The organism is Salipiger mangrovisoli, assembly GCF_015223355.1.
GTDB lineage: Bacteria > Pseudomonadota > Alphaproteobacteria > Rhodobacterales > Rhodobacteraceae > Salipiger > Salipiger mangrovisoli.
Window position 1 is genome coordinate 1 of sequence record NZ_JADFFK010000001.1, and the last position, 112,489, is coordinate 112,489.

Sequence of the window (112,489 nt, forward strand, 5' to 3'; positions counted from 1 at the left end):
ATCTTCGTCGGCCGCGCCATCCAGTCGAGCCGCTGCGCCTGCTCGCCCCAGAAGCCGTCGGGATCGGCGATCGAGCGCGCATACATCTCGTCGTAGCGCGCCGCATCAACATGGGCAGTAGCGGTGAAATCCGCGCTCGGGGCGTGAAGGACGGGTTGCGTCATGATGTCTCCTCCTGTGTTGGCGTGCAGGATGCGTCCACACGCGGCGAATGCAAGAGCACATCGCCGGAAAACCGGTCACGGACGCGCGCGGGGGCGGGAGGAGAGCGCAATGCGCGGAACCGGGGGCGGGTGCCTAGTGGCGCGCGGACCGCTCCCCAATGCGGCCCGCGCGCGTCCCGGCGGGGGTCCCCGACCCACCGGGAGTTCTAAGGGGGAATTCGAAAGCGTGTCAGATCGCGAGATATTCCGCGCGCAGCTCCTCGTTCCCCAGCACCTCGGCGGCGGTGCCGTCGAAGACGATCGAGCCGGTGTCGAGGATGATCGCCCGATCCGCCAGCTGCAGCGCGCGCACGGCGTTCTGCTCGACGAGGATGGTGGTCATCCCCTGTTCCTTGATGTGGCGCAGGGTCTTCTCGATCTCGTCGACGATCACCGGTGCGAGCCCCTCGTAGGGTTCGTCGAGCAGCAGCACCTTGATGTCGCGCGCCAGCGCGCGGGCGATGGCCAGCATCTGCTGCTCGCCGCCCGAGAGCGTCACCCCCTCCTGCCTGCGCCGCTCGCCGAGGCGCGGGAAGAGGTCGTAGAGCCGTTCGATCGACCAGCCGATGGGCGGGGCGATCTGCGCCAGTTGCAGGTTTTCTTCCACCGTGAGGCCGGGGATGATCCGCCGGTCCTCGGGCACGAGCCCAAGCCCCGCCATCGCCGCCTGGTGCGAGCTCATGCTGTGCAGCGGCTTGTGGTCGAGCCAGATCTCGCCGCGCTGCACCTGCGGCGCGGTCAGCCGGGCGATGGAGCGCAGCGTCGTCGTCTTGCCCGCTCCGTTGCGGCCAAGCAGGGCAACGATCTCGCCCTCGTGCACGTTGAAGTTGATGCCCTGCACGATGTAACTCTCGCCGTAGTAGGCGTGCATGTCCCACACCGACAGGAACGCCGGGGCGGTCTCGGCCATGTTGGCGTTCTTGGAAAAATCCGGTCTGACGTTCATCTGGTTCTCTCCTTACGCCGCTTCGCCGAGATAGGCTTCGCGCACCTTCGGGTGGCCCTTGATGTTCTCGGGGCTGTCCTCGACCAGCGGCGTGCCCTGGGCGAGCACGGTGATCCGGTCGGCGAGGCTGAAGACCACGTGCATGTCGTGCTCGATGATCGCCATGGTGATGTCGCGCTTCTCCTTGATCTCCTTGAGCAGGTCGATGGTGTTGTTGGTGTCGGCGCGGGCCATGCCGGCGGTGGGCTCGTCGAGCAGCAGCAGCCGTGGCTCCTGCACCAGGCACATGGCCATCTCGAGCCGCCGCTTGTCTCCGCGCGACATCGAGGCCGAGTGCATGTTGCGCTTGTCGAGCATCTTCACGTCCTCGAGCATGGCCTCGGCGCGGCTGCGCAACTCGGCCTCGCTGTCGACCGAGCGGAAGGCGCGCAGCCGATAGGCCCCGTCGCGCCGGGCGAAGAGCGGGATCATCATGTTCTCCATCACCGTCAGGTCGCCGAAGATCTCGGGGGTCTGGAATACCCGGCTGATGCCCATCTGGGTGATCTCGTAGGGCTTGCGGCCGAGCACCGACTGGCCGTCGAACATCACCGACCCGGTGTCGGGGATCAGCTTGCCGACGAGGCAGTTGAGCAGGGTCGACTTGCCCGCGCCATTGGGGCCGATGATCGCGTGCACGGTGTTCTCCGCAACGCTGAGGTTCACATCCGACAGCGCCTTGAGTCCGCCGAAGCGCTTGTTGACGTCTTTCACTTCAAGAATGCCCATCTGCGCCTCCTTATTCTGCGGGTTCATGGCTGGCCTTGCGGGCCGCGCCGTTGTCTTCGGTCCTGCCGCGCCTCAGGGCCTTGGCGATGCGCTGGCCGCCTTCCACCAGCCCGCCGGGCAGGAAGATCACCACCAGCATGAACATCAGGCCGAGCGTCAGGTGCCAGCCCTTGCCGACGAACGGGTGCAGGAGCGTGATGACGACATTTTCCAGCCCGTCGGGCAGGAAGGAGAACCATCCGTGCAGCACGCCATCGTTGATCTTCGAGAAGATGTTCTCGAAGTACTTGATGAAGCCCGCGCCCAGCACCGGACCGATCAGCGTGCCGGCGCCGCCGAGGATGGTCATCAGCACCACCTCGCCGCTTGCGGTCCATTGCATCCGCTCGGGACCTGCGAGCGGATCCATCGACGCGAGCAGCCCGCCGGCGAGCCCGGCGTACATGCCCGAGATCACGAAGACGGCGAGCGTGTAGGGGCGGGCGTTGAGGCCGGTGTAATAGAGCCGCTGCTGGTTCGACTTGATCGCCCGGAGCATCATGCCGAAGGGCGAGCGGAAGATGCGGACGGCCACGTAGAAGGCGAGGATCATGATCACCGCGCAGAGGTAGTAGCCAACCGAGAAGTTGAAGCTCCAGCCGGCGATGTCGACGGTGGTGAAATGGCGCATCTCCAGTCCGAAGAGATTGGTCACCGGGATGCCGCCGTCGGCGGTGGCCGAGGCGCCGAGGATGCGCGGATCGTCGAGGGTGATCTGCAGCCCGGTCTCGCCATTGGTGATCGGGGTGAGCACCGAATAGGCGAGGTTGTAGCTCATCTGCGCGAAGGCCAGCGTCAGGATCGAGAAGTAGATGCCCGAGCGGCGCAGGCTGACGTAGCCGATCACCACGGCAAAGAGCCCGGCCACGATCATCGACAGCAGGATCGCCGGGATGACGTTCATGCTCAGCAGCTTGAACATCCACACCGCGGCGTAGCTGCCGGCCCCGAGAAAGGCCGCGTGGCCGAAGCTCAGGTAGCCGGTCAGGCCGAACAGCAGGTTGAAGCCGATGGCGAAGATGCCGAAGATCACGAAGCGCTGCATCAGGTCGGGATAGCCCGCGTTGAACTGCGCCAGCGAGCTGTTGCCGGGGAAGGGGTTGAGGATGAACGGCGCGCAGAGCGCCAAGATGATCACGACCACGAAGACGGTGGTATCTTTCTTGCCAAGTCCGAACATGGTCTTAGTCCTCCATCACGCCCTTGCGGCCCATGAGGCCCCTCGGACGGGTCAGCAGAATGATGATGGCGACGAGGTAGATGATGATCTGGTCGATGCCGGGAAGGATCGACTTGATCTCGTTCATCGACGCGAAGCTCTCGAGCACGCCCAGAACGAAGCCCGCCAGAACCGCGCCGGGCAGCGAGCCCATGCCGCCGACGACCACCACCACGAAGCTCAGCACGAGGAAGTCCATTCCCATGTGGTAGTTCGGCGAGTTGATCGGTGCGTACATCACGCCCGCCAAACCTGCCACGGCGGCGGCGAGGCCGAACATGATGGTGAAGCGGCGGTCGATATTGATGCCCAGAAGGCCCACGGTCTCGCGGTCGGCCATGCCGGCGCGCACCACCATGCCGAAGGTGGTGAACTGCAGGAAGGCGAAGACGGCACCGACGATCAGTGCGGCGAAGGCGAAGTAGACGAGGCGCCAGTAGGGGTAGATGATCACGTTGGGATCGAAGCCGAGCAGCACGCCGAAATCGAACGACCCGCGGAACACGTCGGGCGCGGGCGTCGGGATCGGGTTGGCGCCGTAGAAATACTTGATGATCTCCTGCAGCACGATGGCGAGGCCGAAGGTCACGAGGATCTGGTCGGCGTGCGGGCGGCGGTAGAAATGCTTGATCAGCCCGCGCTCCATGATCACGCCGATGGCGATCATCACCGGGATCGAGAAGAGGATCGCCAGAGGCACCGACCAGTCGATGATCGTGGCGCCCGCGGCCTCTCCGAACCAGTCGTTCACGTAGGGCACGTCGACCTTCAGCGGGTTGCCGAGGAAGTCCTTGCGGCTCTCGTCGACCACCTGGTGCGACAGGGTCAGGATGCGGTTGAGCGTGACGGCGCAGAAGGCGCCGATCATGAACAGCGCGCCATGGGCGAAGTTGACCACCCCGAGCGTGCCGAAGATGAGGGTGAGCCCCAGCGCGATCAGCGCATAGGCCGAGCCCTTGTCGAGCCCGTTCAGGATTTGAAGAATGATTGCGTCCATGTCCCGGCCTTCAGGTCAAAGGAAGTGCGGACGTTCCCGGCACAGGGCCGGGAACGCGGGGATGCGGCCAGGCAAACGCGACCTGGCCGGCTCCGGTGAAGGGCTCAGGCGCCCGGGTTGCAGGACCCGAGGTTGCCGCCCGAGAACATCGGGTGATCCGGGGCATATTCCACCTGCGCACGCGGGGTGACCTCGACCACTTCCAGCAGGTCGAACTCGGATTCCGGGTTCTCCTTGCCGCGCACCACCAACACGTCCTTGAAGCACTGGTGATCGTCGGCGCGGTAGAGTGTCGGGCCGTTGCCCAGCCCGTCGAACTCGAAGCCCTCGAGCGCGGCGCCCACCTCGCAGGGGTTGAACGAACCCGCACGCTGCACGGCGTCTGCATAGAGCAGGGTCTGCACGTAGCAGGTGTGCGCGGCCTGGCTCGGCGGGAAGCCGTACTTGGTGCCGAAGCTCTGCACGAAGGCCTTGGAGCCCTCGTCCTGCAGCGACCAGTGCCAGTTGGTCGAGCCGAAGATGCCCTTGACGTTCTCGCCGGCACCGCGCGCCATCAGGCGCGAGTAGAGCGGCACGACGATCTCGAAGTTCTTGCCGTTCACCTGCTTGTCGCGCAGGCCGAACTGCACGGCGTTGGTCAGCGAGTTCACCATGTTCCCGCCGTAGTGGTTGAGCACCAGAACGTCGGCGCCGGAGTTCAGCACCGGCGCGATGTAGGACGAGAAATCGGTCTGGGCGAGCGGCGTCAGCACGTTGTTGACGGTTTCCCAGCCCATTGCCTCGGTGGCGGCCTGGATCGACTCCTGCTGGGTCCAGCCCCAGGTGTAATCGGCGGTCAGGTGATAGGCCTTGCGGTCCTTGCCGTACATCTTCTCGAGCACCGGCGCGAGCGCCGCCGCGGACATGTAGGCGTTGAAGAAGTGACGGAAACCGTTGGCCTTCTTGTCCTTGCCGGTGGTGTCGTTGGAGTGGGTGAGCCCGGCCATGAAGATCACGCCCGCCTCCTGGCAGAGCCCCTGCACGGCCACGGCCACGCCCGAGGACGAGCCGCCGGAGATCATCACCGCGCCGTCCTTCTCGATCATCGACTTGGCGCTGGCGCGGGCGGCATCGGACTTGGTCTGGGTGTCGCCGGTTACATACTCGACCTTCTTGCCGAGGATGCCGGTGCCATCCAGCGTTTTCGAGCTGAAGGTGTTCATCATGCCACCGTCGCCGCCACCGTTCAGGTGCTCGACCGCCAGCTCGAAGGCGCGCAGCTCGTCGGCGCCCTCGTCGGCATAGGGGCCGGTCTGCGGCACGTTGAAGCCGAGGGTCACGCTGCCGCCGGTGGGCTCGTTGGTGAAGGCGGACGCCGCCGAACTGGTGAAGATCGTCGGCAGGGCGACCCCGGCTCCCGCGACCGCACCCGTTCTCAGCACGCCGCGGCGTGTCAGAGTCGATTTGGACATTGATTTCCTCCCGTTTCGAAATCTGCGCCGCCAGGCTCCTCTTCCCGAGGGCGCAAAACACGTTTCCGTGCAAAATGAGTATCGGACCACGAAAGAAAATCACGCAACAACTGCTTTTAGGTTAACAATTTTTTTGTCAACAAATGCACAAAGTATTAGGCTAAGGTGTAAATTAATTTATCTCGCGCCGCAGAAAGGCCTTGAAAGGGTTTGAAAACCAGATGCCCCGCGACACGCTCACCGGAAGCCGAATACGCGAAAGACGGACGATACTTGGCCTCAAGCAAGCCGACCTTGCACGGGAGGCGGGAATATCCGCGTCTTATCTCAACCTGATCGAGCATAATCGGCGCAGAATCGGTGGCAAATTGCTGCTCGATCTGGCGGAAATTCTCAAGGTCGAACCGTCCATGCTTACCGAGGGCGCCGAGGCGGCGCTGATTGCCTCTCTGCGCGAGGCGGCGAGCACAACGCGGGGCAGCACGGCGGAATTGGACCGGGTTGACGAATTCGCAGGACGATTTCCCGGTTGGGCCAGGCTATTGGCCGAGGCGCGGGGGCGGATCGAAACCCTCGAGCGCAGCGTCGAGACCCTGAGTGACCGCCTTGCGCATGACCCGCAACTTGCCGAGGCGCTGCACGAGATGCTCTCGACCGTCACCGCGATCCGCTCGGCGGCCTCGATCCTCAACGAACCCGAGGAGATCGACCCGGACTGGCAGCGCCGGTTCCACCGCAACATCCACGAAGACAGCGCCCGGCTCGCCGAGAGCAGCCGCAGCCTCGTCAGCTATCTTGAAGCTGAGGGCAAGGCGGCGAGCGAAAGCGGCACCCCGCAGGAGGAGGTGACCGCGATCTTCGAGGGCGAGGGGTACCATTTCCCCGCGCTGGAGGCGGGGCAGGCCCCCGAGGCGCTGGCGGCGGAGCTCGAAGCGGACCTTTCGGACAATGCCCGCGCGCTGCTGCTCCGCGCGCTGCGCACCTATGCCGAGGACGCCGCGGCGCTGCCGCTCGCCGCGGTGCTCGAGGCCGTTGCGGCCGAGGGCGCGGACCCGCTGGCACTGGTGCGCCGGCTCGGCTGCGATCCGGCCCGCGCCATGCGCCGCCTCGCCGCGCTGCCGGCGGGCGCGCCCTGCGGCCCGGTGGGGCTGGCGGTCTGCGACGCCTCTGGGGCTCTGACCTTTCGCAAGCCGCTGCCCGAGTTCCCGGTCCCGCGCTTCGGTGCCGACTGCCCGCTCTGGCCGCTGTTCCCGGCGCTCAGCCGTCCGATGACCGTGCTCTCGCGCCGGGTGCAATTCGCCGGGCGCCAGGGCGGCGCGGTGCGCGCCTTCGCGGTGGCGCAGCCCGCCAGCCTGCCGCAGGCGAACCGCGACCCGATCTTCGAGGCCCATATGATGTTCACCCCCGAGGGGTCGGCGCGCGGCGGCGAGGAAACCGAGCAGGTCGGTGTCACCTGTCGCATCTGCGCCCGATCCGGATGCCCGGCGCGGCGCGAGCCGTCGCTCCTGGGTGACGTCGCGGAGCGCGGCCCCTGAACAAGGTCTTATTTTGACAGGGCGAGAAACATTGGCGATAACGGGAAATCACGGGGAGTTAGCCTCGGCACCGGACAGGGGAGAGGTCCGGGCCTTGGGGAGAGGGGTGCATGTCCAAACACGTGCTGCTGATCGAGGATGAGCCGAATATCATCGAGGCGATCAGCTTCATCTTGTCGCGCGAAGGGCTGGCCGTGGAGACCCACTCCGACGGCACCACGGCCAACGAGAAGCTGCGCGGCGCCCATCCCGACCTTCTGATCCTGGACGTCATGCTGCCTGGCAAGAGCGGCTATGACATCCTGCGCGAGCTGCGCGCCGATCCGGCCACGGCCGCGCTGCCGGTGCTGATGCTGACCGCCCGCGGCCAGAGCCGCGACCGCGAGATGGCCGAACGCGAGGGGGTCAGCGCCTTCATGTCGAAACCCTTCGCGAACAGCGAGATGCTGGATACGGTGCGGAGCCTGCTGAACGGCCCCCCCGGGAACGCATGAGCGAGGGCTCGCCCCGCCGCGGCACGCCGCCGGTCTTTCTTGAACGCCAGTCCTACCGGCGACGCCGGGTGATGGACGGGGCGCGGGTGCTGCCTTTCCTCGGCGCGCTGCTCTGGCTGGTTCCGCTGCTCTGGCAGGAGGACCCGGCGACCGGCGTGCGCAGCTCGGCGGTGATCGTCTACCTGTTCGGGGTGTGGCTGCTGCTGGTGCTGCTGGCCGGGCTCATTGCCTGGGCGCTCGGGCGCCCGGTGCCCGGCGAGCGACCGGATGACGGGGGCACGTGAGATGCTCAACACGCTGGTCGCCGTCTGCATCGCCTATGCGCTCTTCCTCTTCGCCATCGCCTTTGCCGCCGAGCGCATCGCCGCCCATGGCCAGGCGCGCTGGCTGCGCTCGCCGGCGGTCTACACGTTGTCGCTGTCGATCTACTGCACCGCCTGGACCTTCTACGGCGCGGTCGGCTCGGCGGTGCGCTCGGGCTTCGAGTACATGGCGATCTACCTCGGCCCCTCGCTGGTGCTGATCGGCTGGTGGTGGATCCTGCGCAAACTGGTGCGCATCGGCCGCTCGCAGCGCATCACCTCGGTCGCCGACCTCGTCTCGTCGCGCTACGGCAAATCCAACTTGCTTGCGGTGGGGGTGACCATCCTCGCGGTGATCGGCACCACCCCCTACATCGCGCTGCAACTGCAGTCGGTGACGCTGAGCTTCGAGGCCTTCTCGGCCGGGGAAATCCTGCCCGCCGCGGAAAAGGGGCACACCGCGCTCTGGGTCGCGGCGGGGCTGGCGCTTTTCACGGTGATCTTCGGCACCCGTAACCTTGATGCCAACGAACGCCACAACGGCGTGGTCATGGCGATCGCGGTCGAGGCGGTGGTGAAGCTCTTCGCGCTGCTGGCGGTGGGGGTCTTCGTGGTCTGGGGGCTGGGCGGAGGGCTGACCGAGACGCTGGCACGGATCGACGCCTCGGAACTCGGGCACTGGCGCATCGACGGCGGCCGCTGGGCCGGGGTGGTGCTGCTCTCGGCCGCCGCCTTTCTCTGCCTGCCGCGCATCTTCCAGGTGCTGGTGGTCGAGAACGACAACGAGACCCACCTGCGCACCGCCAGCTGGGCCTTCCCGCTCTATCTCGGGCTGATGAGCCTTTTCGTGGTGCCCATCGCGGTCATCGGCCTCGACCTGCTGCCCGAGGGGTCGAACCCCGATCTTTTCGTGCTCACGCTGCCGCTTTCGCAGGGGCAGGGCGGGCTGGCGGTGCTGTCCTTCCTCGGCGGCTTCAGCTCGGCGACCTCCATGGTCATCGTTGCCGCCATCGCGCTCTCGACCATGGTGTCGAACCACGTCGTCATGCCGCTCTGGCTCCGCTTCGCCGAGCCCGGCGCGACCGTTTCGGGCGATGTGCGCGGCGTGGTGCTGCTGGCCCGCCGCCTGTCGATCATCGGCGTGGTGATGCTGGGCTATCTCTACTACCGCCTGTCGGGCGGCGGCGAGGCGCTGGCGACCATCGGTTTCGTGTCCTTCGCCGGCGTGGCACAGGTGCTGCCCGCGATGCTCGGCGGTATCTTCTGGCGCGGCGCATCCAAGGCGGGGGCGGTCTCGGGGCTGATCCTCGGCTTTCTCGCCTGGAATTACACGCTGTTCCTGCCGTCCTTCGGCGCGGGCGTGCTGATGCCCGAGGCGTGGTTCTCGTCAGGCCCGTTCGGGCTTGAGTTCCTGCGCCCGCAGGCGATGTTCGGCCTTGTCGACATGGATCCGCTGCTGCATGCCTTCTTCTGGTCGATGAGCCTCAACACCGGGGCCTTCATCTTCGTGTCCCTGTTCAGCTTTCCGCAGCCGCTCGAGCGCTTGCAGGGCGCGCAATTCGTCAATGTCTTCGAGCATTCCACCGGCCCGCGCAGCTGGACCGGCAACGTTGCGCAAAGCGAGGACCTGATGATCATGGCGCAGCGCATTCTGGGCGCGCGCGATGCGCAGGATCTGTTCGAGCGCGAGGCCGAGCGGCAGGGCGGGCGTGGACCGCTGCCCGATGTGACGCCGCATTTCCTCGAGACGCTGGAGCGGGAGCTCGCGGGCTCGGTCGGTGCCGCCACCGCCCATGCGATGGTCGGGCAGATCGTCGGCGGCATGTCGGTCTCGGTCGAGGACCTGATGGCGGTGGCCGACGAGACCGCGCAGATGATGGAATATTCCGCCCGGCTGGAAACACAGTCGCAGGAGCTGGCGCGCACCGCCGCGCAGCTGCGCGAGGCCAATGCCAAGCTGACACGCCTCTCGGTGCAGAAGGACGCCTTCCTCAGCCAGATCAGCCATGAGCTGCGCACGCCGATGACCTCGATCCGTGCGTTTTCCGAGATCCTGCGCGACACGACCGGCCTGCGCGCCGCCGAGAAGACCAAATACGCCTCGATCATCCACGACGAGGCGATCCGCCTGACCCGGCTGCTCGACGATCTGCTGGACCTGTCGGTGCTGGAAAACGGGCAGGTCAACCTCAACCTGCGGCGGGGGGTATTGTCGGACGTGCTCGACCGCGCCGTCGCGGCAGCTGCGGCAGACGAGGCCGGGCGGCGGTTGGAGATCCGCCGCGACCGGGATGCCGAGCAGATCGTGCTGCACACCGATCTTGACCGCCTCAGCCAGGTGTTCATCAACCTGATCGCCAACGCCCGCAAGTATTGCGACGCGCCGCAGCCGCGGCTCGAGATCCGCGTACGCGCCGGAGCCCGGCTGGCCATCGATTTCACAGACAACGGCACGGGGGTCGCGTCCGAGGCCCAGGACGTGATCTTCGAGAAGTTCAGCCGTGTCAGCGACCAGAAGGCCGGAGGCGCCGGGCTTGGGCTGGCGATCTGCCGGCAGATCGTGACCCGGCTCGGCGGCGACATCACCTATGTGCCGGGGCGCGGGGGGGCCTCTTTCCGGGTGAGCCTGCCCGCCGATCTGGCGATCGCGGCGCAGTGACGACCTTGCCCGGCGCGGCGCGGCGCATGCCGCGGTAAAGCCGATGGTAACACTATCCGGTCATAGATCGGGGCAGGGATTCCGCGACAGATGGGGCCGACAGGGACGATGCCAGACGCCGCCGGACAGGCTTCAACAGACGGCAATGACAGCCGGGCCAGCAGCCACGACGTGTTGAGCCGCAAGGCCGAGGCCGCGCGCCGCGCGTTCGAGGCCCGCGCCATGTCCCCGGCCAAGGCGTTGCGCCGCGCGCTGTCGCGCAGCGCCGACGTGCTGTGGGATCTGGCACTGGTCGCCCACGCGGTCGAACAGGATCATCTCGATCAGGATGGCGTCGTCGCGCAGCTGCCATCCGAGGCGCTGCTGCTGTTGCTCGACGGGCCGGACGGGGTGGTGGGCTTTGTCACGCTCGATCGCGATCTGGTCACCGGGTTAACCGAGGTGCAGACCATGCTCCAGGTCACCCAGATGCCCGCCGAACCACGCCCCTTCACCGCCACCGACGCGGCGATGACCGCGCCCTTGCTCGATGCCATGCTCGAACGCTTCGCCCGCTTCCTCGAGGATCATCCGCTGCGCGCGCAGGTCGAGGGGTTTCGCTTCGGCGCCATGCTCGAGGACGCGCGCGCCGCGGGGCTGCTGCTCGATGCGCCGGGCTACATGATGTTCCGCGCCATGCTTGATCTGGCGCTCGGGCGGCGGCGCGGCGAGCTGCGGCTGTTCCTCCCCGAGCGCCCCGGCGCCCGGCGCAGCACCCCTGCCGGGCAGCCCGGCACGCATGAGCGCAAGATGGTCCTGCTGCCAGCGCAGATGCGCGCCGATCTGGGCTCGCTGCGCATGCCGCTGAAACGTGCGCAGGCGCTGCGGCCGGGGGATCTTCTGCCGCTGCCACCCGAGGTGCTGGACGGGGTCACGCTGCACGCCGGGCCGGGCGCGCCGGTGGCGGGCGGTCGGCTGGGGCAGGTCAATGGGATGCGCGCGGTGCGCCTGTCGTGGCCGCATGTCCCCGCGCAGGGGGATGTTGGCACCGAGCCGTCGCGCGGGCCGGCGGTCGGGGCATTCGGTGCGCCGCAGGCGCCGGCAGGGCCGGCCGCGACCGAGGAATTCGGCCTGGCCGAGATGGCCTCTGACCTGCCCGACTTGCCGGACCTGCCCGGTTCCGACGCGGGGGATGTCGATTTCGCAGCCAGTTTCGGCGCAGAGGCGCAGGACGAGGATCCCGTCGCCATGGACTTCGATTTCGACTTTTCCGCCGCTCCGATCGACGACGAGGAGTAAGCCGACGCACCATCGGGCTTGCGTCGCGCTCTCTTGCCATTTCCCGCGCGATGCCGTGATACAGTGGCCAAAAGACACGCTGTCCGATCAGCTGCCGGAGCCTCCCCCATGTCCACCAGCCCCATGTCCACCAGCCCCACGCCCGCAAACCCCACGCCCGCAAGCCCCGACCGCAAAACCCGCGTCACCACCAGCCATTGGGGCGCTTTCGAGGTGACCACCGAAGGCGGGCGCATCATCAGCACGGCGCCTTTCGCCGACGATCCCGACCCCTCGGCGATCCCGGATATTCTGCCTCAGGCGGTGCACCACCGCAGCCGTGTCGCGCGCCCCTCGATCCGCCGCGGCTGGCTCGAAAGCCGCGACCGCAGCGGAAGGGGAAGCGATGATTTCGTCGAACTGCCCTGGGACGAGGCGCTGGACATCGCCGCGCAGGAGATCGACCGCATCCGCAAGGAACACGGCAACCACGCGATCTTTGGCGGCTCTTACGGATGGTCTTCGGCCGGGCGCTTCCACCACGCGCAGAGCCAGGTGCACCGGTTCCTGAACAGCATCGGCGGCTATGTCGCCTCCTTCGGCAGCTATTCCACCGGCTGCGCGCAGGCGATCATGCCGCATGTCTTCGGCGTGACCTTCCTGCGCTATCTCTACAACGAGCAGGACAGCTGGCAGACCATCGCCGAGAACACCGAGACGCTGGTGATGTTCGGGGGCATCAACAAGAAGAACGCGCAGGTCAGCATGGGCGGCATCACCCGCCACGACACGGGCACCTGGTTCGACCGTTTCCATGCCAAGGGCATGCGCTGCGTCAACATCGGCCCGCAGCGCCGCGATGCGCCCGAGGGCTGCGAGTGGTTGCCGGTTCGCCCGGGGTCCGACACGGCGCTGATGCTGGCGCTCGCCTTCGTGCTCGAGCAGGAGGGGCTCACCGACCACGCCTTCCTCGACCGTTACACCGTCGGCTTCGAGCGGTTCCGCCCCTACCTCATGGGGGAGGCCGACGGGATGCCCAAGACCCCGGAATGGGCCAGCCCGATCTGCGGCGTCGATCCCGACACGATCCGCGCGCTGGCGCGGCGCATGGCCAGCACCCGCACGCTGATCACCGTCGCCTGGTCGCTGCAACGCGCCGAGCATGGCGAGCAGCCCTATTGGATGTCGGCGGTGCTGGCGGCGATGCTGGGACAGATCGGCCTGCCGGGCGGCGGCGTCGGCTACGGCTACGGCGCCATCGGCGGCATCGGCAAGTCGATGAAATCGCTGCGCGGCATGACCCTCGACCAGTTGCAGAACCCGGTCGGCACCTTCATTCCCGTGGCGCGCATCGCCGACATGCTGGCCAATCCCGGCGTGCCCTACGACTTCAACGGGCGGCGCGAGCCTTACCCGGACATCCGCCTTGTCTACTGGGCCGGCGGCAATCCGTTCCACCACCACCAGGATCTCAACCGGCTCTCCGAGGCGTGGAAATGCCCCGAGACGGTGATCGTCAACGAGCCGTGGTGGACGGCCACCGCCAAGCGTGCCGACATCGTCTTCCCGGCCACCACCAGCTTTGAGCGCGAGGACATCGGCCGCACCGACCTCGACGAGTATCTGTTCAACATGCCGGCGATGATCGACCCGGTGGGCGAGGCGCGCGACGACTACGACATCTTTGCCGGGCTCGCCGAGCGCATGGGAGACGGGGCACGCTTCACCGAGGGGCGGAGCAGCGGCGCGTGGCTGCGGCATCTCTACGACGGCTACCGTGCGAGCGGCGCGGCGGCGGGCATCGAGGTGCCCTCCTTCGACGAGCTGCGCGCGCAGAACTGGGTCAAGCTGCCGATCGTGCAGGAGCCGCCGCTGCCCTCCTTCCTCGCCCGCTTCCGCGCCGATCCCGAAGGCAAGGCGCTGAACACGCCGTCGGGGCGGATCGAGATCTTTTCCGAGACGGTCGACAGCTTCGGCTATGCCGACTGCCCGGGCCATCCGGCCTGGCTGGAGCCGAGCGAATGGCTCGGCAAGGCCACGCCGCAGACGCCGTTGCACCTCGTTTCGCCTCAGCCCGGCGACAAGCTGCACAGCCAGCTCGAGAGCGCGCTGGCCGACCAGCCCGACGCCCGGCCCGAGCGGCTGCTGATCCACCCCGAAGACGCCCGCCCGCGCGGCATCGCCTCGGGCGACTTGGTGCTGGTACGCAACGCCCGCGGCGCGGCGCGGGCGCGGGCGGTGGTGACCGAGGATATTCGCATCGGCGTCGTCGCCCTGCCCACCGGCGCCTGGTATGGCGATGCCGCAGAGAACATCGACCCGCATGGCAACCCCAACGTGCTGACCCGCGACAGGGGCACCTCGTCGCTGGGGCAGGGGTCGTCGGCACATACCACGCTGGTCGAGGTCGGCCCGCTGGCCTGACCGGTGCCAGCATCGCCGATTTGAGAAAACCGCGCTTCGGGTTACCCTTACGTCCACCGCCCTGCATGACGTAGCGGCAAACAAGGAGGACCCGATGCGCGCCATTTTCCTGACCAACCTCTTCGCCGCGGTGCTTGCCGCGCCGCTCATGGCGCAGCAGGCCGCCGACGCGGTGGCCCCGGAGGCCGCAACCGGACCCTCTGCCTTTGACAGCCTCTCCCAGGTGGCGCAGGCCGCGCTGGACGCCAAGGCGCAGGGAAGGCCGACCGAGGCGCAGGACTGGATGGTCGCGGCCGCCAATCCGCTTGCGGTCGAGGCGGGGGCGCGGGTGCTGCGCGAGGGCGGCAGCGCCGCCGACGCGATGGTCGCGGTGCAGGCGGTGCTGGGGCTGGTCGAGCCGCAGAGCTCTGGCCTTGGCGGCGGCGCCTTCCTTGTCTGGTATGATGCGAAGACGCAGGCGCTGACCACGCTTGACGGACGCGAGACCGCGCCATTGGCGGCGAAACCCACCCACTTCCTCGACGCGGACGGCGAGCCCCTCGGCTTCTTCGACGCGGTCGTCGGCGGGCTGTCGGTCGGCACGCCCGGCACGCCGCGCCTCTTGGAAGAGGCGCACCGGCGTTGGGGCACGGCCAACTGGGCGGGGCTCTTCGACGAGGCCATCACCCTCGCGGAAGAAGGGTTCACCGTCTCGCCGCGCCTCGCGGAGCTGATTGCAGCGGAGGGGGATGATCTTCGCCGTTTCCCCGAGACCGAGGCCTATTTCTATCCCGGCGGCACTGCCATGCAGGCGGGCGACGTGGTGCGGAACCAGCCCTATGCCGACACACTGAAGGCCATCGCAAGGGAGGGCAGCGCCGCCTTCTATGGCGGCGAGATCGCTGCCGACATCGTGCGAGCCGTGCACGGGGCCGAGGGCAATCCGGGGCAGCTCGGTACGGCCGACCTGGCGCTCTACGATGTGATCGAGCGCGCGCCGGTCTGCGTGGAGTACCGGACGTATGACGTTTGCGGCATGGGGCCGCCGTCGTCCGGGGCGCTGACCGTGGGGCAGATCCTCGGAACGCTCGGGGCCTATGATCTTGCCGCGCTCGGCCCGGACAGCGCCGAGGCCTGGCGTCTGATCGGCGACGCATCGCGCCTCGCTTTCGCGGACCGCGGCCGCTACATGGCGGACAGCGATTTTGTCCCCATGCCGACCGAGGGGCTGGTCGATCCGGAATACCTGAAGGGCCGCGCCGAACTGCTCGGCGGCGACACGGCGCTGACCGAGGTGGCTCCCGGTGCGCCCGAATGGGACCATGCGCAGCTCTGGGCGGATGATCGGTCCATCGAGTTCCCCTCGACCTCACATATTTCCATCGTCGATGCCGCAGGCAACGCGCTGTCGATGACCACCACCATCGAGAACGGCTTTGGCTCCCGGCTCTTCGTGCGGGGCTTCCTGCTCAACAATGAGCTGACCGACTTCAGCTTCGAAACCCACGAGAACGGTGTGCCTATCGCCAACCGGCTTGAACCCGGAAAGCGGCCGCGCTCGTCGATGGCGCCGACCATTGTGCTGAAGGACGGAGCGCCGGTCATGGTTGTCGGCTCTCCGGGGGGCAGCCGGATCATCGGCTACGTGGCACAGGCGGTGATTGCGCATCTCGACTGGGGCATGGACGTGCAGCAGGCGGTGGCTCTGCCGCATCTCCTCAACCGCTTCGGGACCATGGATATCGAGGCGGGCACCGAGGCCGAGGCGCTCGCCGGGCCGCTTGGCGAGATGGGCTTCGAGACCAGCATCCGCGACCTGAACTCCGGCCTGCATGCCATCGGCATCGGGGCAGAGCTGGCCGGCGGCGCCGATCCGCGGCGCGAGGGGATCGCGCTTGGCGAGTAGCGGCGGTTGATCCTGCGCAAGGACAACCGCGCCGCCGCCGGGTAATGAAACTTGCGTGAACGCGGGAACTTCGCGCAGAGTTCCCGTGTTGATCGCGAAAGGCACACGCAGACGGAGGACGTCATCATGGCCCAGACTGCAACAAAGACGAATGGCACCACGAAGGTCGCCGACACGCTCCCGAGCGACGGCGATGCGCTGAGCGATCAGATCAAGACCCTGCGCGCCGATGTGGCATCGCTGGCCGAGCTGGTCGGCGAGATCGGCAAGCGTCGCGGCGCTGAATACAAGGCGGCGGGTGAGGCCAAGGCGCAGGAAGTGCGTGACCGCGGCGAAGAGGCGCTGCGCGAAGCAGGCAAGCGCGTCGCCGAGTTGGAGGACAACGCGCGCGGCCAAATCCAGGCCAACCCCTTCCAGGCAATCGGCCTCGCGGCGGCGGTCGGCTTTCTCATCGGGTATGTCGGCAGCCGGAGGTAAGTACGCTTGTTCGCCCTGTTCGAGGCAAGACTGAGAGCCGGCCTGACGCGTGTCGGCCGCACCATCGCCGGGGCGATCTGCATGGTCGTCGCGGCGATTTTCTTCACGATTGCCGGCTGGACGGCGCTGGTCGAGGCACAGGGTGCGGTCATCGCCGCACTGATTGTCGGGGGCATCTACCTGGTGCTTGCCCTGCTGCTCATCTACCTGCCTGTCCGCCCGCGCGTTCGCGCCGCGCCGCTCATGGGGGCGGCCCCGGCAACCTCGCTCGTCGAGGCGTTCCTGGCGGGCCGCGCCGCAGGGCAGGCGATGCGCAAGGACTGACCCCGAAGGCCGCCGATCACATCTTCGAGGGGCGGAAAAACCCCGGAAACAGTTAAATTTATATTGATTTCGCAGCGCCCGCGCCACAGTCTGGAGCGGGTCTTTTCTTTTGTAGACAGCCGGACATTGCCCCGGAACGTCAAGTGTGTCAGAAGATTTTGTAAGTATATCTGAACGGAAGAGTTTAGCGGATGACCAATTTCGTCACCCTCCGCCGTATGATGGTTGATACGCAGGTGCGTCCTTCGGACGTGACCAAGTTCCCGATCATCGATGCCATGCTGCGTGTCCCCCGCGAGGCCTTCGTGCCGGACGAGGCCGTCGACGCCGCCTATGCAGGGCGCAATATCGACCTCGGAGACGGGCGCGTCGTGCTCGACCCGCGGACCTTTTCCAAGATGCTGGACGCGCTGAACGTCGATGGCGATGACCTCGTGCTCGATATCGGTTCCGGGCTTGGCTACAGCGCGGCGGTGATCGCGCGCATCGCCGAGGCCGTGGTTGCCGTCGAGGACGACGCGGACCGCGCCGACGAGGCACAGCCGCTGCTGATGGAACATGCGGACAATGTGATCCAGCATACCGGCCCGCTCGCGGAAGGCGCGCCCCAGCACGGACCCTACGATGCGATCTTCATCGAAGGGGGAATCGAAGTGCTGCCCGAAACCATTGCCGGGCAGCTGAAGGATGGTGGGCGGATCGCCTGCATTTTCATGGACGGAGCGCTGGGAACGGTGAAGGTCGGCTGGAAGATCGACGGCACCATCACCTGGCGGTTCTCTTTCAACGCCACCGCACCGGTGCTCGCCGGGTTCCACAAAGAGGTGGCTTTCGCGCTCTGACCCAGAACGGGCAAGCGTGCAGACAACGGGATCGAGAGGGCAGGACAATGGCGCGTAAAACGCTGACAAATTGGATGACGGGCGTCTGTCTCGCCGCCGGGCTCGCGATGCCCGCGGCGGCGGAGACGCTGGCGGATGCACTGGCCGGGGCCTACAACACCAGCGGTCTGCTCGAGCAGAACCGCGCGGTGCTGCGTGCCGCGGACGAAGAGGTGGCGCAGGCCGTTGCGGCGCTGCGCCCCGTGGTCGCCTGGACCGGGGACATTTCACGCAGCTACGGCACCACCCGCAGCCTGGCGACCGGCTTCGAATGGACCGGATCCGCGACGGACACCGCCTCGATCGGTCTTTCGGCCACGCTGACGCTCTTCGATGGCGGCGCGAACCGGCTGTCGGTGGACGCGGCGAAGGAAACCGTCTTGGCAACCCGCTCCGGCCTGGTCTCGGTCGAGCAGGACGTGCTGCTGCGCGGTGTTTCGGCGTTCATGGAAGTCCGGCGCGCGATCGAGACGCTGACCCTGCGCCAGAACAACGTCCGCGTGATCGGCGAGGAACTTCGCGCTGCCGAGGACCGCTTCGAGGTGGGGGAAGTCACCCGCACCGACGTCGCCTCCGCCGAGGCCCGGTCTGCGGCGGCCCGCTCGCTGCTTGCGGCGGCCGAGGGCGCCCTGGCCCAGGCACGCGAGGAATATCTTGCCTCCGTCGGCCACCTGCCGGGCAACCTGGTTTCGCCGAGCAGCCTGCCGCGCATCCCGGCCACCGCCGATCAGGCCAAGGCCATCGCGCTGCGCGACCACCCCGACATCATCCAGGTGCAGCACCAGGTCGCGGCTTCCGAGATTGCCATCGCGGTGACGCAGGCCTCGATGAGCCCGACGGTGTCGCTTCAGGGCACCTACGGCTATGACGAAAGCTTCGACAGCGAAGCCGGCACCCGCGGCGGCACCATCGGGCTGAACTTCGGCGGCCCGATCTACCAGGGCGGCAACCTCAGCTCGCTCAAGCGCCAGTCGATCGCCACCCGCGACCAGAACCGGGCCGCGCTGCTTCAGCTGACCAAGTCGATCCCGCAGTCCGTGGCCAACGCCTATGCCAACCTGCGCGTTGCGCAGGCGGCCCGCGCGGCTTCGGATGAGCAGGTCCGCGCAGCGACCGTGGCCTTCCGCGGCACCCGCGAGGAAGCGACCCTTGGGGCCCGCACCACGCTCGACGTGCTCGACGCCGAACAGGAACTGCTCGACGCCCGCAACACCCAGATCTCTGCGGTGGTGGACGAGACGATCGCGGCCTATTCGGTGCTCTACACCATGGGTCAGCTGACCACCGAGGATCTTGCACTCAACGTGCCGCGTTATGACCCGGCGGAGTACTACAACCTGGTCAAATCCGCTCCGGTCCAGTCCCGTCAGGGCGAGGATCTGAACCGCATCCTCAAGGCGATGGGCAAGAAGTAAGCTTGTCCTCGTCCATGTTGTCTGGCGGCCCCCGAGCGGTTACACTCGGGGGACAGGCAAGAGTGGTACATAAATGTCCGATCCCGTGACCAATGTGGAAATCGAGGACGTTCTCTCCTCTATCCGGAGGTTGGTTTCCGAAGATTCCCATCTCGATTCAGCATCGGAGCCGTTGCGCTCGGCGCGTCCGGCCCCGGCCGGGCGGCTGGTTCTGACCCCGGCCCTGCGCGTGCAGGAGCCCGACGCCGAAATCCGCGACATCTCCGCTCCCGAGGCGCAGGACCGTCATGCGGCGCCCCTGGCGGCACGTTTGGTCCCCTCCGAGGAGGAGATCGCCGAAGTCGCACGCAACACACCCAAATCCGGCGACAGATTCGGCCTCGCCGATGTCGATGACGTCGAAGAGGCGCCCTTCATCGAGGTCGATGACAGCACGGTCGAGCGGCTCGCAGAGGCTTCGATCGCCGATTTCTTCTCGCTCAAGCTGCGCGACACCGCGCCTGCGCCCACTGCGCCAGCGGTCGCTGATGCGGCGGAGCCGAAGGAAGGCAGCCTCGCGCAGAAGATCGCCGAGCTCGAGGAAATGATCGCGCGCAGCACGCATGAGTTCGAGCCCGAGCGGGGCGAGGAAGCCCCCGCCGCGATCTTCCGCCATCAGCCGGTGCCGGAAGAGCAGGGCGCGGCCCCGGCTCCCGTCCCTGAAGAAGAGGACGAGGATTCGGAACTGGCGAGCCGTCCGATGCCCGAACCCGAGCTTGTCGATGAGCCCTACGCGCTCGAGGCTTTCGCCGAAGATCTCGCCAGCGATGTCGCCGAAGAAGGGGACTCGCAGCTGGATGACGGTGCCGAAGATGCGGTGGACGAAGACCCCGGCTTGATCTTCCGCTCCGCCGAACCCGCGGCCTCGGCTGCCCAGGAAAGCGACGCCGAGCCCGAGCCCGTGGCGGCCCCGGTGCGGCGTCCGGTAAAAATCCTGCGCAATCCGGTCTGGCAGCGCAGCCAGAGCAACTTGCGCACCGAGGAGCCCGTACAGGAGCCCGTAGAGCCGGCGCAGGAGCCTGCCGCCGCGGCGGAGGTGCCGGCTGTCGCGGAAGCTCTGCCGGCCGGTTTCGACGAGGACCGCCTGCGCGCCTTGATCGCCGAGGTCGTGCGCGAGGAGCTGCAAGGAGCGCTCGGCGAGCGCGTCACCCGCAACGTCCGCAAGATGGTGCGCCGCGAATTGCACCGATTGCTGTCGAGCGAAGATCTCGACTGACCAAGATTTCTTCTGGTTCTGAACCCGAGCCCCGGATGCCCCTGGCATTCGGGGCTTGGCGCATCATGGCCGATCGCGCGGCGGATTGGCGGAAAGTGGCCTGTTGCCCTGCCGGAAACGCCGAAGGCACGCCCTTGACGGGGCGCGCCTTCGACTGACCGGGGAAGATCCCCAATACCGGGATCAAGCGGCTTCGGCTTGTTCCGCGGCTGCAGCTGCGTGACGACGTTCGCTCTCTTCGCGCGACAGCGCGACCGAGGTGCGAACACCTTTCGATACGAATTCCATCAGGCCGGAGACAACCCGCTCGTTCGGGTCGATGCCGGCACAGCTCAGCACTTCACGGCCGTCGCGCGAGCGTGCCCAGCGGGCAATCTGCTCCGGACCATTGCCGTATTTCTTGTCATCGGCGATCGCATCGTCGAGCGCAGCCAGAACCACAGCGGCGAAAAGTTTCCGCGCGCGGTTGCCTTGTTCGGCATGGTAGGCTGTGCTGTCCACGAAATCCTTCATCTTTCGACCTTTTTGATTATTGCTCTTGTGTTTTCTGGCGTGTGCGGCGTTATGGACCATTCCGTTCGATTCGGATACGGCACAAACGCATAGCGTCGTTGCATCTGGTGCATATCTCGGCTTGTGCGGAACGCGAGATATCGTTGTCTTGCACGGGGCGAACCGGCCATATATAGGAGGCCGGAAAACCCCTTCAACCTTACTGCGAAGTTTTGTGACCATGCCTAAGATCAACGGTAACGAGATCCGCCCCGGCAACGTTCTGGAGCATGACGGCGGCCTCTGGGCTGCGGTGAAGGTCGACCACGTGAAACCCGGCAAGGGCGGCGCCTTTGCTCAGGTCGAGATGAAGAACCTGCGCAACGGCTCCAAGCTCAACGAGCGTTTCCGTTCGGCGGACAAGGTCGAGCGCGTGCGCCTCGAGCAGAAGGACATGCAGTTCCTCTACGAGGACTCGGGCCAGCTGATCTTCATGGACACCGAAACCTACGAGCAGGTGCAGCTTCCCGCCGACATCCTCGGCGAGCGTCGCCCGTTCCTCCAGGATGGCATGACCATCGTCGTGGAATTCCACGAAGAAGAGGCGCTGAACGCGACGCTGCCGCAGAAAGTCACCTGCAAGATCGTCGAGACCGAGCCGGTGGTCAAAGGTCAGACCGCGGCCAACAGCTTCAAGCCCGCCGTGCTCGACAACGGCGTGCGCGTCCTCGTGCCGCCCTTCGTCGGCCAGGATGAAGACATTATCGTGAACACCGAAACCATGGAGTATTCGGAACGCGCATAACCCGCGCGCCGACGACTTCTGTCCCCGTGCGAACCGGGGGCGCAGAGTAACGGAACCGATAGGGCCTCCGGCGCAAAGCCTAGGAGGCCCTTTCCATGTTTACCCCTTGCGATACCACCGACACTCCCGCACTCGCCGTTCTGCTGCGCGGCCTTCACGCGCATCACGTGGCGCAGGTGCCGCATCGCTTCCATGACCAAGCGACCCAGGAGGAGCTTCAGGCGGTGCTCGACGACGCCATGGCCGAGGGCGCGCAGCTGCGGGCCTACCGTGTCGAAGGCGTTCCGCGCGGCTACCTGATGTGGCGCTGGCGGCTCCGCGCGGGTTCGGCGCTGGAACATCCGCAGCGTGTTGCGTTGCTCGAACATATCTGGGTCGATCCCTCGTGGCGGCGGCGTGGGGTGGCAAGGCGGCTGATCGCGGGTTTCGAGGCCGAAATTTCCGGGCAGGGGGCCGAGGGCTGGATCACCAAGGTCCACGCCTTCAATGCGCCCTCGCGGGCGCTGATGCTTGGCGCGGGGGCAATGGGGGCGGTCGAGGTGTTGGAAAAGCGCCTCTAGTTATCCGCTGTGCCTAGCACCTGATCGAGCAGCCTGCGCACCAGGCCCGCGTAGCCGCTGCCGAAGAGCCGCAGATGCACCAGCGCCGGGAAAAGCTGGTAGACCGGGCGGCGGGCCGCGCGCTCCGGCTCCTCGGGGCCATAGCCCTGCCAGAAGGCCGCCGGAGGCGACCCGAAGAGGTCCAGCATGGCCAGGTCCACCTCGGTATGGCCGTGGTAGCAGGCCGGGTCGATGAGAGCCGCCGCACCCGCCATGAAGAGCACGTTGCCGGTCCAGAGGTCGCCATGCAGCAGCGCGGCTGGCGGTGCCTTGGGGACCAGCTCGGGCAGGCGCTCTGCGACTGCTTCGACGCGCCGCGCGAGCGGGGCGGGCAGATGCGGCAGAAACGGCAGGAGGCGCGCCTCGGCCCAGAAGCTCGGCCAATCGGCGCGCGGCGCGTTGTCGATCGGCAGGGGGCCGAAGCCGTAATCCTCGGTCCAGCCGTAGGCCGGGCCGGTACAGGCGTGCAATCTGCGCAAGTCTCGCCCCAGCGCCGACCACCCCTCGTGGCTCGGCGCGGTTTCGGGCAGCGCCTCGAGCGCGAGCAGGTCGCCGACTTGGGCCAGCACCTCGGGCGTGCGGGCGCCTGCGGCGCGCATGGCGCCCAGCATGCGCGCCTCGGAGGCGACGCGGCCACCGCGCTTGACCACCAGCGTGCGGCCGTCGCTGAGCGCGGCGCGCACCACCTGGGACAGATCGCCTCCCTGCAGCGGCCGGCTGGAGACGAGCCGCGCGCCGAGCGCCGTTTCCAGCGCCTCCCGGTCCCGGTTCAAGGCACCCGGCGCAGGGTCGCCCCGTCGGCGGTCATTTCGCCTTCGGCGCGGTCGAAGCGCAGGTAGGCGATGCCGCGCCCGCCCGACTGGGTGAAGAGCGTGCCTGCCGGTTTGCCGGCGGTCTCGACCTCGGAGCCGACCGGCGCCGCGCCGGTGACCGCGACGGTCACGAGCCCTTTGCGCAGCTCGGTCTTGTGCTTCATCCGCGCGGTGACCTCCTGACCGACGTAGCAGCCCTTCTTGAAGTCCACGCCGTTCAGCCGCTCGAAGCCGGCCTCGAGGATGAAGGTATCGGGGGTCAATTCGATGCCGCTCTCGGGCACGCAGGCCGCGACCCGCAGCGCGTCCCAATCGGCATCGTCACCGGGTTGGCCGTCATAGCCGCGCCAGCCCAGCGAGGCATCGCGCGGATCGGCATAGGCCCCGTCCGGGAGCGGGCCGGTGCCGCGGGTGACGGTGATGTCGGTCGGCTCGACCGCAACCTTGGCGCGCAGCTTGTAGAGCGTCAGCGCGCGGCCGAGATCTGCCGCCAGCGTGTCCGCCACATCGATCAGGATCGATCCATCTGCCCGCGGAACAAGGAAAAAATCCGCCCTGTACTTGCCCTGCGGCGTGAGCAGCGCGGCATAGACCAGCCCGTCCTTCAGCTTGCCCAGGTCGTTGGTGACGAGGTTTTGCAGGAAGTCGCTGGCCTCGGGGCCGCTGACGCGCAGCACGCTGCGCGGGGTGGCATTGGTGGCGGTCATGGTTGCTCCGTCCGTTGTCGTTTGCCCCGACTATAGGTCCGCGCCGGGGCAGGCGACAGGGGGCGCGGCTCAGACGGTCTGTTCATCCTCGAACTGCATGGCGTGCAGCCGTGCATAGGCCCCCTGGAGCGCAAGCAGCTCGTCATGGGTGCCTTCCTCGACCACATGGCCCGCGTCCATCACCACGATCTTGTCGGCGTTGCGGATGGTCGAGAGCCGGTGCGCGATGACCAGCGTGGTGCGCCCCGCGGAGAGCTTGTCGAGCGCCGCCTGAACCACCTGTTCCGAGGCAGCGTCGAGCGCCGAGGTGGCCTCGTCGAGCAGCAGGATCGGCGTGTCGCGCAGCAACGCACGGGCAATGGCGACGCGCTGCCGCTGGCCACCCGAGAGATTGCTGCCCCGCGTGCCGGCGAGGCTGTCGAGCCCGTTCGGCAGCCGCGGCACGAAGTCCGAGACATGCGCCGCGTCGAGCACCTCTTCGAGCCGCGCGTCGCTGATGTCCGTGCGTCCGAGCAGGATATTCTCGCGCAGGCTGTCCTCGAAGAGCAGTGCGTCCTGGCTGACCACCGAGAACATCCCGCGCAGGTCGGCAAGGCGCATCGCGTCGGTGCGCACGCCGCCGACGGTGACCTCGCCCTTGTCGGGATCGACCAGCCGGGTCAGCACGTTGAAGACGGTGGACTTGCCCGCGCCCGAGGCGCCGACCAGCGCGGTGGTCTTGCCCGCCTCGGCGGTGAAGGTGGTGCCGCGCAGCACGGCGGTCTCCGAATAATTCAGCTCGACAGCGCTCAGGACGATCTCGGGCACGCCCTGCGGTGCCGGGACCGGGTGGGGCGGATCGCGCAGTTCCGGTTCGAGTTCCAGCAGTTCCTTGATCCGCTCGATCGAGGCCGCGGCAATCTGCCAGGTGCCGCTGACTGCGCCGAGCCGGCGCAGCGGCTCGAAGGCGAGACCGATGGCGGTGAAGAAGGCCATGAAGTCGCCGACGCTCTTTTCACCAGAGATGATCTGTCCGCCGCCAAGCAGCAGCACGGCAAGAATGCCGATGCCGGACATCACGTCGATCAGGCCGGGAATGGCGGATTGGCCGAGGCTCGAGGCGACCGAGGTGCGGATCCGCTCCTTGGTGAGGTCCTTGTAGCGTTTGGCCTCGTATCTTTCGAGCCGGTTGAGCTTGATCGGTACGATGCCGTGGAAGACCTCGTTGAGGCGTGTCGACAGCCCGGCCGAGATGTCGCGGGCGCGGCGGGCATATTTCCGTACGTAGCGCTGCAACAGCATGGTCGGGGCGACCATCAGCGGCACGCCGATCAGCGCGAGCAGGGTCCAGCGCCAATCCATGCCGATGGCAACGCCGAAGAGCGAGAACAGCGCGATCACGTCGCGCCCGGTGCCGGTGATCAGGATGCTCCAGACCTTGCTGACGGCGCCGACGTCCCCCTCGATGCGCTGCATCAGGTAGCCGGGGCCGTGCTTCTGGTGGAAGCTGCCATCCAGCCGCATCAGGTGGGCGAGCAGGTCGTTGCGGATGTCGGCCACGGTCTTCTGCGACACCCGTGTCAGCACCACCTTCTGGATGATGCTGGACACGGCGCGGACCATGAAGATCGTGAAGATCGCGATGCCGACCCAGGTCAGCGCGGTGCGGCTGCCACCGACGAGCACATCGTCGAACATCGGCTTCATCATGTAGCTCAGGAAGCCGAACATCGAGCCTTCGAGCATCATGAAGATGAAGGCGATCACGATCTGCCAGCGATAGCGCCAGAGATACCGGCGCCCGAGCCAGTAGAGCAGGTTGCCCTGCGTCTTGTCCTTCACGCTCATGCCAGGTCTTCCGGCGGACGCTTGGCGTCGAATCCGGCCTGCACCGTCTTGGAGCTATACTCGGTGCGCACCCAGTCCTCGAAGCTGATCGGCGCGCGGCGGTTGCGCGCGGCATAGGTGTCGAGAATATAGCCTTGGATGCCGGTCTTGGTGAACTCGAGATGCGCGTATTTCAGGCCCATCTGCTTGCGCGCCTGTTCGACCGGCACGCCCTCGAACACCATCAGGTAGACGGCCGAGGCGAAGCCGGCCCGGTCGGCCCCCGACTTGCAGTGGAACATCATCGGCTTCTCGGCTGACCGCATCGTGTCGATGAGATGCAGGATGCGCTCTGCGCTGGGGGCCATGCGCGCCCAGAGCTTGGCATGCAGCAGCGTCAGGCCGAGCGCCTCGCAGCTTTCCTTCTCGAAGAGGTAGTGCGAGTATTTCTCTTCGCCGCGCAGGGTGATCACGGTCTTGATGCCCATCTTCGCGTATTTCTCGAAGCGCGCGTGAGTCGGCTGGTTGGAGCGCCAGACGCCCGGAGCGATCTGCCAGAAATTGTGCCAGAAGAGCCGCAGGAAGGCGTGGTCGAAGACGTTGTAGTGTAGCTTCGAGAGCATGCGGGCGCGGGGCGTCGAGATGTCCTTGCCGAAAGACCGGCGAAAGCGCCGCTCCGCCGTCTCGATCTTGTCCCAGAACTTCGTCAGCATGTGTCACTTCCTGTGCCTGTCGCGCGGCGGTTTACGGGCTGTGGCCCGCGCTGGCAAGCGCCGTGCCCCGCACGCGTCAAAGACCGGCCCTGCGCCGGGGGCATGGCGGCCGGTTGCGCCGAGGGCAATTGACCTCGGCGCAACCGCGGTTAGGTTGGCCCTCGCCCCGCGATTTCAAGGGGTGCTTTCGGAGTTTTCGCATGTCCCTTGCCCACGGCCGCCCCTATCTGGCCATTCCCGGTCCTTCCGTCATGCCCGACGCGGTGCTGCGCGCGATGCACCGTGCCTCGCCCAATATCTACGAAGGGGCGATCGTCGAGATGGTGGCCGGGCTGATCCCCGACCTGCGCTACGTGGCACAGACCGCGGCGGCCAAGGTGGCGATCTACATCGCCAACGGGCACGGCGCGTGGGAGGCGGCGCTCTGCAACGTGGTGGGCGAGGGCGACAAGGTTCTGGTCCCGGCGACCGGGCGCTTCGCGCATGGCTGGGCGGACATGGCGCGCGGCCTCGGGGTCGAGGTCGAGCTGATCGAGTTCGGGACCAAGTCCACCTACGACCCGGAGCGGGTCGCCGAGGCGCTGCGCGCCGACCCCGAGCGCAAGATCAAGGCGGTGCTGGCCAGCCACGTGGACACCGCAAGCTCGGTCCGCAACGATCTGGCAAGCCTGCGCGCCGCGATCGACAGCACCGGCCATCCCGCGCTGCTGATGGCCGATTGCGTCGCCTCGCTTGGCGTCGAGGAATTCCGCATGGATGACTGGGGCGTCGACATCATGGTCACCGGCTCGCAGAAGGGGCTGATGGTGCCGCCGGGTCTGGGCTTCGTCTTCTTCAACGAGAAGGCCGAGGCGCGCAGGGCAGAGATGCCCCGCGTGTCGCGCTACTGGGACTGGGTCCCGCGCGGCAAGCCGGGCTTCTTCTACGAGTATTTCGGCGGCACCGCCCCGACGCACCATCTCTACGGCCTGCGCGCGGCGCTCGACATGATCCGCGAGGAAGGCATCGAGCAGGTCTGGCATCGCCACGCGGTGCTCGCCCGCGCCATCTGGGCCGCCGCCGAGACCTGGGGGCAGGGCGGTCCACTGACGCTCAACGTCGCGGACAAGGGCCTGCGCAGCCACGCGGTGACCGCGCTGCGTCTCGGCAAACCCTATGGCGCGCAGCTGCGCAAGTGGTGCGAGACCGAGGCAGGCGTGACCCTGGGGATCGGGCTTGGCATGGCCGAGCCGGACGATCCCGCCGGCACCGGCTTCTTCCGCCTCGGCCACATGGGCCATGTCAACACCCATATGATCCTCGGCTTGTTGAGCGTGATCGAGGCCGGCTTCCTGTCGCTGGACATTCCGCATGGCCAGGGGGCCCTGACCGCGGCGGCGGCGGAGATCGCGAAGGGCTGAGGTCTCTGCCCGGCGGCAGGGCCAATGGGCCACACGGCTGACCGGCGATGCCGCCGCCCGTAAGGGCGGCGCGTCTCTGGCAGCCGGACGTGGGCCGCCAGCGAAAGTGCCGGTGCATCCTTGTCTGCGCTGTGTCAGCCCCGCGGAGGGCCTTCGCGCGCGCCATTCCGGCGGTGTTCGATCACCGAGATGGCGTGGTTGATCGCCACTCCGGCGATCACGACCGGGGCGAGCCCGTAGCTGATCCACAGGATCAGAAAGACGAGAAACATCACCACGAAAAGCAGCACGAGGTTGGCGCTGAAGAAATCCGGCCGCGGCGGTTCTGAAGGGTATGCCATGATGCGATCCTCAGGCGGACAGTAAAATACGACGGACTGAGAGGTGTTGGCGGGTCGTCGGGCGACGCCGCGAAGATTTGGGCCTTGCAATGCGACAAGGGTAGCGCATCCGCGGCCCGCGTCACGTCCGAGGCTGATCAAAACTGCTTTAGAAAACCTTTCCCGCGGGCCGGCTGTTGCGAGCCTGCGGAAAATTTATGCATTCGGCGAAGGGCTGTGCTCAGGCGACGGCGGCGCGGGCCTCTGCCAGCGCGGCGGGCAGCGCCTCTGCCAGTGCATCGAGGTCGGACTCCGTGCCTGCGCCGATGCGGATGCAGCGATTCTGCGGCGCGACGAAAGGCATGCGGACGAAGACCCCGCGGGCGCCCAGCCCGGCCAGCACCGCCTTGGCCAGCGTGCCATCCCCGCCGCAGTCCACCGCGACAAAATTGGTCGCCGAGGGCAGGGCAGAGAGCCCGTTGGCCTGCGCGATGGCGGCGATGCGGTTGCGGGCCGCGGCGACCTTCTCGACGGTGAGCGCCAGCCACTCCCGGTCGTGCAGCCCGGCCAGCGCCCCGGCCTGCGCCGTGCGGTTCATGCCGAAATGGTTGCGGATCTTGTCGAAGGCGCGAATGAGCGGGGCTGCCGCCAGCGCGTAGCCGACGCGGGCACCCGCCATGCCGTAGGCCTTCGAGAAGGTTCGGAACCGGATCACCCGCGGGTCCTCGATGTCGATCTCGCGACCGATTTCCGGTGCGGTGCCCTCGGGGGCAAATTCCACATAAGCCTCATCCAGCACCAGCACGGTGCCCTCGGGGACATTGTCGAGCTGCCCCGCGATCTCGGCCCCCGGCTTCCACGAACCCATCGGGTTGTCCGGGTTGGCGAAGTAGACCAGCTTGGCATCAACGTCGGCCGCCTTGGCCAGCAGCGCCGGCAGATCCTCGGCATCGTCGCGGTAGGGTACCTTGTGCAGCACACCGCCGAAGCCCGCCACGTGGTAGTTGAACGTGGGATAGGCCCCGTCCGAGGTCACCACAGCGTCGCCCTCGCCAACCACCAGCCGCACGAGATATCCCAAGAGCCCGTCGATGCCTTCGCCGACCATCACGTTCTCGGGCGAGATGCCGTGATGGGCGGCAATGGCGTTGCGCAGATCAAAACTGGTCGAGTCGCCGTATTTCCAGATCTCGGCAGCCTCGCGCTGCATCGCCTCGATCGCGCGGGGCGAGGGGCCGAAGACGTTCTCGTTGGCGCCGATGCGGGCGCGGAAGGGGGCGCCGCGCTCGCGCTCCTGCGTTTCCGGCCCGACGAAGGGCACGGTTTCGGGAAGCGAAGCGACAAGCGGGGTGTAGCGAGGTCCAGTCATGGCGGAGATATGCCGCAGCGCAAATGCTCTGGCAATAGGGCGATGGCCGCGGTCGGGGGCGCGCGCCCCCAGACCGGTGATCCACCGTTTCGCGTCACGTTAACGCTGCGGCAACACCTCGATCACGCGGCTCTGTCAGAAGGGGCACCACGCGGCCCGGCCGCGCGACCATCAGACCCTGGAGGATATCATGCCCCGCACGATTACCGCCCGCAGCCCGCTGTCCCTGCGCCCGCCACGCCTGCCGTTCTGGCGCTGGCTCAAGGACTTCCTGATCCGCGAGGACCGCCAGTACCGCGAGGCACATCGCTACGATGCGCTCGACGCCGCTGCGCGCCGCGACATGGGGTTGCCGCCCCGGAGCGAGCCGCCGCGCCTGCCGGGAGCACAGTGGTGAGCCTTGGTCATGCCTGGGTGATTGCATGGCGCGCCGGCAAGTTCGGCTACCATGACTGCCCGCGGCGGCGGAGCGGGCCGCCCCCCGCCAAAAGCCGCCGCAGTCACAGCTCCGAAGGGCAGGGCGGCGAGGGATTGACCCCGCCGGGGCTTGCGGTCAGGTTCGCGCCCGACAAGCTGACCCTGAAAGAGTGCCCATGGCCCGTACCCCGCCACCCTTTGCCCCCTTCGAATGGATGATCGCCTGGCGCTATCTGCGCGCCCGGCGCGCCGAGGGTGGCGTCAGCGTCATGACCTGGATCAGCCTCATCGGCATCACCCTCGCGGTCTTCGCGCTGATCGCCACGCTCTCCGTCCGCTCGGGCTTCCGGGCCGAGTTCGTCGACACCATCCTCGGTTCGAACGCCCATGTGACCGTCTATTCCTCGGCCCGTGTCGATGAGCAGGGGCGTACCCAGCGCAGCTTCGAGGATTACACCGAACGGGCCAAGGCCGTGGCCGAGCTGCCGGGCGTCGAGCGCGCCGCGCCGCTGGTCAAGGGCCAGGTCATGGCCAACGCCAACGGCCGCAACGCCGGGGTCGAGGTCTTCGGCATCTCGTCCGATGACCTGCAGGGCATCCGCCGCGTCGTCGATCCCGAAACCGGCTACGGCGATCTGGCGCGCTTCGGCGAGGGCATCGCGCTCGGCTCGGGCGTGGCGCGCGAGCTGGGCGTCGACGTCGGCGACCAGGTCAAGCTGATCTCGCCCGACGGGGTGAAGACCGCCTTCGGCGTCTCGCCGCGGGTCAAGGCCTATGAGGTGGTCTGGGTGTTCACCGCCGGGCGATACGACATCGACCGCACCCGCGCCTACATGCCCTTCGACGAAGCGCAGCTCTACTTCAACCGCGAGGGCGCGGCGGACGAGCTGGAGGTGATGGTGGACGACCCCGAGCAGGTCGACGCCATGGCCCCCGCCATCCAGCAGGCCGCCGGGCAGGGCGCGCTGGTCTGGACCTGGCAGGATGCGTCGGGCGGCTTCCTGCGCGCGCTCGAGGTCGAGGACAACGTGATGTTCGTGATCCTGTCGGTGCTGGTGCTCATCGCCACGATGAACATCGTCTCGGGGCTCATCATGCTGGTGAAGAACAAGGGCCGCGACATCGGCATCCTGCGCACCATGGGGCTCACCGAGGGCTCGGTGCTGCGTGTCTTCTTCATCTGCGGCGCTTTCACCGGCGTCATCGGCACCATCCTCGGGGTGATCCTCGGCTGCCTCTTCGCCATCTACATCGACCCGATCTTCTCCTTCGTGAACTATGTCGCGGGCGGCGGGGTCTGGGACCCGGCGGTGCGCGGCATCTACTCGCTGCCCGCCAAGCTGCAGCTCGGCGACGTGATCTCGGCCATGGCGCTGTCGCTCGGCCTCAGCTTCATCGTGACCATCTTCCCCGCGCGCCGTGCGGCGCGCATGAACCCCGTGGAGGCGCTGCGCTATGAGTGATCCCGTCCTGCGCCTGTCGGGCATCGAGAAGTTCTACAACCGCGGCAAGCCGAACGAGGTTCAGGTGCTGCGCGGCGCCGAACTCGAGGTCGCGCGCGGCGAGGTGGTGGCGCTGGTCGCCCCCTCGGGCGCCGGCAAGTCCACGCTGCTGCACATCGCCGGGCTGCTCGACACCGCAGACGCGGGCGAGGTGGCGATCGCGGGCGAGGTGCTCGGCGGCGCCTCGGACCGGCGCCGCACCATCGTGCGCCGGCAGGAAGTGGGCTTCGTCTACCAGTTCCACCACCTGCTGCCCGAGTTCACCGCGCTCGAGAACATCACCCTGCCGCAGCTAGCCAATGGCACCGCTGCCAAGGAGGCCGCGGGCCGGGCGCGCGGGCTGCTGGCCACGGTCGGGCTCGAGGAGCGCGCGGCGCATCGGCCGGCGGCCATGTCCGGCGGCGAGCAGCAGCGCGTGGCCTTCTGCCGCGCCATGGCCAACGCGCCGAAGTTGCTGCTGGCGGACGAGCCCACCGGCAACCTCGATCCGGCGACCTCGGACCGGGTTTTCGGTGCGCTCATGGCGCTGGTGCGCGAAACCGGGCTCTCGGCGCTGATCGCCACGCACAACCTCGAGCTGGCGGGTCGTATGGACCGGCAGGTCGAGCTGCGCGAGGGCGCGTTGGTGGCGCTCTGACCCCTGGCGGGGTCGCGCCACGGGCGGCCCCGTGAACACCGCGCCGCCGCCGCGGGTGCGCCTGATTTTCGACAAACTCCGTGGGCAGGGTCCCGACAACACGCACTGACCCTCCCTCCCGGAGCCTTCCATGCCTATCGAATTCCTCGTCGCTCTCGCGGCGCTCCTGCCCTTTGCGGTGGCCGCCTTCCCCTTCGACAAGGGGGACGACGGGTCCGACGACGAAGCGGACGCCGACGAGGTTGATCTCGGCGAGGAGATCATCCTGCCGATCGAGGAGGGCACCGGGGGCGGGACCGAAGTCGATGTCGTGCCGGGTGACGACACGCTGGGGTCGGGCGAGGACACGGTCGGCTCTGGTGAGGACACGCTGGGCGCTGGTGAGGACACGGCCGGCTCGGGCGACGACACGCTGGGGACGGGCGATGAGTCTCTCGGCAGCGCGGACACCGATGGCGACGACACCGTCCTCGGCAGCGAAATCGGCGACACGCTCGTCGGTGGTGCGGGCGAAGACGTGATCTCGGGCGCAGGCGGCTCCGATTACATTTCGGCAGGCACCGGCGCGGACTACGCCGAAGGTGGCAGTGGCGGCGACACGATCACCGGTGGCGCTGGCGCGGACACGCTGCTCGGCGGCTCGGGGAACGATCTGCTCTGGGGATCGGACGACGAGGGCGACGACGACGAGACCGACCTGCTGATTGGCGGCACCGGGGATGACACGCTGATGCTCGGGCGCGGCGATCTCGGGCTCGGCGGCGCGGGGGCGGACCGCTTCGTGCTTGCCGATGGCGCGGTGATCGAGGATTTCGACGAGGCCGAGGATATGGTGGTGTTCACCTACGAGGGGGATCTCGTGCCCGAGATCGTCTCGCAGGTGGCCGGTGCCTCGGGCCTGGTGGTGACGCTCGACAGCGGCGCCTCGGTGACGCTGGTCGGCCGCGGCGCGCCGATCACCTCGGCAAATCTGGCCTTCGTGCGCGAGGTCGCCTGACCGCCTGAACGTCAGCGCTGCGCCAGGAATACGCCCGCCGCCATCATCGCGAGCCCCATGCCGCGGTGCAGGCTGATGGGCGCGGCGCGCACGCCGAAGAGCCCGAAATGGTCGATCGCCGCGGCGCTGATCAGCTGCCCCAGCAGAACGAAGAACACCGCCCGCCCGACGCCGAAAGTCGGTGCGACATAGGTGATGCTCAGCACGTAGAAGGCGACGAAGAGCCCCGCGAGGAAGAGATGCTTCGGCGCATCCACCGCGCGCGCGATTGGGCGGGCATCGATCGACAAGAGCACGACCAGGCTGGCACTGAGCGCGACGCAGAAAAGGATCACCGCCGCCGCCGCGGGCGACCCCAGCCAGCCGCCGAGCCGCGAATTGAGCGCCGCGAGCACGGGGATGCCGATTCCGGCGGCGAGCATGACGAGGGCTTGGCTGGGCATCTGGGGACTCCGTGATCACTTTGGTCGCGACACTGGCGCGGTGCGGCGGGAATGTCATCATTGCAATGCGATGCTGCGGGCTTGATCCGCGCGGCACGGCGGGCGACACAGAGGGACACCGGCCGGGCGATCCGGCCAGGACGCAAAAGACCTGACGAGGGAGCAGACAGGATGAACAGCGCGATGAGGGGGGGAATCTGGGCGGTCTCGGCGGCGGGGCTGCTGGCCCTTGGGGCCTGCATGCAGGCATCGATGCCCGAGCCGGCGGATGGCAGGGCGCTGTTCATGGACTATTGCGCGGCCTGCCACGGCAGCACGGCGGTCGGCAATGGGCCGATGGCGGCAGACCTCGGGGTGACCCCTGCCGATCTCACCCATATCGCGGCACGCCGCGGCGGGGACTTCCCGCGCGCCGAGGTGCTCTCGATGATCGACGGTTACGCGCGCTCGAGCATGGACGGGCCGGGCATGCCGGAGTTCGGCGAGCTGCTGAAGGGCGATGAGGTGCCGCTCGACACCGGCGACGGCATCCTGACCCCGACGCCGCGCAAGATGGTGGCATTGCTGGAATACCTCGAATCGATCCAGCGTACCGACTGAGGCAACGTCCTTCGAAGGACGTTGCAAAAGCCTTCGAAGGCTTTTGGCCCTCTGCGGATCCCCGGCGCCTAGCCCGCGCCCACCGCCTTGCGCGCCATGTCCCAGTAGAGCGCGGCGACCTCGTCCTCCGAGAGCCGCCCGCCCTCGCGGTACCAGGTGTTCACCCCGGTCAGCATGCCGATCAGGGCAAAGGCGGCGATCCGCGTGTCCGGCACCGACAGGTTCCCGGCGGCCTGGCCGTCACGCAGGATCTGCTCGAGCACGGCCTCGTAGCGGCCGCGCAGCGCCTCGATCTGGATGAAGTTCTCGGGCTCGAGGTTGCGCAGCTCCATGTAGGAGATGAAGATCGATTCCGGCCGGCGCAGGGTGAAGCGGATGTGAAAGCGCACGAAGGCCTCGAGCCGCGCCAGCGGGTCTCCGCCGGGTGCCGTCTCGTCCCAGGCCTCGAGCAGCTCGTCCATGTGCCCCTTGAGCAGCGAGAAAAGCAGCGCCTGCTTGTCGGGGATGTAGTTGTAGAGCGCCCCTGCCTGCACGCCGACCTCCGAGGCGATGCGGCGCATCGAGACGGCCGCATAGCCATGCTTGGCAAACAGCCGCAGCGCCGCCTCGCGGATCCGCGGGCCGGTGATGTCGGAGTGGGATCCAGCGGTACGGGCCATCCCGCCTGTTTATCTGAACGTGCGTTCAGATCAAGCGCCGCGCGCGCCGCCCTTGCCCTGCGGCGAGGCTTGCGGCAAGACGGGCACAGTCTGCCGCGAAAGCGGCGCGGAACAGCGACCCGAAAGTCCACATGCGCCTCTTGCTCCTGACAGCCCTTGCCCTGACCGGCGCCTGCACCGACTTCCCCGAGTTCGACGGCTCGCAAGCTCCGGGCGTGGCCACCGCGCCCTGGCCGAAACTGCTGCCCCTGGACGGGGTTCTCCGAGCCGAGGCGCCGCCGCGCACGCAGCCCGAGATGGCCGGGGAACTCGACGCCCGCGCCGAGGCGCTGCGCCGTCGCGCCGCCGCGCTGCAGGGCGACGTGGTCGAGGGTACGGCGCGGGCGCGCATGGATGGCGGCGTCCGCTTCCCGGAAGTTCCGGACGCATAACGCGGGGCTGCCACAGGCCCGGCGAAAGCCGCCCGCGGGCCGCTTCCGCGACGTTGCACCCGCCTTGGGATACGGCTAAGGCAACGCCAACCAATTCACATGACGACACCCAAGAAGAAGGAACCCGCATATGTCTGAACCTCTGCGCCTGGGGATTGCGGGTCTCGGCACCGTCGGGGCTGGCGTCGTCAAGATCGTTCAGCAGAAGGCGGAGCTGCTTGAGGCCCGCTCGGGCCGCAAGGTGGTGATCTCGGCGGTCTCGGCGCGCAACCGCGACAAGGACCGCGGTGTCTCGCTGGCCGACTACGCCTGGGAGGATGATCCCGTCGCCCTGGCGAAACGCGACGATATCGATGTGCTGGTCGAGTTGATGGGCGGCTCGGATGGCCCGGCGAAAGCCGCCACCGAAGCGGCGCTGAAGGCCGGCAAGGATGTGGTCACCGCCAACAAGGCGCTGCTCGCCCACCACGGGCAGGCGCTGGCCGAGCTGGCCGAAAGCACCGGCGCGGTGCTGCGCTTCGAGGCCGCCGTCGCGGGTGGCATCCCGGTGATCAAGGCGCTGACCGAAGGGCTTTCCGCCAATCGCATCACCCGCGTCATGGGCGTGATGAACGGCACCTGCAACTACATCCTCACCCGCATGGAGACCGCGGGCCTGTCCTACCAGGAGGCCTTTGCCGAGGCCGATGGGCTGGGCTATCTCGAGGCCGATCCCGAGCTTGACGTCGGCGGCATCGACGCCGGGCACAAGCTCTCGCTGCTCTCCGCCATCGCCTACGGCACCCAGGTCGCCTTCGGCGGCGTCGAACTGGAGGGCATCGGCCGGGTCTCGATCGAGGACATCCGCCAGGCCGCCGACATGGGCTACCGCATCAAGCTGCTCGGTGTGTGCCGGATGACCGAGCTCGGGCTCGAGCAATCCATGGCGCCGAGCCTCGTGCCCGCCTCCTCGCCGCTGGGTCAGCTCGAGGGCGGCACCAACATGGTGGTGATCGAGGGCGACGAGGTCGGCCAGATCGTGCTGCGCGGCGCCGGCGCGGGCGAGGGGCCGACGGCTTCGGCGGTGATGGGCGACGTCATGGATGTGGCGCGCGGCACCCGGCTGTCGACCTTCGGCGCCCCGGCGTCGAGCCTGATCAAGCCGGTGGCGACCAAGGCCACGACCCCGGCCCCCTACTATCTGCGCATGGCGCTGGCCGACCGGCCGGGCGCCCTGGCCAAGGTGGCTGCCGCGCTCGGCGAGGCGGGGGTCTCGATCAACCGCCTGCGGCAATACGGTCAGAGCCCGACGGCCGACACCGCCCCGGTGCTGATCGTCACCCACAAGACCACCCGCGACGCGCTCGATTCGGCGCTGGCGGCCATGGCGGACACCGGCGTGGTGCATGGCACCCCCGTCGCGCTGCGGATCGAGGCGGTTTGAGCCTGCTTTGACACCCGGCTGACATCTGACCGTCTCCGCGCTGTCATGCGCGGGGCGGTTAGCGCGAGCGGCCTTGCCCTTCTCTGACCGGGCGCGGTACACCCTTCCTAAGCGTAAATTTTGCAAGGAAGACCTCATGTCTGCTCCCGTCGATTTCAATGACCGCATGCTTTCCCTCGGCCTCGCTCGGGTGGCCGAACAGGCCGCCATCGCCTCTGCCAGCCTGATCGGCCGCGGCGACGAGAAGGCGGCGGATCAGGCCGCGGTCAACGCCATGCGCGAGCAGCTGAACCTGCTCGACATCGCCGGCGTGGTGGTGATCGGCGAAGGCGAGCGCGACGAGGCGCCGATGCTCTACATCGGCGAAGAGGTCGGCACCGGCAACGGTCCGGGTGTGGACATCGCGCTCGACCCGCTCGAGGGCACCACGCTGACCGCCAAGGACATGCCGAACGCGCTGACCGTCATCGCCATGGGCCCGCGCGGTTCGATGCTGCACGCGCCCGACGTCTATATGGACAAGCTGGCGATCGGTCCGGGCTTCGCCGAGGGCGTGGTGACGCTCGACATGAGCCCCTCCGAGCGCGTCGCCGCGCTGGCCGCGGCCAAGGGCTGCGCGATGACCGACATCACCGTCTGCATCCTCGAGCGTCCGCGCCACGAGGACCTGATCGCCGAGGTCCGCGCCACCGGCGCCGGCATCCGTCTGATCACCGACGGCGACGTTGCGGGCGTCATGCACTGCGCCGAACCCGAGATCACCGGCATCGACATGTACATGGGCTCGGGCGGCGCGCCCGAGGGTGTGCTCGCGGCGGCCGCGCTGAAATGCATGGGCGGCCAGATGTACGGCCGGCTGCTGTTCCGCAACGACGACGAGCGCGGTCGGGCCGCGAAGGCCGGGATCACCGACCTCGACAAGATCTACAAGCGCGACGAGCTGGTCACCGCCGACGTGATCTTCGCCGCCACCGGCGTGACCAACGGCTCGATCCTGTCGGGCATCAAGCGCACGCCGGGCTGGATCGAAACCGAGACCATCCTGATGCGCTCGAAGACCGGCTCGGTGCGCCGCGTGCAGTACCGCAACCCGTTCCACGGCTGAGCGCGGGCCGGCAGGCGCCGGATCTGCGTATTTGAAAAGAGAAGAAGGGGGCTCGCGGCGCGGGCCCCTTTTGCTTTGGCGCTCCCCCGCGTCTTCTTCTCTTTCAAAAATACGCAAGGTCCGCATTTCCCAAGGGGCGCGCCACAGGGCAGGGGCGCGGCGCTTCGGCCCGTTCCGTTTCCCGCCGTTTCGCGCTAGGGAGGGGCCAATCGGGGCAGAGAAGAAACGCGAGGGGCGCATGAGCTATCTGGGTGTGGAGCAGTCGCTGAGCGGGCGGCGCTGGGTCGGCCCGGCGGTGGAGGTCGAACGGCAGGCCGAGGCGCTGGCGCAGGCCACCCACCTGCCGCGCCCGCTCTGCGCGGTGCTGGCGCGGCTCGGCGTGCTGGGCGAGGAGGTGCCGGGCTTCCTCGATCCCAAGCTGCGCGACCTGATGCCCGACCCGCGGAGCATGCGCGACATGGAGAAGGCCTCGGGCCGCATCCTGCAGGCGGTGCGGGGCCGCGAGCGCATCGCGATCTTTGCCGATTACGACGTCGACGGCGGCAGCTCGGCGGCGCTGCTGATCGACTGGCTGCGCCAGCTCGGGCTCGAGGCCACGCTCTACGTGCCCGACCGCATCGACGAGGGCTACGGGCCGAACGTGCCCGCCATGCAGCAGCTCGCCTCGGCCCACGACCTGATCATCTGCGTCGACTGCGGCACGCTCTCGCATGAGCCCATCGCCGCGGCCAGGGGTGCGGACGTGGTGGTGCTCGACCACCACCTCGGCGGCGAGACGCTGCCGGGTTGCGTGGCCGTGGTGAATCCCAACCGGCAGGACGAGGATGGCGCGCTGGCGCATCTCTGCGCTGCCGCGGTGGTCTTCATGGTGCTGGTCGATTGCGGCCGGCAGATCCGCGAGGCCGGGGCCAAGGGGCCGGACCTCATGTCGCTGCTCGATCTGGTGGCGCTGGCCACCGTCGCCGACGTGGCGCCGCTCCGCGGGGTCAACCGGGCCTTCGTCCGCTCGGGCCTGCAGGTCATGGCGCGGCGCGCGCGACCGGGCCTCGTGGCGCTTTCGGACGTGGCGCGGCTCGACACGGCGCCTTCGGCCTATCACCTCGGCTACGTGCTGGGGCCCCGGATCAACGCCGGCGGGCGGATCGGCCAGGCGGACCTCGGTGCGCGGCTGCTCGCCACCCGCGACCGGCACGAGGCCGAGGCGCTGGCCGAGCGGCTCGACAAGCTCAACTCCGAGCGGCGCGAGGTCGAGGAGGCGGTGCGGGCCTCGGCGATCGCCCAGGCCGAGGCACGCGGGCTCGACGCGCCGCTGGTCTGGGCCGCGGGCGAGGGCTGGCATCCGGGCGTCGTCGGCATCGTCGCCTCGCGGCTCAAGGAGATGACCAACCGGCCGTCCGTCGTCATCGGCTTTGACCAGGGCGAAGGCAAGGGCTCGGGGCGCTCGGTCTCGGGGATCGACCTTGGCGCGAGCATCCAGAAGCTTGCTGCCGAGGGGCTGCTGGTCAAGGGCGGCGGGCACAAGATGGCGGCGGGGCTCACCGTGGCCGAGGACAAGCTCGAGCCTGCCATGGCCCGGCTGGCGGAGATGCTCGCCAAGCAGGGCGCGGGGCAGGGCGGGGCGGCGGACCTGCGGCTCGACGGGTTGATGATGCCGGGCGTGGCGAACACAGAGCTCTGCGACCGGCTCGAGCAGGCCGGCCCCTTCGGTGCGGGCGCGCCGGGACCGCGCTTTGCCATGCCGGACGCGCAGATCCTCTTTGCCAAGGAAGTGGGCACCGGGCACCTGAAGATCACCGCCGGCGACGGGCTGGGCGCGAAGATCGACGCCATCTGCTTCGGCGCCTTCGACACGCCGATGGGCCAGGCGCTGAGCCAGCACAAGGGCGGACGATTCCACCTCGCGGGGCGTTTCGAGATCAACGAGTGGAATGGGCGGCGCTCGGTGCAGATGCGTCTGGAGGATGCCGCGCCTGCCGCTGGGTAAGCAATTCTCCGCGGGAATTATCCATCGTTATCAGTGATTTGAGAAAAAGTCACGGATGGGTGAAAAAACCGCAAAATTCCGCTTGCAAGGGGTCGGAGCTTTGACTAGAACGCCCCTCACCAGCCGGCACGGCCCGTTCGTCTATCGGTTAGGACGCCAGGTTTTCAACCTGGAAAGAGGGGTTCGATTCCCCTACGGGCTGCCACTGGTTTTGTTATCGCCCCTGCGGGGGCGGGCAAAACCGGGGGTCAGAGACCGGGTCAGCTGGGGTTCATGAGGTTCGCAACAGCCTCTCCATCGGGTCGAAAGTTTCGGTGGTCGCGTTGCAATGGCCCGTTCGTCTATCGGTTAGGACGCCAGGTTTTCAACCTGGAAAGAGGGGTTCGATTCCCCTACGGGCTGCCATTTCTCCCATCACAGCATGAACCAGATCGCCAGGGGCGCGCGACTTTCGCGGGCCTTTTTCGCGTTTCCGGCGCAGCCTTTTCGAGCACGAAAGCCGCCGTCCCCGCAGGGACAACGGGTCGGGTCTCTTGTGTGCTCAGGATGGCACCTTGTGCCGCCGCCGCACGCTTTCGGGGCGGCCGGGCAGGGCGAGCCTCGCGTCGTTGCGCGCCTGCCTTGAGACCACCTTGCCCTTGGAGATCACGCAGAGCCGGTCGGGCCGCAACCGCAGCGCCTCGATCGGGTCGCCCGCGTCGAGCACCACCAGCGAGGCCATGTTGCCGACCGCCAGCCCGTAATCCTGAAGGTGGAGGATCTTCGCGTTCTCCTCGGTCACCATGGTGAAGCAGCGCGCCATCTCCTGCGGCGAGGTCATCTGCGCCACGTGCAGCCCCATGAAGGCCACGTCGAGCATGTCTCCGGTGCCCAGCGAATACCACGGGTCGCGCACGCAGTCCTGCCCCCAGCCGACGCGGATGCCCATGGCCTGCATCTCCTTCACGCGGGTGAGGCCCCGGCGCTTGGGGTAGCTGTCGTGCCGTCCCTGCAGGGTGATGTTGATCAGCGGGTTGGGGATGGCTGAGATTTCGGCCTCCGCGATCAGGGGCAGAAGCTTGGACACGTAATAGTTGTCCATGGAATGCATGGAGGTCAGGTGGCTGCCCGCGACGCGGCCCTGCAAGCCGAGCCGCTGGGTCTCGAAGGCGAGGGCCTCAATGTGGCGCGACAGCGGGTCATCCGTCTCGTCGCAATGGATGTCGACCAGCAGGCCGCGCTCGGCGGCGATCTCGCAGAGCTCCTTCAGCGCGGTCGCGCCATCCGCCATGGTGCGCTCGAAATGCGGAATGCCGCCGACCACGCCGACGCCCATGTCGAGCGCGCGGATCAGGTTCTCGCGCCCCGTGGGCGTGCGCAGGAAGCCGTCCTGCGGGAAGGCGACGAGCTGCAGGTCGAGGTAGGGCTTCACCCGCTCCTGCACTTCCAGCATGGCGGTGACGGTGTTGAGGTGGTCGGGCGTGGTGTCGACATGGCTGCGGATCGCCAGAAGGCCCAGCGAGACCGCCCAGTCGCAATACTCCAGCGCCCGTGCGACCATCTCGTCGACCGTCGCCTCTTCACGCAGCTCGCCCCAGAGGTCGATGCCCTCGAGCAGCGTGCCGCTCGCGTTGATCCGCGGCGTGCCGTAGCTGAGCGTCGCGTCCATGTGGAAATGCGGATCGACGAAGGGCGGGGCGACGAGGTCGCCCGCGGCGTCGATGGTCTCGCCCGCCTCGGAGCCCGTCAGGTTGCCGATGGCGGTGATGCGCTCGCCGGTGATGCCGATGTCGGTGATGGTCCCGTCCGGCAGGGTGCCGCCGGTGACGAGGATGTCGAAAGTGGCCATTCAGCGCTCTCCGCGGTTGAAGGGGGTCATCAGCGCCGCGGGCACCTCGGCCCGGCGCGACATGAGGATAAGGGCGAGGATCGACAACACGCAGGGGATCATCAGGAAGACCTGATACGGCACGAGCTGACCCATGGGCGTCTGCTGCAGGCGGATCTGCAGCGCGTCGAAGCCCGCGAACAGAAGCGCACCGAGCAGCGCCTTGCCGGGCCTCCACGCGCCGAAGACCACCAGCGCGATACAGATCCAGCCGCGGCCGTTGACCATCTCGAAGAAGAAGGACGAGAAGGCCGACATGGTGAGGAACGCGCCGCCCACGGCCATCAGCCCCGAGCCGACGATGACGGCCCCCATGCGGATCGCGGCGACCGAGAGCCCCTGCGCCTCGACCGCCTGCGGGTTCTCCCCGGCGGCGCGCACTGCCAGCCCCAGCGGCGTGCGGTAGAGCACCAACGCCACCAGCGCGGCGCAGGCGAAGGCAGCCCATGTCAGCGCGGTCTGCGAGAAGAGCGCCTGCCCAAGCCAGGGGAGGTCCGAGAGCACCGGGATGTGCAGCGGCTGGAAAGGGTCGATGCGCGGCGGGCTGGTGACCTCGGGCAGGGCGAGGCGGTAGGCGTAATAGGCCGACGATGTGGCCAGCATGGTGATACCGAGGCCGACCACATGCTGCGACAGGCCGAAGGGCACGGTGAGCAGCGCGTGCAGCGCGCCAAAGGCCATGCCCGCCAGCAGCGCGACCAGCACGCCGGGCCAGAGCCCCAGCCCCGCGTAGACCGCCATCCAGCCGGCGAAGGCGCCGAAGACCATGATCCCCTCGATGCCGAGATTGAGCACGCCCGCGCGCTCGCAGATCAGCTCTCCGAGGGTGGCGAAGATCAATGGCGAGGCGATGCGCAGCACCGCGGCCCAGAAGCTGGCGGAGATGAGAATGTCGACGATCTCGGTCATCCGCGCACCACCCGGACTTTCGTGAGCAGGATCGCCAGCACCATGAACAGGAGCGCCGTGGCGAGCAGGATGTCAGCGATATAGGTCGGCACCCCCGCGGCGCGCGACATGCTGTCGGCACCGACGAAGATGCCTGCCACGAAGAGCGCCGAGACGACGACCCCCAGCGGATGCAAGAGGGCCAGCATGGCGACGACGATGCCGGTGTAGCCGAAGCCCGGAGAGAGATCGGCGGTGAGGTTGCCCTTCAGCCCCGCGACCTCGGAGAAGCCCGCCAGCGCCGCGAGCCCGCCGGAGATGAGCGCGGTCTTGATTAGCACCCGGCCCACCGGGATGCCCGCGAAGCGCGCGGCCTCGGCGTTGAGGCCAGTGGCGCGGATCTCGTAGCCGAGCGTTGTGCGGGTCTGCAGGACCCAGACGCCTAGCGCCGAGAGCAGCGCCAGCGCGAAGCCCCAGTGCAGCCGCAGCCCCTCGATGATCCGCGGCAGGCGCGCATCCTTGGGCAGGGCGGGCGACTTGGGCCAGCCCATGCCCATCGGGTCCTTCAGCGGCCCCTCGAGCAGGTAGGAGATGAACAGCGCCATGATGAAGTTGAGGAGCAGCGTCGTGACGACCTCGTCGACGCCGAGGCGGGTCTTCAGCAGCACCGGCCCGAGCAGCACCAGCGCGCCCGCAAGCACCGCACCGAGCGCCATCAGCGGCAGCGCTAGGGGCCCCGGCAGGCCGAGCTGCGTGCCGATCACCACGGTGACCAGCGCCCCCGCGTAGAGCTGCGCCTCGGCGCCGATGTTCCAGAGCCGGGCGCGAAAGGCCACCGAGACGGCGAGCCCGGTGAAAATCAGCGGCGTGGCGCGGTTGAGGGTTTCCAGCAGCGCGAATTTCGTGCCCGCGGCGCCTTTCACGATGAGGCCCAGCGTGGCGAGCGGCTCGGCCCCGGCGACGAGCGCGAGGCCCATGGCGACGAGCACCGTGGCGCCGAGCGCCAGTGCCGGCAGGCCCAATCTGCGGGCGGGCGAGGGGGAGGTGATGGGATCAAGGCGCATGGGGTGCTCTGGCGGGCCGTGCCCTTGCCCCGGCGGCGGTGCGGGCGGAGGGCGCGGGATATGCGTATTTGGAAAGAGAAGAGGGGCGGCGGGTCTTGTCAGGCGGCATCAGGCACCCCCTGGCCGGCCATCCACTGGCCCAGCTCGGCGGGGGTCTTGCTGCCGCGCGGGAATTCCGGCGAGAGCCGGCCCTCGCAGATCACCCGCACCACGTCCGAGAGCGTCAGCACCTCGTCGAGATCCTCGGAGATCAGCAGCACCGCGGCACCGGCGTCGCGGGCGGCGATGAGGCGCTCCTGCACATAGGTGACCGCGCCGATGTCGAGGCCGCGGACCGGCTGGTTGGCGAGGATGATCATCGGTTGCGCCTCGAGCACCCGGCCGAGGATCAGCTTTTGCATGTTGCCGCCCGAGAGCAGGCGGATGCGGGTCTCGGGGCCGGGGCAGCGGACGTCGTAGGCCTTTATGACCTGCTCGGCGGCGCGGCGGGCGGCGGACCAGTCGATCCAGCCCCGGCGCGCAACGGGCGGCTCGGCGTAGCGCTCGAGCACGGCGTTCTCGGTCAGGGTGAAATCGGCGATGGTGCCGGTCCTGTGGCGGTCCTCGGGGATGCGCCCGATGCGGGCGGCCAGCGCCGCGCGCGGGGACCAATGGCTGATCTCGGTCCCGGCCAGTTCCATGCTGCCCGCGCTGGGCGTCTCGAGGCCCGAGATGAGGTCGGCGAGCGCGCCCTGACCGTTGCCGGAGACCCCGGCGAGGCCCAGAATCTGCCCGGCCCTCAGTTCAAGGTCGACGCCGCGCAGCCCGGTGCGGTTGCCGCGGGCCGGGGTGGAGACGGTCTTCAGCTTCAGCAAAGTGGCGCCGGGGCGGGCCTCGGTGGGGGCGGGGGGCGTGATCTCGGTGCCGACCATCAGCTCGGCGAGTTGGGGGCGGTCGGTTTCGGCGGTGGCCACCTCGCCGACCAGCCTGCCATGACGCAGCACCAGAACGCGGGAGGAGACCGCCATGACCTCGTGCAGCTTGTGGCTGATGAAGATCACCGACAGCCCCTGCGCCACCGCGCGGCGCAGCGTGTCGAAGAGCGCGGCGCTTTCCTGTGGGGTGAGTACGGCGGTGGGCTCGTCGAGGATCAGGATGCGGGCCTCGCGGTAGAGCGCTTTCAGGATCTCGACCCGCTGCCGCTCGCCCACCGAGAGCGTCGCGACACGGGCGTCCGGGTGCACCGCGAGGCCGAAATCGCGCGAGAGCGCCAGCACCCGCCGTCGCGCCGCCGCGCGGCCGCGGCCGACACCCCAGAGCGGCTCGGTGCCGAGCAGGATATTCTCGAGCACGGTCATGTTGCCTGCCAGCGTGAAATGCTGGTGCACCATGCCGACGCCCGCCGCCAGCGCCGCGCCGGGAAGACCGGCGGGCAAGGGCTGGCCGAAGACCTCGACCGTGCCTTCGTCGGCGGTGTAATGGCCGAAGAGGATGTTCATCAGCGTGGTCTTGCCGGCGCCGTTCTCGCCCAAGAGCGCCACGACCTCGCCGCGCGCCAGCGAGAAGCTGATGGCGTCATTCGCCACGAGCACGCCGAAGCGCTTGGTGATGCCGGAAAGGCGCAGGACCACGTCCTGCGCCTCCTTGGTCTCGGTCATTGCCGGTTCCTCACCCGAGTCCTCACGAGGACTTGGGCTCTTCGTCGTTGATCTCGACGGTGAAGGAGCCGTCCTTGATCGCCGCTTCCTTCGCTGCCACCAGCTCGAGTGCCTCTTGCGGGACCTTGCCCTCGAAGGTGCCGAGCGGGGCGAGCGCGCAGCCGCCTTCCTTCATGAAGCTGTAGGTGCCGTAGTTCTCGGCCGAGAAGCTGCCGTCGCCGACCTTTTCCAGCGCTGCCGCGAGCGTCGGGCCGAAGTCCCAGAGCGCCGAGGCGACCACGGTCTCGGGGTAGTCGGCCTGCGTGTCGATGACGTTGCCGATCGCCAGCACGCCCTTTTCCTGCGCCGCGTCCGAGACGCCGAAGCGCTCGGCGTAAAGCAGGTCGGCGCCGTTCTCGATCATCGCGAAGGCGGTTTCCTTGGCCTTGGGCGGGTCGAACCAGGAACCGATGAAGCTGACCTGGAAGGTGGCCTCGGGCTTCACCTCGCGCACGCCGGCCATGAAGGCATGCATGAGCCGGTTCACCTCGGGGATCGGGAAGCCGCCGACCATGCCGATGTTGCCGGTCTCGCTCATCGCGCCGGCGATGATGCCCGAAAGATACGAGGCGTCCTGGATGTAGTTGTCGAAAACGCCGAGGTTCGGATAGGCCTCGTCGGGCATGAAGCTCGAGCCCATGAGGAAGGCGGTCTCGGGGTAGTCGAGCACCACCTCGCGGGCCTCTTGCTCGACGCCGAAGATCTCGCCGACGATGAGCTGCGCGCCGCTTTCCGCGTATTCCCGCATGACGCGGGGATAGTCGGTGTTGGCGGTGTTCTCGGAGTAGGTGTAGCTGATCAGCCCCGCGGCCTTGGCGGCCTCGGCGGCGACGTGGATGCGGCTGACCCATTGCTGCTCGACCGGCACCGTGTAGATGCCCGCCACGCTGATCGGGCCCTGCGCCATCAGCTTGCCGGCGAGCCCGGTGCTGGCCAGCGCGGCAAGTCCGCCGGTGCTCTTCAGCAGTCCGCGCCGGGTCAGCATCCCGGCCTGTGTGTTGCGTGCCATCCGTCTGTCCTTTTCCATCCCTGTTGGTTTTCTGTGAATTTTTTACCAAGCGGTAAGGATTGCGGCGATTCGAGGCAATTGCCCTTGCCGCTGGCCGAGCGATTTTTGCCCATAAGGCAGGCACCGAAGGGCCAGGTGCCCAGGCGATGGGCATGTTCCGCGGGGCGGCGGTCTGGAGCCGTGTCAGGGCAAGGGTCTGCGTCGCCCCCGGCGGCCCGCCCGCTGCGCGGTCTCCAGAGATATTCACGCCTAGAAGAAGGGGGAATGCCGCGCGGTGCTGGGGCGTTGGCGCGAACAGGCTTGCCAGGGGGCTTGCGGCTGCGCAACCCTTGGTTGGGGGGAGGCTGCGCGGGGTCCGAAAGGGAGCCGCATAGGAGGGCGCATGAGTCTCTTTGCCGATCTACTGAGCACGATTTTCGATCGCCGCGCCGATGCCGCGCCGCGCCTGCGCCGCGATCCGCGTGCGCTGCCGGAACTGGTGAAAGAACTGCTGGAGGCGCGCAGCGAGACCGTTGCGGCGGTGCTCGCGCGCCATGTGATGCAGCGCTACGACGGCATGACGGCGGCCGAGAAGTTCGAGGCCTTTCGCGGGCTCGCCGCGCTCAACGTCGATGCAGAGGCGGTGCGGGCAGCGTTGGGGGCTTATGAGGCCGAACCCTCGGGGCGGAGCTACCGCGCCTTCATGGCCGCCGCCGAGCCGCCGCGCGCCGAGCTTCTGCGGCGGCTCAACATGGTGCCCGGCGCGACCGAGCGGCTTGTGCGGATGCGCGCCGACCTGCTGCGGCTGGGACGCGGCGAGCCCGAGCTGGAGGCGCTGGACGAGGACTTCCGGCACCTTTTCAAGAGCTGGTTCAACCGCGGTTTCCTGGTGCTGCGGCCGATCAGCTGGGAAAGCCCGGCGCATGTGCTGGAGAAGATCATCGCCTATGAGGCGGTGCATGCGATCCAAAGCTGGGACGACCTGCGCCGGCGTCTCGCACCGCCCGACCGGCGCTGCTTCGCCTTCTTCCACCCGGCGATGCCCGACGAGCCGCTGATCTTCGTCGAGGTGGCGCTGACCCGCGGCATTCCGGGGTCGATCCAGGGGCTTCTGGAAGAGCAGCGCGCGCCGCTGGACGAGGCCAGCGCCGATACCGCGGTCTTCTACTCGATCTCGAACTGCCAGCCGGGGCTGGCGGGAATCTCCTTTGGCAATTCGCTGATCAAGCAGGTGGCCTCGGATCTCGCGAGCGCGCTGCCGGGGCTGAAAACCTTTGTCACCCTCTCGCCGATTCCGGGGCTGGTGCGCTGGCTGGAAGAGCAGGGGGTGAGCATCGATCCGGACGATGCCAAGCGGATGAACCAGCTCGCGGCGCATTACCTGCTGACCGCCAAGCGCGGCGACGGCCAGCCGCGAGACCCGGTGGCGCGATTCCACCTCGGCAATGGCGCCATGGTGCACGCGGTCCACGCCGGGGCGGATACCTCGGAGAATGGCCAGCGCCAGTCGGCAGGCGCGATGGTCAACTACCTCTACGATCTCGCGAAGGTCGAGCAGTACCACGACCGTTTCGCGATCAGCGGCGAGGTGATTGCGTCTTCGGCGGTGAAGGCCCTGTCGGCGGGGCGGGAGAAGGCGCAGGCGTGAGGCAGGGCTTGCCGTTCTGCCCGAATTCGGGAATATTTCTCGAAGTAGGGATTCTCTGCCGAGGTTGATCATGTACGATCCTTCCGCCGCGCCTCTCGAGGCATCTTCAGACAGCACCGGCCTGTCGGCCCGGCTGGCGCGGCGCCTTGCCAGCCTGCGCGCCGAGGCGGGGCTGACGCTCGACCAGCTCGCCGAGCGCAGCGGCATCTCGCGCGCCGCGCTGTCGCGCTTCGAAAAGGCCGAGACCAGCCCGACCGCCGAGGTTCTGGGGCGGCTTTGCCTGGCCTACGGGCTGAGCATGTCGCGGCTCATGGCGATGGTCGAAGAGGGCTTCACGGCGCATGTGGCCGCCGCCGAACAGCCGGAGTGGACCGATGAGGTCACGGGGTTCACCCGCCGGGTGGTCTCGCCCGCTGCCACGGGTCTGGCGGCAGAGATGCTGCACTGCGTGCTTCAGCCGGGCGCCGAGATCGCCTATGAGGCGTCGCCGGTGGCGGGGCTCGAGCATCACCTGCACCTGCTCTCGGGCAAGCTGCGGGTCGAGGTCGAGGGCACCGCTTATGAGCTGCTGTCCGGGGACACGCTGCGCTACCGGCTGGAGGGCGCGACGCGCTTCGCGGCGCAGAGCAAGAAGAAGCCGGCGCATTACGTGCTGGTTCTGGTGACGCCATGATCCGCGAGATTCCCGCATCCGGGATCCGCGATCACCTGCGGGATCTGGCGGATATCTTGACCGCCTGCGTCGCGGACGGGGCGAGCGTGGGTTTCGTGATGCCCTTTGCCGCAGAGGAGGCGCTGGCCTTCTGGCAGGGTCTCATTCCCGAAATAGAGAGCGGCGGGCGGATCCTCTTCGGCGCCTTCGAGGGGGAGCGCATGGTCGGCACGGTGTCGCTGGCGCTGGCCGGGATGCCGAACCAGACCCACCGGGCCGAGATCTCGAAGATGCTGGTGCACCCGGCGTTCCGCCGCTGCGGGCTGGCGCGGGCGCTGGTCGAGGCGCTGCTGCTGCGCGCCGGGGGGCTGGGGCGCGATCTGATCACGCTCGACACCCGCACCGGCGACGCGGCGCAGCAGCTTTATGCCTCCTGCGGCTTCCTTCCGGCGGGAGAAATTCCCGGATACGCGCTTGCGCCGGAGGGCGCGGCGCGGCGGGACGCAACGCTTTTCATGTACCGGCAGGGCACGCGGGCAGCCTGATCCGCCCGCCCTTCAGCAGTTCGGCACGTTGACCGCGAGGCCGCCGAGCGAGGTTTCCTTGTACTCGTGCCCCATGTCGCGGCCGGTCTGGCGCATGGTCTCGATGCAGGCGTCGAGCGAGACGAGATGGGTGCCGTCGCCGCGCATCGACAGCGAGGCGGCGGAGACCGCCTTGATCGCGCCAAGCCCGTTGCGCTCGATGCAGGGCACCTGCACGAGGCCCTTCACCGGGTCGCAGGTCATGCCGAGGTGATGCTCGAGCGCGATCTCGGCGGCGTTCTCGATCTGCGCGGGCGTTCCGCCGAGCACGGCGCAGAGCCCCGCGGCCGCCATCGCCGAGGCGCTGCCGACCTCGGCCTGACAGCCCGCCTCGGCGCCGGAGATCGAGGCGTTGTACTTCACCAGCCCGCCGACGGCGGCGGCGGTGAGCAGGAACTCGGGAATGCGCGAGGGGACGGCGCCGGGCACGAAGTCGAGCCAGTAGCGCAGCACGGCGGGCAGCACGCCTGCCGCGCCGTTGGTCGGCGCGGTGACCACCTGTCCGCCGGCGGCGTTCTCCTCGTTCACCGCCATGGCGTAGCAGCTCATCCAGTCGTTGATCACATGCGGCGCGGTCAGGTTGCGGCCACGCTCGGCGACCAGCTGCTCGTAGATGTTGCCGGCGCGGCGCTTCACGTTCAGCCCGCCGGGCAGGATGCCGGCACCGGAAAGACCGCGATCGAGGCAGCCCATCATCACTTCCGACAGGCGCAGCAACCCGGCATCGAGTTCGGCGGCGGGGCGGCGCGAAAGTTCGTTGCGGCGCTTCATCTCGGCGATCGTGAGACCCGAGGTGGCGGCCATCTCGAGCATCTCGGCGGCGCTCTTGAAGGGGAAGGGCACGGCGGGGCCGTGGTCCTTGTCCTCGCCCGAGGTCAGCTCGTCCTCGGTCAGCACGAAGCCGCCGCCGACGGAATAATAGGTCTCCTGCAGGATCACGTCGCCCTGCGCGTCGGTGGCCATCAGGATCATGCCGTTGGCATGGCCGGGCAGGGTGCGGTCATAGTCGAAGCGCAGGTCGGTCTTCGGATCGAACTTCAGAGGTTCCAGGCCCTCGGGGCGGACCATGCCGGTGGCGTCGATCTCGGCCAGCGCCGCCTCGGCTGCCTCGGCGTCGTAGCTTTGTGGCTCGAAGCCGGCGAGGCCGAGGATCGTGGCGCGATCGGTGGCATGGCCGACGCCGGTGAAGGCGAGCGAGCCGTGCAGCGAGCCGCGCAGCCCGGCGGCAGCGAAGGGCGCGGCGCGCAATCGGTCGAGGAAGCGCGCAGCCGCCACCATCGGCCCCATCGTGTGCGACGAGGAGGGGCCGATGCCGACTTTGAACATCTCGAACACGGAAAGGAACATGGCGACCTCGACTCTGCTCTGCGGTTGCGCCGGACCCTAGCCCGGCGCGCGGCGAGATCACATGGATAATTGCGGCATTTCCCGGAAGGAAAACGCTGCGGGAGACGACGATTTTGGCCTATCGCTGCGCCGGGCGATCATCCTATAAGCGCCGCGACATCCGGAAAAAGAGGAATCGCAGCGATGACCGCAGAGCTCTCGCCGACCGATATTGCAAAATTCGTGGCCTCCCGCCGCGCCGCCGATTTCGTCGAGGACGGGATGCGTGTGGGTCTCGGCACCGGCTCCACCGCCGCATGGCTGGTGAAATACCTCGGCCGCCGGGTCCGCGACGAGGGTCTGAAGATCCGCGCCGTGCCGACCTCGACCCGCACCGCCGAGCTGGCGAAACAGGTGGGCATCGAGGTGATCACCCTCGACGAGGCGGGCTGGCTCGACCTGACCATCGACGGCGCCGACGAGTTCGACCCCAAGCTCAACCTGATCAAGGGTGGCGGCGGCGCGCATCTTCAGGAGAAGATCGTGGCCGCGGCCTCGGACCAGATGATCGTCATCGCCGATGCCGCCAAGGACGTGGCGACGCTGGGCGCCTTCCCGCTGCCGCTGGAAGTGATCCGTTTCGGCGGTGCCTCGACCCGGACGCTGGTCGAACGCCTGCTGGCGAAGATGGACGTGGACGGTCGCGAGACCTCGCTGCGCATGGCAGGGGGCGAGCCGTTCCTCACCGATGAGGGCAACCACGTGCTCGATCTGCACCTGAAGCGGATCGGCGACGTGAAGGCGCTGTCGCTGGAGCTGAACCAGATCCCCGGCGTGGTGGAGAACGGGCTCTTCATCGGCATCTGCAACAAGGTTGTGATCGGCTTCGAGGACGGCCGGGCCGAGCTGCGCGACGGCGCGACCGGCGCGGTGAGCGTCACCGAGGTGGATCTTGCGGAGGCGGCCGGCCTGTAAGGGCGCTGCCGACGGCAAGTCATGAGGGCCGCCCGTCCGGGCGGCCTTTTTCGTTCGGCGATCGGCCCGCAAAAACCGCCCGGAATCAAGGCCGCCGGGTGAACGCCGCCGGCCAGCCGCCTCTGGCCTTCCGTAGCGGCCTGTGGTCTACCTCTCGCCCGACAGACTATGAGGCGAGCCATGAGCGATTTCGACTATGATCTTTTTGTCATCGGCGGCGGGTCGGGCGGTGTCCGGGCGGCGCGCGTGGCGGCGGGCGAGACCGGGGCCAAGGTCGCCCTCGCCGAGGAAGACCGCTACGGCGGCACCTGCGTGATCCGCGGCTGCGTGCCCAAGAAGCTGATGGTCTTCGCCTCGGAATACAGCACGGTCGCCGAGGACGCCAAGGGCTACGGCTGGAGCATCGAAGCGGGCAGCTTCGATTGGGGCAGCTTCCAGCAGCGGCTGAATGCCGAACTCGACCGGCTCGAAGGCATCTACCGGAACCTGCTCAAGAACTCCGGTGTCACCTCCTACGACGCCCGTGCCAAGGTGAAGGACGCGCATACGGTCGAGCTTTCGACCGGCGAGACGATCACCGCGAAACACATCCTCATCGCCACCGGCGGCCGCCCGGTGCGCCCCGAGATCCCCAATGCCGATCTGGGGCTGGTGTCGGATGACATTTTCCACCTCGAGACCCTGCCCAAGTCTATTCTGATCGTCGGCGGCGGCTACATCGCCTGCGAGTTCGCCTGCATCCTCAACGGGCTTGGCGTCGAGGTGACGCAATATTATCGCGGCGCGCAGATCCTGCGGGGCTTCGACGAGCAGGCGCGCGGCCTCATCGCCGAGAGCATGATCGAGAACGGCGTGCGGCTTCACTGCGGCACCGACATCCTCGAGATGCGCCGCGCCACCGCCGAAGACCTCGAGGGCAAGGCCAGCGCCGGTGTGTCGATGGGCGCCTCGATGCAGGAGATGCTGGCCGATCACAGCGGCGGCACGCCGGGCGAGGGGCCGATCTTCGTGAAGGGCACCAATGGCGACGTGAAGGTCTACGATCAGGTGTTCTTCGCCACCGGCCGCGCGCCGAATACCGATGACATGGGGCTGGAAGAGGCGGGCGTGAAGCTCGGCCGCAAGGGCGAGATCGTGGTCGATGACTACAGCGCCACCGCGGTGCCGTCGATCTACGCCATTGGCGATGTCACCGACCGGGTGAACCTGACCCCCGTGGCGATCCGCGAGGGCATGGCCTTCGTCGAGACGGTGTTCAAGGACAACCCCACCAAGGTCGACCACGAGCTGATCCCCTCGGCGGTCTTCACCCAGCCCGAGTTCGGCACCATCGGCCTGTCCGAGGAAGAGGCCGCGGAGCAGGAGCCGATCGAGGTCTACGCGACCTCCTTCCGGCCAATGCAGACGGCCTTTGCCGGGCGGCCGGACCGTGTGATGATGAAGCTCGTCGTCTCCAAGGCGACGCGCAAGGTGCTGGGTTGCCACATTGTCGCACCCAATGCGGGCGAGATGATCCAGCTTGCCGGCATCGCGGTCAAGATGGGCGCGACCAAGGAAGATTTCGATCGCACCGTGGCGGTGCACCCCACCATGGCCGAAGAGATGGTCACCATGCGGAACCCTGTGCGCACCGCTTGAAACTGCGGTGTTAATGCACAGGTAGGGGGAGACACGTATAAGTGAGTGAGAGGGAAGGAACCTAATGGCAGGACACGGCGGCGGCCCCTGGGGCGGCGGTGGCAATCAGGGGGGTGGCAGACCTCCCAGCGGTGGTGGCGGAAACGGGGGCAAGCGCCCCGAGGACCCGCAGATCCCCGAGATTGACGAGCTGATGAAGAAGGGCCAGGAGCGGCTGCGCGTGCTGATGGGCGGGCGCGGTGGCAGCGGTGGCAACACGGGCGGCACCAGCGGCGGCTCGGGCGGGCCGAAGTTCAACCGCGGCACCGTGGCCCTTGCCGCGCTGGCAGCGGTTGGCGTCTGGGCATGGATGAGCTTCTACACCGTGCGTCCCGAGGAACAGTCGGTGGAGCTTTTCCTCGGCAAGTACTCTTCGACCGGCAATCCGGGTCTGAACTTCGCGCCCTGGCCCTTCGTGACGCATGAGGTGGTCAACGTGACCTCCGAGCGGACCGAAACCATCGGCAACGGCCGCGACCCGGCGGACAGCCTGATGCTGACCACCGACGCGAACATCGTCGACATCGAGTTCCAGGTGGTCTGGAACATCAACGATCCGGCGAAGCTGCTGTTCAACATCCGCGACCCGCAGTTGACCGTTCAGGCGGTCTCGGAAGCGGTGATGCGCGAGATCATCGCCGCCAGCAACCTTGCGCCGATCCTCAACCGCGACCGCGGCATCATTGCCGACACCGCGCGCGAGCAGATCCAGGCCACGCTCGACGAGTATGACAGCGGTATCAACATCGTGCGGATCAACCTCGACACCGCCGACCCGCCCCGCGAGGTGATCGACGCCTTCCGCGAGGTGCAGGCCGCCGAGCAGGAACGCGACCGGCTCGAGCGTCAGGCCGACGCCTATGCCAACCGCGTGGTTGCAGAGGCCCGTGGTGAAGCCGCGCAGATCCGCGAGCAGGCCGAGGGCTACCGCGCCCGCGTGGTCAACGAGGCGCTGGGTGAAGCCAGCCGCTTCTCGGCCGTGCGAGAGGAATACGCCAAGGCGCCCGAGGTCACCCGCCGCCGTCTCTACCTCGAGACGATGGAGAAGGTGCTGGGCAGTGTCGACAAGACCATCCTCGACGAGGGTCTGACCGGCGAGGGCGGCGTCGTGCCCTACCTGCCGCTGAACCAGCTGCAGGGCAACCGAACCACCACCGAGGGAGGCAACTGACATGCGCAAATCGACCTATGTGCTGCCCGTCGTCGTCGTCCTGGCCGTGATCGCCCTGTCGTCGATCTTCGTCGTGGACGAGCGCGAAAAGGCGCTGGTGATGCAGTTCGGCCAGATCAAGTCGGTCAAGGAAGAGCCGGGCCTCGCCTTCAAGATCCCGCTCATCCAGGAAGTGGTGAAATACGACGACCGCATCCTGTCGCTCGACACCGAGACCATCGAGGTCACGCCGTCGGATGACCGCCGCCTCGTCGTGGACGCCTTCGCGCGCTACCGCATCGCCGACGTGGTCCGCTTCCGGCAGGCCGTCGGCGTGGGCGGTCTGCGCACCGCCGAGGATCGCCTCTCGGGCATCCTCAACGCGCAGATCCGCGAAGTGCTGGGTGCCGACCAGGTGACCTCTGACGTGATCCTCTCGACGGATCGCCGCGGGCTCACCAACCGCATCCGCGACCAGTCCCGCCAGCAGGCGCTGTCGCTCGGCCTCGACGTGGTGGACGTGCGCCTCAAGCAGACCAACCTGCCGACGCAGAACCTCGACGCGACCTTCGCGCGGATGCGCGCCGAGCGCGAACGCGAGGCGGCTGACGAGATCGCCCGGGGCAACGAGGCCGCGCAGCGCGTGCGTGCCCTGGCCGACCGGACCGTGGTGGAAACCCAGTCGGAAGCCAACCGCGATGGCGACATCATCCGCGGTGAGGCCGACGCCGAGCGCAACGGCATCTTCGCCGAGGCCTATGGCGCCGACCCGGAGTTCTTTGCCTTCTACCGCTCGCTCCAGGCCTATGAGACATCGCTCGGCTCGGGCAATGCCTCGATGGTCATGACCCCGAACGGCGAGTTCTTCGAGTACTTCAAGTCCCAGGGCGAGATCGGCACCCCGGTGCCGCCCGCCACGGCCTCGGGTCCCGCGGGCACCGCCGGAGCCGCGACCGAGTGACGGGAACGGACATACTGACGGGGATCGCTCTGGTCCTCGTGATCGAGGGGCTGGTGTACGCACTGGCCCCTTCGCTTGTCGAACGCCTGCTCGAGGCGCTGCGCCAGATGCCGCTGGAGACCCGCCGCACGCTGGGGCTCGTGACGATTGTTACAGGCTGTCTGCTGCTGTGGATTGCCCGCGCCTCTGGTGGGTGAACCGAAATTCCCGAGCGCTGAGAAGCCCGTCGGGGTGCGGGTTACGGCCCGCCTTGCAAATTTGCATGGATGGATTTTCACTGGCATGTCACATGCGCTTGAAAGCTTGAAACCTTTTCTTTGGTGGCCCTCAAAAGCTCCTATGTTACGCTTGTTCATGAGGAGGCAGAGCTGCCGCGCGGGGGACCGGGCCGCAGCCGCCGAACAGAAGGAGTTCCCTGTGAAACCAGAAAATCTTTCCGTCACGGAAGGGGCGAACCCGGTGCGGCTGTTCTGGCTGGCCACGATCTCGGCGTTCATGATCGTCTCGCAGTCGGTCATGGCGCAGGCGCAGAGCGCCCCGTCCAGCTTCTCGTCGCTCGCCGAGCGCGTGAGCCCCTCGGTGGTGAACATCACCACCTCGACCATGGTCGCCGGGCGCACCGGGCCGCAGGGCATCGTGCCCGAAGGCTCGCCCTTCGAGGATTTCTTCCGCGAGTTCCAGAACCCGAACGGCGACCCCGAGGGCGACCGTCCGCGCCGGTCCTCGGCGCTCGGCTCGGGCTTCGTGGTCTCTGAAGACGGCTACATCGTCACCAACAACCACGTCATCGAAGGCGCCGACGAGATCACCATCGAGTTCTTCTCCGGCAAGGAGCTGGACGCGACGCTGGTCGGTACCGACCCCAACACCGACATCGCCCTGCTGAAGGTCGAGGCCGACGAGCCGCTGTCCTTCGTGAAGTTCGGCAACTCCGACGACTCCAAGGTCGGCGATTGGGTCATGGCCATGGGCAACCCGCTGGGCCAGGGCTTCTCGGTCTCGGCCGGTATCGTCTCGGCGCGCAATCGTGCGCTCTCGGGCACCTATGACGACTACATCCAGACCGACGCCGCGATCAACCGCGGCAACTCGGGCGGCCCGCTGTTCAACATGAACGGCGACGTGATCGGCGTGAATACCGCGATCCTCTCGCCCAACGGCGGCTCGATCGGCATCGGCTTCTCGATGGCCTCGAACGTGGTGACCAAGGTGGTCGACCAGCTCAAGCAGTTCGGCGAAACCCGCCGCGGCTGGCTCGGCGTGCGCATCCAGGACGTCACCCCGGACATGGCCGAGGCCACCGGCCTTGCCAGCACCGATGGCGCGATGGTCTCGGACGTGCCGGACGGCCCGGCCAAGGATGCCGGCATGAAGTCGGGTGACGTGATCGTCTCCTTCGACGGCAAGCCGGTCACCGACACCCGCCAGCTCGTGCGCATCGTCGGCAACACCGAGGTCGGCAAGGCCGTTCGCGTGGTGGTCAACCGCAACGGCAACACCGAGACGCTGCTCGTCACGCTCGGCCGCCGCGAGGAAACCTCCGAAGCCGTCCCCGCCTCGCAGGAGCAGTCCACGCCCGAGGCTCCGGCGACCAAGGACATCATGGGGCTGACGCTCTCGCCGCTTACCGCCGAGCTGCGCAGCGAGCTGGGCCTGGCCGAAAGCGCCAAGGGTCTGGCGGTCACCGATGTCGATCCGGCCTCGGAGGCCTATGAAAAGGGGCTGCGCGAGGGCGACGTGATCACCGAGGCCGGCCAGGCCGAGGTGCTGAGCCTCAACGATCTCGAGGACAAGATCAGCGAAGCCCGGGATGCCGGCCGCAAGTCCATCCTGATGCTGGTGCGCCGTGGCGGCGACCCGCGCTTTGTCGCTCTGACCATCGAAGACAACTGAACCTGCCGGTTTTACAGGACCGACTCATGAAATCGGGGCGGGGGAAACCCTCGCCCCTTTTTCGTGCGTGACCGGCCCTGCCGCTTCATTGTTCCCCAAATACGCAAGCTGCATCTGCCCCCAGGCGGGGCATGCGTATTTGCGGAACAATGAAGGATCTCAGGGCAGCACCCGCCTTAGCCCCGCCTGCACCTTCAGCAGCGCCGGAAGGTAGTCCTGCGCAAGCGCCTCGGGTTCGGCCTGCGTCGCGGGCAGCCCGGTGTTGAGCGCGGCAACCACCAGCCCGTGGGCGTTGTAGAGCGGCACGGCGATCGAGCGCAGCCCCATTTCGACTTCCTGGTCGATGATCGCGAAACCCTGGCTGCGCACCTGCGCGATGCGGGCGGCGATCTCGGCCGGGTCGGTCAGCGCGCGCGGGGTGCGCGGGGTAAGGTCGGACCGTTCGAGCAGGGCGCGCATCTCCGGTTCTGGCAGGGCGGCGAGCAGCACCCGCCCCATCGAGGTGCAATGCGCGGGCAGGCGCGATCCCGGCATGAGCCCGATGCTCATCACCTTCCGCTGCGCGGCGCGGGCGAGGTAGACGATTTCGGTCTCGTCGAGGATCGACACGCTGCTCGACTGGCCGATCTGCTCGGACAGCTGGTCGAGCCAGGGCTGCACCAGCTGCGGCAGGGGCAGGGCCGCCAGCGCCCCCATGCCGAGCCGCAGGATGCGCGGGGTGAGCTGGAAGAACTTGCCGTCGTAATCGGCGTAGCCCAGCCGGTGCAGGGTCAGCAGGCAGCGCCGCGCCGTGGCGCGGTCGAGCCCGGTTCGCTCGGCCACCTGCGCGATCGACAGGCGCGGCGTCTCGGCGCGGAAGCATTCGATCACCTGAAGGCCCTTCGCCAGCGAGGCGATGAAATCGGTCGGTTTGTTCAACATGCGCACGATCTCTCGCGGGATGTGAACAAATGTCAAGATGCGCACGAAAATCGTGGCTCCCGATACGCGCAGGTCATATTTCAGGCGCCGAGGGCGACTTGCGCCCGAAGGAGGATTTCATGGACAAGACCATCGCCAGCGCCGCGGAGGCCGTCTCGGCCATTCCCGATGGCGCGACCGTGATGATCGGCGGTTTCGGCGGCTCCGGCGCGCCGATCGAGCTGATCCACGCGCTGATCGACCACGGCGCCAAGGACCTGACCGTCGTCAACAACAACGCCGGCAACGGCCATGTCGGCCTTGCCGCGCTGATCGAGCAGAAGCGGGTCCGCAAGCTGATCTGCTCCTTCCCGCGCTCGGCGGACCCGCGGGTCTTCACCGAGGCCTATCTCGCCGGAGAGATCGAGCTCGAGCTGGTGCCGCAGGGCACGCTCGCCGAGCGCATCCGGGCGGGCGGCGCGGGCATCCCGGCCTTCTACACCGCGACGAGCTACGGCACCGAGCTGGCGGAGGGGAAACATACGGAAGAGTTCGACGGCAAGCATTACGTCCGCGAGCGCTGGCTCAAGGCCGATTTCGCGCTGATCAAGGCCGAGCTCGCCGATCCGCACGGCAACCTGACTTACCGGATGGCGGCGCGCAACTTCAACCCGGTGATGGCCATGGCCGCGACCCATACCATCGTGCAGGCGACCCGCGTGGTCGAGCTGGGCGGCATCGATCCCGAGCACGTCATCACCCCGGGCATCTTCGTGTCGAAGGTGGTCGAAGTGCCGAACGCGGCGCAGGAAGAAGAGCTGAACCGGGCGGAGGCCGTCTACCCATGAGCGAGACCATGACCGACATCGACAGCATCAAGCTCAGCAACGCCCAGATCGCCTGGCGCGCGGCGCAGGACATCGAGGATGGCGCCTATGTCAACCTCGGCATCGGCTTCCCCGAGATGGTCGCCAAGTTCCAGCCCGAGGGCAAGCAGGCCATCTTCCACACCGAGAACGGCGTGCTGGACTTCGGCGAGGCGCCGAAACCCGGTGAAGAGGACTGGGACTGCATCAACGCGGGCAAGAAAGCGATCACCATCAAGCCGGGCACCGCATTCTTCCACCATGCCGACAGCTTCGCCATGGTGCGGGGCGGGCATCTCGACGTTGCCATCCTCGGGGCCTACGAGATCGCGCAGACTGGCGATCTGGCGAACTGGTCCACCGGCCGGGGCGGCGTTCCGGCCGTCGGCGGCGCGATGGACCTGGTGCAGAGCGCCAAGCGCGTGGCGGTGCTGACCGACCACGTGACCAAGAAGGGCGAGCCCAAGCTGGTGGCCAGCTGCACCCTGCCGCTGACCGGCGTCGGTTGCGTGACCCGCATCTACACATCGCTGGCGGTGGTCGACGTGGAGGGCGGCAGGTTCGTCCTGCGCGAGAAAATCCCGGCCATCTCCTTCGACGAGTTGCAGGCGCTCACCGGTGCGCCGCTGCGTGTCGAGGGCGACGTTGCCGACCTGATCTGCCCGGAGCTCTGAGATGACCGACGCCTATATCTGTTCCTACGTCCGCACCCCCATCGGCCGCTTCGGCGGTGCGCTGTCGTCGGTCCGTGCCGACGACCTGGGCGCCATCCCGCTGAAGGCGCTGATGGCCCGCCACGACCTCGACTGGGCGGCGGTGGACGAGGTGTACTTCGGCTGCGCCAACCAGGCCGGTGAGGACAACCGCAACGTCGCGCGCATGTCGGCGCTGCTGGCGGGTCTGCCGGTGACCGTGCCGGGCACCACGCTCAACCGCCTCTGCGGCTCGGGCATGGACGCGATCCTCGCCGCCGCCCGCGCCATCAAGGCGGGCGAGATCGAGCTCGCCATCGCCGGCGGCGTCGAGAGCATGTCGCGCGCGCCCTTCGTGATGCCCAAGGCCACCTCGGCCTTCTCGCGCAATGCCGAGATCTACGACACCACCATCGGCTGGCGCTTCGTCAACAAGCTGATGAAGGCGCAATACGGCGTGGATAGCATGCCCGAAACCGGCGAGAACGTGGCCGAGCAGTTCGGCATCTCCCGCGAGGATCAGGACGCCTTTGCCCTGCGTTCGCAGGAGAAGGCGGCGGCTGCGCAGGCCAATGGCCGGCTCTTGCAGGAGATCACCCCGGTGAACATCCCGCAGCGCAAGGGCGATGCCATCGTCGTGGACACCGACGAGCACCCGCGCCAGACCTCGCTCGAGCAGCTTGCCAAGCTGCCGACGCCGTTCCGCGAGGGCGGCTCGGTCACCGCTGGCAACGCCTCGGGGGTGAACGACGGGGCCGCGGCGCTGATCGTCGCCTCGGAAGCGGCGGTGAAGGCGCATGGGCTGACCCCGATCGCGCGCGTCCTCGGCGGCGCCACGGCAGGTGTCGAGCCGCGCATCATGGGCTTCGGCCCGGCACCGGCCTCGAAGAAGCTGATGGCGCGTCTCGGTCTGACGCAGGACGCCTTCAGCGTGATCGAGCTGAACGAGGCCTTTGCCTCTCAGGGTCTCGCCACGCTGCGTGACCTCGGCATCGCCGATGACGACGCGCGGGTGAACCCGAACGGCGGCGCCATCGCGCTTGGCCACCCGCTCGGCATGTCGGGCGCGCGCATCACCGGCACCGCCGCGCTGGAGCTGAAGCCCGGCCAGAAGGCGCTGGCGACCATGTGCATCGGCGTGGGCCAGGGCATCGCGATCGCGCTCGAAGGCGCGTGACGCGGGCTTCGCTCGAAGGCGCGTGAGCCGGGTGCCGGCCCGCCGCCGCGGCGGCACGGCGGGCAGGACAGGGAACGGGGCGGAGGGCAACCTCCGCCCCGTCGCCTTTCCGGGGTCGATCCCCTTGCATTGCCGGGCTTGCGTTGCAAAGCTCGGGCGGAGCCGGGCAAAGATCCGGAGAGCAGTTTCAGGAAACGGACCCAGCCATGAATCTTACCGCTACACTCGGCGCGGCAGCGCTTGCCCTGACCGCCGTTCCCGCGCTTGCGGATGGCACCTTCATGCAGGTCGAGCAGGCCAACACCACATCTGGCGCGGTGCTGGCGGTGAACCGGGACCGGCTGACCTATGGCGGCGTTGTCAGCCATTGGGATGGTGGCTCCTCGGTGGTCGCCAGCGCGCTCTACGGATTCGACACGCCTTTCGGCGCGAGCTTCAAGGTCGGCCCGGCCCTGGGCGGCGTGTTCAAGGACGGCGAGGAAGACGACTACGAGCTGGGCCTGCGCGCCTCGCTCGACCGTTGGACAGCGACCTCCTGGGGCTCGTTTTACTATCTTGCCGAGGTCAACAGCATCGACAACAGCTGGTTCCTTCTGGCCTCGACAGGCTGGGGCGACAGCGGCTTCAGCACCGAGCTTTCGACCGGCGGCAGCGACAGCTACAGCGACACCACGCTGGCGGTGAACAAGCGCTACGCCGGTCCGGTGAGCCTTCGGGCCGGCTACCGCTTCGAGTCCGAGGAGTTCTTCATCGGCTTCTCGATCAACACCTTCTGACGCCCGGCGACAGCCGCAGGGCCAGCCCCGGCGCCGGGCCTAGCCCGGCAGTCCGAAACTGATCCGCCGCGCGATGTCGGCGATCACCGCCGAGGTGCGGGTGCTGACCACGCCGGGGGCGTCACCCTCGGCATAGAAGCGCACGAACAGCGCGGCGCGCTGCTCATCGGTCGGGACGAGCTGCAGGCGCGCGCCATCGGTGGTCGGCGCGATGACATAGGCCTCGACATCGCCCACGTCGCGCAGGTGCAGCACACCGCGGGTCTGCGGCGGGTAGGGGTTGCCGCGCAGCCGCGCCGTGTCCAGCGTCAGCGACGAGAGCCAAAGCTCGTCGGTGCGTCCGTCCGCGGTGAAGGTGGTGCGCTCCGGCTTGTCGGCCACGTGGGTCTCAGAGCGCGGCAGCTCCACGCAGGTGAAGCAGGTCACCGCCAGCACCACCATGTTGTAGAGCGTCCAGAACAGGATCACCCACTTGCCGTCCCCGGCGTCGTTCATCGCGAAGTCATCGTCGATGATGCCGATGCAGAGGCCGACGACGCTCAGCACGAAGGAGAGCGCGAAGGGCGCCATCAGCCGCCATTGGATCACCACCTTCGAGCGGTCGCCGCCCTTGGCGGTCACCGAGAACTTGTGCCCCTTCGGGCGGAACAGCCCGGAATAGGCAGCGCGGGTGATCGGGATGGCACCGATCAGCTGGCTCACGTCGTGCATGATGGGGATCATCAACCCGCGCGAGAGCAGGTTCATCACCATCGTGACCCAGACGTAATAGGGGCCGAAGTAGATCAGCACGTCGGCGAGCCGCGCATCCACCACGGTGATCCCGAAGAACCAGTAGAGCAGCGGGAAGACCACGGCGGCGATGCGGAAGGGAAAGCTCGTCGCCCAGAAGAACACGGAATCGATCACGCTCCAGCGGTCGCGCAGGCGCAGCTTCGCCTTGCTGAACGGGCCCACCGAAGAGCGCGCGATCTGCATCAGGCCGAGGCACCAGCGGGCGCGCTGGGTGATGTATTCCTTGAGGCCCTCGGGTGCCAGCCCCTCGGTCAGCGGTTCATTGAGATAGACCGTGCGCCAGCCGTGACTTTGCAGCGCGATGGTGAGCATGAAATCTTCGGTGATGCTCTCGGTCGGGAAGCCGCCGATCGCGCGCACCGCGTCGAAGCGGCAGATCGACGAGGTGCCGCAGCAGATCGCGATGCCCCAGGCATCGCGCGAGGCCTGCATGTGGTCGAAGAAGAAGCGCTGCTCGTCGGGGTAGGAGGCACTGAGTCCGAGGTTGTGCTGGATCGGGTCCGCGTTGAAGAAGTGCTGCGGCGTCTGCACCAGCCCGACCTCGGGATCATGGAACAGCGCCAGGCTGCGCGACAGGAAGCCCCGGTGCGGCACGAAATCGGCATCGAGCACGGCAAAGAACTGCGGCGGCTCGGCATCTTCGGCCAGGCGGTCGAGCGCGTGGTTGATGTTGCCGGCCTTCGAGCCCTTGTTGTCGGGGCGGCGCAGGTAGCGCACGTTCTGCTCGGCGCAATAGTCGCGCAGCCAGTCGCGACGGCTGTCATCGAGCACAAGGATTTCCTTGTTGCGATGGCGCAGTGACTTGGCTCCGATGATGGTGCGTTCGAGAATGTCGCGGTCTTCGTTGTAGGTGGCGATCATCACCGCCACCTTCGGCTCGTCCGCCCCCCACCAATGCAGGTGTTCGTCGACCTCGTCGGTGCGCTGCTTGAAGCGGGCCAGGATCACAAAGGCGCTGAGCGAGCCGATCAGGGTCAGCAGTTCGAGCGCGTAGAGCATGTAGCTCAGCAGCGCATCCACTGTCAGGCCAAAGGGGGCAAGCGTCTCGGTGCCGCGCCACCAGGCGTAGCGCGCCGCGAAAAGGAAGGCGGCGGCAAAGAGAATGACGCGGTCGCGCGTGCGGTTCGGATCCACCACGAAGGGCAGGATGAGCCCGATCCCCGCGACGAGCAGCAGGTAGGCGCTGCTCGACCCCAGGTCGCCAAGATGGGGGAAGGGGGCCACGTCAGTTGAACCAGCCGCGGAACAGGTCGAGCGGGCGGCCGTCAAAGAAGGCGCGTCCGGTGCGGCCGACCGAGCAGGTCAGCTCGGGGTCGGCGTTCAGCTCGGGGACCAGCAGCGTGACGTCATAGCGCTCGAGGTGTTTCTCGCTCGGGGCCACGGCCAGGTTGGCATAGATCGTGCGCGCGCCGCTGCCGGCAAGCCGCCCGACCGTGGCAGGGTAGAGCTTCGACTCGCCGCTGAAGCGGAAGCTGGCGTCCTGCCCGACGCGCAGCGTGTTGAAGACGCGCTCGGTGACCGAAAGTGTGATGATGCTGTGGCCGCAATCGATCAGCCGCAGCAGGGGATCACCGCGCTGCACGTTCACCGCATCGGCTTGAAGCGTCTCCCAGTAGAGCATGTCGGCCGCCGGTGCGCGCAGCTCGGCGCGCGCGCGCAGGCCCTGGGTTTGCCGGGCGCGGGCGATACGCCGCTCCAGCGCGGCACGGCGGGCACTGGCCTCGCTGCGATCGAAACCAAGCTGGGCGATCTCCGCGTCGAGCTGAATGCGGCGCTGCTCTGAGTAGGGGGCGTCATTGTAGCCGTCGCCCAGGAACACCCCGTCCTTCAGCGCCGCCAGCGCAATCTTCAGCGTCTCCACGCGCTCGCGGGCGTGGGACAGGGCAAGCGCGCGGGTCGCAGGTTCGCCGGGACGGCGGCTCTCTTCGACCGTCACGGCGTCGGCCAGCGCGGTCGAAGCCGCGGCGGTGGTGTCCTGTTCGAGCAGGTCAACGCGCACGCGGGCTTCGGCGAGTTCGGCCTCCAGTTCGGCCACGCGCGCCTTGGTGAAAGCGGCGGTGCGCGCGGCAAGCGCGTCCCGCTCGCTGCTGCGCGCAGAAATCCCGGACAGGATGCGCATGTTCTCGGCGTCAACCGCATCCAGCTCGAACTGGAGGTCGTTGAGGTGGACCGGATCGGCCTGCGGATCGCTCACGGTGGCCAGAAGCTCGTTCCGCGACAGGCGCGCGCCGAGCGCATGGCTCTGGAGTTCCAGATTGCCCGCCACCGGGCTGCGCAGGGTCACGACCGGAGCATTGACCACCGCGTTCGCGCTGGCTGCGGTCATCTGCTCTCCGATGATCACCCAAAGCGTCAGGAGAATTGCGGCGACGCCGATGAAGAGTCGGGTGTATTTCATGTCCTGCTCGCGTTTTTTGCCTGTTTCACAGGCTATTACATCGCAGCCCCTCGCGAGGTGCAAGCCAATGGCCGGCAAGTCTCGACGGTCGGCGGTTCCGCAGGGTCTATTGCGCTACTTTGTGGCTAGAACACGGCTTTCAGCAGCGGGCCTGTTCACGTTTTGCAAGAGCGGCGAGAAGTTGCAGGGTCGCGGGGTAGTAGGACTGCGCCGCGTCGCGCGCCCGCACGTCCGGGATTGCCTCGCAGCGGGCCAGAGCCGCGATCGAGAGGTAACCGGCGTAGTCGGATTCGTCGAGCACGCGGCCAGCGGCATCGACGCTCACCGCGATCTTGTCCGGGGAGGAGGCACTTTCGAAAGTGGCCAGCATCTGGGCCACCGCGGGGTTTCGGCTGCGGCCCGACCAGGTGAGGTAGAGCGGCACGCGCAGCGCATCGTAGCTCGACCGCAGGTCATGCTCCTCGGGCGGCGCGAAACCCTCGGCGGTCACGTCGATCCAGTCCGGCATCACCGGCTCGCGCGCGAGTTCGGCGAGCACCGTCTCGCCGTGGTCGGCGGCGCGGATCAGGCGATCGTCCTCGGCGGCAAAGCCCAGCTCGCGCAGGGCGCGCGACATGACATAGGAGGGATTGAAAAGCACCCGCCCGGACGTCGCGCGGGATTCCGCGCCGGGCTTGAGCAGCAGCTCCTCCGGGGCGCGCGGGTCGGGCGCGAGGCAAAGCGCCGAGATGTCCCGCGCGATGGCGACGGCCTTGTCGTGGTACTGCCACCAGCCGCTGTCCCGCGCTGCCCGCAGCAGCGCCCAGGCCCGGAACAGATCGCCATCGGTGGCATTGTGCCAATCGTCGATGTTGTCGCGCCGGCGGGGCACCCATTGCCAGGCCATCAGGTTGTCCTGGCGGATGGCGAGGTTGTGGCTGGTCCACTCCTCGATATTGCGGAAAGTGCGCTCGTCTCCGAAAGCCTGCGCAAGGAGCATGCCGTAGCCCTGGCCCTCGGAGTGACTGGTGGCATTCTGCAAGTCATCCACGACCCGCCCATCGGGCTGCACGAAGCGCGCGCGCCACAGCCGCCAGCACTGCCCATCGTCAAGGCTCGCGGCAGCGGCTGCGCTCGGAAGGGCATGTGCAACCATCGCGGCGGCACCGGCGATCAGTTTGCGTCTTGTGATCACTCGTAGGTCGTCTTTCGGCAAGTTTCGCCCCTTTTAGGGCGTGTCTGTAATGTAATTATGAGCGCGGAAATCCAATTCCAAAGATTACGCGAACGTAATCCACTATTTTCTACTTTTGCGTGAGACTAATTCGCAACGGGTCCGGGCTCCGGCTTTGGTCCCGTTTTGTTCGTACAAAAATGATTTCATGCCGCCTGTTTCCTGTGCGTAGGTCGCGAGGGTGGGGATTTTTTACGCAGATGGAGCGGATTTTCAACCCGAAGATTTCGCCCGATCAGCGACCGGCTGCACAAGCCGCGACGGCTCACGTCAAATGGTCGCAGGACCGGCGGACTGAAAAGGCCGGACCAGGACAACAGGGATAATTCGGAGGTTCCAATGCTTCGTTTGAAAGCAGGTATCGCGGCGCTTGCCGTCGCGGCCACCATGGCCAGCGCCGCTTGGGCGCAGGGCACGTTGCGGATCGGCATGACCGCGGCAGACATTCCTCTCACCACTGGCCAGACAGACCAGGGCGGCGAGGGGATGCGGTTCATGGGCTACACCGTCTATGACTCGCTGATCGAATGGGATCTCACCAGTGCCGACAAGCCCTCGGTGCTGATCCCCGGCCTGGCAACCGAATGGTCGGTGGACGCCGAGGACAAGACCAAGTGGATCTTCAAGCTGCGCGAAGGCGTGACCTTCCATGACGGCGCGCCCTTCACCGCCGCCGATGTGGTCTGGAACCTCGACAAGATCCTCGTCGAAAGCTCCGAACAGTATGACCCGCGCCAGGCGGCGCAGGGCAAGTCGCGCATCCCGGCGGTGGCCTCGTACAAGGCGATCGACGACTACACGCTCGAGATCGTCACCAAGGAACCCGACGCCACGCTGCCCTACCAGATGACCTGGATCCTCATGTCGTCCAAGGCGAACTGGGAAGCCATGGACAAGGACTGGGAGAAGGTTGCGGGCAGCCCCTCCGGCACCGGCCCATGGAAACTGGAAACCTTCGTCCCGCGCGAACGTGCCGAGATGGTGCCCTTCGCCGATTACTGGGACGAGACCCGCATCCCCAAGCTCGACAAGATGGTGCTGATCCCGCTGCCCGAGCCGAACGCCCGTTCGGCCGCGCTGCTGTCGGGTCAGGTGGACTGGATCGAGGCCCCGGCGCCCGACACCATCCCGGCGATGGAAGGCAACGGCTTCGTCATCTCGTCGAACGCCTATCCGCACAACTGGACCTGGCACCTGTCGCGGCTCGAGGGCTCGCCCTGGAACGACATCCGCGTGCGCAAGGCCGCCAACCTCGCCATCGACCGCGAGGGCATGATGCCGCTGCTGGGTGGCCTGATGGTTCCGGCCAAGGGCTTCCTGCCGCCGAGCTCGCAATGGTTCGGCAATCCGACCTTCGAGGTGAAATATGACCTCGACGCCGCCAAGGCGCTGATGGAAGAGGCCGGCTTCGGCCCGGACAACCATCTGAAGGTGAAGGCGCTGATCTCGCCCTCGGGCTCGGGCCAGATGCTGCCGCTGCCAATGAACGAGTATGTCCAGCAGAGCCTTGCGGAGATCTGGATCGACGTCGAGTTCATGGTCGTCGAGTGGAACCAGATGATCAACCTGTGGCGCGCCGGTGCGGCCGACCCGTCGGTCGACGGCGCCATGTCGATCAACTTCACCTACTTCATCCAGGATCCGTTCACCGGCCTCATCCGTCACCTCGACGAGAACCTGATCGCGCCGAACGGCACCAACTGGGGCCACTACAGCGACCCCGAGATGCAGGAGCTGTTCAAGCAGATCAAGACCACCTTCGATCCCGAGGCCCAGGACGAGGTGCTGCGCAAGACGCATGAGAAATACGTCGATGACGCGCTGTTCCTGATGGTCACCCATGACGTGGCTCCGCGCGCCATGGCGCCGAAGGTGAAGGGCTTCGTGCAGGCCCAGAACTGGTACCAGAACTTCTCGTCGATCACGATCGAAGAGTAAGTCTCGACGCCGCCCGCTCGGGCGAGACCCCGCCGCGCAATCCGCGGCGGGGACCCTACAAGCCAGGGACCACCTACCCGTGCTCAGCTATTTCTTCCGCCGCCTTCTGCTCGTGCTGCCCGTCGCCTTCGGGGTTTCGGTCATCTGTTTCATGCTGGTGCAGATCGCGCCCGGCGATCCGCTCACCGCCATCATGCCCGTCGATGCCACCGCCGAGGAGCAGGCCGCCATGCGCGCCGCCTACGGGCTCGACAAGCCTCTGCCCGTTCAATACGCGATCTGGATCGGCAACCTCGCGCAGGGCGACATGGGCAAGTCCATCGCCACCGGCCGCCCGGTCGCGCAGGAGGTCTTCGGCGCGGTGCAGAACTCGCTGTTGCTGGCCGTCTCGGCCGCGGTCATCGCCTTCCCGATCGGCATCTTCCTCGGCTTCCTCGCCGGCTATTTCCGCGACACGCTGCTGGATCGCGCGGTCACCGCGCTGTCGATCACCGGCGTGTCGGTGCCGAACTACTGGCTCGGCATCGTGCTGGTCATCATCTTTTCCGTGAACCTCGGCTGGCTGCCCTCGATGGGGGCGGGGCCGGGCGGCTCACAGAGCTGGGAATGGGACTGGCTGCACATGCGCCACCTGATCCTGCCCGCCGTGACGCTCGCCGTCGTGCCGATCGGCATCGTTGCGCGCACCGTGCGCGCGCTGGCCGGCGACATCCTGACCATGGACTTCGTGCAGGCGCTCTACGCCAAGGGCATGAGCCGCGGCGACGTGCTGCGCCACGTGGCGCGCAACGCCGCCTCGACCGCGCTCTCGGTCATGGGGCTGCAGCTGGGCTACCTGCTGGGCGGCTCGATCCTGATCGAGACCGTGTTCAACTGGCCGGGCTCGGGCTTCCTGCTGTCCAATGCCATCTTCCAGCGCGACCTGCCGCTGCTGCAGGGCACCATCCTCATCCTCGCGCTGTTCTTCGTGGCGATGAACCTCATCGTCGACGTGGCGCAGGCCGCGATCGACCCGCGCATCAAGAGGAGCTGACCCATGGCGCTTGCGGAAACCGACGCCATGCAGGGCGGCAAGACCGAGAAACCCCAAGGCTACTGGGCCGGGGTGGGCGCGCGCGTGGTGCGCGACCCGGTCTCGATGATCTGCCTTGTCGTGGTGCTGCTGCTGATCCTCTCGGCGATCTTCGCGCCCTACCTCGGCCTGCCCGATCCTTACAAGGGCTCGATGATCGCGCGCCTGAAGCCGCTCGGCACCGAGGGCCACCTGCTGGGCACCGACGAGCAGGGCCGCGACATGCTCGCCCGCCTCATCTACGGCGGGCGGCTGACGCTGTTCATCGGGCTGATGCCGGTGGTGCTGGCCTTCTTCATCGGCTCGGCGCTGGGGATCGTCGCGGGCTACGTCGGCGGCATGACCAACACCATCATCATGCGGGTGGTGGATGTGTTCTTCGCCTTCCCGTCGGTGCTGCTGGCGATCGCCATCTCGGGCGCGCTGGGGGCGGGGATCGTCAACAGCCTCGTGTCGCTGACCATCGTCTTCATCCCGCCGATCACCCGCGTCGCCGAGGCGGTCACCTCGGGCGTGCGTGCGCTCGACTACATCGACGCGGCACGGGCCACCGGGGCCAGCGCGCTGACGGTGATCCGCGTGCATGTGATCGGCAACGTGCTGTCGCCGATCTTCGTCTACGCCACCTCGCTGACTTCGGTGTGCATGATCCTCGCGGCGGGCCTTTCGTTCCTCGGCATCGGCGTGCGCCCGCCCGAGCCCGAATGGGGGCTGATGCTGAACACGCTGCGCTCGGCCATCTACATCAACCCGTGGCTCTCGGCGCTGCCGGGGGTGATGATCTTTATCACTTCGCTCTGCCTCAACCTGCTGAGCGACGGACTGAGGAGCGCGATGAATGTCCGCGACTGACCTGTCTCCCGCACTCAAACCCAAGACCGCCGCCCCCGAGAGCCGCGACAAGGGCGGCCCGGCGCAGCCGCTGGTCATCGTGAAGGACCTGCAGAAGCATTTCCCGGTGCGCGGCGGCATCCTTGGCCGCACGCAGGCCATGGTGCAGGCGGTCGACGGCGTCTCCTTCGAGGTGAAGAAGGGCGAGACGCTGGGCATCGTCGGCGAGTCCGGCTGCGGCAAATCGACCACCGCGCGGCTGCTCATCGGCCTCATCGAGAAGGACAAGGGCGAGATCATCTTTGACGGGCAGGGGCTGGGCGAGACGCTGTCGCTGAAGGACCTGCGCAAGGACGTGCAGATGGTCTTTCAGGACAGCTACGCCTCGCTCAACCCGCGGCTGACCATCGAGGACTCGGTGGCCTTCGGTGCCAAGGTGCAGGGTCTCGACGATCCCAATGGCCGGGCGCGCAGCCTGATGGCGCGCGTCGGGCTCGACCCCGACCGCTTTGCCCACCGCTACCCGCACGAGCTGTCGGGCGGCCAGCGCCAGCGGGTGAACATTGCCCGCGCGCTTGCCATGTCGCCGCGGCTGGTGGTGCTGGACGAGGCGGTCTCGGCGCTCGACAAGTCGGTCGAGGCGCAGGTGCTGAACCTGCTGTCGGACCTGCGCCGCGAGTTCGGCCTGACCTACATCTTCATCAGCCACGATCTGAACGTGGTGCGCTACATCTCGGACCGCATCCTTGTCATGTACCTCGGCGAGGTGGTCGAGGTCGCGCCGGTGGACAGCATTTGGCAGGAACAGGCGCATCCCTACACGCGCTCGCTGTTCTCGGCGATGCCGTCGATGGACCCCGACAGCCGCACGCAGGAGCCGCCGCTGGCCGGTGATCCGCCGAACCCGATCGACCCGCCGAAGGGCTGCCGCTTCCACACCCGCTGCCGCTTTGCCAGCGAGGTGTGCAAGACACGGGTGCCGAAGCTGATGGGCCTGCCCGGCAACGCCGAGCACCTTGCGGCCTGCCACCTTCACGATGCAACCTCGGGCCATCCGAAAGCCGGACAGGGGGTACCGCAATGATCTTCACGGGCAAGAGCGCGCAGGCGAAGCGCGACGTCTTCTGGACCGCTAGCAAGACCACCCCGGCGGCCGCCCCGGCCCCGGAGGAGGGCAAATGACCAAGCTGCTCGACATCCAGAACCTGACGCTGCGCTTCAAGGGCAAGCGCACGGTGCATGCGATCAACGACGTCTCGCTCAGCATGGAGCAGGGCGAGACGCTTGCGCTCCTCGGTGAGTCCGGCTCGGGCAAGTCGGTGACGCTGAAGGCGCTGCTGGGGCTGCTGCCGCCCAAACGCACCGAGATCGAGGGCAAGATCGAGGTCAACGGCACCGACGTGTTGAGCCTCTCGGGCAAGAAGCTGCAGAAGTACCGCGGCGGCGAAGTTTCCATGGTCTTCCAGGAACCGGCGCTGGCGCTCGACCCGGTCTATACCGTCGGCCACCAGATCGCCGAGTCCGTCATGCGCCACAAGGGCGTCAGCAAGGCCGACGCCATGTCCACCGCGCTCGACATGCTCGACCGGGTGCGCATCCCCTCGGCCAACCGGCGGCTGCACAACTACCCGCACGAACTGTCTGGCGGGATGCGGCAGCGGGTGATGATCGCCCTTGCGCTGGCCTGCCGGCCGCGGCTGCTATTGGCCGACGAGCCCACCACGGCGCTGGATGCCACGGTGCAGATCCAGATCCTGCTGCTGCTGCGCGAGCTGCAGAAGGAATTCGGCATGGGGGTGATCTTCGTCACCCATGACATCGGCGTGGCGGTCGAGATCTCGGAGCGCGTCGCGGTCATGTACGCCGGGCAGATCGTCGAGGAGGGGACCACGTCGGAGATCATCAAGTCCGCGAAACACCCCTACACGCAGGGCCTGCTGGCGGCGAACCTGCACGACGTGGAACGCGGCGCGCGGCTCAACGCCATCCCCGGCGCGCCGCCCTCGCTCGAGACCAAGCCCGACGCCTGCTCCTTTGCGCCGCGCTGTGCCCATGCCACCGCCGAGTGCCGCGCCGCGCTGCCGCCGGTGTTCACCCCGGCACCGCGCCGCCGCGTCGCCTGCGTGATGGCCGAACCTGCGATCGCGGCCCAATGACGAGACGGACATGCTGATCGAGACCGACCCGTATCGCTGCTTCATGCCCTACGAGCCGATCCCTGTGCCGAGCGCAGGTGACGGGCCGCTGGCCGATCTCACGCTGGCGGTGAAGGACATCTTCGACGTGTCGGGGTATCGCACCGGCTCCGGCTGCCCGACGCGGCTGGCCGAAAGCCCGGTGCGCGTGCAGACCACCCCGGCGGCGCAAAGGCTGCTGGATGCCGGAGCCCGCTTCGTCGGCAAGACCCATACAGACGAGCTGGCCTGGTCGATGTACGGCATGAACGTGCATTTCGGCACGCCGGTGAACCCCGCCGCGCCGGATCGCATACCCGGTGGCTCGTCTTCGGGCTCGGCCGTCGCCGTCGCTGGCGGACTTGCCGACATCGCCATCGGCTCGGACACCGGCGGCTCGATCCGCGCGCCCGCCAGTTTCTGTGGCATCTGGGGCATCCGGCCGACCCATGGGCTCGTCTCGCTGGACCTCGCGCAGCCGCTGGCCGCAAGCTACGACACCTGCGGTCTCTTTGCCCGCGATGGTGAAACGCTGCTGCGCGCCATGGCGGTCCTGCTCGACGGCAAGACCGTGCCGCTGCCCGAGGCCCCCGAATACCTGCGCCCGCTGGACATGCTGGCACAGCTCGGCGATGCGGCGCTCGAGGTCTGGGAGGCGCAATTCGGCGCACTGCCCGCGCGCGACGTGCGCGTCTATCCCGAGGGGGTGGATGCGGCCTATGACGCTTTCCTGCGGACCATCGGCGCGGATGCGCGGGACTGGGTGTTGCCCTATATCCGCCGCAGAGCGATACCGCTGGCGCGGGGTCTCGACCAGCGCGCCGATGCCTCCGAGGCGCTGACCGAGGCGGAGATCGCCGGCGGGCAGGCCGCACGGCGGGCCTTCACCGCCCATATCGAGGCGCTGCTTGGTCCCGCCGGGGTGATCCTTGCGCCGGCAGTGCATGACGCGCCGTTCCGACTGGACCCGCCGCTAGAGGTCTTCGATCGCTTCCGGCACGACTGCGCGCGGCTGCTCTGCGTGGCGGGGCTTTCGGGGCTGCCGCAGGTGGTCTTCCCCGCGGGCAGGATCGACGGCGCGCCTTACGGGATGTCATTGATCGGGCCGCGCGGTTCGGACCTGTCGCTGATTGCGCAGGCCTGCCGCATCGTCGCGGGCGCGGAAGTGCCGGCCTGACGGAGAGAGATATGGACAAGATCGAGACCAGGCTCGCGGAGCTGGGGTTGTCGCTGCCGCCGTCGGCCCCATCGCGTGCCCTGTTCCTGCCGGGCAAGATCAGCGGCAACCTGCTGTTCCTCTCGGGGCAGATCTGCGAGTGGGAGGGGGAGCCCAAGTACTTCGGGCCGGTGCCTGCGGGCTTCGACGTGAGAACCGGGCAGGACGCCGCGCGCATGTGCGCGCTCAACCTGCTTTATTCGATCAAGGCGGTCGCCGGCTCGCTCGACCGGGTCGCCAGCGTCGTTCGGCTTGGCGGCTTCGTCGCGGCACCGCCCGGCTATGGCGACGGGCCGCTGATCGTCAACGGTGCCTCGCAGCTCTTCATCGATCTCTGGGGCGAGGCGGGTCGGCACGCGCGCACCGCGGTCAATGTCGCCTCGCTGCCCGCCAACGCGCTGGTCGAGATCGAGGCGACGGTCGAACTTGGCTGATCCCGGTGATGCGCCGCGCGTCCTGCTGATGAACCCCAACAGCAACGCCGCCACGACCCGCACCATGTGCGGGATCGCCGGAAGGGTGCTGCCGCGGGTGAGCGGCTGGACCGCGCCGGAGGGGCCGGCGCTGATCACCTCTGCGCAGGCGCTGCACCAGGCCGCGATCCAGGTTGCTGCGGCGCAGCTTGAGCCAGGCATTTCGGGGGTCATCGTCTCGGCTTTCGGCGATCCGGGGCTGGAGGCGCTGAGTGCGCGCTTGCGGGTTCCCGTAGTCGGGATCGGCTCGGCGGCGGCGCGGGCCGCTGCGGCAGAAGGGCGCGCCTTTGCCGTGGTGACCCACACGCCCGGTCTGGAAACAAGCATAGACGCCTTGATGAACAATGCCGGCTCGGCCGGGCGCTATCTTGGAACCTACCTTGCCGACGGCGACCCGATAGAGCTTTCTGGAGATCCGGAAAAGCTAGACGCCGCATTGCTTTATGCCGCAAAGCTCGCACATCGAGATGGTGCCGAGGCGGTGATCATCGGGGGCGGCCCGTTGGGCGAGGCGGCCGACCGACTCGCCGATCACGCCCCCTGCATTCTTGTTTCGCCCATTTTACATGCGGCGCTTGAGATGCGAGCGAAACTCCGCTTGCCAACAGGCTGAAACTGCGGCAATCCGCCATTGGATTGCCTTCGAAAGCGCCGCATGACCGGAGATTCGGCAGAGTTTCGCCGCCGCGCAGCAAAAGCCCGCTTTTGGAGGGAACCCCAACGATTACGGGGGTGTTGTCTTTCCCGTACTCGCTATCACATTCCCGCCCAGTACCACCCCTTGGAGCAGACATTTGCGGAAGTTTCCGACCTCTAGTCCTGTTGTGTCCGGACGCGCGTTCGTGGCGCGTCAAAATCGACGCCAATTTCTGGTGCGCCTTGCCGGCTCTGCCGCCGTCCCCGCGCTGATGAGCGCAACGTCCCTGGCCGCGCAGGAGGCGACCGAGGCCGCCGTGCAGGAAGCCCCCGACGCGCAGGTGCAACCCGAGACAACGCCCTTCTCCTTCGACATCCTTTCGGCCCAGATGGCCGAGGCAGCGAAGTCGCCTCCGAAAGAGCCGGAGCAGATCGAGGGCTTTCTTGCCGAGCTCGACTACGACGGTTACCAGCGCATTCGCTTCAACCCGGACAACGCCCGCTGGGCGGACCTTCCGGACGATACGTTCCGGCTGCACGCCTTTCACCTCGGCTGGCTGTTCAAGCAGCCGGTGCGCCTGCACGAGGTGACAAACGGCGAAGCGCGGCTGATGCAGTTCTCGACCTCGGACTTCGACTATTCCTCGGTCGAGACTCCGATCCCCGAGCACACCGAGATGCCCGGCGTGGCCGGCTTCCGGCTGCACAACCCGCTGAACCGCGCCGATACCTTCGACGAGCTGGTCGCTTTCCTCGGCGCAAGCTACTTCCGCGCGCTTGGCCGCAGCAACACCTACGGGCTCAGCGCCCGTGGACTGGCGGTGAACACGGGTCTCTCGGGGGCCGAGGAATTCCCGCGCTTCAACGAGTTCTGGCTCGAACGTCCGGGACCCGGTGCCGAGCACATGACCGTCTACGCCGCGCTTGGCAGCGCCTCGGTGACCGGGGCCTACCGCTTCGTGATCCGCCCCGGCGAGGACACCCAGATCGAGGTGACGGCGCGGCTCTTCCTGCGCAACGACATCCAGCAGCTCGGCATCGCGCCGCTGACTTCGATGTTCCTCTTCGGCGGGCCGGACATGGGCGATTTCGACGATTTCCGCCCCGCCGTGCACGACAGCGAGGCACTGGTCCTGACCACCCAGGGCGGCGAGACGTTCTTCCGACCGCTCAACAACCCGCCGCGCCTCGCCAGTTCCTACTTCGGCGCGCTGAGCCCGGTGCGCTTCGGGCTGGTGCAGCGCACGCGCGACTTCGAGCACTACCTCGATGCCCAGGCCCACTACGAGAAGCGTCCGACGCTGATGGTGGAGCCGATCGGCGACTGGGGAGAGGGCTCGGTGCGGCTGGTCGAGATCCCCTCGGATCTCGAAGCCAACGACAATATCGTCGCCTTCTGGATCCCCAAGGCTGAAACCAAGGCCGGGGATGCGCTGGAATTTTCCTATCGCCTGCACTGGGGCATGTCCCCGCTCGGGGATGGGGCCGTCGACCGGGCCCGCGTGGTGCGCACACGGGTTGGCAAGGGCGGCGTATCGGGGGTCGAGCAGGACACCGATCGGCGGAAATTCGTCATCGATTTCGAAGGTGGCACATTGGGGGAACTTCCTGCCGGTGCCGAAGTTGAACCTCAAGTGAGTGTCGCGAACGGCGAGATTGCCGAAGCGATTGTGAGCCGGATCTCGGGGACCGAGACATGGCGCCTTGTACTGGAAGTTTCCGCGCCCAACGGCGCGGTCGCCGAACTCAAGGCGGGGCTCAAAGGGTATGGTCGTACGCTTACCGAAACCTGGACTTATCAATGGGTGAAGGAATGAATGCTGAACCGATGAAGGAACAGGACGTGGCAGAAGCACGTGCCGTCGAGATGCCGCATTGGGCTCCGCCCGAGGCGCCGATGGACATGCCACGCCAGGAAGTCGAAGCAATGCGCGCCGAGCGCGTGTCGCTCGGCGAGATGATTGCGCGCATCCTGCTGCCGGGCCAGCGCGCCTAAGGACCTGCCCGAGGACTTGCACATGCCTGTTCTGCCTTCGCCCAGCCGCATGACGGTTGCCACCCGTCTATTCGCCGCCGCCTTCGCGCTCGTCGCCGCGGGTACCGCCACCGGCCTTCTGCTGGAGGTGGCGCTGCAGGACGGCGTCGAACTCTGGGACTTCGTCCGCGCCGGACTAATCCTGGTGACCACGGCCTGGCTTGCCTGGGGGGCCGCCTTGGCGCTCTCCGGCCTTGCGCCGTTGCGGCGCAAGGCGGTGCCAGAGGTGCAGATGCCGCAGCCGCGCACCGTGGTTCTCGTCCCGATCTGCAACGAGGACCCGGTGGCCACATTCGCGCGCATCGCGGCGATGGATCGCTCGATCCTTGAGGCCGGTATCGCGGTGGACGTGGCAATCCTCTCGGACACGCGCGACGAGGCGAATGCCGCAGAAGAGCGGCGGGTCTTCGTGCGGCTGCTGGACGAGACCGGCGGGCAGGGCCGCATCTTCTACCGCCGCCGCGAGGACAATCGCGGCCGCAAGGCGGGCAATATCGAAGACTTCTTCCGGCGCTCCGGCGGGGCGTACGAACTGGCGGTGATCCTTGATGCCGACAGCCTCATGGAAGGCTCGGCCATTCGCCGGATGATTGCGCGGATGCAGGCGGACCCGCAGATCGGCCTGCTCCAGACGCTGCCCCAAATCGTTGGCGGGCGCAGCTTTTTCGGACGTGCAATGCAATTCGCCGCAGCTTTCCACGGTCCTGTCTTCACCCGCGGCCTCGCGCGGATGCAGGGCGCGACCGGCCCGTTCTGGGGGCACAATGCCATCGTGCGGGTGAACGCCTTTGCCGAAAGCTGCGGCCTTCCCGAGCTTCAGGGCAAGCCGCCCTTCGGCGGGCACATCCTCAGCCACGACTATGTCGAGGCGGCGCTGCTTGCGCGTGCCGGCTGGAAGGTCGAGGTGGACGCCAGCATCGCCGGCTCGTTCGAGGAAGGCCCCGAGAACCTGCTCTCCTTCGCAAAGCGCGACCGCCGTTGGTGCCAGGGCAACCTGCAGCACATCCGGCTGCTCTTTGCGCCGGGCCTTGCGGCCTGGAGCCGCTTCGTCTTCGTGCTCGGCATCTTCTCCTATCTCGTGTCGCTGCTCTGGTTCGGATTCCTCGTGGCCTCGGTGATCGCCGCGGTGACCGCGCCGCCGCCGGATTACTTCCCCGAGCCGCACCTGCTGTTCCCGGTGTTTCCGAGTGACCGCACGAAGGAGATGATCGCGCTGATGATCGGCATCTTCGGCCTGCTCATCATGCCCAAGTTCGCGATCCTCATCGAAAGCGTCCTAACCGATCGCGTGAATGGTTTCGGCGGGGCGATGCGCGCCTTCTGGTCGGTGATCACCGAGGTCGTGCTGACCTCGCTCATCGCGCCGCTGATGCTGATGTACCAAACCAAGGCAGTGCTTCAGGTGCTGTCGGGCCGCGACGGCGGCTGGCCGTCGAGCCAGCGCGGCGAGGGACAACTCAGCTTCACGCAGGGGATCCGCGCGGGACTGTGGATCACCGCCACAGGCGCCGTGGCGCTGGCGGTGACCGCTTGGCTCTCGCCGGCGCTCGTGCCCTGGCTGCTGCCGGTCTGCCTGCCGATGCTCTTTGCGCCGGTGCTGATCTCGTGGAGCTCGCGGCCCTTGACCCACAAGCTGTTCATCTCACCCGATGAGCTTGATCCTGCGCCGGTCGTGCGCAGCTATCGCGACATTCTTGCGCGCTGGAGCGCGGCGCCACAGGCGCCGTTGCCGCAACCGGGACTTGGAAGAGGCGCACGACATGCCGCAGCATGAACATAAACTCGTTTCCTTTCCGGGGGGTGCGAAGGCACAGCCCGGCAGCCGCCCTCGCGATCCGCGTATCGATGCCTTCCGCGGGCTTGCGCTGGTGATGATCTTTGTCGATCACGTGCCGGGCAATCCCTACGAGTACCTGACGATCCGCAATTTCGCGCATTCCGACGCCGCCGAGGCCTTCTTCATCATGTCGGGCCTGGCGGCGGCTCTGGCCTATTCCAGTCGCCTCGCACCCGAGGCGCGGGCCGAACACGGGCTGATGAACGGCGTGCTGCCGATGTGGAAGCGCAGCTGGACGCTGTATCTGGCGCACATCCTGATGACCGTCTGGGCAATCGGCATCTTCGCGGCCGGGGCGGGCGTCTACAATCTTCCCGAGCTGCTCGAAACGATCAATCTCCGACAGGTGTTCAGCAATACCGGCGAGGCCCTTTTCGGCATCGGCGCGCTGACGCACCAGCTGGGTTACGTGAATATCCTGCCAGCCTATTCGGTGTTGCTGTTCTTCGCCCCCGCCATGCTGCTGCTGGGGCTCTGGAAGCCCAAGGCGCTGCTCTGGACCGCCCTCGGCGTGTGGATGGCGGCGGGGCTCTGGCGGCTCAACCTTCCGAATTTTCCCAACCCTGGCGGCTGGTTCTTCAACCCGATCAGCTGGGAGCTGCTGTTTGCCATCGGCATGCTGACCGGCCTTGCCATGCGCCGAGGCGAGCGCTTCGTGCCGGTTTCGCGGCCGCTGTTCTGGGCAAGCGCCGGTTACTGCGTGTTGGTTCTGGCATGGAAGTTCATTCCCGAGATCGGCGCGGTGATCAACCACCAGATGGCGCGGCTCTACCAGGCGGGAATCCCGTTCCACCTGACCACCCATGACAAGACCTTCGTGGCGCTGCCGCGGCTGCTGAACATCCTGGCGCTGGCCTATGTGCTGTCCTGCCTGCCAGCGGTCACGCGTCTGAGCGCCGGCAAGCTGGCCGCGCCGCTGCGGCTCTTGGGACAGCAGGGCCTGCTGGTGTTCTGTACCGGTACCATCGTCGCGCTGATGTTCCAGGTGATCATGGCAGGCAACCCTCTGTCCACCTGGATGGGCTGGGGACTGCCGCCGCTGGGTATCGTGATCATGCTGGTCGTCGCGTGGATGGGGCAATCCCGCAAGCCGGTGCGCCGCGAGGCGCAGGCAGCAGGCGGCATCGTCGCCGCCGCTGGCCAGCGCCGCGTGAGCTGACCCGCCACGCAGCGGTCTTTGCTAGGGGCGCGCCACGGCGTGCCCCTTTGCTTTTTGGAAGCTTGCCGCGGCCGCGCGTGCTTGCCGCCAGCGGCGCGTGGCAACCATAGGTGCGTGTCATCGAGGCCGCGCCCCGGTGGTCACGAAAAGGTCAGCGAAATTCTTTAAAATACCCCGACGGAAGGGCATCGTTCATACGTACCAAGGGCTCGCGTGGGCGCTGTCTGCCCGTGCGACCGACCGAAGGAGAAGAAGATGGCGTCTAGCCGCAGCCCCCGGACCGTCCGAGTCCTTGTCGCAGCCCTTGCGCTGTCGTTCCCCCTGGCACCAATGCTGCACGCACAGGACGCGCCGCAAGGCGCGGCAGCGCGCGAGGTGGGGGTGATCACCCTCGAGCCGACCGATGTGCCCTATTCGGTGACCTTGCCGGGCCGCTCCACCGCGTTCGAGGAGGTGGCGATCCGCCCGCGTGTCTCGGGAGTGATTTCCGAGATCCTCTACGAGCCGGGCAGCGACGTGAAAAAGGGCACGGTGCTCTTCCGTATCGATGGCGACACCTACCAGGCCGACGTGGATGCCGCCGCGGCCGATGTGGCAGGCGCCGAGGCGGCGCTGCGCAGCGCCGAGACGACGCTGTCGCGCTACGAGAAGCTGGTGGGCACCGGGGTGACCGCAGCCGATGTGGACACCGCCGAAGTCGAGGTGATGCAGGCCAAGGCCACGCTGAGCGCGGCGCAGGCGGCGCTGGAGCTTGCCAAGCTCGACCTCGAGCGGACCGAGATCACCAGCCCGATCGACGGCATCGCGGTGCTGCCGCAGGTCTCGGTCGGCGATCTGGTCACCGCCAACCAGGAGGATGAGCTGACCACGGTGACGCGCATCGATCCGATCTACGTCGACGTGCAGGAATCCATCACCCGCGTGCAGCAGACCCGCGATCGGCTGGACCAGGGCTCGCTCACCCGTGGCGAGCGGATCGAGGCCGAGCTCGAACTGGAGACCGGCAGGAAATTCGAAGGGCAGGGTACCTTCGTTTCGCCGCCGGTGAGCGTCTCGACCACCACCGGGACTTCGGTCATCCGGCTGCGCTTCGACAACCCGCGCCGCGGCATCCTGCCCGGCCAGTTCCTGCGGGTGAAGCTGACCTTCGGCAGCACCCCCGCGATCCTGGTGCCGCAGGGCGCGACCTCGCGCGCCTCGGACGGCACGCTGACCGCCTTCGTGCTCGGGAACGGCACGGCCGAGAAACGGACGCTCGCGTCCCAGGGGGCCTACAACAATGCCTGGATCGTGACCGAGGGTGTCGCAGCGGGCGAGCAGTTGATTGTCGACGGGCTGCGCAACCTGCAAAACGGCGCTGCGGTCAGTCCCGTCGCGGTCACGATCTCCGAGACCGGCGTGGTCACCCGCGCCGACGGCACGCCCGACAGCTTCGGCGGGGCACCTTCCTCTGCGGCATCGACCGGGAACGAGGGCTGACCGCATGGGAAATTTCTTCATTGCGCGCCCGGTCTTTGCCTGGGTGCTGGCGATCCTCACCATGCTGGCCGGCGCGATGGCAGTGGTCACACTGCCGGTCAGCCAATACCCTGACATTGCGCCCACCACGGTGCGCGTTTCGGCCACCTACACCGGCGCCACCGCCGAGGCGGTGCAGAACTCGGTGACGCGCGAGATCGAGGACGCGATGACCGGGCTCGAGGGCATGCTCTACATGACCTCCAGCTCCTCCAAGGGCTCGTCCTCGATCGAGATCACCTTCGATGAAAGCGTCGATCCGGTGGACGCGCAGAACGAGGTCCAGTCCAAGGTCAGCCAGGTCGAGAGCCGGCTGCCCACGGCGGTGCAGAGCCAGGGGGTGCGCGTGTCGCGCTCGTCCTCGTCGATCCTCATGGTCGGCGCGCTGGTCGACACGACCGGCCAGTACAGCACGGTCGAGCTGGGCGACATCATGTCCACCACCGTCGAGGGACCGATCGAACGCACCGAGGGCGTCGGCGGCGTGCAGAGCTTCGGCTCGGGCTATGCCATGCGCATCTGGCTCGACCCGCTGTCGCTGGCGCGCTACCAGCTCACCGCCTCGGACGTGGTGAGCGCGGTCTCGGCGCAGAACTCCACCGTTTCGGTCGGCTCGCTTGGCGAGCAGCCCACGACGCAGGGCCAGCAGTTCACCGCGACGATCACCGCGCAGAGCCAGCTCACCACCGTCGAGGAATTCGACTCGATCCTGCTGCGCTCGTCCGAAGAGGGGGGCGTGGTGCGGCTCGGCGACGTGGCGCGGGTCGAGATCGGTCAGGAGGACTACGGCGGCGACTCGCGGTTCAACGGGCTCAACTCCTCGGGCTTCGGGGTCAACCTCGAGACCGGGGCCAACGCCGTGGACACCGCCGCCGCCGTGCGCGCGCAGCTCGACAAGCTGAGCGCCGCGCTGCCCGAGGGGGTGGAGTTCCGCACCGCCTACGACACCTCGCCCTTCGTCGAGCTGTCGATCGAGCAGGTCTACCACACGCTCTTCGAGGCGGTGGTGCTGGTGCTCGCCGTTCTGCTGATCTTCCTGCAGAGCTGGCGCGCGACGCTGGTGCCGCTGATGGCCGTGCCGGTGGTGCTGCTCGGCACCTTCGGCGTGCTGATGGTGGCGGGCTACTCGATCAACACGCTGACCATGTTCGCGATGGTGCTGGCGATCGGCCTCTTGGTCGATGACGCAATCGTGGTGGTCGAGAACGTCGAGCGCCTGATGGAGGAAGAGAAGCTGTCGGCCCTCGAGGCCACCAAGCGCTCGATGAGCCAGATCACCAGCGCGCTGGTCGGCATCAACGTGGTGCTGGCGGCGGTCTTCCTGCCGATGGCCTTCTTCGGCGGCTCCACGGGGGTGATCTACCGGCAGTTCTCGATCACTATGGTCGCGGCCATGGCGATCTCGCTGGTCATGGCGATCATCCTGTCGCCGCCGATGTCGGCGCGGCTTCTGAAACCTGCGCACGGCCCGGCGAAGTTCCCCCCGGCGCGCTGGTTCAACGCCGGTCTCGCAAGGGTCACCGAGGGCTACGGCCGCGCGGTGGACTGGTCGCTGAAGATGCCCGCGCTGGTGCTGCTGGTGCTGGCGGCGGCGCTTGGCGGGGCGTGGATGGTCAACGAGCGGCTCACCTCCTCGTTCATCCCGGCCGAGGACCAGGGCGTGCTGATGACCATGATCAACCTCACGGAGGGGGCGACGACGCAGCAGACCCTGGCGACGCTCGAGCAGGTCGAGGACTACCTGCTGAACCAGGAGGGCGATGCGGTGGAAAGCACCTTCGCCTCGCTTGGTTTCGGCTTCAGCGGCTCGGGCCAGAACCAGGCCATGGTCTTCGTCAAGCTGCGCGATTTCGAAGTGCGCGAGGGCCATCCCGAGCTTTCCGCCAGCGCCGTCGCGGCGCGGGCCACCGCCGCCTTCGCCTCCAGCCGCGCGGGTCAGATCATGGTGATGCAGCCGCCCGCCATCCGCGGCCTCGGCAACACCGGCGGCTTCTCCTTCTACCTCGTTGACCAGGCGGGCAATGGCATCGAGGCCCTGCAGGACGCGGCGGACACTCTCGAGGCGCTCGCCGCTGCCCGTCCCGAGATCGCCAACGTGCGGGTCACGGGCACAGAGGACGAGAGCGCTCTGCGCATCTCCATCGACCGCGAGAAGGCCGAGAGCTTCGGGCTGACGCTGTCGGAAATCAACTCGATGCTCTCGGTGATCTTCTCGGGCAGCGAGGTGAACGATTTCATCCTCGGCTCCGAGCTGCGCCCGGTGATCGTGCAGGCCGGCGCAGAGCACCGGATGCAGCCAGAGGACATCATGGACTGGTACGCCAAGAACTCGGACGGCGAGATGGTGCCCTTCTCGGCCTTCATGAAGACCGAATGGGAGCCCGTCGCGCCACGCCTCCAGCGCTATTCGGCGACGCAGGCGATCGAGGTCTCGGGCTCGCCGAGCGCCGATGTCAGCTCGGGCGTGGCGATGGAGGTCGTGCAGGAGCTGGTCGAGGGCATGGACGGCGGCTACGGGCTGGCCTGGACGGGGCTCTCGTACCAGGAGCAGCAGTCGGGCGCGCAGGCGCCGATGCTCTATGCGATCTCGGGCCTCGTGGTCTTCCTCGCGCTGGCGGCGCTCTACGAAAGCTGGGCGATACCCTTCTCGGTGATGCTGTCGGTGCCGGTGGGCCTGTTCGGGGCGCTGCTCGCGGCCTATTGGTTCGGCCAGTCCAACGACGTCTACTTCAAGGTCGGCATCCTGACGACCATCGGCCTTGCCGCGCGCAACGCGATCCTGATCGTCGAATTCGCCGAGGACCTGCGGCGGCAGGGCAGGACCATCGCGCAGGCGGCCAAGGAGGCGGCGCAGCTGCGCCTGCGGCCGATCCTGATGACCGCGCTGACCTTCATCCTCGGGGTGGTGCCTCTGGCCACCGCCAGCGGCGCGGGGGCGGCGGCGCAGAACGCCATCGGCACCGGGGTGATCGGCGGGATGATCGCCTCGACGGTCATCGGCATCTTCCTCGTGCCGGGCTTCTACGTGCTGGTCATGCGGCTGGTGCGCCGGGTGAAGGGGGCAAAGGCCGCGGCCTGACGTTTCCGAAGGTGATCCGATCCGCTAACAAGGCCCCGAGGCGCTTCGCGTCTCGGGGTTTTTCTTGAGGGCGCACCATGCGGATCATGTCACTCAATGCCTGGGGCGGCACGCTGCATGGACCGCTGCTGCGCTACCTCGCGTCGGAAGCGCCCGAGGTGCTCTGCCTGCAGGAGGTGATCCACAGCCCCGACACCGGCAAGGCCGACCTGATCTACCGCGACGGTGACCACGTGCTGCCGCAGCGGGCCAATCTTTTCACCGAGGTGGCGGCGGTGCTGCCTGAGCACGCGGCGACCTTCTGCCCGGCGGCGCAGGGCATGCTCTGGGACGGCGAGACGCCGGTGCCCTCGCGCTGGGGTCTGGCCACCTTCGTGCATGGCGCGCTGCCGGTCATCGGGCAAGCGCAGGGCTTCGTCCACAAGGGCTACGCGCCGGACGGTTTCGGCGCGCATCCGCGCTCGCGCAGCGCCCATGCGGTCAGGGTCTTCGACCAGGCACGGGGCAGGGCGGTGAGCATCGCGCAGATGCACGGTCTGCGCGATCTGCGCGGCAAGATGGACACGCCCGAGCGCGCGGCGCAGGCGTTGCGTTTCCGGGAGCTTCTCGCGCAGGTGGCCGAGCCCGGCGACCTGCGTGTTGCCTGCGGGGATTTCAACGTCGAGCCGGGCAGCGAGACGCTGCGCCTGCTGGAGGCGTCGGGGCTGACCGAGCTGGTGACGCAGCGGGGGTTCGCGGGTACCCGCAGTGCGCAGTATGCCAAGCCGGGAAAGTTCGCCGATTACATGCTGGTCAACGACGCGAAGGCGGTGCGCGGTTTCACCGTGGTGCGCGACCCCGAGGTGTCGGACCATTGCCCGCTGCTTCTGGAGGTCTAGCGCTCAGGCGATCCGGCCGAGCAGGCGGATCAGCGTCCGCTGCTCACGCGTGCTGAGCGGGGCGAGCATCTCGCCGCGGACCGCGATGGCCGCCTCTGTGGCAAATTCGAGCAGAGTGATCCCCTCGGCGGTCAGCGAGACGACGTGCCGCCGCCGGTCCGACGGGTCGCGTTCTGTCCGCAGCAGACCCCTTGCGCTCAACCGATCGACCACGCCCTTGGTCGTCGCGCCGTCCATGGCCACGGCGCGGCCCAGCATGTTCTGCGAGGTCGGCCCGTCCTCGGCGAGCCGGTGCATCAGGGCGAACTGCATGGGGGTCAGCGCGCCTTCGACCTTATCGGCGAAGATGGTGCAATTGCGCTGGTAGGCCTTGCGCAGAAGGAAGCCGATCTGCTCTTGCAGCCGGTAGCCGTGGTCATCGCTGGTGCGGGCGTTTCGCGTTTCGGCCAAGGTCTGAGGTCCTCCAAGACATCTACACCTAGGCCGATCGCGGCCGTATCGCAATGCGGAGCTGGCGCTCCTTGGCGTCAACTTCAGACCGACAGATAGGCATCCCGGATCTCCGGTCGGGATTCGAGCGTCTCGAAACTGCCATCGAATTTCTTCTGACCGGCTTCGAGGATGACCGCCCGGTCAGCCACGGCGCGGGCGAAATGCAGGTTCTGCTCCGAGAGGAGCACGGTAAGCCCTTCGGACTTGAGCATCGCGATGCTGCGGGCCATCTGTTCGACGATCACCGGCGCGATGCCCTCCGAGGGCTCATCGAGCAGCAGGAGCGCCGGATTGCCCATCAGCGTCCGGGCAATGGTGAGCATCTGCTGCTCGCCGCCCGACAGGTGCTTGCCGCGGTTGTGGCGGCGCTCGGCGAGGTTGGGGAACAGCTCGAAGAGCTGCGCCACGGTCCAGTGCGGGGCCCCGTCGCGTTTCGGCTGGCGGCCCACCTCGAGGTTCTCCAACACCGTCAGGTCAGAGAACACCCGCCGGTCCTCGGGCACATAGCCTAGGCCCGCCTTGGCCACGCGGTAGGCGGGCAGACCGACGAGTTCGCGCCCCTCGAAGATCACTGAACCCGCGCGCGGCCGCACCAGCTGCATCACCGATTTCATCGTTGTGGACTTGCCCGCGCCGTTGCGCCCGAGCAGGGCGACGACCTCGCCGCGCGCCACCGAGAAGCTCAGGGCATCGAGGATGTGCGCCTTGCCATAGAAGCTGTGGATCGACGCGACCTCAAGCATCCCGCGCCTCCTTGAAGAGCGTGCCGCCGCCCAGATAGACCTCTTGCACGCGGGGATCGTTGCGCACCGCCTCGGCGTTGCCGTCGGCGATCAGCTTGCCGCGGTTCAGGACCATGATGTGATGGGCATGGGCGAAGACAACGTCCATGTCGTGCTCCGTGAAGAGCACCGAGAGCCCCTGGTCGCGCACGACATCGGCGACCAGCTGCATCATGTCGATCCGCGCCGAGGGGGCCATGCCCGCCGTCGGTTCGTCCATCAGCAGCAGCCTCGGCCGGTGGCTGAGCGCGATCGCCAGCTCCAGCCGCTTCAGGTCGCCGTAGGCGAGCACCGAGCACGGGCGGTCCGCCTGATCGTCCAGCGCGACGCTGCGCAAGAGGTCCAATGCCTCGGCGCGGTAGAGCTTCCACGCCCGAGCGCCGAAGCCGAAGAGGCGCCGATGGTGGCTGATCAGGGCCATCTGCACGTTCTCGGCCACACTCATCGAGGCGTAGGTGCCGGTGATCTGGAAGGTCCGCCCGACGCCCAAGCGCCAGATCTCGCGCGGGCGCTTGCCGGTAATGCGTGCGCCGCGCAGGAAGACCTCGCCCGAACTGGGTTTGAGCTGTCCGGTCAGCATGTTGAAGCAGGTGGACTTGCCCGCGCCATTGGGGCCGATGAGCGCCTTCAGCTCGCCCTCTCTGACCGAGAAGCTGACCCCGTCCACGGCGAGGAACCCGTCATAGCTCTTGCGCAGGGTGTCGGCGCGCAGGATCTCGGTCATCGCGGGGCCTCCTCTGTCGAGGGCCGCAGGCGGCCCGCAAGGCGCTTCAGCGTCCCGACGATGCCCTCGGGCATCAGGATCACCACGGCGATGATCACCAGCCCCAGCACCAGTCGCCAGTACTCGAGCCGGGTCAGCCAGTGCTCGACCGAGGTCATGAAGCTGGCCCCCACCACGCCGCCCGCCAATGTCTTCACGCCGCCGAGGAAGACCACGATCAGCGCGTCGAAGCTCTTGGTGATCTCCAGCTCGGTGGGAAAGACCGAACCCTTGGAAAAGACGAAGAGCCCGCCCGCGAGCCCGGCCATGGCCCCGGCCAGCGCGAAGGCAACGAGTTGCACGCGCCCGACGTTGATGCCCATGGCCTCGGCCTGTCGCGGGCTGTCGCGCCCGGCGCGCAGCGCGTAGCCGAAGGGCGCGTGGATGATATGGCGCAGGGTGAGGATGCCGCCGACCCCGAGGGCCAGCGTGAGGTAGTAATAGGGCATCGGGGCGTTCAGCCAGTCCGCGGGCCAGATGTTGATCAGCCCGTCATCGCCCCGCGTGACGCTGCGCCATTGGAAGGCGAGCGACCATACAAGTTGGCTGAAGGCCAGCGTCAGCATGGCGAAATAGACCCCGGAGAGGCGGATGCAGAACCAGCCGATCCCCAGCGCCAGCACCCCGGCGGCAAGCGGCGCGCAAAGGAAGGCAAGCTCCATCGGGGTCTCGCTATGGTACACCAGCAGCGCCGCCGCATAGGCCCCGCCCCCGAAGAAGGCGGCGTGGCCGAAGCTCACCATGCCACCGGTGCCAAGGATGAAATGAAGCGACGCGGCGAAAAGCGCGAAGACGGTGATATCGACGACCAGCGTCAGCAGGAAGGGCTCGGCGAAGGCGGGCAGGGCCGCGAGCAGCACCAAGAGCGCGACGGTCAGCGCGACGCCGCGCGGGCCGTAGGGGCGGATGGGTGTTTCGGGCGCGCCGACCTGCCCGTGCTCGCCCGCCGTCTCCTCCCGGCCCAGCAGGCCGTAGGGGCGCAGGATCAGCACCGCCGCCATCACGACGAACATCAGCACCAGCGTCGATTCCGGCAGGAAGGCCACGCCGAAGGCATTCAGCACCGAGATCAGCACCGCCGCGATGAAGGCGCCGGGCAGGCTCCCCATGCCGCCGATCACCACCACCACGAAGACCGCGCCGATGATGTTGAAATCCATCAAGAGGTTCGCACCGCCCTTCGGCAGCTGCAGCGCGCCGCCCCAGCCGGCCAGCGCCGAACCGAGCGCAAAGACCCCGGTGAACAGCCACGCCTGGTTGACCCCGAGCGCGCCGACCATCTCGCGGTCCTGCGTCGCCGCGCGCACCAGGATGCCCAGCCGGGTGCGGGTGATCAGGTACCACAGCGCCAGCAGGATGACCGGAGTGATGGCGATGAGCACGATGTCGAACTTTGGCACCGGCTCGCCGAAGATGCGCCAGACCCCGCGCAGTCCGGGCGCGCGCGGGCCGAGCCGGTCCTCGGCGCCCCAGATCATCAGCGCCAGATCCTGGATGACGAGGATCACGCCGAAGGTGGCGACAAGCTGGAACAGCTCGGGCGCGCGGTAGATGCGCCGCAACACGACGATTTCGACCAGCGCGCCGATCAGCCCCACCGCCAGGCCGGTCAGCAGGATCGCGCCCCAGAAGCCCACCGCGCCGGGCAGCAGCTCCATCAGGGTCACGCCGATGAAGGCGCCGAGCATGTAGAACGAACCATGCGCGAAGTTGACGATCCGCGTGACGCCGAAAATCAGCGACAGCCCCGAGGCCACGAGGAACAGCGCCGCCGCATTGGCAAGGCCGGTCAGGAACAGGGCGAAGAGAAAGGCCATGGGCAGGGGGCTCGGGTTGGAGTGGGGTGGGGGCGTAGACCCTCTTGGCCTGGCGGCCAAGTCACCCCGAAGGATTTGCCGAAAGTGGAAAGGGGAAGCGCCGAGGCGCTTGCCCCCGGAGGTCCGTGACAGGCCCGGTCAGGAGCCAGTCAGAGGCCAGTCAGGGTCTTGGGCCGCGCCGCGCTCACTCGGCGGGGCGCATGGCGCGGACCTCGTCATCCGAGGGCATGTAGGGCGTGGGGTCCTTGTACTCCCAGTCCACCATCACGCCGTCGCCCTCATCGTTGAGCGCCGTGGTGCCGACAAAGGCGCCCAGCGTCGACTGGTTGTCGAGCGCCCGGTAGTGCAGCGGGCCGACGGGGGTATCGGGAATGTCCAGATCCTCGAAGGCGGCGCGGATCGCCTCGGTCTCGGTGCTGCCGGCGCGCTCGATGGCGGCGGCGACCGACAGGCCGGTCAGGTAGCCGACGTTGCTGCCGTTCTTCGGGGTTTCGCCGAACATCTCCTCATAGGCCGCGACGAAGGCACCGCCGGGAGTGCCCTCGGCAAAGTCGTACCAGGGGTAGCCGGTGACGACCCATCCCTCGGGGGCCTCCGCGCCCAGCGGCTCGAAATACTCCGGCTCGCCGGTCAGCAGTCCGTAGACGTCGCGCCCCTCGAACAGGCCGCGGTCGCCGCCCTCGCGCACCAGCTTGGCAAGGTCGGTGCCGAAGGTGACGTTGTAGATCGCGTCGGGCTTGGCGCGCTCGAGTGCCTGCACCTCGGCGCCGGCATCGATCTTGAACAGCGGCGGCCACTGCTCGGCGACGAATTCAACCTCGGGCTTGAGCCGCTTGAGGTTGGCCTTGAAGGCTTCGACCGCCTCGGTGCCATAGGCGTAGTTCGGGGCGATGGTGGCATAGCGGATGGCGTCGGTGGTGGCGGCCTTCTCGGCCAGCAGCGCCGCCTGCACCCAGGTCGAGGTGCGCAGGCGGAAGGTATAGGGGTTGCCCGAGCCCCAGACCAGCGTGTCCGCCAGCGGCTCGGAGGCAAGGTAGACGTAGTGCTTTTCGGCGGCAAAGGAGCTGATCGCGAGCCCGACGTTGCTGAGGATGGAGCCGGTGAGCATCACCGCGCCATCGCGGGTCATCAGCTCTTCGGCGATGCGCACCGCCTCGGCGGGATCGCCCTGGTCGTCGCGGAAGATGAACTCCAGCGGTCGGCCCAGCACGCCGCCGCCCGCGTTGATCTCGGAGACGGCAAGCTCGATGCCCTTGCGGTAGGGCTCGGCGAAGGCCGCAAGGCGCTTGAAGTGGTTGATCTCTCCGATCCGGATCGGCGCCTTTCCGGCGTCCTGGGCAAGAACGGCTGCCGGGACCAGCGCCAGCGCGGCGGCGGTGGCAAGAACGGTGCGTCGAAGCAGGGTCATCGCGGTGTCTTTCTCCTGTTGGGCGGTGCCGGAGGCAGACCGCTGCGACCCTCTTACGCTGGATCGGCCCCTCTTACCAAGGTGGTGCGCGGCAGTTTTCGGGGGGAACCGGTGCCGGGGGCGCTGCCCCCGCCGCGCGGGCGCGCGGCTCCCCCGGCGTATTTTTGAAGAGAAGAAGCCCGCGGGGGTGCTCAGCGGGGGCGTTGCGCGAAGGGGCGCTTGGCGCTAGGACTGCGCGCCAAAGCGCGCCAAAAACCCGACCGCGCGAGACTTAGGAGAGACGATCATGACGCGAGCTTTCATCTTCCCCGGTCAGGGGGCGCAGACCATCGGCATGGGCAAGGCGCTAGCCGAGGCCTACCCGGCGGCGAAAGCCGTCTTCGACGAGGTGGATGCGGCGCTTGGCGAGAGTCTCTCTGCGCTGATCTGGGAGGGCGACATCGAGACGCTGACCCTCACCGAGAACGCCCAGCCGGCGCTGATGGCGACCTCGCTTGCCGCCCTGCGCGCGCTCGAGGCCGAGGGCATCGAGATCGGCGCGGCCAGCTTCGTCGCCGGCCATTCGCTGGGCGAATACTCGGCGCTGACCGCCGCCGGGGCGCTCAGCGTCAGCGATGCCGCGAAGCTGCTGCGCACCCGCGGCAAGGCCATGCAAGCGGCGGTGCCGGTGGGCGAGGGGGCGATGGCGGCGCTGCTCGGCCTCGACCTCGCGGGCGCCCGCGCCGTGGCCGAAGAGGCCGCGCAGGGCGAGGTCTGCGCCGCGGCGAATGACAACGACCCGTCGCAGGTGGTGATCTCGGGCAGCAAGGGCGCGGTCGAACGCGCGCTCGACATCGCCAAGGCGAAGGGCGCCAAGCGCGCGCTGCTGCTGCCGGTGAGCGCGCCCTTCCACTGCGCCCTGATGGCCCCCGCCGCAGAGGTCATGGCCGGCGCGCTGGCCGAGGTCGAGATCAAGGCACCGAGCGTGCCGCTGGTCGCCAACGTCATCGCCGAGGCGGTCACCGATCCCGCGCGCATCCGCGCGCTGCTGGTCGAGCAGGTGACCGGCTCGGTGCGCTGGCGCGAGTCGGTGGAATACATGGTGGCGCAGGGCGTCACCGAGTTCTGGGAAATCGGCGCAGGCAAGGCGCTCTCGGGCATGGTCAAGCGCATCGAACGCAGCGCCGTGCTGCGCAACGTTGGCGCCCCCGACGACGTCAAGGCAGCGCTCGAGGCGGTCTGAGCCGCGCCTTCGAGAGTCTCGCGTGACAAGGGGCGGTGCCATCCGGTGCCGCCCTTCGCGTCTCGAGGGGCGCAGCACGCCTTTCATTGTTCCGAAAATACGCAATCCGGCTTTTCCGCCCGCGCCGCGCGGGGGCAGAAGCCCGACCTTGACGCCCCGCCCGACTCGCCGCAGTGTGCCCGAACTCACCCGGGGGGTCCCGACAAGGGGCTGAGATACTGCTGGCGTCCGCGCAGCGCAGTGACCCGACGAACCTGATCCAGTTCATACTGGCGTAGGGATGGTGCACTGGCGTTGCCGGGGGCTCTGCGCCCCGGATCTTGCGGACTGGACAAGCGGCGCATATCCGCGCCGTGCCGCAGCGATGTCACCCCATTCGCGCACGGAACTGGGTCTCCACCGCTTCGAGCTTGGAGGCTCCGACCGATGAAAGACCTTACCCCCACAGTCACCTGCGGGCCGATGCCCGCCTCGCGCCGCGTCTGGCACACGGGCGAGCTGCACCCACAGATCCGCGTGCCGATGCGCGAGATCGACCTGCACCCCTCGGCCGGGGAGCCGCCGGTGACCGTCTACGACAGCTCCGGCCCCTACACCGATCCCGCCGCCGAGATCGCGATCGACCAGGGCCTGCCACGCCTGCGCGAGGGCTGGATCGACGCCCGCGCCGACACCGAAAGCTACGATGGACGCCATGTGAAGCCCGAGGACAACGGTTTTGCCGAAGGCGCGCGGGCGGTGCCCGAGTTTCCGGTCCGCCACGCGCCGCGCCGGGGCAGGGACGGCAAGCCGGTCACCCAGCTGGCCTACGCCCGCGCCGGGATCATCACTCCCGAAATGGAGTTCGTGGCGATCCGCGAGAACCTCGGGCGCAAGGCTGCCAAGGCCAAGCTGGCGCGCGATGGCCAAGACTGGGGCGCTTCCATCCCCGATCACGTCACGCCCGAATTCGTGCGCGACGAGATCACCCGCGGCCGCGCGATCATTCCCGCCAATATCAACCACGCCGAGCTTGAGCCGATGATCATCGGCCGCAACTTCCTGGTGAAGATCAACGCCAATATCGGCAACTCGGCGGTGACCTCCTCGATGGCCGAGGAAGTGGAGAAGATGGTCTGGGCGACGCGCTGGGGCGCGGACACGGTCATGGACCTCTCGACGGGCCGCAACATCCACAACATCCGCGACTGGATCCTGCGCAACTCGCCGGTCCCCATCGGCACGGTGCCGCTCTACCAGGCGCTGGAGAAGGTCGGCGGCATCGCCGAGGACCTGACGTGGGAGGTGTTCCGCGACACGCTGATCGAACAGGCCGAACAGGGGGTGGACTACTTCACCATCCACGCGGGCGTGCGGCTGCACATGATCCCGATGACGGTGAACCGGGTGACGGGGATCGTCAGCCGGGGCGGCTCGATCATGGCCAAGTGGTGCCTGCACCATCACCGCGAGAGCTTCCTCTACGAGCATTTCGAGGAGATCTGCGAGATCGCGCGCGCTTATGACGTGTCCTTCTCGCTCGGCGACGGGTTGCGGCCGGGCTGCATCGCCGACGCCAACGACGAGGCGCAGTTCGCCGAACTCGAGACGCTCGGCGCGCTGACGCAGGTGGCCTGGAAGCATGATTGCCAGGTGATGATCGAGGGGCCGGGCCACGTCGCCATGCACAAGATCAAGGCCAACATGGACAAGCAGCTCGAGACCTGCGGCGAGGCGCCGTTCTACACATTGGGGCCGCTCACCACGGATATCGCGCCGGGCTACGACCACATCACCTCCGGCATCGGCGCGGCGATGATCGGCTGGTTCGGCACGGCGATGCTTTGCTACGTGACGCCCAAGGAACACCTTGGGCTGCCGGACCGCGACGACGTGAAGGTGGGGGTGATCACCTACAAGATCGCCGCCCATGCCGCCGATCTCGCCAAGGGCCACCCGGCAGCGCAGATCCGCGACGACGCGCTGTCGCGTGCCCGCTTCGAGTTCCGCTGGGAGGATCAGTTCAACCTTGCGCTCGATCCGGACACCGCACGATCCATGCACGACGAGACCCTGCCCAAGGAGGCGCATAAGGTCGCGCATTTCTGCTCGATGTGCGGGCCGAAGTTCTGCTCGATGCGGATCAGCCACGATATCCGCGCCGAGGCGCAGAAGGAGGGCATGGCAAGGATGGCCGAGAAGTTCCGCGAAGGCGGCGCGCTCTACCTGCCGAAGCGGGAGGAGGGGGCGTGACCGCGCAGCGCCGCCGAAAGGCCGGCGCAGGCGCATTCCGCGGGCTATGATCGCGGGCGCGGGGCAGGCAGGGTGAATCCCGCCGGCCTGCCCCGAGAGCCGGGGGCCTTGCCCCCGGACCCCCAGGATATTGGGACCTAGAAGACGGGCATTCCGGCGCGGCCCCGAGAGGCTGCCGGCGCGGCCTCAGGCGCCCCAGGTCTTGCGCAGGACGCGCAGCCAATTGCCGTGGCAGAGCTTGTCCATCAGCGCGGCATCAACGCCATGGGCGGTCATTGCCGCGCGCAGCTTGGGCAGCCCGGCGATGTCGGTGATGCCCTCGGGCACGGTCGCGCCGTCGAAGTCCGAGCCGAAGCCGACCCGGTCCTCGCCGAGCTTCCCGATCAGGTGATCGAGGTGGCGCAGCACCACGTCGAGACCGCAGTCGCTGCCCATCCGCCCGTCCTCGCGCAGGAAGGCGGTGGCAAAGTTGATGCCGACCATGCCGTCGCTCTCGGCGATCATTGCCAGCTGCCGGTCGGTCAGGTTGCGGGCATGGGTGGTGACCGCATGGGCGTTGGAATGGGTGGCGACCAGTGGCGCGTCCGTCAGCGCGGCGACGTCGTCGACGCCTTTCTCGTTGAGGTGCGACAGGTCGATCATGATCTTCAGCGCGTTGCACTCCTTCACCAGCCGCTTGCCGGCCTCGGTCAGGCCCGCCCCGATGTCGGGCGTCGCGGGGAAGCGGAAGGGCACGCCGTTGCCGAAGATCGTCGGCCGCGACCAGACCGGGCCGAGCGAGCGCAGTCCGCGGGCGTGCAGCGCGTGCAGCTCTTCGAGGTTGGGGCCGATCGCCTCGGCGCCCTCGAGATGCAGCACGGCGGCCATCTTCGGTCCGGCGAGCGCGGCCTCGATCTCGGCCGCGGTGGTGCAGGGGGTGATCGCCCCGGCGGCGGCCAGCGCCTCGAAGGCCTCGACGCCGCGCCAGGTGGTCTCCAACGCATCGAGCTGGGGGATCATCTCGGGCAGGGGCAGGTCGTATTGCGGCTGGCTCATCGCCTGGTCCATGTCGACGCCGGGCGTGGCGGGGCTTGGCACGAAGATGGCGAAGAAACCACCGCCGAAACCGCCGGCGCGCGCGCGCGGCAGATCGATGTGACCGCTGCCGAGGCCGTTGGCCACGCCGCTTGCGGTGACCGCGCCGCCGAGCAGGCGCAGCAGAAGGTCATTGTGGCCGTCGAAGATGGGCGGGGTGGTGGCGAGCGTCATGCGGCGTCTTTCGATATGCAGTGAGCGGGATCAGGTGAGCAGGTAGCCGAGGGCAAGCACCCAGGCCGAGAGCAGAAGCAGCAGGCACAGCATATAGCTGCCGTTCCAGCGCAGGCCGACATGGCGCGCGCTGACATTGCCGAAGCTGCCGGTGAGCAGCGTGGTGGCGGTGAAGGGTGAACTGACGCCGCCGAGCGCCCAGCCCGCGGTGATCGCGACCACGATGACCTCGGCGCGAACGCCCAGCTGATCGGCACTTGGCACCAGCGGGGCGATCAGCGTCACCGCCAGAATGGGGTTCATGCCGAGCTGCCCCAGCAGCGGGATGATCCAGACGAAGCTGACCAGCACCAGCGCCGGCGGCAGATCCTCGGGATGAAAGCCCGAGGACTTGACCAGCGGCGCCAGCAGCGGCGCGCCGATGGTGCCGATGAAGCCGGCCATCATCAGCAGCGTGACCTCGCCGCGGTACGCGGGCAGCTCGCGGAAGACGAACTGGGCACTGCGGTTGCGCAGCGGTGCTCCGCCCTCGCGCTTTTGCAGCAGCGCCCAGCAGGTCGCCATGAGCGGCACGATCAGCAGAACGATGGCGATGATGCGCAGCCCGGTGAGCGATTGCAGCACCAGCACCGAGACCCCGAGCAGGCCAAGCAGCACCAGCAGCGGCGTCATCAGTGCCCAGCTGCCTTCGGGCGCGCTGCGCGGCACCGGCGGATGCGACAGCCGGGGTTTGAAGATCGTGTCCAGCGCCCAGCCGGTCAGGGTGATCAGCGCCGAGGTGCCGAGCGCCGGCAACACCACGGAGGCCCAGCTGGTGCCGGGGATCAGCGCCGTGGTGATGGCAACCGAGAAGGACATCGGCGACCACGGCAGCGAGGCGACGAAACCGCGCTGGATCGCCAGCAGCATGCGGCGGGTGCGGTGGCTGCGGATCTCGGCATCGGGCTCGTCCTGCGCGGCGGCGGTGGCGAGACTGCCGAGCAGCGCGATGGCGCCATAGTTGAGCAACAGCGCAAAGGCCTGCCCGCCCAGGGTCAGGGCAATGTAGCGCCGGCCCGGCGGCTGCATGGCAAGGAAACTGCCCGCGGCGCGGATCGAGCTGGCCTGCTGCGCGGCGCTGCGCAGCGTCGCCAGCGCCGCGAAGAAGGCGGCGATGAAGGCGGCCGAGTGGAAGGCCTTGAGCAGCACCTCCTGCCAGGCCTCGACCCGCCAGATCAGCGCCAGGCCGAGCAGCACAGCCGTTGCCACGAAGAGCCTGCGTCCGGGCGCGACCTGGAGCGTCAGAAGCCCCACCAGCAACGTCACCGCGGGCACCACGAGCCAGTCTAGCGGACCGGTGAGATGCCATTCCTGGACGATGACGAGGCAGGTGATGAGGACCAACAGCAGGCCGGTCGGGGGTGCAAGGGCGGTGTGGGGCGCGGGTGGCGTCATGGGCACGGTGCAGAATCCAGTCTCGTGCGGGCTTATGTCCGGACATAGACCATCCTTGGGGGACAAGGGCAATGCCTCCGCGGGCACGAGGACGTGCCCGGCGCGCAGGGGCACCCCCGGAGGCATGTCGCGGATTTCGGGGGCGTTTCGGGCAGAGGTTCGGGCGGAAGCCGCGGAGTTGACCGGCAATCCCGCCCGTCACGAAAGCTTCACCGAAATGACATGCAACCGAATCTGTTGCGTCACAGCCTCGATACCCAGCGGGGCGAGAAGCCGCCTCGGACAGTCTGGGGGAACCATGCTCACCGTCGAACATCTGACGAAGCGCTTCGGCGCCAACACCGCCGTGGACAGGGCGAGCTTCACCGTCGACCGCCCGATGATGATCGGCATCATCGGCCGTTCCGGCGCGGGGAAATCGACCTTCCTGCGGATGATGAACCGGCTCACCGACGCCACCGAGGGCCGGCTGCTCTTCGAGGGCCGCGACGTGCTGCAGCTGAAGGGCGCCGAGAAACGCGGCTGGCAGTCGGACTGCGCGATGATCTTCCAGCAGTTCAACCTGGTGCCGCGCATGGACGTGGTGTCGAACGTGCTGCACGGCACGCTCGCCCGGCGGGGCACGCTGGCGACGATGTTCAACCTCTACCCGCGCGAGGACATCCATCGCGCCATCGACATTCTCGAGCGGCTCGGCATCGCGGCCCATGCGGCGAAGCGCGCCGAGGCGCTCTCGGGCGGGCAGCAGCAGCGCGTCGCCATCGCCCGCGCGCTCATGCAGGACCCCAAGGTGATCCTCGCCGACGAGCCGATCGCCTCGCTCGATCCGATGAACGCCCAGCTGGTCATGGACAGCCTGCGCCGCATCCACGACGAGGACGGCCGCACGGTGATTGCCAACCTGCACACGCTCGATACCGCGCGGCGCTACTGCGACCGGGTCATCGGCATGCGCGACGGGCGCATCGTCTTCGACGGCACCCCGGCGCAGCTGACCACCGGCGTGGCCCGCGACATCTACGGGGCCGGCGCCGATTTTTCGGAAAATGCCACCTCCACCGAGATCCGTGACCCCGTGGCCACGGCAATCATTCGGGCTGCGGAAGTCGCGGTCTGATCACCCGGACCCAACGGGACGGGTCCAAATCCACATGAGGGACAGAAGATGAAGAAACTGATCGCGGCCGCTCTGGCCAGCACCCTGCTCGCGGGCGCAGCCCAGGCGCAGGAGATCACCGAGTTCCGCCTCGGCATCCTCGGCGGCGAAAACGCCCAGGACCGCATGACCTCGAACCAGTGCTTCGCCGACAAGATCGCCGAGGCGCTCGGCGTCGAGGTGAAGGTCTTCACCCCGGCTGACTACAACGGCGTGATGCAGGGCCTGCTCGGCGGCACCATCGACGCGGCCTGGATGGGCGCATCCTCTTATGCCGGCACCTATATTGCCGACCCCGAGGCGGTCGAGCCGGTGCTGGTCAAGCAGAACCTCGACGGCTCGATCGGCTACTACTCGATCGGTTTCGCCCGCGCCGACAGCGGCGTCACCTCGCTCGAGGATCTCAAGGGCAAGAAGTTCGGCTTCGGCGATCCGAACTCGACCTCGGGCTACCTGATCCCGTCGATCGAGATCGCCGCCGCGGGCTACGACATGACCCCCGGCGCCTACTTCGGCGACGTCGTCTTCACCGGCGGCCACGAGCAGACCATCGTCGCGGTGAACAACGGCGACGTCGATGGCGGCGTGACCTGGGCCGACGGCCAGGGCAACTGGGAAGACGGCTACAACTCTGGCGCGCTGCGCAAGGCGGTGGACGCGGGTCTCGTCGACATGAACGAGCTGGTGCAGATCTGGCAGTCGAACATCATCCCCGAAGGCCCCTTCGTCATCCGCAAGGCGCTGCCGCAGGACGTCAAGGATGCCGTCACCGAGCTGACCGCCAACCTCTGGGAAGAAGACCCCGACTGCGCCTACGGCGTGGCCGCGGGTGATGCCAAGGACTTCATCCCGGTGACCCACGCCGAGTACGAGTCGATCGTCGCGGCGCGCCAGTCCGTGTCGAACTGATCGCTTTCCATCGAGAGGTCCCGCCGGTGCGGGGCCTCTTCTTGTTTGCGGCGGGGCGCCGTCCCGCCTGACAGGCCCGCCAAGCAGGACCAGAGCAGATGACCCAGACCCCCGACGCCCCCCACGATCCGCGCGGCCACTACCTGGCCCTGATGGCGCAGCGGCGCCTCTATGGCGGGATCACCCTCGCGCTTTTCGTGCTGCTGATGGTGTCGGGCTTCATGCTCGCCGATGAGCGCAACGCGGGCGGTTTCTGGAACGGCCTGCCGCAGGTCTTCGACTTTCCCGCCGACGTGCTTGCAGACACGCTGCCGAAGCTCGCCGCGCTGCCCGGACATTTCGTGACGTACTTCCCCGCGCTGGTCGAGACGATCAACATCGCGGCGGTCTCGACGCTGCTTGGCGCCGTTGCGGCGATCGCGCTTTCGCTGCTTTCGACCCGCGGGCTGGCGCGCTGGCCTCGGTTGATCCCGGTGTTCCGACGGTTCATGGACATCCTGCGCGCCGTCCCAGAGATCGTCGTGGCGCTGGTGCTGATCTTCGTGCTGGGCGGCGGGCCGGTGCCCGCCATGCTGGCCATCGCGCTGCACACCGCCGGCGCGCTCGGCAAGCTGTTCTCGGAAGTCAACGAGAACGCCGACCTCAAACCCGTCGAGGGGCTCTCCTCGGTCGGGGCCAGCTGGCTGCAGAGCATGTGGCTGGGCGTGGTGCCGCAGGTCTCGCCCAACTACTTCAGCTACGCGCTGCTGCGCTTCGAGATCAACATCCGCGCCTCGGCCATCCTCGGCTTCGTCGGGGCGGGGGGGATCGGCTACGAGCTGCGCAACGCCATGGCCTGGGGCAAGGGCCGCTTCGACGAGGCGGCCGCGATCTTCCTGCTGCTCTTCCTGACCATCGTCGTCTTCGACCAGCTTTCGAGCCACGTGCGAAATGCGATGATCTCCTCCAAGAAAGGGGGCCACTGACATGGCCGACACCGCGCTCTACGCCTCCGCCGACCGGGTCTTCCGCCGCAAGAGGATTGTCGCCTTCGGCCTGCCTGCCGTGATCCTGCTGTACCTCGGCTATATCTTCTTCGCCTTCGATCTGCCGGGGCTGGCCGGGCGGGCGCGCTGGGACAACGCCCGCACGCTGCTCGCCGACACCTGGAGCTACAAGACCCATGTCACCCGCGACAATCGCGGCGGCGATGTTGCGGTCGCCATCGAGGGCGAGCGCAAGGGCTCCTATCCGCAAGGCACGGCGCCCGACTGGGTGCTCCCGCAGGACGACGGCGCGGTGCGCGTCGCGCTGTCCGGCGGTCAGGAGGTGCTGCTGTTGCCCGGCAACGGCTTTCGCTGGGAGGTGCCGGGCTTCGGCCTGATCGAGGCGCGCCTCGAAGGGCGCAAGATCGTCAGCAACCTGCCTGAAGAAGGCTTGCCTGACTGGATCTCCGCCTCTCCTTCGCGCCTTCAGGTCACCGCCGACGGCGCGCGGGTGGCGCTGACCCGTTCGAAGACCGAGCTCTTCCGCTATTTTCCGGGCTGGGAGCTGTTCTTCTTCACGCTCGACAGCCCCTACCACGGCCATGGATTCGGCGAGATCCTCCTCGGCGCGCAGATCGATCCCGCGCGCGGCAATATCGCCGGAGCGTGGCAGGACTTCTGGCACAACCCCATGTGGCGCCACGCCGATGTGGCCTGGGCGCTGTTCGAGACGCTTCTCATGGCCTTCCTCGGGACGATGGGCGCGGCGCTGGTGGCTCTGCCGCTGGCTTTCCTCTCGGCCAGGAACTTCGCGCCCCTCATGGCCCTGCGGTTCGGCGTGCGGCGGGCCTTTGACTTCCTGCGCGGGGTGGACGGGCTGATCTGGACCATCGTGCTCAGCCGTGCCTTCGGGCCGGGGCCGCTGACCGGCGCGCTGGCGATCCTGCTCACCGACACCGGCTCCTTTGGCAAGCTCTTTTCCGAGGCGCTGGAAAATGTCGACGGCAAGCAGATCGAGGGCGTCGCCTCGACCGGGGCAAGGCCGATCCAGCGCTACCGCTTCGGGGTGATCCCGCAGGTCGTGCCGGTGCTGGTCAGCCAGGTGCTCTACTTCCTGGAATCCAACACGCGCTCGGCGACGATCATCGGCGCGATCACCGGCGGCGGCATCGGCCTGCTGCTCACCCAGGCGATGATCACCCAGAAGGACTGGGAAGAGGTGACCTACTACATCATCCTCGTCATCCTGATGGTGATGGCGATGGACAGTGCGTCCGGCTGGCTGCGCCGCAAGCTGATCAAGGGGCTCTGAATGGCGCGGCTCGGGCCTGAGCCCCTCGTGCATCCCGACTGCGAGATCATCGACTCCGAGCTTGGCACCTATGTCGAGATCGGCCGGGGCTCGCGGCTGAACCGGGTGGAGATGGGCGACTATTCCTACTGCGACCGCTGTGCGGACCTGGCCAATGCCACGGTCGGGAAATTTTCGAATATCGCAAGCTTCACCCGCATCGGCCCGACTGATCACCCGATGGGCAATGCCTCGCTTCACCACTTTCTCTATCGCTCCGAGGATTACTGGGACGATGCCCGCCGCGACGAGGCATTTTTCGCGGCCCGCCATGCGCGGCGCGCCCAGATCGGACATGACACCTGGATCGGCCATGGTGCCGTGGTGCGCCCCGAGGTGACCATCGGCCATGGCGCAGTGGTCGCCGCTTCGGCGGTGGTGACCAGGGACGTGGCGCCCTATACCATCGTTGCGGGCGTGCCGGCGCGGCCCTTGCGGCCCCGCTTTGCACCCGACCTGGCCGAGCGCATGATCGCTCTGGCCTGGTGGGACTGGCCGCATGCGCTGTTGCGTGAGCGGCTGGCGGACTTCCGATCGATGCCGGCGGAGGCCTTTCTCGAGAAATACCAGCGCGTGGAGGGCGGTCCCACGTGAGCGGGGGGCTGCCGCGGTTCCGTTGCGAGGGCTGTGGAGGATCATGCCGAGGCGGCGCCGAAACCCTGCGCCTCCGGGGACTGGGGCGCGCTGGACCAGGTTTCGGGCGCACTGCCGAGGGTGAAGCGGCCGACGTTCTGGCTCAGGGCCAGAGCCGCTGACTGTAGGTCCGAGCTGGCGGCGGAGGTCTGCTCGAACATCGCGGCATTCTTCTGCGTGGTCATGTCGAGTTCACCCACCGCGCTGTTGAGCTCGGACAGTCCCGTGGACTGCTCGCGGGCCGCTTCGGCGATGGCGGTGACCCGCTCGGCGATGGTGCGGATCGATTCGATGATCTCCTTCAGCGCGCCTCCGGTGCGCCCGACCAGCCGCACGCCGTTCTGCACGTGGTCGGACGAGGCGGAAATCTGCGTGTTGATCTCGCTCGCCGCCTCGGAGCAGCGCTGCGCAAGCAGCCGCACCTCCGAGGCGACGACGGCGAACCCCAGGCCGGCATCACCGGCCCGCGCCGCCTCCACCCCGGCGTTGAGCGCAAGCAGGTTGGTCTGGAAGGCAATGTCGTCGATGACCTTGATATTGCCGGATATCGTCTGGAAGGACGCTTCGATGATGCCGATGGCCTCGATGGTTTCGCGCACAACTTCGCCGCTGACCTGCGCGTCCTCGCGGGCCTTGCCCACGATCCCGTCAACATCGGCGGCGTTCCTTGCCGCCTCGGAGACCGAGGCGGTGAGCTGGTCGAGCGCGGCGGCGGTTTCCTCGACTGTGGCGGCCTGGCGTTCGGTGCGCTGTCCGAGCTCTTCGGAGGCCTGGGCGATATGCGCGACGTCGTGGTTGATCGCCTGGGCGTTCTGCGACACGTCGGCCATCGCCTGCTGGAGCTTGTCGGTGGCGCGGTTGAAGTCGTTGCGCAGACCCTCGTAGTCGGCGGGAAACTCCTGCCCGATCGTACTGCCAAGATCGCCGTCGGCGAGCCGGGCGAGCGCATCTTGCAGCGCCGCCACCACCTCTTCCTGCGCGCTCTGCATCGCCGCGCGGCTGCTGGCACCGGACTTCAGATCGTCGCGGCTTTGCCGCAGGTCGCGGCGCAGCGCGTCGAGCGCACGGGCAATGTGTCCGATCTCGTCACCCCGCTTCTGTGCCGGGATCTCGCTGTCGTAATTGCCGCCGGCGACCTCGCCCACGGCGGCGGTGATCCGGCCGAGCGGCCGCGCGAGATTGCGCGCCGCGAAGGCCGCCACCAGCAGGGCGGCGAGAAGGACGGGGATCGCGGCGCGCGCAAGCTTCTCGAGCAAGACACGCGGACCGGCGGCGATCACCTCGGCGGGTTCGGCGGCCAGCAGCGCCCAGGTGGTGCTGGCCGCGGCATCGGCAGGGCCGAGATGGACCGGCTGGTAGGCCGCGGTGAGGACTTCGCCATCGGGCAGGGTGAGGTCGGCAACGCCGCTTTCACCTGCCAGGGCTGCAACAAAGGCTGGGTTTTCGGCCGCGGCGCTTCCCGGAGTGTCGCGCGGATCCGACAGCCCACCGGCGCTGCGCCGGGTGAGATCGGGACCCACCAGCGCAATCCGCGTCGTGTCGGTGAGCGCCGAAGGCATGGTCAGGATGTTGCTGACCTGTGTCACCTCCAGCTCGAACACCAGGGCCCCAACCGTATCCCCCCATTCATTGGCGAGCGGCATCGCGAGGAACCCGACGAAAATATCGTCCAGCATTGGGTCCGGAGCGAAATCGCCGAAACCGAACGCCGCGCCCTCGGCCAGTGCACCGCGCACCGCCGAGCCGAGCGCTCCACCGTCGTCGCCAAGCGTGGTGGCGAAATGGCCCTGCTTCCGGACCGAGTAGACGACCTCGCCCGCGGTCGAGACGATCAACAGGTCACGCAGGTCGATGGCCTCGACCACGCTGCGGAAGCCAGCGTGGAATTTCTTGTGAAAGAGCGAATAGGCAGTGGTGTCCGCCGCCTCCTCCAATGCAGCGCGGTCGTCGGGCGGGTTGGGGTTCTCGTCGACGTAGTAGCGGCGCAGGTGGGCATCCGCCTCGGGACCGAGGCCGGTGTAGGTGCTGAGGATGGCACTGGCGGCCTCGATCGTGCTGGTCTCATCCACAAACTCGCCGAGCGCTTCTAGCTTCTCGTCGAACCAGGCCTCGATCAGCGTGGCGCGGGTGTCGCGGACGGCGGCGAGGCGAAAGGAAACCTCGTGCATCAGCTGGTCGAGCGAAACGGTGTAGGCGATCGCGCCGGCGACACCGAGGCACCCGATTGCGATTGCGATTATCAGGGCGGGCAGTTTCACGGCGACCGAGAGGCTGCGCAGAAGCGACATGGCGGGCTCCTCTATCTGCTGGCAAAAAGGGGGCGATGCGCCCGCGGATGCCGCCAGTTCAATCACGAAACACTGAACAAGCAGCTAACTTCCGCGGGCAGCCTGCGTCAGTCAGGCAAGACGAAGGGGCTGGTCATGCGCGCCGCGGCGCTGGCATCGATCAGCAGGCAGTCGAAGAACTGCACTTCGCGCCTTTCGCGCGGACTGCCGGTGCGGATGTAGTGATCTGCCTGGCGCACCGCCTCGGCGGCAAAGACCGCAACGGGCTGCAACACGGTGTAGGCCAGTTCACCGGCCAGCACGGCGGTCACGGCGTCGGGCGAGCCGTCGAAGCCGCCGACCGTCACCGCTCCAAGCCGCCCGGTCTGTTTCAGCGCCGCCACGGCGCCAAGCGCCATCTCGTCGTTGCCGGCGATCAGCCCGGTGATCTCGGGGTGGGTGTCCAGCAGCGCCAGGGTCTGCTCGTAGCCGCGCGTGCGATCCCAGTCCGCGGCGGCAAGAGCGACGCGCTGCAAGCCTTCGACAGGGTCGAGCACGTTCGCGTAGCCCTTCGAACGGATCGCGGCATTGGGATCGGAGGCGGCGCCAAGCAGTTCGACATAGGTGCCGTTTGCCGCCATTGCCGCTTGCCAGTGGCGCGCACCCAGTTCCGCGCCCTGCGCGTTGTTCGAGAGCAGCTGCGCCACCGCCAGACCGGGCTGCGCGAGCCCGGCGTTGACCACGAAGACCGGGATTCCCGCCGATTTCGCCCGCCGCACCGCCTCGGCCGAGGCCGTGGCATCCGCCGGGTCGAGGATGATTGCATCGACCCCCGCGGCGATGGCGCCATCGACCTGCGCCCCTTCGATCAGCGTGTTGCCTTCATGCGCGGCAACGACGGCCTTGTATCCGAGGTCGTTTGCCGTGGCCTTGGCGACCGCGCCCTCGGCCGCCCAATAGGGGTTCTGGGGATCGTTGACGATGATGCTGATCCGCCCCTCGGCCCGCGCCTGCGCGCCGCCGAGTGCAAGCGCGAGCAGCAGCACCCGCAGCGCCGCACGCCGGAGCGCGGGCAGGAGCGGGGCCGAGGCGCGGTTCCCGGATGGGATCCGGCCATGGGCATGGTCAGGCGGGGCGAATCCGCGAAGGGCGACGGCACGGTGGCGCATGGGAACTCTCCTGTCCCCGGCGGCGCGGCCTGCGGACCGGGTGGCGGGGTCTTACGCCAGGAGAATTGAACATCCGCTTAAGGCCCGCCGCCCCCGTCAGGGGAGACCCGGCTATTCGGCCGCCATGCGCTGCCCCTGCATCGCCGAGATCAGCCTGGCCCCGGCCTCGCCGGCGAGGTAGGTCAGTCGTCCGCCGCTGACCGTCGCCTCGATGGCGCGGCTCTGGGTGTCGATCACCACGAAATCGGCGCGTTTGCCGTGGTCGAGGCTGCCGCGGTCCACCAGGCCCATGATCTCTGCCGGGGTGGTCGAGATCATCGCCCAAGCCTCTGGCAGCGTGCGCAGCCCCTTGTCGACGAGGGTCCAGGCCGCCTCGGCAAGGCAAGGATAGTGGTAGTCCGAGACCAGCGCGTCGCAAAGCCCGGCGGCGATCAGGTGCTGGGCGGAGATATTGCCCGCCTGGCTGCGGCCGCGCACCACGTTGGGCGCGCCCATGAGCACCGGGTCATTGAACGCGCGGGCGACCTTTGCGGCGCCGACGGTGGTCGGGAACTCGGCGATGCGCGCCCCGATCAGCCGGTAGTATTCGCGCGTGTCGCCATCGGGATCGTCGTGGCTGCCGTAGCGGATGTCATGGGTGTCGAAGCTCTCGGCCAGCGCGCAGAGGTGGCGCGGCACGTCGCGGGCGCGCGACTTGGCGTCTTGCAGGCGCGCGACGAAGGACTGCGGCGTGTCCCCGGCGCGCTCCGCCCAGAGCGCGAGCCGATGCGGATCCCGGTGCGCCACGTCGAGCGCCTCGGGCAGGTGATCGTTGAACACGACGTAGTCGATGCCATGCGCGATGACCGCCGCGAGCAGCCGCTCGCGGGTCTCCGGCATATGGGTTTCGCAGCGGACCTGCAGCCGCAGGTCGGTATGGGCGTGCGGCCGGTAGGCGGCGAGGGCGGCCATCACCTGTTCGGCGAAGTCGGGGCCGCGCATCCCGCCCTCCCAACTCCAGCATTGCGCCAGCCAGGCGGTGGTCACGCCATGGGCGGCTGCCTCGCGGTCGGTCCAGCGCAGCCCGGCGAGGATCGGGAAGGGAGCGGAGGGCCGCGGCGCGATGTGACGCTCGAAGGCATCGCCGTGCAGGTCGATGATGCCCGGCAGCACGAGGTAGCCCGAGAGGTCCACCTCGGGCAACGGTCCCTTGCTGATCACGCCGTCCTCGATCACCAGCGACCGCTTCTGCAATGCGCCCTCGCGGAGGATGGAGGCACCGGTGAGGCGCAGGGGGGGAAGTAGGGCCGTCATGCTGGATACCCGCCGTGGCTGCTCTGGGGTTTCGGCAGGTTCTATCCCGGCTCTGTGTCATCGGCGTGACGTTGCGCCGCGCCAGTCTCGTCATGGTTGATCGTCAGTGCCACGCGATCTCCGGCGAACCAGGTGTGGCCCTGTTCAACCGGCACGCCGTCGGGGCCGAGGTTGAGGCTCGACGAATGCAGCAGCGGCTCGCCCTCGCGCAGGTTCAGGTGCAGCGCCTGGGTGGCCGAGGCGGGCTCGGCGGTCAGCCGCGTCCAGGCGCGTGTGTAGTCGGCGATGCCGTGGCGGCGCAGCGCCTCGGTCACGGAATTCACCTCGCCCAGCGTGACATCGAAGCCGGGCAGGCGGGTGATCGGAAAATAGGAGACGAAATGCGCCATCGGCACGCCTCCGGCAAGCGAGATACCCTCGTGCACCAGCAGTGGCTCGCCGGGCCGGAGCTTGAGGGTCTCGCCCTCTCCTGTGTCGGCGGGGCGAATCTCCATGCGCAGTTGGCGGCGGTCGGGCAGGCGGCCCGAGGCGCGCACGTTCTGGCTGAAGCGGGTGCGTCCGCCGATCGGGTAGTCCATCGGAGCCAGGCGCACGAAGACCCCGGCGCCGCGGCGCGAATGGGTCAGGCCGCGCTCGGCCAGATCCGAGAGCGCATGGCGCACCGTGTGACGGTTGACCCCGAAACGGGTGGCCAGTTCGGCCTCGGTCGGGAGCTTGTCGCCGGGGCGGTAGTGGCCGCGCGAGATCTCGTCTTCGAGGGTTGTGGCAATGGCGTGCCAGACGGGGGAGCGGGGCATCAGGGAACCTTTGTCACCGAAACTTCATGCAATGAGCCCTTGCCCGACTCGGGGTGCAGGGCGTATCACATGTCTAGTTGTATAGTTATCTAGACAAATCGGCAAGGTGTCCAGATGGAAACTCCTGAACAGGAAATCGCCGCGCGGCAGGGCTGGATGGGCCTCTTGGCGCGCGCCCCGGCTGAGCGGCTTGCGGAACTGCTGGGGAGGGAGGCTCTGCCCGGCTTCGACTGGCTGCGCGTGCCCGAGACCGGCGGCGTCATGGTGCGCGGCCGCATGGGTGGCACGGGCGCGCCCTTCAACCTCGGAGAGATGACCGTGACCCGCTGCGCGCTGCGGCTCGAGAGTGGCGAGGTGGGTCATGCCCATGTGCAGGGCCGCAACCGCGCCCATGCCGAACGCGCCGCGCTCGTGGATGCGCTGATGCAGGGGCCGCGGGCCGATGAGATGCAGGCCTCGGTTCTGGTGCCGCTGGCCTCGGAAGAGGCGGCACGGCGGGACGCGCGGGCGGCGCGGGCCGCGGCGACGAAGGTGGACTTCTTCACCATGGTGCGGGGGGAATGATGTCGGCAGATGTGATGAACGGCAACGTGCTGACGGGCGGCTTTGCCGACGCCCCGGTGCAGGCGGCACGCGCCTTCCGCGCGGCGCTCGAGGCCATGGCGCGGCCGGGCCGGATCGAGACCGTCGAAGGAGCCGAGGCGCCGGGGATTTCCACGGCGGCGGCGGTGCTCCTGCTGACGCTCTGTGACCGCGAGACGCCGATCCACCTTGCGCCCGGCTGCGACGGCGCGGCGCTGAAGCGCTGGATTGCCTTCCACATCGGTGCGCCGGTGGTGGCGGCGGAGGAGGCGATGTTCGCCCTCGGCGGCTGGCAGGCGCTGAAGCCGCTCGACCGCTACCGGATCGGCACCGCCGAATACCCGGACCGCTCGGTGATGCTGATCGTCGAGGTGGAGTCTCTGGAGAGCGCCGGCATGAAACTCACCGGGCCCGGCATCGAGAGCGAGGCGGCGCTGAATTTGCCCGAGGTCGAGGCCTTCGCGCGCAACGGCCTTCTCTTCCCGCTCGGCTGGGATTGCTACTTCACCGCGCAGGACCGTCTGGCGGCGCTGCCGCGCACGACCAAAGTGGAGGCGCTCTGATGTATGTGGCTGTGAAAGGCGGCGAGCGCGCGATCGACGCGGCGCATGAATGGCTGGCCGAGGAGCGGCGCGGGGACACAACTGTGCCCGAGCTCACCGTGCCGCAGATTCGCGAGCAGATGGCGCTGGCGGTGAACCGGGTGATGGCCGAGGGCTCGCTCTACGATCCCGATCTTGCGGCGCTGGCGATCAAGCAGGCGCGGGGCGACCTGATCGAGGCGATCTTCCTCATCCGCGCCTACCGCACGACCCTGCCGCGGCTCGGCCATTCCGCGCCGGTGGACACCACCGGGATGCGCTGCGACCGGCGCATCAGCGCCACCTTCAAGGACGTGCCGGGCGGGCAGGTGCTGGGGCCGACCTTCGACTACACGCACCGTCTGCTGGACTTCGCGCTGGAGGCAGAGGGAGAGGCGCCGCGTGCCCGCGAGGCCGAGCCGCGCCGCGAGCCGACGCCGCGGGTGACCGAGTTCCTGAACAAGGACGGTCTGATCCAGGATGAGCCACGCTCGGATGGCACGCCTCCCGACATGACACGCGAGCCGATGGAATATCCCGCCGGCCGCCCGCTGCGCCTGCAGGCGCTGACCCGTGGCGACGAGGGCTTCGTGCTGGGCATGGCCTATTCCACCCAGCGCGGCTACGGCCGCAACCACCCCTTCGTCGGCGAGCTGCGCATCGGCGCGGTCGAGGTCGAGATGGAGGTGCCCGAGCTGGGCTTTTCCGTCTGCATCGGCGAGCTGACCCTCACCGAATGCGAGACCGTGAACCAGTTCGCCGGATCGAAGACCGAGCCGGCGCAGTTCACCCGCGGTTACGGGCTGGTCTTCGGCCAGACCGAGCGCAAGGCAATTTCGATGGCGCTGGTCGATCGGGCGCTGCGCTGGGAGGAACTGGGCGAGGAGAACATCGGCGCCCCGGCGCAGGACGAGGAGTTCGTTCTGGCGCATTCCGACAATATTCAGGGGACAGGTTTCCTCGAACATATCAAGCTTCCGCACTACGTCGACTTTCAGTCCGAGCTGGAACTTGTCCGCAAGATGCGGGCAGAGGCTCTGGGCACAGCAAAATTCAAGGAGGCTGCGGAATGAGCAAGGGTTATCACGGGGCGAAACTGCCCGAACTGCCGAAGGGTCAGGACTGGTACTGCGCGCTGGTCGAGGTGGTCCGCATGCCGGGCACGCCCTGTCCCTTCTTCGGCGACGAAGAGGGAGAGGTCGACGAGGACGCGGCGCTGGCGGTGCTGTGGATCTGCCTCTCGGCCAATTCCCCGGCCGAGGTCGAGGTGCAGCTGTCGGAGCATGTCGCGGAATGCGGCGGCGTGGCCAGCAGCATCGAGGATGTCCGGCTGATCTCGGCCCCCTCGGACCTGCCGCTCGACGAGGACGGCGCGGTCGACGAGGGGCTTCTGGAAGCCTTCAGCGACCCCGACCTCGGCGACGAGATCGTCTGGGGCGAAATCTACCTCTTCGGCGAGGAGCCAGAGTCATGACGGAGCAGGCCTACAATTTTGCCTATCTCGACGAGCAGACCAAGCGGATGATCCGCCGCGCGCTGCTCAAGGCGCTGGCGGTGCCGGGCTACCAGGTGCCCTTCGCCAGCCGCGAGATGCCGATGCCCTACGGCTGGGGAACGGGGGGCGTGCAGGTGACTGCCGCCTGCCTCACCCCCGAGGACCGGCTGAAGGTCATCGACCAGGGCGCCGATGACACCACCAACGCCGTCTCGATCCGCAAGTTCTTCGAGCGCACCGCCGAGGTGGAGACCACCGAGCACACCGCCGAGGCGACGGTGATCCAGACCCGCCACCGCATCCCCGAGCAGCCGCTCGGGGAAGGGCAGATCCTGGTCTACCAGGTGCCGATCCCCGAGCCGCTGCGCTTCCTCGAGCCCCGTGAGACCGAGACCCGCAAGATGCACGCGCTGGAAGAATACGGTTTGATGCACGTCAAGCTCTACGAGGACATCGCCCACAACGGCGCGATCTCGACCGCCTATGCCTACCCGGTGAAGGTCGAGGGGCGCTACGTGATGGACCCCTCGCCGATCCCGAAGTTCGACAACCCCAGGCTCGAGAGCGCGGCGATCCAGCTTTTCGGCGCGGGCCGCGAGCAGCGCATCTACGCGCTGCCGCCGCACACCAGGGTGGTCAGCCTCGATTTCGAGGACCACCCGTTCGAGGCCAGCAAGGCGGACCACGACTGTGATCTCTGCGGCTGCGGCACCAGCTACCTCGACGAGGTGATTACCGACGACGCGGGCGGGCGGATGTTCGTCTGCTCCGACACCGACTTCTGCGCCTCGCGGCAGGCCGACGGTCACCGTGGCGCGCTCTCCCCGCAGGAGGAACTCGCATGACCCCGCTGCTCTCCGTCCAGGGCGTGACCAAGCACTACGGCGCACGGCTCGGCTGCGGCGACGTGAATTTCGATCTCTGGCCCGGCGAGGTCATGGGCATCGTCGGCGAGAGCGGATCGGGCAAGTCGACGCTGCTGTCGTGCCTGTCGGGGCAATTGCCCCCCGACGCGGGCAAGGTGGTCTTCGACACCCGCGCGGATGGCCCGCGCGACGTGCTGACCATGTCCGAGCCCGAGCGCCGGATGCTGGCGCGCACCGACTGGGCCTTCGTGCACCAGAACGCCCGCGACGGGCTGCGCATGGGGGTCTCGGCAGGCGGCAACGTCGGCGAACGGCTGATGGCCGTGGGCGCGCGCAACTACGCCGATATCCGCGCGCAGGCGATCGACTGGCTGGGCCGGGTGGAGATCTCGGAAGACCGCGTCGACGACCGTCCGCGTGCCTTCTCGGGCGGCATGCAGCAGCGCCTGCAGATCGCCCGCAACCTCGTCACCGGCCCGCGGCTGGTGTTCATGGACGAGCCGACCGGGGGCCTCGACGTCTCGGTGCAGGCGCGGCTTCTGGACCTGCTGCGCGGGCTGGTGCGCGAGATGGGGCTGTCGGCGGTGATCGTCACCCACGATCTGGCGGTGGTGCGGCTGCTCGCGGACCGGCTGATGGTGATGAAGGGCGGGCGCGTCGTGGAAACCGGGCTCACCGACCAGGTGCTCGACGATCCGCAGCATGGCTACACCCAGCTGCTGGTGTCGAGCGTGCTGCAGGTATGACCGGCGTGGCGCCTGTGGCGCGGGCGGGATCTGCGTATTTGGAAAGAGAAGAAGGACAGGTGTCATGATCCGGATCTCGGACGTGTCGAAGAGCTTCGTGCTGCACAACCAGGGCAGCGCGGTGATCCCGGTGATGGAGGGCGCCTCGCTCTCGGTGGCGCCGGGCGAATGCGTGGCGCTGGTGGGCAATTCCGGCGCGGGCAAGTCCACCTTGATGCGGATGATCTACGGCAACTACCTTGCCGGGGCCGGGCGCATCCTGGTGGGCGATGTGGATGTCGCGCGGGCCGAACCGCGCGAGATCCTGACGCTGCGCCGCGAGGTGCTGGGCTACGTCAGCCAGTTCCTCCGCGTGGTGCCGCGGGTGCCGACGCTCGAGGTCGTGGCCGAGCCGGTGCTGGCGGCCGGCGGCAGCGCTGAGGCAGGCGCGGCGCGGGCGCGCGCGCTCCTGGCGCGGCTCAACATTCCCGAACGGCTCTGGAGCCTTTCCCCCACCACCTTCTCGGGCGGTGAGCAGCAGCGGGTCAATATCGCGCGCGGCTTCGCGCATGGCTTCCCGGCGCTGCTGCTCGACGAGCCCACCGCCTCGCTCGATGCGACCAACCGCGCGGTGGTGCTTGACCTGATCGAGGAGGCTAAGGCGCGTGGCGCGGCGATCATCGGCATCTTCCACGACCTCGAGGCGCGACAGCGCGTCTGCGACCGCGAGATCGACGTCAGCGCCTTCACCCCGGCACGGGTCGCGTGAGCGGGCGGGTCTTCGCCCTCGTCGGCCCCTCGGGCGTCGGCAAGGACAGCCTGCTTGCCGAGGCCGCGGCGCGGGTGCCGGGTCTGCACGTGGTGCAGCGCGTGGTGACGCGCGCACCGGGGGCCGGGGGTGAACCCTGTCTCGCGGTTTCCGAAGAGGTGTTCGCGGAGATGCTGGCGGAGGGGGCCTTCGCCCTGCACTGGCGCGCGCACGGTCTGTGTTACGGCATCCGCCGGACCGAGCTGGCGCCGCGCGCTGCGGGCCGCCCGGTGGTGTTCAACGGCTCGCGCGGGGCGCTGGAGCAGGCGGCGCAGGTGCTGCCCGACCTGGAGGTGCTGCATGTGACCGCGCGGCCCGAGGTGCTGGCGGCGCGGCTGGCGGCGCGGGGGCGTGAGAGCCGCGAGCAGATCGCGGGCCGCCTTGCGCGTGCGGCACTGCCGCTGCCGCACGCGCTGAAGCAGGGGCTGACGGTCCATGAAATCGACAACTCCGGGCCGCTGGAGATCGCCGCGGCCCGGCTGGTGGCGCTGTTTCAGCCGGTGAGGGCATAGCGGTGGAGCAGGTGGAAGCGCCCGTCCTCCGCCTCGCCGAAAAGGCAGAGGTCGCGTACCTCGAAGGGCTGCGGCAGCAGCGGCGCAAGCACCGGCGCAAGCACCTCGGCGACCTGCTCGGCCTCGCCGAAGGCCAGCTTGCCGGTGAGCGTGAGGTGGAATTTGAACTCCGCCATCACGTAGGGGTAGCCCCAGCGCGCGAGGTTGTCTTCCTGCGC

104 protein-coding genes, 2 tRNA genes and 1 riboswitch (1 of these 107 cut by a window edge) are annotated in these 112,489 nt (G+C 67.9%); of the genes, 69 read left to right on the plus strand and 37 right to left on the minus strand.

Annotated features, from left to right (window positions below; genetic code table 11):
- The 6 genes from IQ782_RS30135 to IQ782_RS00030 all read right to left on the minus strand — a co-directional run.
- Positions 1-164: acetyl-coenzyme A synthetase N-terminal domain-containing protein (locus IQ782_RS30135; RefSeq protein WP_194132570.1), on the minus strand; the 164-nt coding region annotated here is incomplete at its 3' end.
- Between the two features lie 229 nt (positions 165-393).
- Positions 394-1,149, minus strand: coding sequence for an ABC transporter ATP-binding protein (locus tag IQ782_RS00010; RefSeq protein ID WP_194132571.1), 756 nt, complete (start codon positions 1,147-1,149; stop codon positions 394-396).
- A 12-nt stretch (positions 1,150-1,161) separates the two neighbouring features.
- The gene (locus tag IQ782_RS00015) at positions 1,162-1,917 is read right to left on the minus strand and encodes an ABC transporter ATP-binding protein (RefSeq protein WP_194132572.1); all 756 of its coding nucleotides are present in this window, start codon (positions 1,915-1,917) and stop codon (positions 1,162-1,164) included.
- 10 nt (positions 1,918-1,927) lie between these two features.
- Positions 1,928-3,136: a branched-chain amino acid ABC transporter permease gene (locus IQ782_RS00020; protein WP_194132573.1), complete on the minus strand. Its 1,209-nt coding sequence runs from the start codon at positions 3,134-3,136 to the stop codon at positions 1,928-1,930.
- A 4-nt stretch (positions 3,137-3,140) separates the two neighbouring features.
- Positions 3,141-4,172: a branched-chain amino acid ABC transporter permease gene (locus tag IQ782_RS00025; RefSeq protein ID WP_194132574.1), complete on the minus strand. Its 1,032-nt coding sequence runs from the start codon at positions 4,170-4,172 to the stop codon at positions 3,141-3,143.
- Between the two features lie 104 nt (positions 4,173-4,276).
- On the minus strand, positions 4,277-5,623 hold the full coding sequence (locus tag IQ782_RS00030) for a substrate-binding protein (protein ID WP_194132575.1): 1,347 nt from the start codon (positions 5,621-5,623) through the stop codon (positions 4,277-4,279).
- A gap of 221 nt (positions 5,624-5,844) precedes the next feature.
- Between IQ782_RS00030 and IQ782_RS00035 the strand changes: the two genes are divergently transcribed.
- The 12 genes from IQ782_RS00035 to IQ782_RS00090 all read left to right on the plus strand — a co-directional run bounded on the left by IQ782_RS00035 (position 5,845) and on the right by IQ782_RS00090 (position 20,531).
- A complete protein-coding gene (locus IQ782_RS00035) occupies positions 5,845-7,158 on the plus strand; it encodes a short-chain fatty acyl-CoA regulator family protein (protein ID WP_194133175.1) in 1,314 nt (437 codons plus the stop codon).
- A 110-nt stretch (positions 7,159-7,268) separates the two neighbouring features.
- A complete protein-coding gene (locus IQ782_RS00040; protein ID WP_194132576.1) occupies positions 7,269-7,652 on the plus strand; it encodes a response regulator transcription factor in 384 nt (127 codons plus the stop codon).
- Complete coding sequence (locus IQ782_RS00045) at positions 7,649-7,936, plus strand: hypothetical protein (protein WP_194132577.1); 288 nt, start codon at positions 7,649-7,651, stop codon at positions 7,934-7,936. The genes IQ782_RS00040 and IQ782_RS00045 overlap by 4 nt, the downstream gene beginning before the upstream one ends.
- A gap of 1 nt (position 7,937) precedes the next feature.
- Positions 7,938-10,613, plus strand: a complete 2,676-nt coding sequence (locus IQ782_RS00050; protein ID WP_194133176.1) for an ATP-binding protein — start codon at positions 7,938-7,940, stop codon at positions 10,611-10,613.
- A 108-nt stretch (positions 10,614-10,721) separates the two neighbouring features.
- Positions 10,722-11,891: a flagellar motor switch protein FliM gene (locus IQ782_RS00055; RefSeq protein WP_240989010.1), complete on the plus strand. Its 1,170-nt coding sequence runs from the start codon at positions 10,722-10,724 to the stop codon at positions 11,889-11,891.
- A gap of 108 nt (positions 11,892-11,999) precedes the next feature.
- Entirely contained in the window at positions 12,000-14,294 is a 2,295-nt protein-coding gene (locus IQ782_RS00060; RefSeq protein ID WP_240989011.1) for a molybdopterin-dependent oxidoreductase, read from the plus strand.
- Positions 14,295-14,388: 94 nt separating this feature from the next.
- Positions 14,389-16,179: a gamma-glutamyltransferase gene (ggt, locus tag IQ782_RS00065; protein ID WP_194132578.1), complete on the plus strand. Its 1,791-nt coding sequence runs from the start codon at positions 14,389-14,391 to the stop codon at positions 16,177-16,179.
- A 126-nt stretch (positions 16,180-16,305) separates the two neighbouring features.
- Entirely contained in the window at positions 16,306-16,656 is a 351-nt protein-coding gene (locus tag IQ782_RS00070) for an ElaB/YgaM/YqjD family protein (RefSeq protein ID WP_194132579.1), read from the plus strand.
- Between the two features lie 6 nt (positions 16,657-16,662).
- Positions 16,663-16,980, plus strand: coding sequence for a hypothetical protein (locus IQ782_RS00075; RefSeq protein ID WP_194132580.1), 318 nt, complete (start codon positions 16,663-16,665; stop codon positions 16,978-16,980).
- A 191-nt stretch (positions 16,981-17,171) separates the two neighbouring features.
- Complete coding sequence (locus tag IQ782_RS00080) at positions 17,172-17,822, plus strand: protein-L-isoaspartate O-methyltransferase family protein (protein ID WP_194132581.1); 651 nt, start codon at positions 17,172-17,174, stop codon at positions 17,820-17,822.
- A gap of 47 nt (positions 17,823-17,869) precedes the next feature.
- Positions 17,870-19,276 (plus strand): TolC family outer membrane protein, encoded by a 1,407-nt coding sequence (locus tag IQ782_RS00085; RefSeq protein WP_194132582.1) that lies wholly within the window; start codon positions 17,870-17,872, stop codon positions 19,274-19,276.
- 73 nt (positions 19,277-19,349) lie between these two features.
- On the plus strand, positions 19,350-20,531 hold the full coding sequence (locus IQ782_RS00090; RefSeq protein WP_194133223.1) for a hypothetical protein: 1,182 nt from the start codon (positions 19,350-19,352) through the stop codon (positions 20,529-20,531).
- A gap of 183 nt (positions 20,532-20,714) precedes the next feature.
- Here the strand turns inward: IQ782_RS00090 and IQ782_RS00095 are convergent, their stop codons facing one another.
- The gene (locus tag IQ782_RS00095) at positions 20,715-21,044 is read right to left on the minus strand and encodes a DUF6280 family protein (protein ID WP_066101377.1); all 330 of its coding nucleotides are present in this window, start codon (positions 21,042-21,044) and stop codon (positions 20,715-20,717) included.
- 220 nt (positions 21,045-21,264) lie between these two features.
- Here IQ782_RS00095 and efp point away from each other — a divergent pair, with 220 nt between their 5' ends.
- Positions 21,265-21,828, plus strand: coding sequence for an elongation factor P (efp, locus tag IQ782_RS00100; protein ID WP_194132583.1), 564 nt, complete (start codon positions 21,265-21,267; stop codon positions 21,826-21,828).
- A gap of 95 nt (positions 21,829-21,923) precedes the next feature.
- Positions 21,924-22,388 carry a GNAT family N-acetyltransferase gene (locus IQ782_RS00105; protein ID WP_194132584.1) on the plus strand — a complete coding sequence of 155 codons (465 nt, stop codon included), beginning with the start codon at positions 21,924-21,926 and terminating at the stop codon, positions 22,386-22,388.
- On the opposite strand, the gene IQ782_RS00110 is transcribed toward IQ782_RS00105, so the two are convergent.
- From IQ782_RS00110 to IQ782_RS00125, 4 genes are all read right to left on the minus strand, one after another.
- Positions 22,385-23,200, minus strand: coding sequence for a fructosamine kinase family protein (locus tag IQ782_RS00110; RefSeq protein ID WP_194132585.1), 816 nt, complete (start codon positions 23,198-23,200; stop codon positions 22,385-22,387). The genes IQ782_RS00105 and IQ782_RS00110 overlap by 4 nt on opposite strands.
- The gene (gene ygfZ, locus IQ782_RS00115; protein WP_194132586.1) at positions 23,197-23,946 is read right to left on the minus strand and encodes a CAF17-like 4Fe-4S cluster assembly/insertion protein YgfZ; all 750 of its coding nucleotides are present in this window, start codon (positions 23,944-23,946) and stop codon (positions 23,197-23,199) included. Before ygfZ ends, IQ782_RS00110 begins: the two co-directional genes overlap by 4 nt.
- A gap of 69 nt (positions 23,947-24,015) precedes the next feature.
- A complete protein-coding gene (locus IQ782_RS00120; RefSeq protein WP_194132587.1) occupies positions 24,016-25,773 on the minus strand; it encodes an ABC transporter ATP-binding protein in 1,758 nt (585 codons plus the stop codon).
- Complete coding sequence (locus tag IQ782_RS00125; protein WP_194132588.1) at positions 25,770-26,465, minus strand: fused DSP-PTPase phosphatase/NAD kinase-like protein; 696 nt, start codon at positions 26,463-26,465, stop codon at positions 25,770-25,772. Before IQ782_RS00125 ends, IQ782_RS00120 begins: the two co-directional genes overlap by 4 nt.
- 200 nt (positions 26,466-26,665) lie before the next feature.
- On the opposite strand from IQ782_RS00125, the gene IQ782_RS00130 reads away from it, so the two are divergent.
- A complete protein-coding gene (locus IQ782_RS00130) occupies positions 26,666-27,865 on the plus strand; it encodes a pyridoxal-phosphate-dependent aminotransferase family protein (protein WP_194132589.1) in 1,200 nt (399 codons plus the stop codon).
- Between the two features lie 134 nt (positions 27,866-27,999).
- Here the strand turns inward: IQ782_RS00130 and IQ782_RS00135 are convergent, their stop codons facing one another.
- Both IQ782_RS00135 and IQ782_RS00140 read right to left on the minus strand, forming a co-directional pair.
- Positions 28,000-28,206, minus strand: a complete 207-nt coding sequence (locus tag IQ782_RS00135) for a histidinol phosphate aminotransferase (protein WP_194132590.1) — start codon at positions 28,204-28,206, stop codon at positions 28,000-28,002.
- Positions 28,207-28,426: 220 nt separating this feature from the next.
- Positions 28,427-29,554 carry a pyridoxal phosphate-dependent aminotransferase gene (locus IQ782_RS00140; RefSeq protein WP_194132591.1) on the minus strand — a complete coding sequence of 376 codons (1,128 nt, stop codon included), beginning with the start codon at positions 29,552-29,554 and terminating at the stop codon, positions 28,427-28,429.
- Positions 29,555-29,744: 190 nt separating this feature from the next.
- Here IQ782_RS00140 and IQ782_RS00145 point away from each other — a divergent pair, with 190 nt between their 5' ends.
- From IQ782_RS00145 to IQ782_RS00160, 4 genes are all read left to right on the plus strand, one after another.
- Positions 29,745-29,951 carry a hypothetical protein gene (locus IQ782_RS00145; protein WP_194132592.1) on the plus strand — a complete coding sequence of 69 codons (207 nt, stop codon included), beginning with the start codon at positions 29,745-29,747 and terminating at the stop codon, positions 29,949-29,951.
- A gap of 196 nt (positions 29,952-30,147) precedes the next feature.
- Positions 30,148-31,434, plus strand: coding sequence for a lipoprotein-releasing ABC transporter permease subunit (locus tag IQ782_RS00150; protein ID WP_194132593.1), 1,287 nt, complete (start codon positions 30,148-30,150; stop codon positions 31,432-31,434).
- The gene (locus IQ782_RS00155; protein WP_194132594.1) at positions 31,427-32,110 is read left to right on the plus strand and encodes an ABC transporter ATP-binding protein; all 684 of its coding nucleotides are present in this window, start codon (positions 31,427-31,429) and stop codon (positions 32,108-32,110) included. The genes IQ782_RS00150 and IQ782_RS00155 overlap by 8 nt, the downstream gene beginning before the upstream one ends.
- 130 nt (positions 32,111-32,240) lie before the next feature.
- Entirely contained in the window at positions 32,241-33,107 is an 867-nt protein-coding gene (locus IQ782_RS00160; protein ID WP_194132595.1) for a calcium-binding protein, read from the plus strand.
- A gap of 11 nt (positions 33,108-33,118) precedes the next feature.
- Here IQ782_RS00160 and IQ782_RS00165 read toward each other — a convergent pair whose 3' ends face one another.
- Entirely contained in the window at positions 33,119-33,550 is a 432-nt protein-coding gene (locus IQ782_RS00165; protein ID WP_194132596.1) for a DMT family transporter, read from the minus strand.
- 171 nt (positions 33,551-33,721) lie between these two features.
- Here IQ782_RS00165 and IQ782_RS00170 point away from each other — a divergent pair, with 171 nt between their 5' ends.
- Positions 33,722-34,150, plus strand: coding sequence for a c-type cytochrome (locus IQ782_RS00170; protein ID WP_240989012.1), 429 nt, complete (start codon positions 33,722-33,724; stop codon positions 34,148-34,150).
- 68 nt (positions 34,151-34,218) lie between these two features.
- Here IQ782_RS00170 and IQ782_RS00175 read toward each other — a convergent pair whose 3' ends face one another.
- Entirely contained in the window at positions 34,219-34,809 is a 591-nt protein-coding gene (locus IQ782_RS00175) for a TetR/AcrR family transcriptional regulator (RefSeq protein ID WP_194132597.1), read from the minus strand.
- A gap of 131 nt (positions 34,810-34,940) precedes the next feature.
- On the opposite strand from IQ782_RS00175, the gene IQ782_RS00180 reads away from it, so the two are divergent.
- The 6 genes from IQ782_RS00180 to IQ782_RS00205 all read left to right on the plus strand — a co-directional run bounded on the left by IQ782_RS00180 (position 34,941) and on the right by IQ782_RS00205 (position 40,157).
- Positions 34,941-35,240: a hypothetical protein gene (locus IQ782_RS00180; protein ID WP_194132598.1), complete on the plus strand. Its 300-nt coding sequence runs from the start codon at positions 34,941-34,943 to the stop codon at positions 35,238-35,240.
- 130 nt (positions 35,241-35,370) lie between these two features.
- Complete coding sequence (locus IQ782_RS00185; RefSeq protein WP_194132599.1) at positions 35,371-36,663, plus strand: homoserine dehydrogenase; 1,293 nt, start codon at positions 35,371-35,373, stop codon at positions 36,661-36,663.
- A gap of 136 nt (positions 36,664-36,799) precedes the next feature.
- Positions 36,800-37,768: a class II fructose-bisphosphatase gene (gene glpX, locus IQ782_RS00190; protein WP_194132600.1), complete on the plus strand. Its 969-nt coding sequence runs from the start codon at positions 36,800-36,802 to the stop codon at positions 37,766-37,768.
- A gap of 238 nt (positions 37,769-38,006) precedes the next feature.
- The gene (recJ, locus tag IQ782_RS00195) at positions 38,007-39,752 is read left to right on the plus strand and encodes a single-stranded-DNA-specific exonuclease RecJ (protein ID WP_194132601.1); all 1,746 of its coding nucleotides are present in this window, start codon (positions 38,007-38,009) and stop codon (positions 39,750-39,752) included.
- Positions 39,753-39,882: 130 nt separating this feature from the next.
- A tRNA-Glu gene (locus IQ782_RS00200) sits at positions 39,883-39,957 on the plus strand.
- A 125-nt stretch (positions 39,958-40,082) separates the two neighbouring features.
- A tRNA-Glu gene (locus IQ782_RS00205) sits at positions 40,083-40,157 on the plus strand.
- 136 nt (positions 40,158-40,293) lie between these two features.
- On the opposite strand, the gene IQ782_RS00210 is transcribed toward IQ782_RS00205, so the two are convergent.
- From IQ782_RS00210 to IQ782_RS00230, 5 genes are all read right to left on the minus strand, one after another.
- Positions 40,294-41,580 (minus strand): amidohydrolase family protein, encoded by a 1,287-nt coding sequence (locus IQ782_RS00210; RefSeq protein WP_194132602.1) that lies wholly within the window; start codon positions 41,578-41,580, stop codon positions 40,294-40,296.
- On the minus strand, positions 41,581-42,528 hold the full coding sequence (locus IQ782_RS00215) for an ABC transporter permease (protein ID WP_194132603.1): 948 nt from the start codon (positions 42,526-42,528) through the stop codon (positions 41,581-41,583). It abuts the gene before it with no gap.
- Complete coding sequence (locus IQ782_RS00220) at positions 42,525-43,571, minus strand: ABC transporter permease (protein ID WP_194132604.1); 1,047 nt, start codon at positions 43,569-43,571, stop codon at positions 42,525-42,527. Before IQ782_RS00220 ends, IQ782_RS00215 begins: the two co-directional genes overlap by 4 nt.
- Positions 43,572-43,669: 98 nt before the next feature.
- The gene (locus IQ782_RS00225; protein ID WP_194132605.1) at positions 43,670-45,208 is read right to left on the minus strand and encodes an ABC transporter ATP-binding protein; all 1,539 of its coding nucleotides are present in this window, start codon (positions 45,206-45,208) and stop codon (positions 43,670-43,672) included.
- Positions 45,209-45,230: 22 nt separating this feature from the next.
- On the minus strand, positions 45,231-46,256 hold the full coding sequence (locus IQ782_RS00230) for a BMP family protein (RefSeq protein WP_194132606.1): 1,026 nt from the start codon (positions 46,254-46,256) through the stop codon (positions 45,231-45,233).
- Between the two features lie 382 nt (positions 46,257-46,638).
- Here IQ782_RS00230 and IQ782_RS00235 point away from each other — a divergent pair, with 382 nt between their 5' ends.
- The 3 genes from IQ782_RS00235 (at position 46,639) to IQ782_RS00245 (ending at position 49,080) form a co-directional block, all read left to right on the plus strand.
- Positions 46,639-47,883 (plus strand): malonyl-CoA decarboxylase, encoded by a 1,245-nt coding sequence (locus tag IQ782_RS00235; RefSeq protein ID WP_194132607.1) that lies wholly within the window; start codon positions 46,639-46,641, stop codon positions 47,881-47,883.
- Between the two features lie 70 nt (positions 47,884-47,953).
- Positions 47,954-48,556, plus strand: coding sequence for a helix-turn-helix domain-containing protein (locus IQ782_RS00240; protein WP_194132608.1), 603 nt, complete (start codon positions 47,954-47,956; stop codon positions 48,554-48,556).
- Positions 48,553-49,080, plus strand: a complete 528-nt coding sequence (locus tag IQ782_RS00245) for a GNAT family N-acetyltransferase (RefSeq protein ID WP_194132609.1) — start codon at positions 48,553-48,555, stop codon at positions 49,078-49,080. The genes IQ782_RS00240 and IQ782_RS00245 overlap by 4 nt, the downstream gene beginning before the upstream one ends.
- A 12-nt stretch (positions 49,081-49,092) precedes the next feature.
- On the opposite strand, the gene IQ782_RS00250 is transcribed toward IQ782_RS00245, so the two are convergent.
- Positions 49,093-50,466 (minus strand): L-serine ammonia-lyase, encoded by a 1,374-nt coding sequence (locus IQ782_RS00250; protein WP_194132610.1) that lies wholly within the window; start codon positions 50,464-50,466, stop codon positions 49,093-49,095.
- A 183-nt stretch (positions 50,467-50,649) separates the two neighbouring features.
- On the opposite strand from IQ782_RS00250, the gene rpiA reads away from it, so the two are divergent.
- From rpiA to IQ782_RS00280, 6 genes are all read left to right on the plus strand, one after another.
- Positions 50,650-51,420 carry a ribose-5-phosphate isomerase RpiA gene (rpiA, locus tag IQ782_RS00255; RefSeq protein WP_194132611.1) on the plus strand — a complete coding sequence of 257 codons (771 nt, stop codon included), beginning with the start codon at positions 50,650-50,652 and terminating at the stop codon, positions 51,418-51,420.
- A 180-nt stretch (positions 51,421-51,600) separates the two neighbouring features.
- Positions 51,601-53,058 carry an FAD-dependent oxidoreductase gene (locus tag IQ782_RS00260; protein ID WP_194132612.1) on the plus strand — a complete coding sequence of 486 codons (1,458 nt, stop codon included), beginning with the start codon at positions 51,601-51,603 and terminating at the stop codon, positions 53,056-53,058.
- A gap of 64 nt (positions 53,059-53,122) precedes the next feature.
- Entirely contained in the window at positions 53,123-54,268 is a 1,146-nt protein-coding gene (gene hflK / locus IQ782_RS00265; protein WP_194132613.1) for an FtsH protease activity modulator HflK, read from the plus strand.
- 1 nt (position 54,269) lies between these two features.
- Positions 54,270-55,208 carry a protease modulator HflC gene (hflC, locus tag IQ782_RS00270; RefSeq protein WP_194132614.1) on the plus strand — a complete coding sequence of 313 codons (939 nt, stop codon included), beginning with the start codon at positions 54,270-54,272 and terminating at the stop codon, positions 55,206-55,208.
- On the plus strand, positions 55,205-55,405 hold the full coding sequence (locus IQ782_RS00275; RefSeq protein WP_194132615.1) for a DUF2065 family protein: 201 nt from the start codon (positions 55,205-55,207) through the stop codon (positions 55,403-55,405). Before hflC ends, IQ782_RS00275 begins: the two co-directional genes overlap by 4 nt.
- Before the next feature lie 298 nt (positions 55,406-55,703).
- On the plus strand, positions 55,704-57,101 hold the full coding sequence (locus IQ782_RS00280; RefSeq protein ID WP_240989041.1) for a DegQ family serine endoprotease: 1,398 nt from the start codon (positions 55,704-55,706) through the stop codon (positions 57,099-57,101).
- A 159-nt stretch (positions 57,102-57,260) separates the two neighbouring features.
- Here IQ782_RS00280 and IQ782_RS00285 read toward each other — a convergent pair whose 3' ends face one another.
- Complete coding sequence (locus tag IQ782_RS00285) at positions 57,261-58,022, minus strand: IclR family transcriptional regulator (RefSeq protein ID WP_194132617.1); 762 nt, start codon at positions 58,020-58,022, stop codon at positions 57,261-57,263.
- Between the two features lie 119 nt (positions 58,023-58,141).
- Here IQ782_RS00285 and IQ782_RS00290 point away from each other — a divergent pair, with 119 nt between their 5' ends.
- From IQ782_RS00290 to IQ782_RS00305, 4 genes are all read left to right on the plus strand, one after another.
- A complete protein-coding gene (locus IQ782_RS00290) occupies positions 58,142-58,849 on the plus strand; it encodes a 3-oxoacid CoA-transferase subunit A (RefSeq protein WP_194132618.1) in 708 nt (235 codons plus the stop codon).
- 8 nt (positions 58,850-58,857) lie between these two features.
- Positions 58,858-59,541 (plus strand): 3-oxoacid CoA-transferase subunit B, encoded by a 684-nt coding sequence (locus tag IQ782_RS00295; RefSeq protein WP_240989042.1) that lies wholly within the window; start codon positions 58,858-58,860, stop codon positions 59,539-59,541.
- Between the two features lies 1 nt (position 59,542).
- Positions 59,543-60,736, plus strand: coding sequence for a 3-oxoadipyl-CoA thiolase (gene pcaF, locus IQ782_RS00300; protein WP_194132620.1), 1,194 nt, complete (start codon positions 59,543-59,545; stop codon positions 60,734-60,736).
- A 206-nt stretch (positions 60,737-60,942) separates the two neighbouring features.
- Positions 60,943-61,512, plus strand: a complete 570-nt coding sequence (locus IQ782_RS00305; protein WP_194132621.1) for a hypothetical protein — start codon at positions 60,943-60,945, stop codon at positions 61,510-61,512.
- A gap of 39 nt (positions 61,513-61,551) precedes the next feature.
- Here IQ782_RS00305 and IQ782_RS00310 read toward each other — a convergent pair whose 3' ends face one another.
- From IQ782_RS00310 to IQ782_RS00320, 3 genes are all read right to left on the minus strand, one after another.
- Positions 61,552-63,531: a glycosyltransferase gene (locus IQ782_RS00310; RefSeq protein ID WP_194132622.1), complete on the minus strand. Its 1,980-nt coding sequence runs from the start codon at positions 63,529-63,531 to the stop codon at positions 61,552-61,554.
- A gap of 1 nt (position 63,532) precedes the next feature.
- Positions 63,533-64,705: an HlyD family secretion protein gene (locus tag IQ782_RS00315; protein WP_194132623.1), complete on the minus strand. Its 1,173-nt coding sequence runs from the start codon at positions 64,703-64,705 to the stop codon at positions 63,533-63,535.
- 139 nt (positions 64,706-64,844) lie between these two features.
- Entirely contained in the window at positions 64,845-65,879 is a 1,035-nt protein-coding gene (locus IQ782_RS00320) for a family 8 glycosyl hydrolase (RefSeq protein ID WP_338092528.1), read from the minus strand.
- A gap of 378 nt (positions 65,880-66,257) precedes the next feature.
- Between IQ782_RS00320 and IQ782_RS00325 the strand changes: the two genes are divergently transcribed.
- The 15 genes from IQ782_RS00325 (at position 66,258) to IQ782_RS00395 (ending at position 84,764) form a co-directional block, all read left to right on the plus strand.
- Positions 66,258-67,856 (plus strand): ABC transporter substrate-binding protein, encoded by a 1,599-nt coding sequence (locus tag IQ782_RS00325; RefSeq protein WP_194132624.1) that lies wholly within the window; start codon positions 66,258-66,260, stop codon positions 67,854-67,856.
- A 79-nt stretch (positions 67,857-67,935) separates the two neighbouring features.
- On the plus strand, positions 67,936-68,889 hold the full coding sequence (locus tag IQ782_RS00330; RefSeq protein ID WP_194132625.1) for an ABC transporter permease subunit: 954 nt from the start codon (positions 67,936-67,938) through the stop codon (positions 68,887-68,889).
- 3 nt (positions 68,890-68,892) lie between these two features.
- A complete protein-coding gene (locus IQ782_RS00335; protein ID WP_194132626.1) occupies positions 68,893-69,780 on the plus strand; it encodes an ABC transporter permease in 888 nt (295 codons plus the stop codon).
- Positions 69,767-70,843, plus strand: coding sequence for an ABC transporter ATP-binding protein (locus IQ782_RS00340; protein WP_194132627.1), 1,077 nt, complete (start codon positions 69,767-69,769; stop codon positions 70,841-70,843). Before IQ782_RS00335 ends, IQ782_RS00340 begins: the two co-directional genes overlap by 14 nt.
- 94 nt (positions 70,844-70,937) lie before the next feature.
- Complete coding sequence (locus IQ782_RS00345; RefSeq protein WP_194132628.1) at positions 70,938-71,915, plus strand: ABC transporter ATP-binding protein; 978 nt, start codon at positions 70,938-70,940, stop codon at positions 71,913-71,915.
- A gap of 10 nt (positions 71,916-71,925) precedes the next feature.
- Positions 71,926-73,110, plus strand: coding sequence for an amidase (locus IQ782_RS00350; RefSeq protein ID WP_194132629.1), 1,185 nt, complete (start codon positions 71,926-71,928; stop codon positions 73,108-73,110).
- A gap of 11 nt (positions 73,111-73,121) precedes the next feature.
- Complete coding sequence (locus IQ782_RS00355) at positions 73,122-73,583, plus strand: RidA family protein (RefSeq protein ID WP_194132630.1); 462 nt, start codon at positions 73,122-73,124, stop codon at positions 73,581-73,583.
- Between the two features lie 28 nt (positions 73,584-73,611).
- A complete protein-coding gene (locus IQ782_RS00360; protein ID WP_194133181.1) occupies positions 73,612-74,235 on the plus strand; it encodes an aspartate/glutamate racemase family protein in 624 nt (207 codons plus the stop codon).
- Between the two features lie 295 nt (positions 74,236-74,530).
- Complete coding sequence (locus IQ782_RS00365) at positions 74,531-76,075, plus strand: OpgD/OpgG family glucan biosynthesis protein (RefSeq protein WP_194132631.1); 1,545 nt, start codon at positions 74,531-74,533, stop codon at positions 76,073-76,075.
- A gap of 26 nt (positions 76,076-76,101) precedes the next feature.
- The gene (locus IQ782_RS00370; RefSeq protein WP_194132632.1) at positions 76,102-76,254 is read left to right on the plus strand and encodes a hypothetical protein; all 153 of its coding nucleotides are present in this window, start codon (positions 76,102-76,104) and stop codon (positions 76,252-76,254) included.
- 22 nt (positions 76,255-76,276) lie between these two features.
- Positions 76,277-78,067, plus strand: coding sequence for a glucans biosynthesis glucosyltransferase MdoH (gene mdoH / locus IQ782_RS00375; RefSeq protein ID WP_194132633.1), 1,791 nt, complete (start codon positions 76,277-76,279; stop codon positions 78,065-78,067).
- Positions 78,054-79,289, plus strand: coding sequence for an OpgC family protein (locus IQ782_RS00380; protein WP_194132634.1), 1,236 nt, complete (start codon positions 78,054-78,056; stop codon positions 79,287-79,289). Before mdoH ends, IQ782_RS00380 begins: the two co-directional genes overlap by 14 nt.
- Positions 79,290-79,544: 255 nt before the next feature.
- A complete protein-coding gene (locus IQ782_RS00385; RefSeq protein WP_194132635.1) occupies positions 79,545-80,768 on the plus strand; it encodes an efflux RND transporter periplasmic adaptor subunit in 1,224 nt (407 codons plus the stop codon).
- Between the two features lie 4 nt (positions 80,769-80,772).
- Positions 80,773-83,886: a multidrug efflux RND transporter permease subunit gene (locus IQ782_RS00390; protein ID WP_194132636.1), complete on the plus strand. Its 3,114-nt coding sequence runs from the start codon at positions 80,773-80,775 to the stop codon at positions 83,884-83,886.
- Between the two features lie 77 nt (positions 83,887-83,963).
- Positions 83,964-84,764 carry an endonuclease/exonuclease/phosphatase family protein gene (locus IQ782_RS00395; protein WP_194132637.1) on the plus strand — a complete coding sequence of 267 codons (801 nt, stop codon included), beginning with the start codon at positions 83,964-83,966 and terminating at the stop codon, positions 84,762-84,764.
- A 3-nt stretch (positions 84,765-84,767) separates the two neighbouring features.
- On the opposite strand, the gene IQ782_RS00400 is transcribed toward IQ782_RS00395, so the two are convergent.
- The 5 genes from IQ782_RS00400 to IQ782_RS00420 form a co-directional block, all read right to left on the minus strand.
- Complete coding sequence (locus tag IQ782_RS00400; protein WP_194132638.1) at positions 84,768-85,214, minus strand: MarR family winged helix-turn-helix transcriptional regulator; 447 nt, start codon at positions 85,212-85,214, stop codon at positions 84,768-84,770.
- Positions 85,215-85,297: 83 nt separating this feature from the next.
- Positions 85,298-85,999, minus strand: coding sequence for an ABC transporter ATP-binding protein (locus tag IQ782_RS00405; RefSeq protein WP_194132639.1), 702 nt, complete (start codon positions 85,997-85,999; stop codon positions 85,298-85,300).
- Positions 85,992-86,762: an ABC transporter ATP-binding protein gene (locus IQ782_RS00410; RefSeq protein ID WP_194132640.1), complete on the minus strand. Its 771-nt coding sequence runs from the start codon at positions 86,760-86,762 to the stop codon at positions 85,992-85,994. The genes IQ782_RS00405 and IQ782_RS00410 overlap by 8 nt, the downstream gene beginning before the upstream one ends.
- The gene (locus IQ782_RS00415; protein ID WP_194132641.1) at positions 86,759-88,618 is read right to left on the minus strand and encodes an ABC transporter permease; all 1,860 of its coding nucleotides are present in this window, start codon (positions 88,616-88,618) and stop codon (positions 86,759-86,761) included. The genes IQ782_RS00410 and IQ782_RS00415 overlap by 4 nt, the downstream gene beginning before the upstream one ends.
- 184 nt (positions 88,619-88,802) lie before the next feature.
- Positions 88,803-90,026, minus strand: a complete 1,224-nt coding sequence (locus tag IQ782_RS00420) for an ABC transporter substrate-binding protein (protein WP_194132642.1) — start codon at positions 90,024-90,026, stop codon at positions 88,803-88,805.
- 286 nt (positions 90,027-90,312) lie between these two features.
- Here IQ782_RS00420 and fabD point away from each other — a divergent pair, with 286 nt between their 5' ends.
- Positions 90,313-91,248: an ACP S-malonyltransferase gene (gene fabD / locus IQ782_RS00425; protein WP_194132643.1), complete on the plus strand. Its 936-nt coding sequence runs from the start codon at positions 90,313-90,315 to the stop codon at positions 91,246-91,248.
- 180 nt (positions 91,249-91,428) lie between these two features.
- Positions 91,429-91,547: riboswitch (TPP riboswitch) on the plus strand.
- A gap of 127 nt (positions 91,548-91,674) precedes the next feature.
- Entirely contained in the window at positions 91,675-93,480 is a 1,806-nt protein-coding gene (thiC, locus tag IQ782_RS00430) for a phosphomethylpyrimidine synthase ThiC (protein WP_194132644.1), read from the plus strand.
- Between the two features lie 186 nt (positions 93,481-93,666).
- Here thiC and IQ782_RS00435 read toward each other — a convergent pair whose 3' ends face one another.
- The gene (locus tag IQ782_RS00435) at positions 93,667-94,728 is read right to left on the minus strand and encodes a dipeptidase (RefSeq protein WP_194132645.1); all 1,062 of its coding nucleotides are present in this window, start codon (positions 94,726-94,728) and stop codon (positions 93,667-93,669) included.
- Positions 94,729-94,758: 30 nt separating this feature from the next.
- Positions 94,759-96,162, minus strand: coding sequence for a hypothetical protein (locus IQ782_RS00440; RefSeq protein WP_194133182.1), 1,404 nt, complete (start codon positions 96,160-96,162; stop codon positions 94,759-94,761).
- A 298-nt stretch (positions 96,163-96,460) separates the two neighbouring features.
- On the opposite strand from IQ782_RS00440, the gene phnC reads away from it, so the two are divergent.
- The 5 genes from phnC (at position 96,461) to IQ782_RS00465 (ending at position 101,137) form a co-directional block, all read left to right on the plus strand.
- On the plus strand, positions 96,461-97,279 hold the full coding sequence (gene phnC / locus IQ782_RS00445; RefSeq protein WP_194132646.1) for a phosphonate ABC transporter ATP-binding protein: 819 nt from the start codon (positions 96,461-96,463) through the stop codon (positions 97,277-97,279).
- 48 nt (positions 97,280-97,327) lie between these two features.
- Positions 97,328-98,227, plus strand: coding sequence for a phosphonate ABC transporter substrate-binding protein (phnD, locus tag IQ782_RS00450; RefSeq protein WP_194132647.1), 900 nt, complete (start codon positions 97,328-97,330; stop codon positions 98,225-98,227).
- 98 nt (positions 98,228-98,325) lie between these two features.
- On the plus strand, positions 98,326-99,192 hold the full coding sequence (gene phnE / locus IQ782_RS00455) for a phosphonate ABC transporter, permease protein PhnE (RefSeq protein WP_194132648.1): 867 nt from the start codon (positions 98,326-98,328) through the stop codon (positions 99,190-99,192).
- 1 nt (position 99,193) lies between these two features.
- Positions 99,194-100,504, plus strand: a complete 1,311-nt coding sequence (gene phnE / locus IQ782_RS00460; RefSeq protein ID WP_194132649.1) for a phosphonate ABC transporter, permease protein PhnE — start codon at positions 99,194-99,196, stop codon at positions 100,502-100,504.
- Positions 100,505-101,137, plus strand: a complete 633-nt coding sequence (locus tag IQ782_RS00465) for an LbetaH domain-containing protein (protein ID WP_194132650.1) — start codon at positions 100,505-100,507, stop codon at positions 101,135-101,137.
- A gap of 41 nt (positions 101,138-101,178) precedes the next feature.
- Here IQ782_RS00465 and IQ782_RS00470 read toward each other — a convergent pair whose 3' ends face one another.
- The 4 genes from IQ782_RS00470 to phnF all read right to left on the minus strand — a co-directional run bounded on the left by IQ782_RS00470 (position 101,179) and on the right by phnF (position 106,702).
- A complete protein-coding gene (locus IQ782_RS00470; protein ID WP_194132651.1) occupies positions 101,179-103,464 on the minus strand; it encodes a methyl-accepting chemotaxis protein in 2,286 nt (761 codons plus the stop codon).
- Positions 103,465-103,571: 107 nt separating this feature from the next.
- Positions 103,572-104,612 (minus strand): substrate-binding domain-containing protein, encoded by a 1,041-nt coding sequence (locus tag IQ782_RS00475; RefSeq protein ID WP_194132652.1) that lies wholly within the window; start codon positions 104,610-104,612, stop codon positions 103,572-103,574.
- A gap of 111 nt (positions 104,613-104,723) precedes the next feature.
- Positions 104,724-105,905: an alpha-D-ribose 1-methylphosphonate 5-triphosphate diphosphatase gene (locus IQ782_RS00480; RefSeq protein WP_194132653.1), complete on the minus strand. Its 1,182-nt coding sequence runs from the start codon at positions 105,903-105,905 to the stop codon at positions 104,724-104,726.
- A 41-nt stretch (positions 105,906-105,946) separates the two neighbouring features.
- Positions 105,947-106,702 carry a phosphonate metabolism transcriptional regulator PhnF gene (gene phnF / locus IQ782_RS00485; protein ID WP_194132654.1) on the minus strand — a complete coding sequence of 252 codons (756 nt, stop codon included), beginning with the start codon at positions 106,700-106,702 and terminating at the stop codon, positions 105,947-105,949.
- Positions 106,703-106,816: 114 nt separating this feature from the next.
- Between phnF and phnG the strand changes: the two genes are divergently transcribed.
- The 8 genes from phnG (at position 106,817) to phnN (ending at position 112,271) form a co-directional block, all read left to right on the plus strand.
- Positions 106,817-107,266 (plus strand): phosphonate C-P lyase system protein PhnG, encoded by a 450-nt coding sequence (gene phnG / locus IQ782_RS00490; RefSeq protein WP_194132655.1) that lies wholly within the window; start codon positions 106,817-106,819, stop codon positions 107,264-107,266.
- Between the two features lie 14 nt (positions 107,267-107,280).
- Positions 107,281-107,847, plus strand: coding sequence for a phosphonate C-P lyase system protein PhnH (gene phnH, locus IQ782_RS00495; RefSeq protein WP_194133183.1), 567 nt, complete (start codon positions 107,281-107,283; stop codon positions 107,845-107,847).
- The gene (locus IQ782_RS00500; RefSeq protein ID WP_194132656.1) at positions 107,847-108,938 is read left to right on the plus strand and encodes a carbon-phosphorus lyase complex subunit; all 1,092 of its coding nucleotides are present in this window, start codon (positions 107,847-107,849) and stop codon (positions 108,936-108,938) included. The genes phnH and IQ782_RS00500 overlap by 1 nt, the downstream gene beginning before the upstream one ends.
- The gene (locus IQ782_RS00505) at positions 108,935-109,339 is read left to right on the plus strand and encodes a hypothetical protein (RefSeq protein WP_194132657.1); all 405 of its coding nucleotides are present in this window, start codon (positions 108,935-108,937) and stop codon (positions 109,337-109,339) included. Before IQ782_RS00500 ends, IQ782_RS00505 begins: the two co-directional genes overlap by 4 nt.
- Positions 109,336-110,205, plus strand: a complete 870-nt coding sequence (locus IQ782_RS00510; RefSeq protein WP_194132658.1) for an alpha-D-ribose 1-methylphosphonate 5-phosphate C-P-lyase PhnJ — start codon at positions 109,336-109,338, stop codon at positions 110,203-110,205. Before IQ782_RS00505 ends, IQ782_RS00510 begins: the two co-directional genes overlap by 4 nt.
- A complete protein-coding gene (phnK, locus tag IQ782_RS00515; RefSeq protein ID WP_194132659.1) occupies positions 110,202-110,972 on the plus strand; it encodes a phosphonate C-P lyase system protein PhnK in 771 nt (256 codons plus the stop codon). Before IQ782_RS00510 ends, phnK begins: the two co-directional genes overlap by 4 nt.
- Positions 110,973-111,036: 64 nt before the next feature.
- Positions 111,037-111,720 (plus strand): phosphonate C-P lyase system protein PhnL, encoded by a 684-nt coding sequence (phnL, locus tag IQ782_RS00520; RefSeq protein ID WP_194132660.1) that lies wholly within the window; start codon positions 111,037-111,039, stop codon positions 111,718-111,720.
- Positions 111,717-112,271, plus strand: a complete 555-nt coding sequence (phnN, locus tag IQ782_RS00525; RefSeq protein ID WP_194132661.1) for a phosphonate metabolism protein/1,5-bisphosphokinase (PRPP-forming) PhnN — start codon at positions 111,717-111,719, stop codon at positions 112,269-112,271. The genes phnL and phnN overlap by 4 nt, the downstream gene beginning before the upstream one ends.
- Here the strand turns inward: phnN and IQ782_RS00530 are convergent.
- Positions 112,253-112,489, minus strand: partial view of a DUF1045 domain-containing protein gene (locus tag IQ782_RS00530; protein ID WP_194132662.1) — the 3' portion only. The gene runs 447 nt beyond the window's last position; 237 of the gene's 684 nt are visible here — the last part of the coding sequence; its start codon lies off the right edge, out of view — the gene reads right to left on this strand; the stop codon is at positions 112,253-112,255. The genes phnN and IQ782_RS00530 overlap by 19 nt on opposite strands.

What these genes read in the sequence shown, in the direction of transcription:
- fabD (WP_194132643.1), top strand. Translation starts at nt 90,313, where the DNA reads ATGACGCGAGCTTTCATCTTCCCCGGTCAGGGGGCGCAGACCATCGGC.
- IQ782_RS00125 (WP_194132588.1), bottom strand. Translation starts at nt 26,465, where the DNA reads ATGCTGACGAAGTTCTGGGACAAGATCGAGACGGCGGAGCGGCGCTTT.
- IQ782_RS00510 (WP_194132658.1), top strand. Translation starts at nt 109,336, where the DNA reads ATGACGGAGCAGGCCTACAATTTTGCCTATCTCGACGAGCAGACCAAG.
- IQ782_RS00165 (WP_194132596.1), bottom strand. Translation starts at nt 33,550, where the DNA reads ATGCCCAGCCAAGCCCTCGTCATGCTCGCCGCCGGAATCGGCATCCCC.
- IQ782_RS00325 (WP_194132624.1), top strand. Translation starts at nt 66,258, where the DNA reads ATGCTTCGTTTGAAAGCAGGTATCGCGGCGCTTGCCGTCGCGGCCACC.
- IQ782_RS00465 (WP_194132650.1), top strand. Translation starts at nt 100,505, where the DNA reads ATGGCGCGGCTCGGGCCTGAGCCCCTCGTGCATCCCGACTGCGAGATC.
- mdoH (WP_194132633.1), top strand. Translation starts at nt 76,277, where the DNA reads ATGCCTGTTCTGCCTTCGCCCAGCCGCATGACGGTTGCCACCCGTCTA.
- IQ782_RS00410 (WP_194132640.1), bottom strand. Translation starts at nt 86,762, where the DNA reads ATGACCGAGATCCTGCGCGCCGACACCCTGCGCAAGAGCTATGACGGG.
- IQ782_RS00235 (WP_194132607.1), top strand. Translation starts at nt 46,639, where the DNA reads ATGAGTCTCTTTGCCGATCTACTGAGCACGATTTTCGATCGCCGCGCC.
- IQ782_RS00260 (WP_194132612.1), top strand. Translation starts at nt 51,601, where the DNA reads ATGAGCGATTTCGACTATGATCTTTTTGTCATCGGCGGCGGGTCGGGC.
- efp (WP_194132583.1), top strand. Translation starts at nt 21,265, where the DNA reads ATGCCTAAGATCAACGGTAACGAGATCCGCCCCGGCAACGTTCTGGAG.
- phnL (WP_194132660.1), top strand. Translation starts at nt 111,037, where the DNA reads ATGATCCGGATCTCGGACGTGTCGAAGAGCTTCGTGCTGCACAACCAG.
- IQ782_RS00155 (WP_194132594.1), top strand. Translation starts at nt 31,427, where the DNA reads ATGAGTGATCCCGTCCTGCGCCTGTCGGGCATCGAGAAGTTCTACAAC.
- IQ782_RS00020 (WP_194132573.1), bottom strand. Translation starts at nt 3,136, where the DNA reads ATGTTCGGACTTGGCAAGAAAGATACCACCGTCTTCGTGGTCGTGATC.
- IQ782_RS00355 (WP_194132630.1), top strand. Translation starts at nt 73,122, where the DNA reads ATGGACAAGATCGAGACCAGGCTCGCGGAGCTGGGGTTGTCGCTGCCG.
- IQ782_RS00290 (WP_194132618.1), top strand. Translation starts at nt 58,142, where the DNA reads ATGGACAAGACCATCGCCAGCGCCGCGGAGGCCGTCTCGGCCATTCCC.
- phnE (WP_194132648.1), top strand. Translation starts at nt 98,326, where the DNA reads ATGACCCAGACCCCCGACGCCCCCCACGATCCGCGCGGCCACTACCTG.
- phnH (WP_194133183.1), top strand. Translation starts at nt 107,281, where the DNA reads ATGAACGGCAACGTGCTGACGGGCGGCTTTGCCGACGCCCCGGTGCAG.
- IQ782_RS00435 (WP_194132645.1), bottom strand. Translation starts at nt 94,728, where the DNA reads ATGACGCTCGCCACCACCCCGCCCATCTTCGACGGCCACAATGACCTT.
- IQ782_RS00080 (WP_194132581.1), top strand. Translation starts at nt 17,172, where the DNA reads ATGACCAATTTCGTCACCCTCCGCCGTATGATGGTTGATACGCAGGTG.
- IQ782_RS00295 (WP_240989042.1), top strand. Translation starts at nt 58,858, where the DNA reads ATGACCGACATCGACAGCATCAAGCTCAGCAACGCCCAGATCGCCTGG.
- IQ782_RS00225 (WP_194132605.1), bottom strand. Translation starts at nt 45,208, where the DNA reads ATGACCGAGACCAAGGAGGCGCAGGACGTGGTCCTGCGCCTTTCCGGC.
- phnF (WP_194132654.1), bottom strand. Translation starts at nt 106,702, where the DNA reads ATGCCCCGCTCCCCCGTCTGGCACGCCATTGCCACAACCCTCGAAGAC.
- IQ782_RS00380 (WP_194132634.1), top strand. Translation starts at nt 78,054, where the DNA reads ATGCCGCAGCATGAACATAAACTCGTTTCCTTTCCGGGGGGTGCGAAG.
- IQ782_RS00350 (WP_194132629.1), top strand. Translation starts at nt 71,926, where the DNA reads ATGCTGATCGAGACCGACCCGTATCGCTGCTTCATGCCCTACGAGCCG.
- IQ782_RS00095 (WP_066101377.1), bottom strand. Translation starts at nt 21,044, where the DNA reads ATGAAGGATTTCGTGGACAGCACAGCCTACCATGCCGAACAAGGCAAC.
- IQ782_RS00360 (WP_194133181.1), top strand. Translation starts at nt 73,612, where the DNA reads ATGAACCCCAACAGCAACGCCGCCACGACCCGCACCATGTGCGGGATC.
- IQ782_RS00335 (WP_194132626.1), top strand. Translation starts at nt 68,893, where the DNA reads ATGGCGCTTGCGGAAACCGACGCCATGCAGGGCGGCAAGACCGAGAAA.
- IQ782_RS00405 (WP_194132639.1), bottom strand. Translation starts at nt 85,999, where the DNA reads ATGCTTGAGGTCGCGTCGATCCACAGCTTCTATGGCAAGGCGCACATC.
- IQ782_RS00280 (WP_240989041.1), top strand. Translation starts at nt 55,704, where the DNA reads ATGATCGTCTCGCAGTCGGTCATGGCGCAGGCGCAGAGCGCCCCGTCC.
- IQ782_RS00240 (WP_194132608.1), top strand. Translation starts at nt 47,954, where the DNA reads ATGTACGATCCTTCCGCCGCGCCTCTCGAGGCATCTTCAGACAGCACC.
- IQ782_RS00390 (WP_194132636.1), top strand. Translation starts at nt 80,773, where the DNA reads ATGGGAAATTTCTTCATTGCGCGCCCGGTCTTTGCCTGGGTGCTGGCG.
- phnK (WP_194132659.1), top strand. Translation starts at nt 110,202, where the DNA reads ATGACCCCGCTGCTCTCCGTCCAGGGCGTGACCAAGCACTACGGCGCA.
- IQ782_RS00090 (WP_194133223.1), top strand. Translation starts at nt 19,350, where the DNA reads ATGTCCGATCCCGTGACCAATGTGGAAATCGAGGACGTTCTCTCCTCT.
- IQ782_RS00365 (WP_194132631.1), top strand. Translation starts at nt 74,531, where the DNA reads ATGAGCGCAACGTCCCTGGCCGCGCAGGAGGCGACCGAGGCCGCCGTG.
- IQ782_RS00245 (WP_194132609.1), top strand. Translation starts at nt 48,553, where the DNA reads ATGATCCGCGAGATTCCCGCATCCGGGATCCGCGATCACCTGCGGGAT.
- recJ (WP_194132601.1), top strand. Translation starts at nt 38,007, where the DNA reads ATGAGCTATCTGGGTGTGGAGCAGTCGCTGAGCGGGCGGCGCTGGGTC.
- IQ782_RS00015 (WP_194132572.1), bottom strand. Translation starts at nt 1,917, where the DNA reads ATGGGCATTCTTGAAGTGAAAGACGTCAACAAGCGCTTCGGCGGACTC.
- phnC (WP_194132646.1), top strand. Translation starts at nt 96,461, where the DNA reads ATGCTCACCGTCGAACATCTGACGAAGCGCTTCGGCGCCAACACCGCC.
- IQ782_RS00120 (WP_194132587.1), bottom strand. Translation starts at nt 25,773, where the DNA reads ATGAGCGTGAAGGACAAGACGCAGGGCAACCTGCTCTACTGGCTCGGG.
- IQ782_RS00505 (WP_194132657.1), top strand. Translation starts at nt 108,935, where the DNA reads ATGAGCAAGGGTTATCACGGGGCGAAACTGCCCGAACTGCCGAAGGGT.
- glpX (WP_194132600.1), top strand. Translation starts at nt 36,800, where the DNA reads ATGTCTGCTCCCGTCGATTTCAATGACCGCATGCTTTCCCTCGGCCTC.
- ygfZ (WP_194132586.1), bottom strand. Translation starts at nt 23,946, where the DNA reads ATGACCGCCACCAATGCCACCCCGCGCAGCGTGCTGCGCGTCAGCGGC.
- IQ782_RS00420 (WP_194132642.1), bottom strand. Translation starts at nt 90,026, where the DNA reads ATGACCCTGCTTCGACGCACCGTTCTTGCCACCGCCGCCGCGCTGGCG.
- IQ782_RS00440 (WP_194133182.1), bottom strand. Translation starts at nt 96,162, where the DNA reads ATGACGCCACCCGCGCCCCACACCGCCCTTGCACCCCCGACCGGCCTG.
- IQ782_RS00060 (WP_240989011.1), top strand. Translation starts at nt 12,000, where the DNA reads ATGTCCACCAGCCCCATGTCCACCAGCCCCACGCCCGCAAACCCCACG.
- IQ782_RS00470 (WP_194132651.1), bottom strand. Translation starts at nt 103,464, where the DNA reads ATGTCGCTTCTGCGCAGCCTCTCGGTCGCCGTGAAACTGCCCGCCCTG.
- IQ782_RS00085 (WP_194132582.1), top strand. Translation starts at nt 17,870, where the DNA reads ATGGCGCGTAAAACGCTGACAAATTGGATGACGGGCGTCTGTCTCGCC.
- IQ782_RS00045 (WP_194132577.1), top strand. Translation starts at nt 7,649, where the DNA reads ATGAGCGAGGGCTCGCCCCGCCGCGGCACGCCGCCGGTCTTTCTTGAA.
- IQ782_RS00010 (WP_194132571.1), bottom strand. Translation starts at nt 1,149, where the DNA reads ATGAACGTCAGACCGGATTTTTCCAAGAACGCCAACATGGCCGAGACC.
- pcaF (WP_194132620.1), top strand. Translation starts at nt 59,543, where the DNA reads ATGACCGACGCCTATATCTGTTCCTACGTCCGCACCCCCATCGGCCGC.
- IQ782_RS00170 (WP_240989012.1), top strand. Translation starts at nt 33,722, where the DNA reads ATGAACAGCGCGATGAGGGGGGGAATCTGGGCGGTCTCGGCGGCGGGG.
- IQ782_RS00055 (WP_240989010.1), top strand. Translation starts at nt 10,722, where the DNA reads ATGCCAGACGCCGCCGGACAGGCTTCAACAGACGGCAATGACAGCCGG.
- IQ782_RS00130 (WP_194132589.1), top strand. Translation starts at nt 26,666, where the DNA reads ATGTCCCTTGCCCACGGCCGCCCCTATCTGGCCATTCCCGGTCCTTCC.
- IQ782_RS00175 (WP_194132597.1), bottom strand. Translation starts at nt 34,809, where the DNA reads ATGGCCCGTACCGCTGGATCCCACTCCGACATCACCGGCCCGCGGATC.
- IQ782_RS00140 (WP_194132591.1), bottom strand. Translation starts at nt 29,554, where the DNA reads ATGACTGGACCTCGCTACACCCCGCTTGTCGCTTCGCTTCCCGAAACC.
- phnD (WP_194132647.1), top strand. Translation starts at nt 97,328, where the DNA reads ATGAAGAAACTGATCGCGGCCGCTCTGGCCAGCACCCTGCTCGCGGGC.
- IQ782_RS00500 (WP_194132656.1), top strand. Translation starts at nt 107,847, where the DNA reads ATGTATGTGGCTGTGAAAGGCGGCGAGCGCGCGATCGACGCGGCGCAT.
- IQ782_RS00315 (WP_194132623.1), bottom strand. Translation starts at nt 64,705, where the DNA reads ATGAAATACACCCGACTCTTCATCGGCGTCGCCGCAATTCTCCTGACG.
- IQ782_RS00395 (WP_194132637.1), top strand. Translation starts at nt 83,964, where the DNA reads ATGCGGATCATGTCACTCAATGCCTGGGGCGGCACGCTGCATGGACCG.
- IQ782_RS00475 (WP_194132652.1), bottom strand. Translation starts at nt 104,612, where the DNA reads ATGCGCCACCGTGCCGTCGCCCTTCGCGGATTCGCCCCGCCTGACCAT.
- IQ782_RS00250 (WP_194132610.1), bottom strand. Translation starts at nt 50,466, where the DNA reads ATGTTCCTTTCCGTGTTCGAGATGTTCAAAGTCGGCATCGGCCCCTCC.
- IQ782_RS00345 (WP_194132628.1), top strand. Translation starts at nt 70,938, where the DNA reads ATGACCAAGCTGCTCGACATCCAGAACCTGACGCTGCGCTTCAAGGGC.
- IQ782_RS00160 (WP_194132595.1), top strand. Translation starts at nt 32,241, where the DNA reads ATGCCTATCGAATTCCTCGTCGCTCTCGCGGCGCTCCTGCCCTTTGCG.
- IQ782_RS00385 (WP_194132635.1), top strand. Translation starts at nt 79,545, where the DNA reads ATGGCGTCTAGCCGCAGCCCCCGGACCGTCCGAGTCCTTGTCGCAGCC.
- IQ782_RS00145 (WP_194132592.1), top strand. Translation starts at nt 29,745, where the DNA reads ATGCCCCGCACGATTACCGCCCGCAGCCCGCTGTCCCTGCGCCCGCCA.
- IQ782_RS00180 (WP_194132598.1), top strand. Translation starts at nt 34,941, where the DNA reads ATGCGCCTCTTGCTCCTGACAGCCCTTGCCCTGACCGGCGCCTGCACC.
- IQ782_RS00185 (WP_194132599.1), top strand. Translation starts at nt 35,371, where the DNA reads ATGTCTGAACCTCTGCGCCTGGGGATTGCGGGTCTCGGCACCGTCGGG.
- IQ782_RS00070 (WP_194132579.1), top strand. Translation starts at nt 16,306, where the DNA reads ATGGCCCAGACTGCAACAAAGACGAATGGCACCACGAAGGTCGCCGAC.
- IQ782_RS00215 (WP_194132603.1), bottom strand. Translation starts at nt 42,528, where the DNA reads ATGACCGAGATCGTCGACATTCTCATCTCCGCCAGCTTCTGGGCCGCG.
- hflC (WP_194132614.1), top strand. Translation starts at nt 54,270, where the DNA reads ATGCGCAAATCGACCTATGTGCTGCCCGTCGTCGTCGTCCTGGCCGTG.
- IQ782_RS00340 (WP_194132627.1), top strand. Translation starts at nt 69,767, where the DNA reads ATGTCCGCGACTGACCTGTCTCCCGCACTCAAACCCAAGACCGCCGCC.
- phnG (WP_194132655.1), top strand. Translation starts at nt 106,817, where the DNA reads ATGGAAACTCCTGAACAGGAAATCGCCGCGCGGCAGGGCTGGATGGGC.
- IQ782_RS00025 (WP_194132574.1), bottom strand. Translation starts at nt 4,172, where the DNA reads ATGGACGCAATCATTCTTCAAATCCTGAACGGGCTCGACAAGGGCTCG.
- IQ782_RS00050 (WP_194133176.1), top strand. Translation starts at nt 7,938, where the DNA reads ATGCTCAACACGCTGGTCGCCGTCTGCATCGCCTATGCGCTCTTCCTC.
- thiC (WP_194132644.1), top strand. Translation starts at nt 91,675, where the DNA reads ATGAAAGACCTTACCCCCACAGTCACCTGCGGGCCGATGCCCGCCTCG.
- IQ782_RS00480 (WP_194132653.1), bottom strand. Translation starts at nt 105,905, where the DNA reads ATGACGGCCCTACTTCCCCCCCTGCGCCTCACCGGTGCCTCCATCCTC.
- IQ782_RS00040 (WP_194132576.1), top strand. Translation starts at nt 7,269, where the DNA reads ATGTCCAAACACGTGCTGCTGATCGAGGATGAGCCGAATATCATCGAG.
- IQ782_RS00135 (WP_194132590.1), bottom strand. Translation starts at nt 28,206, where the DNA reads ATGGCATACCCTTCAGAACCGCCGCGGCCGGATTTCTTCAGCGCCAAC.
- IQ782_RS00210 (WP_194132602.1), bottom strand. Translation starts at nt 41,580, where the DNA reads ATGGCCACTTTCGACATCCTCGTCACCGGCGGCACCCTGCCGGACGGG.
- IQ782_RS00230 (WP_194132606.1), bottom strand. Translation starts at nt 46,256, where the DNA reads ATGGCACGCAACACACAGGCCGGGATGCTGACCCGGCGCGGACTGCTG.
- IQ782_RS00030 (WP_194132575.1), bottom strand. Translation starts at nt 5,623, where the DNA reads ATGTCCAAATCGACTCTGACACGCCGCGGCGTGCTGAGAACGGGTGCG.
- IQ782_RS00285 (WP_194132617.1), bottom strand. Translation starts at nt 58,022, where the DNA reads ATGTTGAACAAACCGACCGATTTCATCGCCTCGCTGGCGAAGGGCCTT.
- IQ782_RS00035 (WP_194133175.1), top strand. Translation starts at nt 5,845, where the DNA reads ATGCCCCGCGACACGCTCACCGGAAGCCGAATACGCGAAAGACGGACG.
- IQ782_RS00415 (WP_194132641.1), bottom strand. Translation starts at nt 88,618, where the DNA reads ATGGCCTTTCTCTTCGCCCTGTTCCTGACCGGCCTTGCCAATGCGGCG.
- ggt (WP_194132578.1), top strand. Translation starts at nt 14,389, where the DNA reads ATGCGCGCCATTTTCCTGACCAACCTCTTCGCCGCGGTGCTTGCCGCG.
- phnE (WP_194132649.1), top strand. Translation starts at nt 99,194, where the DNA reads ATGGCCGACACCGCGCTCTACGCCTCCGCCGACCGGGTCTTCCGCCGC.
- IQ782_RS00105 (WP_194132584.1), top strand. Translation starts at nt 21,924, where the DNA reads ATGTTTACCCCTTGCGATACCACCGACACTCCCGCACTCGCCGTTCTG.
- hflK (WP_194132613.1), top strand. Translation starts at nt 53,123, where the DNA reads ATGGCAGGACACGGCGGCGGCCCCTGGGGCGGCGGTGGCAATCAGGGG.
- IQ782_RS00305 (WP_194132621.1), top strand. Translation starts at nt 60,943, where the DNA reads ATGAATCTTACCGCTACACTCGGCGCGGCAGCGCTTGCCCTGACCGCC.
- rpiA (WP_194132611.1), top strand. Translation starts at nt 50,650, where the DNA reads ATGACCGCAGAGCTCTCGCCGACCGATATTGCAAAATTCGTGGCCTCC.
- IQ782_RS00220 (WP_194132604.1), bottom strand. Translation starts at nt 43,571, where the DNA reads ATGCGCCTTGATCCCATCACCTCCCCCTCGCCCGCCCGCAGATTGGGC.
- IQ782_RS00150 (WP_194132593.1), top strand. Translation starts at nt 30,148, where the DNA reads ATGGCCCGTACCCCGCCACCCTTTGCCCCCTTCGAATGGATGATCGCC.